At 63.2% G+C, this 111,471-nt stretch carries 100 protein-coding genes and 1 pseudogene (2 of these 101 only partly in view); 51 read left to right on the top strand and 50 right to left on the bottom strand.

Annotated elements, in window-relative coordinates; genetic code table 11:
* A protein-coding gene (locus ACF8R4_RS03965) for a PLP-dependent aminotransferase family protein (RefSeq protein ID WP_104833730.1) crosses the window boundary here: on the top strand, nt 1–765 show its 3' end. The gene continues 765 nt to the left of window position 1, outside the view; 765 of the gene's 1,530 nt are visible here — the last part of the coding sequence; its start codon lies beyond the left edge, outside the window; its stop codon occupies nt 763–765.
* A gap of 101 nt (nt 766–866) precedes the next feature.
* Here the strand turns inward: ACF8R4_RS03965 and ACF8R4_RS03960 are convergent, their stop codons facing one another.
* From ACF8R4_RS03960 to aspA, 4 genes are all read right to left on the bottom strand, one after another.
* Nucleotides 867–1,970: a polyamine ABC transporter substrate-binding protein gene (locus ACF8R4_RS03960; RefSeq protein ID WP_060499697.1), complete on the bottom strand. Its 1,104-nt coding sequence runs from the start codon at nt 1,968–1,970 to the stop codon at nt 867–869.
* On the bottom strand, nt 1,970–3,013 hold the full coding sequence (locus ACF8R4_RS03955; RefSeq protein WP_104833731.1) for a histone deacetylase family protein: 1,044 nt from the start codon (nt 3,011–3,013) through the stop codon (nt 1,970–1,972). The genes ACF8R4_RS03960 and ACF8R4_RS03955 overlap by 1 nt, the downstream gene beginning before the upstream one ends.
* 116 nt (nt 3,014–3,129) lie before the next feature.
* Nucleotides 3,130–4,122: an AraC family transcriptional regulator gene (locus ACF8R4_RS03950; protein ID WP_060499696.1), complete on the bottom strand. Its 993-nt coding sequence runs from the start codon at nt 4,120–4,122 to the stop codon at nt 3,130–3,132.
* A gap of 180 nt (nt 4,123–4,302) precedes the next feature.
* Nucleotides 4,303–5,727: an aspartate ammonia-lyase gene (gene aspA / locus ACF8R4_RS03945; RefSeq protein WP_060499732.1), complete on the bottom strand. Its 1,425-nt coding sequence runs from the start codon at nt 5,725–5,727 to the stop codon at nt 4,303–4,305.
* 182 nt (nt 5,728–5,909) lie between these two features.
* Here aspA and ACF8R4_RS03940 point away from each other — a divergent pair, with 182 nt between their 5' ends.
* The 5 genes from ACF8R4_RS03940 to ACF8R4_RS03920 all read left to right on the top strand — a co-directional run bounded on the left by ACF8R4_RS03940 (nt 5,910) and on the right by ACF8R4_RS03920 (nt 9,525).
* On the top strand, nt 5,910–6,842 hold the full coding sequence (locus tag ACF8R4_RS03940; RefSeq protein WP_161751324.1) for a LysR substrate-binding domain-containing protein: 933 nt from the start codon (nt 5,910–5,912) through the stop codon (nt 6,840–6,842).
* Between the two features lie 171 nt (nt 6,843–7,013).
* Nucleotides 7,014–7,505, top strand: a complete 492-nt coding sequence (purE, locus tag ACF8R4_RS03935; protein WP_009684500.1) for a 5-(carboxyamino)imidazole ribonucleotide mutase — start codon at nt 7,014–7,016, stop codon at nt 7,503–7,505.
* Between the two features lie 10 nt (nt 7,506–7,515).
* Nucleotides 7,516–8,598 (top strand): 5-(carboxyamino)imidazole ribonucleotide synthase, encoded by a 1,083-nt coding sequence (locus ACF8R4_RS03930; protein WP_104833732.1) that lies wholly within the window; start codon nt 7,516–7,518, stop codon nt 8,596–8,598.
* Nucleotides 8,599–8,697: 99 nt separating this feature from the next.
* A complete protein-coding gene (locus tag ACF8R4_RS03925; protein WP_010955824.1) occupies nt 8,698–8,943 on the top strand; it encodes a GlsB/YeaQ/YmgE family stress response membrane protein in 246 nt (81 codons plus the stop codon).
* A 48-nt stretch (nt 8,944–8,991) separates the two neighbouring features.
* Entirely contained in the window at nt 8,992–9,525 is a 534-nt protein-coding gene (locus ACF8R4_RS03920) for a DUF3299 domain-containing protein (RefSeq protein ID WP_164525207.1), read from the top strand.
* A gap of 120 nt (nt 9,526–9,645) precedes the next feature.
* Here the strand turns inward: ACF8R4_RS03920 and ACF8R4_RS03915 are convergent, their stop codons facing one another.
* Together ACF8R4_RS03915 and ACF8R4_RS03910 are read right to left on the bottom strand one after the other, a co-directional pair.
* Nucleotides 9,646–10,542, bottom strand: a complete 897-nt coding sequence (locus tag ACF8R4_RS03915) for a D-hexose-6-phosphate mutarotase (protein WP_060499693.1) — start codon at nt 10,540–10,542, stop codon at nt 9,646–9,648.
* A gap of 71 nt (nt 10,543–10,613) precedes the next feature.
* Nucleotides 10,614–11,012 (bottom strand): acyl-CoA thioesterase, encoded by a 399-nt coding sequence (locus ACF8R4_RS03910; RefSeq protein WP_016712731.1) that lies wholly within the window; start codon nt 11,010–11,012, stop codon nt 10,614–10,616.
* 362 nt (nt 11,013–11,374) lie between these two features.
* On the opposite strand from ACF8R4_RS03910, the gene ACF8R4_RS03905 reads away from it, so the two are divergent.
* The 8 genes from ACF8R4_RS03905 to ACF8R4_RS03870 all read left to right on the top strand — a co-directional run bounded on the left by ACF8R4_RS03905 (nt 11,375) and on the right by ACF8R4_RS03870 (nt 21,843).
* Nucleotides 11,375–12,664, top strand: coding sequence for an MFS transporter (locus ACF8R4_RS03905; protein ID WP_060499692.1), 1,290 nt, complete (start codon nt 11,375–11,377; stop codon nt 12,662–12,664).
* 138 nt (nt 12,665–12,802) lie between these two features.
* Nucleotides 12,803–13,801, top strand: a complete 999-nt coding sequence (locus ACF8R4_RS03900; protein WP_060499691.1) for a phosphate ABC transporter substrate-binding protein PstS — start codon at nt 12,803–12,805, stop codon at nt 13,799–13,801.
* 138 nt (nt 13,802–13,939) lie between these two features.
* A complete protein-coding gene (locus ACF8R4_RS03895; RefSeq protein WP_104833733.1) occupies nt 13,940–16,228 on the top strand; it encodes an ABC transporter permease subunit in 2,289 nt (762 codons plus the stop codon).
* Between the two features lie 71 nt (nt 16,229–16,299).
* Complete coding sequence (gene pstA, locus ACF8R4_RS03890) at nt 16,300–17,916, top strand: phosphate ABC transporter permease PstA (RefSeq protein WP_156866896.1); 1,617 nt, start codon at nt 16,300–16,302, stop codon at nt 17,914–17,916.
* Nucleotides 17,917–18,017: 101 nt separating this feature from the next.
* The gene (gene pstB, locus ACF8R4_RS03885) at nt 18,018–18,851 is read left to right on the top strand and encodes a phosphate ABC transporter ATP-binding protein PstB (RefSeq protein WP_012274853.1); all 834 of its coding nucleotides are present in this window, start codon (nt 18,018–18,020) and stop codon (nt 18,849–18,851) included.
* Nucleotides 18,852–19,001: 150 nt separating this feature from the next.
* Nucleotides 19,002–19,772, top strand: a complete 771-nt coding sequence (phoU, locus tag ACF8R4_RS03880; protein ID WP_016712726.1) for a phosphate signaling complex protein PhoU — start codon at nt 19,002–19,004, stop codon at nt 19,770–19,772.
* 163 nt (nt 19,773–19,935) lie between these two features.
* Nucleotides 19,936–20,832 (top strand): response regulator, encoded by an 897-nt coding sequence (locus ACF8R4_RS03875; protein WP_060499689.1) that lies wholly within the window; start codon nt 19,936–19,938, stop codon nt 20,830–20,832.
* Nucleotides 20,833–20,946: 114 nt separating this feature from the next.
* On the top strand, nt 20,947–21,843 hold the full coding sequence (locus tag ACF8R4_RS03870; protein ID WP_060499688.1) for a peptidoglycan DD-metalloendopeptidase family protein: 897 nt from the start codon (nt 20,947–20,949) through the stop codon (nt 21,841–21,843).
* Between the two features lie 12 nt (nt 21,844–21,855).
* On the opposite strand, the gene ACF8R4_RS03865 is transcribed toward ACF8R4_RS03870, so the two are convergent.
* From ACF8R4_RS03865 to phoB, 3 genes are all read right to left on the bottom strand, one after another.
* Nucleotides 21,856–23,196: a hemolysin family protein gene (locus ACF8R4_RS03865; protein WP_156866877.1), complete on the bottom strand. Its 1,341-nt coding sequence runs from the start codon at nt 23,194–23,196 to the stop codon at nt 21,856–21,858.
* Between the two features lie 173 nt (nt 23,197–23,369).
* Nucleotides 23,370–24,677: a phosphate regulon sensor histidine kinase PhoR gene (gene phoR / locus ACF8R4_RS03860; RefSeq protein WP_392491718.1), complete on the bottom strand. Its 1,308-nt coding sequence runs from the start codon at nt 24,675–24,677 to the stop codon at nt 23,370–23,372.
* A gap of 48 nt (nt 24,678–24,725) precedes the next feature.
* A complete protein-coding gene (gene phoB / locus ACF8R4_RS03855) occupies nt 24,726–25,415 on the bottom strand; it encodes a phosphate regulon transcriptional regulator PhoB (protein WP_060499685.1) in 690 nt (229 codons plus the stop codon).
* Between the two features lie 173 nt (nt 25,416–25,588).
* Between phoB and ACF8R4_RS03850 the strand changes: the two genes are divergently transcribed.
* The gene (locus ACF8R4_RS03850; RefSeq protein ID WP_060499684.1) at nt 25,589–25,960 is read left to right on the top strand and encodes a hypothetical protein; all 372 of its coding nucleotides are present in this window, start codon (nt 25,589–25,591) and stop codon (nt 25,958–25,960) included.
* Between the two features lie 120 nt (nt 25,961–26,080).
* On the opposite strand, the gene ubiA is transcribed toward ACF8R4_RS03850, so the two are convergent.
* Both ubiA and ACF8R4_RS03840 read right to left on the bottom strand, forming a co-directional pair.
* Nucleotides 26,081–26,971 (bottom strand): 4-hydroxybenzoate octaprenyltransferase, encoded by an 891-nt coding sequence (gene ubiA, locus ACF8R4_RS03845; protein ID WP_060499683.1) that lies wholly within the window; start codon nt 26,969–26,971, stop codon nt 26,081–26,083.
* A complete protein-coding gene (locus ACF8R4_RS03840; RefSeq protein ID WP_200928907.1) occupies nt 26,971–27,528 on the bottom strand; it encodes a chorismate lyase in 558 nt (185 codons plus the stop codon). The genes ubiA and ACF8R4_RS03840 overlap by 1 nt, the downstream gene beginning before the upstream one ends.
* A 129-nt stretch (nt 27,529–27,657) precedes the next feature.
* On the opposite strand from ACF8R4_RS03840, the gene ACF8R4_RS03835 reads away from it, so the two are divergent.
* The 4 genes from ACF8R4_RS03835 to ACF8R4_RS03820 all read left to right on the top strand — a co-directional run bounded on the left by ACF8R4_RS03835 (nt 27,658) and on the right by ACF8R4_RS03820 (nt 30,000).
* On the top strand, nt 27,658–27,825 hold the full coding sequence (locus ACF8R4_RS03835) for a rubredoxin (RefSeq protein WP_003253349.1): 168 nt from the start codon (nt 27,658–27,660) through the stop codon (nt 27,823–27,825).
* Nucleotides 27,826–27,841: 16 nt separating this feature from the next.
* The gene (locus tag ACF8R4_RS03830) at nt 27,842–28,990 is read left to right on the top strand and encodes an NAD(P)/FAD-dependent oxidoreductase (protein ID WP_060499681.1); all 1,149 of its coding nucleotides are present in this window, start codon (nt 27,842–27,844) and stop codon (nt 28,988–28,990) included.
* A gap of 187 nt (nt 28,991–29,177) precedes the next feature.
* The gene (locus ACF8R4_RS03825) at nt 29,178–29,477 is read left to right on the top strand and encodes an HU family DNA-binding protein (RefSeq protein WP_016712717.1); all 300 of its coding nucleotides are present in this window, start codon (nt 29,178–29,180) and stop codon (nt 29,475–29,477) included.
* A gap of 148 nt (nt 29,478–29,625) precedes the next feature.
* Nucleotides 29,626–30,000: an SCP2 sterol-binding domain-containing protein gene (locus ACF8R4_RS03820; RefSeq protein ID WP_104833737.1), complete on the top strand. Its 375-nt coding sequence runs from the start codon at nt 29,626–29,628 to the stop codon at nt 29,998–30,000.
* Nucleotides 30,001–30,143: 143 nt separating this feature from the next.
* Here ACF8R4_RS03820 and ACF8R4_RS03815 read toward each other — a convergent pair whose 3' ends face one another.
* From ACF8R4_RS03815 to exbB, 6 genes are all read right to left on the bottom strand, one after another.
* Complete coding sequence (locus ACF8R4_RS03815) at nt 30,144–31,547, bottom strand: aminoacyl-tRNA deacylase and HDOD domain-containing protein (RefSeq protein WP_060499679.1); 1,404 nt, start codon at nt 31,545–31,547, stop codon at nt 30,144–30,146.
* A 78-nt stretch (nt 31,548–31,625) separates the two neighbouring features.
* Nucleotides 31,626–33,704, bottom strand: coding sequence for an ATP-dependent DNA helicase RecG (gene recG / locus ACF8R4_RS03810; protein ID WP_060499678.1), 2,079 nt, complete (start codon nt 33,702–33,704; stop codon nt 31,626–31,628).
* 3 nt (nt 33,705–33,707) lie between these two features.
* The gene (locus ACF8R4_RS03805; protein WP_200928906.1) at nt 33,708–34,634 is read right to left on the bottom strand and encodes a hydrogen peroxide-inducible genes activator; all 927 of its coding nucleotides are present in this window, start codon (nt 34,632–34,634) and stop codon (nt 33,708–33,710) included.
* 94 nt (nt 34,635–34,728) lie between these two features.
* Nucleotides 34,729–35,460, bottom strand: a complete 732-nt coding sequence (locus ACF8R4_RS03800) for an energy transducer TonB (protein WP_060499677.1) — start codon at nt 35,458–35,460, stop codon at nt 34,729–34,731.
* Nucleotides 35,457–35,885, bottom strand: a complete 429-nt coding sequence (exbD, locus tag ACF8R4_RS03795) for a TonB system transport protein ExbD (protein WP_003253367.1) — start codon at nt 35,883–35,885, stop codon at nt 35,457–35,459. The genes ACF8R4_RS03800 and exbD overlap by 4 nt, the downstream gene beginning before the upstream one ends.
* A 3-nt stretch (nt 35,886–35,888) precedes the next feature.
* Entirely contained in the window at nt 35,889–36,869 is a 981-nt protein-coding gene (gene exbB / locus ACF8R4_RS03790; protein WP_392491711.1) for a tonB-system energizer ExbB, read from the bottom strand.
* A gap of 189 nt (nt 36,870–37,058) precedes the next feature.
* On the opposite strand from exbB, the gene ACF8R4_RS03785 reads away from it, so the two are divergent.
* The gene (locus ACF8R4_RS03785) at nt 37,059–37,916 is read left to right on the top strand and encodes an SDR family oxidoreductase (protein WP_060499675.1); all 858 of its coding nucleotides are present in this window, start codon (nt 37,059–37,061) and stop codon (nt 37,914–37,916) included.
* A gap of 129 nt (nt 37,917–38,045) precedes the next feature.
* Here the strand turns inward: ACF8R4_RS03785 and ACF8R4_RS03780 are convergent, their stop codons facing one another.
* The 5 genes from ACF8R4_RS03780 to ACF8R4_RS03760 form a co-directional block, all read right to left on the bottom strand.
* The gene (locus ACF8R4_RS03780) at nt 38,046–38,777 is read right to left on the bottom strand and encodes a hypothetical protein (RefSeq protein ID WP_060499674.1); all 732 of its coding nucleotides are present in this window, start codon (nt 38,775–38,777) and stop codon (nt 38,046–38,048) included.
* A 60-nt stretch (nt 38,778–38,837) separates the two neighbouring features.
* Nucleotides 38,838–39,218: a RidA family protein gene (locus tag ACF8R4_RS03775; RefSeq protein WP_003253379.1), complete on the bottom strand. Its 381-nt coding sequence runs from the start codon at nt 39,216–39,218 to the stop codon at nt 38,838–38,840.
* Nucleotides 39,219–39,241: 23 nt separating this feature from the next.
* Nucleotides 39,242–41,350: a bifunctional GTP diphosphokinase/guanosine-3',5'-bis pyrophosphate 3'-pyrophosphohydrolase gene (gene spoT, locus ACF8R4_RS03770; RefSeq protein WP_060499673.1), complete on the bottom strand. Its 2,109-nt coding sequence runs from the start codon at nt 41,348–41,350 to the stop codon at nt 39,242–39,244.
* A gap of 59 nt (nt 41,351–41,409) precedes the next feature.
* The gene (gene rpoZ / locus ACF8R4_RS03765) at nt 41,410–41,673 is read right to left on the bottom strand and encodes a DNA-directed RNA polymerase subunit omega (protein ID WP_003253383.1); all 264 of its coding nucleotides are present in this window, start codon (nt 41,671–41,673) and stop codon (nt 41,410–41,412) included.
* A 238-nt stretch (nt 41,674–41,911) separates the two neighbouring features.
* Nucleotides 41,912–42,784 carry a LysR family transcriptional regulator gene (locus ACF8R4_RS03760; protein WP_016712709.1) on the bottom strand — a complete coding sequence of 291 codons (873 nt, stop codon included), beginning with the start codon at nt 42,782–42,784 and terminating at the stop codon, nt 41,912–41,914.
* A 204-nt stretch (nt 42,785–42,988) separates the two neighbouring features.
* Between ACF8R4_RS03760 and ACF8R4_RS03755 the strand changes: the two genes are divergently transcribed.
* The 3 genes from ACF8R4_RS03755 to ACF8R4_RS03745 all read left to right on the top strand — a co-directional run bounded on the left by ACF8R4_RS03755 (nt 42,989) and on the right by ACF8R4_RS03745 (nt 46,804).
* On the top strand, nt 42,989–44,371 hold the full coding sequence (locus tag ACF8R4_RS03755; RefSeq protein ID WP_012274830.1) for a glutamine synthetase family protein: 1,383 nt from the start codon (nt 42,989–42,991) through the stop codon (nt 44,369–44,371).
* Nucleotides 44,372–44,375: 4 nt separating this feature from the next.
* Nucleotides 44,376–45,143, top strand: a complete 768-nt coding sequence (locus tag ACF8R4_RS03750; protein ID WP_060499672.1) for a gamma-glutamyl-gamma-aminobutyrate hydrolase family protein — start codon at nt 44,376–44,378, stop codon at nt 45,141–45,143.
* A gap of 119 nt (nt 45,144–45,262) precedes the next feature.
* Nucleotides 45,263–46,804 (top strand): APC family permease, encoded by a 1,542-nt coding sequence (locus ACF8R4_RS03745; protein WP_104833741.1) that lies wholly within the window; start codon nt 45,263–45,265, stop codon nt 46,802–46,804.
* Between the two features lie 35 nt (nt 46,805–46,839).
* Here ACF8R4_RS03745 and gmk read toward each other — a convergent pair whose 3' ends face one another.
* Nucleotides 46,840–47,460: a guanylate kinase gene (gmk, locus tag ACF8R4_RS03740; RefSeq protein WP_060499670.1), complete on the bottom strand. Its 621-nt coding sequence runs from the start codon at nt 47,458–47,460 to the stop codon at nt 46,840–46,842.
* A 13-nt stretch (nt 47,461–47,473) separates the two neighbouring features.
* Nucleotides 47,474–48,337 carry a YicC/YloC family endoribonuclease gene (locus ACF8R4_RS03735; protein WP_028699257.1) on the bottom strand — a complete coding sequence of 288 codons (864 nt, stop codon included), beginning with the start codon at nt 48,335–48,337 and terminating at the stop codon, nt 47,474–47,476.
* A 228-nt stretch (nt 48,338–48,565) separates the two neighbouring features.
* Between ACF8R4_RS03735 and rph the strand changes: the two genes are divergently transcribed.
* Complete coding sequence (gene rph / locus ACF8R4_RS03730) at nt 48,566–49,288, top strand: ribonuclease PH (protein ID WP_051096411.1); 723 nt, start codon at nt 48,566–48,568, stop codon at nt 49,286–49,288.
* A 65-nt stretch (nt 49,289–49,353) separates the two neighbouring features.
* On the opposite strand, the gene ACF8R4_RS03725 is transcribed toward rph, so the two are convergent.
* Nucleotides 49,354–50,133 carry an exodeoxyribonuclease III gene (locus tag ACF8R4_RS03725; RefSeq protein ID WP_003253401.1) on the bottom strand — a complete coding sequence of 260 codons (780 nt, stop codon included), beginning with the start codon at nt 50,131–50,133 and terminating at the stop codon, nt 49,354–49,356.
* Between the two features lie 80 nt (nt 50,134–50,213).
* Between ACF8R4_RS03725 and pyrE the strand changes: the two genes are divergently transcribed.
* Nucleotides 50,214–50,855, top strand: coding sequence for an orotate phosphoribosyltransferase (pyrE, locus tag ACF8R4_RS03720; protein ID WP_060499669.1), 642 nt, complete (start codon nt 50,214–50,216; stop codon nt 50,853–50,855).
* Nucleotides 50,856–50,925: 70 nt separating this feature from the next.
* On the opposite strand, the gene argB is transcribed toward pyrE, so the two are convergent.
* From argB to coaBC, 4 genes and pseudogenes are all read right to left on the bottom strand, one after another.
* Nucleotides 50,926–51,831, bottom strand: a complete 906-nt coding sequence (argB, locus tag ACF8R4_RS03715) for an acetylglutamate kinase (protein WP_060499668.1) — start codon at nt 51,829–51,831, stop codon at nt 50,926–50,928.
* A 30-nt stretch (nt 51,832–51,861) separates the two neighbouring features.
* Nucleotides 51,862–53,229 (bottom strand): annotated as a pseudogene (locus ACF8R4_RS03710) (phosphomannomutase/phosphoglucomutase); the annotation flags it as partial.
* Nucleotides 53,230–53,373: 144 nt separating this feature from the next.
* Complete coding sequence (gene dut, locus ACF8R4_RS03705; RefSeq protein ID WP_060499666.1) at nt 53,374–53,829, bottom strand: dUTP diphosphatase; 456 nt, start codon at nt 53,827–53,829, stop codon at nt 53,374–53,376.
* 5 nt (nt 53,830–53,834) lie between these two features.
* Nucleotides 53,835–55,046 carry a bifunctional phosphopantothenoylcysteine decarboxylase/phosphopantothenate--cysteine ligase CoaBC gene (gene coaBC / locus ACF8R4_RS03700; protein WP_104833742.1) on the bottom strand — a complete coding sequence of 404 codons (1,212 nt, stop codon included), beginning with the start codon at nt 55,044–55,046 and terminating at the stop codon, nt 53,835–53,837.
* A 128-nt stretch (nt 55,047–55,174) separates the two neighbouring features.
* Between coaBC and radC the strand changes: the two genes are divergently transcribed.
* On the top strand, nt 55,175–55,855 hold the full coding sequence (gene radC / locus ACF8R4_RS03695; protein ID WP_104833743.1) for a DNA repair protein RadC: 681 nt from the start codon (nt 55,175–55,177) through the stop codon (nt 55,853–55,855).
* 320 nt (nt 55,856–56,175) lie between these two features.
* On the opposite strand, the gene ACF8R4_RS03690 is transcribed toward radC, so the two are convergent.
* Nucleotides 56,176–57,783 (bottom strand): ABC transporter substrate-binding protein, encoded by a 1,608-nt coding sequence (locus ACF8R4_RS03690; protein WP_104833744.1) that lies wholly within the window; start codon nt 57,781–57,783, stop codon nt 56,176–56,178.
* 362 nt (nt 57,784–58,145) lie between these two features.
* On the opposite strand from ACF8R4_RS03690, the gene rpmB reads away from it, so the two are divergent.
* Complete coding sequence (gene rpmB / locus ACF8R4_RS03685) at nt 58,146–58,382, top strand: 50S ribosomal protein L28 (protein ID WP_003253504.1); 237 nt, start codon at nt 58,146–58,148, stop codon at nt 58,380–58,382.
* Between the two features lie 11 nt (nt 58,383–58,393).
* Nucleotides 58,394–58,549: a 50S ribosomal protein L33 gene (gene rpmG / locus ACF8R4_RS03680; protein ID WP_003253507.1), complete on the top strand. Its 156-nt coding sequence runs from the start codon at nt 58,394–58,396 to the stop codon at nt 58,547–58,549.
* Nucleotides 58,550–58,615: 66 nt separating this feature from the next.
* On the opposite strand, the gene ACF8R4_RS03675 is transcribed toward rpmG, so the two are convergent.
* Together ACF8R4_RS03675 and ACF8R4_RS03670 are read right to left on the bottom strand one after the other, a co-directional pair.
* A complete protein-coding gene (locus ACF8R4_RS03675; protein WP_060498204.1) occupies nt 58,616–58,819 on the bottom strand; it encodes a hypothetical protein in 204 nt (67 codons plus the stop codon).
* Nucleotides 58,820–58,902: 83 nt separating this feature from the next.
* Complete coding sequence (locus ACF8R4_RS03670; protein ID WP_392491708.1) at nt 58,903–59,262, bottom strand: cupin domain-containing protein; 360 nt, start codon at nt 59,260–59,262, stop codon at nt 58,903–58,905.
* 196 nt (nt 59,263–59,458) lie between these two features.
* Between ACF8R4_RS03670 and ACF8R4_RS03665 the strand changes: the two genes are divergently transcribed.
* Both ACF8R4_RS03665 and ACF8R4_RS03660 read left to right on the top strand, forming a co-directional pair.
* A complete protein-coding gene (locus ACF8R4_RS03665) occupies nt 59,459–60,952 on the top strand; it encodes an aldehyde dehydrogenase (protein WP_104833746.1) in 1,494 nt (497 codons plus the stop codon).
* A gap of 101 nt (nt 60,953–61,053) precedes the next feature.
* Nucleotides 61,054–62,193 carry an MFS transporter gene (locus tag ACF8R4_RS03660; protein ID WP_016712688.1) on the top strand — a complete coding sequence of 380 codons (1,140 nt, stop codon included), beginning with the start codon at nt 61,054–61,056 and terminating at the stop codon, nt 62,191–62,193.
* A 40-nt stretch (nt 62,194–62,233) separates the two neighbouring features.
* Here the strand turns inward: ACF8R4_RS03660 and ACF8R4_RS03655 are convergent, their stop codons facing one another.
* The gene (locus tag ACF8R4_RS03655; RefSeq protein ID WP_392491706.1) at nt 62,234–63,790 is read right to left on the bottom strand and encodes a phospholipase D family protein; all 1,557 of its coding nucleotides are present in this window, start codon (nt 63,788–63,790) and stop codon (nt 62,234–62,236) included.
* 61 nt (nt 63,791–63,851) lie between these two features.
* Nucleotides 63,852–65,282, bottom strand: coding sequence for a PLP-dependent aminotransferase family protein (locus ACF8R4_RS03650; protein WP_164525201.1), 1,431 nt, complete (start codon nt 65,280–65,282; stop codon nt 63,852–63,854).
* Between the two features lie 178 nt (nt 65,283–65,460).
* Here ACF8R4_RS03650 and ACF8R4_RS03645 point away from each other — a divergent pair, with 178 nt between their 5' ends.
* Complete coding sequence (locus ACF8R4_RS03645) at nt 65,461–65,691, top strand: DUF1127 domain-containing protein (protein WP_060498197.1); 231 nt, start codon at nt 65,461–65,463, stop codon at nt 65,689–65,691.
* 4 nt (nt 65,692–65,695) lie between these two features.
* Here ACF8R4_RS03645 and ACF8R4_RS03640 read toward each other — a convergent pair whose 3' ends face one another.
* A complete protein-coding gene (locus ACF8R4_RS03640; protein ID WP_104833749.1) occupies nt 65,696–66,988 on the bottom strand; it encodes an FAD-binding oxidoreductase in 1,293 nt (430 codons plus the stop codon).
* Between the two features lie 257 nt (nt 66,989–67,245).
* On the opposite strand from ACF8R4_RS03640, the gene ACF8R4_RS03635 reads away from it, so the two are divergent.
* Nucleotides 67,246–67,599, top strand: a complete 354-nt coding sequence (locus ACF8R4_RS03635) for a YkgJ family cysteine cluster protein (RefSeq protein WP_060498195.1) — start codon at nt 67,246–67,248, stop codon at nt 67,597–67,599.
* A 2-nt stretch (nt 67,600–67,601) separates the two neighbouring features.
* Here ACF8R4_RS03635 and ACF8R4_RS03630 read toward each other — a convergent pair whose 3' ends face one another.
* Complete coding sequence (locus tag ACF8R4_RS03630; protein WP_392491705.1) at nt 67,602–68,090, bottom strand: Lrp/AsnC ligand binding domain-containing protein; 489 nt, start codon at nt 68,088–68,090, stop codon at nt 67,602–67,604.
* A gap of 156 nt (nt 68,091–68,246) precedes the next feature.
* On the opposite strand from ACF8R4_RS03630, the gene dadA reads away from it, so the two are divergent.
* From dadA to ACF8R4_RS03605, 5 genes are all read left to right on the top strand, one after another.
* Nucleotides 68,247–69,551: a D-amino acid dehydrogenase gene (dadA, locus tag ACF8R4_RS03625; protein ID WP_016712682.1), complete on the top strand. Its 1,305-nt coding sequence runs from the start codon at nt 68,247–68,249 to the stop codon at nt 69,549–69,551.
* 146 nt (nt 69,552–69,697) lie between these two features.
* Nucleotides 69,698–70,771: an alanine racemase gene (gene alr / locus ACF8R4_RS03620; protein WP_060498194.1), complete on the top strand. Its 1,074-nt coding sequence runs from the start codon at nt 69,698–69,700 to the stop codon at nt 70,769–70,771.
* Nucleotides 70,772–70,880: 109 nt separating this feature from the next.
* The gene (locus ACF8R4_RS03615) at nt 70,881–71,429 is read left to right on the top strand and encodes a cupin domain-containing protein (protein WP_012274808.1); all 549 of its coding nucleotides are present in this window, start codon (nt 70,881–70,883) and stop codon (nt 71,427–71,429) included.
* Nucleotides 71,430–71,583: 154 nt separating this feature from the next.
* Complete coding sequence (locus ACF8R4_RS03610) at nt 71,584–71,988, top strand: cytochrome c5 family protein (protein WP_033693936.1); 405 nt, start codon at nt 71,584–71,586, stop codon at nt 71,986–71,988.
* A gap of 227 nt (nt 71,989–72,215) precedes the next feature.
* Nucleotides 72,216–74,075: an acetyl-CoA hydrolase/transferase C-terminal domain-containing protein gene (locus ACF8R4_RS03605; RefSeq protein ID WP_060498193.1), complete on the top strand. Its 1,860-nt coding sequence runs from the start codon at nt 72,216–72,218 to the stop codon at nt 74,073–74,075.
* A gap of 110 nt (nt 74,076–74,185) precedes the next feature.
* Here ACF8R4_RS03605 and ACF8R4_RS03600 read toward each other — a convergent pair whose 3' ends face one another.
* Together ACF8R4_RS03600 and rep are read right to left on the bottom strand one after the other, a co-directional pair.
* Nucleotides 74,186–74,758 carry a xanthine phosphoribosyltransferase gene (locus tag ACF8R4_RS03600; protein ID WP_003253535.1) on the bottom strand — a complete coding sequence of 191 codons (573 nt, stop codon included), beginning with the start codon at nt 74,756–74,758 and terminating at the stop codon, nt 74,186–74,188.
* 65 nt (nt 74,759–74,823) lie between these two features.
* Nucleotides 74,824–76,833: a DNA helicase Rep gene (rep, locus tag ACF8R4_RS03595; RefSeq protein ID WP_060498192.1), complete on the bottom strand. Its 2,010-nt coding sequence runs from the start codon at nt 76,831–76,833 to the stop codon at nt 74,824–74,826.
* 298 nt (nt 76,834–77,131) lie between these two features.
* Between rep and ACF8R4_RS03590 the strand changes: the two genes are divergently transcribed.
* Complete coding sequence (locus tag ACF8R4_RS03590) at nt 77,132–78,799, top strand: bifunctional diguanylate cyclase/phosphodiesterase (protein WP_060498191.1); 1,668 nt, start codon at nt 77,132–77,134, stop codon at nt 78,797–78,799.
* A gap of 81 nt (nt 78,800–78,880) precedes the next feature.
* On the opposite strand, the gene ACF8R4_RS03585 is transcribed toward ACF8R4_RS03590, so the two are convergent.
* Nucleotides 78,881–80,269, bottom strand: a complete 1,389-nt coding sequence (locus ACF8R4_RS03585; RefSeq protein ID WP_060498190.1) for a NorM family multidrug efflux MATE transporter — start codon at nt 80,267–80,269, stop codon at nt 78,881–78,883.
* 157 nt (nt 80,270–80,426) lie between these two features.
* On the opposite strand from ACF8R4_RS03585, the gene ACF8R4_RS03580 reads away from it, so the two are divergent.
* Nucleotides 80,427–81,353, top strand: coding sequence for a LysR substrate-binding domain-containing protein (locus tag ACF8R4_RS03580; protein WP_060498189.1), 927 nt, complete (start codon nt 80,427–80,429; stop codon nt 81,351–81,353).
* A 51-nt stretch (nt 81,354–81,404) separates the two neighbouring features.
* Here ACF8R4_RS03580 and ACF8R4_RS03575 read toward each other — a convergent pair whose 3' ends face one another.
* Entirely contained in the window at nt 81,405–82,799 is a 1,395-nt protein-coding gene (locus tag ACF8R4_RS03575) for a VOC family protein (RefSeq protein ID WP_060498188.1), read from the bottom strand.
* Between the two features lie 140 nt (nt 82,800–82,939).
* Nucleotides 82,940–83,830: a LysR family transcriptional regulator gene (locus ACF8R4_RS03570; RefSeq protein ID WP_060498187.1), complete on the bottom strand. Its 891-nt coding sequence runs from the start codon at nt 83,828–83,830 to the stop codon at nt 82,940–82,942.
* A gap of 136 nt (nt 83,831–83,966) precedes the next feature.
* On the opposite strand from ACF8R4_RS03570, the gene ACF8R4_RS03565 reads away from it, so the two are divergent.
* Complete coding sequence (locus tag ACF8R4_RS03565; RefSeq protein ID WP_016712672.1) at nt 83,967–85,457, top strand: aldehyde dehydrogenase family protein; 1,491 nt, start codon at nt 83,967–83,969, stop codon at nt 85,455–85,457.
* A gap of 166 nt (nt 85,458–85,623) precedes the next feature.
* Nucleotides 85,624–86,910, top strand: coding sequence for an FAD-binding oxidoreductase (locus ACF8R4_RS03560; protein ID WP_156866871.1), 1,287 nt, complete (start codon nt 85,624–85,626; stop codon nt 86,908–86,910).
* A 109-nt stretch (nt 86,911–87,019) separates the two neighbouring features.
* Here the strand turns inward: ACF8R4_RS03560 and ACF8R4_RS03555 are convergent, their stop codons facing one another.
* The gene (locus tag ACF8R4_RS03555) at nt 87,020–88,447 is read right to left on the bottom strand and encodes a mechanosensitive ion channel family protein (protein WP_060498185.1); all 1,428 of its coding nucleotides are present in this window, start codon (nt 88,445–88,447) and stop codon (nt 87,020–87,022) included.
* A gap of 319 nt (nt 88,448–88,766) precedes the next feature.
* Between ACF8R4_RS03555 and ycaC (ACF8R4_RS03550) the strand changes: the two genes are divergently transcribed.
* From ycaC (ACF8R4_RS03550) to ACF8R4_RS03535, 4 genes are all read left to right on the top strand, one after another.
* Nucleotides 88,767–89,396, top strand: a complete 630-nt coding sequence (gene ycaC, locus ACF8R4_RS03550; protein WP_060498184.1) for an isochorismate family cysteine hydrolase YcaC — start codon at nt 88,767–88,769, stop codon at nt 89,394–89,396.
* A gap of 117 nt (nt 89,397–89,513) precedes the next feature.
* Nucleotides 89,514–89,822 carry a hypothetical protein gene (locus ACF8R4_RS03545; RefSeq protein ID WP_060498183.1) on the top strand — a complete coding sequence of 103 codons (309 nt, stop codon included), beginning with the start codon at nt 89,514–89,516 and terminating at the stop codon, nt 89,820–89,822.
* A 39-nt stretch (nt 89,823–89,861) separates the two neighbouring features.
* Complete coding sequence (locus ACF8R4_RS03540; RefSeq protein ID WP_392491699.1) at nt 89,862–90,680, top strand: alpha/beta fold hydrolase; 819 nt, start codon at nt 89,862–89,864, stop codon at nt 90,678–90,680.
* 315 nt (nt 90,681–90,995) lie between these two features.
* Nucleotides 90,996–92,837: an amidohydrolase gene (locus tag ACF8R4_RS03535; RefSeq protein ID WP_177337091.1), complete on the top strand. Its 1,842-nt coding sequence runs from the start codon at nt 90,996–90,998 to the stop codon at nt 92,835–92,837.
* A 104-nt stretch (nt 92,838–92,941) separates the two neighbouring features.
* Here ACF8R4_RS03535 and ACF8R4_RS03530 read toward each other — a convergent pair whose 3' ends face one another.
* The 3 genes from ACF8R4_RS03530 to ACF8R4_RS03520 form a co-directional block, all read right to left on the bottom strand.
* On the bottom strand, nt 92,942–94,540 hold the full coding sequence (locus ACF8R4_RS03530; RefSeq protein WP_156866868.1) for an MFS transporter: 1,599 nt from the start codon (nt 94,538–94,540) through the stop codon (nt 92,942–92,944).
* Nucleotide 94,541: 1 nt separating this feature from the next.
* Nucleotides 94,542–95,804, bottom strand: a complete 1,263-nt coding sequence (locus ACF8R4_RS03525; RefSeq protein ID WP_060498179.1) for an OprD family porin — start codon at nt 95,802–95,804, stop codon at nt 94,542–94,544.
* A gap of 110 nt (nt 95,805–95,914) precedes the next feature.
* Nucleotides 95,915–96,826 carry a LysR substrate-binding domain-containing protein gene (locus tag ACF8R4_RS03520; RefSeq protein WP_060498178.1) on the bottom strand — a complete coding sequence of 304 codons (912 nt, stop codon included), beginning with the start codon at nt 96,824–96,826 and terminating at the stop codon, nt 95,915–95,917.
* Nucleotides 96,827–96,961: 135 nt separating this feature from the next.
* On the opposite strand from ACF8R4_RS03520, the gene ycaC (ACF8R4_RS03515) reads away from it, so the two are divergent.
* Nucleotides 96,962–97,591: an isochorismate family cysteine hydrolase YcaC gene (gene ycaC / locus ACF8R4_RS03515; RefSeq protein ID WP_019096456.1), complete on the top strand. Its 630-nt coding sequence runs from the start codon at nt 96,962–96,964 to the stop codon at nt 97,589–97,591.
* Between the two features lie 115 nt (nt 97,592–97,706).
* Here ycaC (ACF8R4_RS03515) and ACF8R4_RS03510 read toward each other — a convergent pair whose 3' ends face one another.
* The 3 genes from ACF8R4_RS03510 to ACF8R4_RS03500 form a co-directional block, all read right to left on the bottom strand.
* Nucleotides 97,707–98,000, bottom strand: a complete 294-nt coding sequence (locus ACF8R4_RS03510) for a hypothetical protein (protein ID WP_104833754.1) — start codon at nt 97,998–98,000, stop codon at nt 97,707–97,709.
* A gap of 690 nt (nt 98,001–98,690) precedes the next feature.
* Entirely contained in the window at nt 98,691–100,478 is a 1,788-nt protein-coding gene (locus ACF8R4_RS03505; RefSeq protein ID WP_060498174.1) for a monovalent cation:proton antiporter-2 (CPA2) family protein, read from the bottom strand.
* 237 nt (nt 100,479–100,715) lie between these two features.
* Nucleotides 100,716–101,690, bottom strand: a complete 975-nt coding sequence (locus ACF8R4_RS03500) for a GlxA family transcriptional regulator (RefSeq protein ID WP_060498173.1) — start codon at nt 101,688–101,690, stop codon at nt 100,716–100,718.
* Between the two features lie 137 nt (nt 101,691–101,827).
* Between ACF8R4_RS03500 and ACF8R4_RS03495 the strand changes: the two genes are divergently transcribed.
* Entirely contained in the window at nt 101,828–102,190 is a 363-nt protein-coding gene (locus tag ACF8R4_RS03495; protein WP_060498172.1) for an AraC family transcriptional regulator, read from the top strand.
* A 72-nt stretch (nt 102,191–102,262) separates the two neighbouring features.
* Nucleotides 102,263–102,889, top strand: a complete 627-nt coding sequence (gene ycaC, locus ACF8R4_RS03490; RefSeq protein WP_060498171.1) for an isochorismate family cysteine hydrolase YcaC — start codon at nt 102,263–102,265, stop codon at nt 102,887–102,889.
* Between the two features lie 119 nt (nt 102,890–103,008).
* On the opposite strand, the gene ACF8R4_RS03485 is transcribed toward ycaC (ACF8R4_RS03490), so the two are convergent.
* Complete coding sequence (locus ACF8R4_RS03485; protein ID WP_392491697.1) at nt 103,009–108,054, bottom strand: AAA family ATPase; 5,046 nt, start codon at nt 108,052–108,054, stop codon at nt 103,009–103,011.
* 240 nt (nt 108,055–108,294) lie between these two features.
* Here ACF8R4_RS03485 and ACF8R4_RS03480 point away from each other — a divergent pair, with 240 nt between their 5' ends.
* The 3 genes from ACF8R4_RS03480 (at nt 108,295) to ACF8R4_RS03470 (ending at nt 110,231) form a co-directional block, all read left to right on the top strand.
* Complete coding sequence (locus tag ACF8R4_RS03480; RefSeq protein ID WP_060498169.1) at nt 108,295–109,287, top strand: response regulator; 993 nt, start codon at nt 108,295–108,297, stop codon at nt 109,285–109,287.
* Nucleotides 109,284–109,652, top strand: a complete 369-nt coding sequence (locus tag ACF8R4_RS03475; RefSeq protein WP_156866863.1) for a response regulator transcription factor — start codon at nt 109,284–109,286, stop codon at nt 109,650–109,652. Before ACF8R4_RS03480 ends, ACF8R4_RS03475 begins: the two co-directional genes overlap by 4 nt.
* A 141-nt stretch (nt 109,653–109,793) precedes the next feature.
* Complete coding sequence (locus ACF8R4_RS03470) at nt 109,794–110,231, top strand: DoxX family protein (RefSeq protein WP_104833758.1); 438 nt, start codon at nt 109,794–109,796, stop codon at nt 110,229–110,231.
* Here ACF8R4_RS03470 and ACF8R4_RS03465 read toward each other — a convergent pair.
* A protein-coding gene (locus ACF8R4_RS03465; RefSeq protein ID WP_392491694.1) for a YifB family Mg chelatase-like AAA ATPase crosses the window boundary here: on the bottom strand, nt 110,228–111,471 show its 3' portion. Its footprint extends 247 nt past the window's final position; 1,244 of the gene's 1,491 nt are visible here — the last part of the coding sequence; its start codon lies beyond the right edge, outside the window — the gene reads right to left on this strand; it ends in the stop codon at nt 110,228–110,230. The genes ACF8R4_RS03470 and ACF8R4_RS03465 overlap by 4 nt on opposite strands.

The raw sequence follows: 111,471 nt of genomic DNA, 5'->3' as shown, positions 1-111,471 counted from the left end.
TTGTATGGCGTGCCTGTGGACGAAGAGGGCATGGACTGCCGCCTGCTGGGTCAGCAGGCGAACTGCCGGCTGGCATATGTCACGCCGGCCCACCAATACCCGACCGGGGTCACCATGAGCCTGGCACGGCGCCTGGCGTTGCTGGCGTGGGCCGAACGCAACGATGGCTGGATCATCGAGGACGACTATGACGGCGAGTACCGCTACAGCGGTGCGCCCTTGGCCCCATTGGCGGCGCTCGACCGGCACGGTCGGGTGCTGTACGTCGGCACCTTCGGCAAGATTGCGTTCCCCGCGTTGCGCCTGGGTTACCTGGTGCTGCCGCCGCAATTGGTGCAGGGATTCAGTCAGGGCAAGGCGTTGGCCGTGCGGCATTCGGAAGTCAGCAGCCAGTGCGTGATGGCCGAATTCATGGCACGCGGGCATTTCCAGCGGCATATCCGCCGTATGCGCAAGGCCGCTTTGAGTCGACGTAACGTACTCACGGCTGGCTGGCCTGTGGATATTCCCGGGTTGGGCGAGATGCCGGAAGTGGCGGCCGGGCTGCATGTGAAGGTGGATGTGGATAACTTTGCGCGGGAGCAGGAACTGGTGGCAAAGGCAGAAGCAGTGGGGGTAGAGGTGACGCCGCTGAGCAATTTCTGGCTGTCGGACAGCGACGTGCCTGTGGATAATCGGGCAGGGCTGGTGTTGGGGTTTGCGGCGGTGCCGGAGGGGGCGATTGCCGAAGCCTTGATGAAACTGCGCAAGGCCTGGAGAAAGTGAATTGGGCCCGCTGTGCGGCCCTTCGCGGGCACGCCCGCTCCCACAGAGTCCGCTTGTAATGCGATCAATGTGGGAGCGGGCATGCCCGCGAAGCAGGCGACTCAGGTTCCGGATTTGATCCGCGTCCAGGCCCGGGTTCTGGCCCGCTCTGCGTCCCGCGCCAAGGGCTTGAGGGTATAAAGCTTGGCCATCGCCTCCGCTGTCGGATACAGGTTAGGGTTGTTGCGAATCGCCGGACTCACCTTTTCAGTCGCATCCTTGTTCGGGTTTGGGTAACCGACAAAGTCGCTGATCGGCGCAATCACCTCAGGCCGGAGCAAGTAATTGATGAACGTGTGGGCATCTTCCGGGTTGGCCGCATTCTTTGGAATCGCCAGCATATCGAACCAGATCGGCGCACCTTCCTTGGGCAGGCGCATGTCCACCACCACGCCGTTCTTGGCATCGCGCGCCCGGTTCGCGGCCTGCGAGAAACTGCCGCTGTAACCCACCGCCACGCAAATATCGCCATTGGCGATGTCTGCCATGTACTTCGAAGAGTGGAAGTAGGTGATGTGCGGGCGGATCTTCAGCATCAACGCTTCGGCCTTCTTGTAGTCGGCCGGTTTGTCGCTGTTCGGCGGCAAGCCCAGGTACTGCAGGGCCAGCGGCAGAATCTCCGAAGGCGAATCGAGCAGCGCCACGCCGCACTGCTTGAGCTTGGCGATGTTCTCTTCCTTGAAGATCAGGTCCCAGCTGTCCACCGGGGCGTCATCGCCGAGCGCTGCCTTGACCTTGGCCGGGTTGAAGCCGATCAGCACGGTGCCGTACATGTAGGGCACCGCGTACTTGTTACCCGGGTCGTTGGCCTCGATCAGCTTCATCAGCGCCGGGTCCAGGTGCTGCCAGTTCGGCAGTTTGCTGCGGTCCAGCGGCTGAAACACCCCGGCTTCGATCTGCTTGGCGAGGAACACGTTGGACGGCACCACCACGTCATAGCCGGAGTTGCCGGTGAGCAGCTTGGCCTCCAGCGCCTCGTTGGTGTCGAAGATGTCGTAGATCAGCTTGACCCCGCTGTCCTGCTTGAAATCGGTCAAGGTCTGCGGGGTTATGTAGTCGAACCAGTTATACACACGCAGTGTGCGCTGCTCGGCTTGAGCGTGCAGGGCACCGGTGAACAAGGTGGCAGCGATGAACGGGGCGAGCAGATGCTTGAGTCGGACCATTACCGGGCTCCTGGCTGGGCGCGCTGGAAGCCTTCCAGCACATTGACCGCGTTGATACCGATTTCTTCCACAGCGTAGCCGCCCTCCATCACGAACAGGGTCGGCTTGCCGAGCTGGCCGATACGTTTTCCCATTTCCAGGTAGTCCGGGCTGTCCAGCTTGAACTGCGAGATCGGGTCGTCCTTGAAGGTGTCCACACCCAGCGAGATCACCAGTACGTCGGCGTCATAGCGGGCAATGCGCTGGCAGGCATCCTCCAGGGCTGCGCTCCAGGCCGCCCAGTCGCTGCCGGCCGGAAGCGGGTAGTTGATGTTGCAGCCCTCACCGGCACCTTCGCCGGTTTCGTCGGCATAGCCCAGGAAGAACGGGAATTCGTCCTGCGGGTCGCCATGGATCGAAGCGAAGTACACGTCGTCGCGGCTGTAGAAGATGTCCTGGGTGCCGTTGCCGTGGTGGTAGTCGACGTCGAGGATGGCGACCTTGCGTTTGCCTTGGTCAAGGAAGGCCTGGGCGGCGATGGCGGCGTTGTTCAGGTAGCAATAGCCACCCATGACTTCGCCGGCGGCGTGGTGCCCCGGTGGGCGGCACAGGGCAAAGGCCGAATGGGCGCCTTGCTGGATTGCCGCCTGGGCCGTGAGGGCGACCTGGGCGGCGCTGTAGGCGGCCTGCCAGGTACCGGCGGTGATCGGTGCGCCGGCATCGAAGCTGTAGTAGCCCAACTCGCCATGCAGGCCGGTGGGTTTTACCTGGCGCAAGGTGCGAGCAGGCCAGGTGAACGGCAGCAGGTCGCCCTCCTGGCCCAGTGCGGCCCAGCGCGCCCAGGCGCCTTCGAAGAAGTCGAGATAGTCGGCGCTGTGGATGCGCAGCAACGGCGCGCGGCCGAAGTCGGTAGGGCCCTGAATGTCGCCCAGGTTGCGTTTTTTTACCTGGTCGAGCACATGGTCAGCGCGCGAAGGCATTTCGAAGCAGGGCATCAGCTTGCCGTCGATCAGCTCGCAGCGGCCGTGGTGCAGGCGGTGATCATCGGAATAGATCGTCAGCATTGTTGTTCTCCGTTGGATACTGGCGTGGGTCCATTGTCATGGGCAGGTCAGTGGCGGAGAACGACGCAAACGGCCAAAAGGGGATCGATGTGGCCAAGCTCTTTGGCCGGCGCTGGTCAACCGCGGAAGAGGCTGGGCGCTACACCACTCCAACGCTGGAACGCATGCCGAAAACTGGCGGTCTCGCTGAACCCCAAGGTTTCCGCAATGCGATAGATCGGCATCTGTTCATCAGCCAGCAACTGCTTGGCCCGCTCGAACCTCAGTTCATCCAGCAACTGTTGATAGCTGCTGCCCAACGCCTGTAAATGCCGGCGCAGGGTGCGCGACGAACAATTCATCTGCCGCGCCAACCCTTCCAGCCCAGGCGCGGCGTCCAGCTGCTGTGCCAGCAGCTGACGAATCCGCCCCAGCCAGGCCTGCCGCCCCGTGAACTCCAGGTTCAGGCGCCGGCAGCGTTCGCTCATGGCCTTGTGGGTAATCGAGTCGGCCAGCGGCAGCGGCATGTCCAGCCAGCGCCGTTCAAAAGCCAAGGCATTGTCCTGAGCGTCGAAACCCACCGGGGATTGGAATGCACCGGCATAGAGCGCGTGGTAACCGGGCCGTGAGTGTTCGAAACGGGCGCCTAGCAGAGGCAGTGGGCGCCCAAGCAAGTCGTCGCAGATGACTTTCAGCGACACCAGGCAGAACTCCGCGTTGAATGCGCTCAACGCCGGGCTGTCGTGGTAGTCGCTGGCACTTAGCCAGACCCGCTGGCCGTCCTCGATCAAACGTAGCTTGAACACTGTTCCCAGCAGTGCCGGATATGCCAGCGCCAGGCGCAAGGCGTCACCCAAAGTGGCACTGGAGAGCAAGGCGTAACCGAGCATGCCGTAGCACGACACATGCATGCGCCGGCCCAGTTCAAGGCCGATGTCCTCGCGCCGGGCCACCGCGTTGGCGCACACCTGCAGTTCCTGCTGGGTGGTGATGCGCGCATCGGCATGCCCCAGGTCTGACGGGCCAATGCCGCTGCCGGCCAGCAGCGCTGATGCCTCGCAACCGTCTGCCTGGAAGACGTTGAGGATCAGCGAAACCGCGTTGAGGGTGGTGAGGTGGCTGTGCAGCATGCTGGGTAATCCCGTTGGGCTGGGACGCATTATCGAGCAAGTAGTGTGCCGATCTCGGCAAGCGGTCTGCGCGCCGCCTGTTTTGCGGGCAAAAAAAAGGCCCGAAGCATAGGCTCGGGCCTTGAAAGGTTGAGAGGTGTCTAGTCCCTTAACCTGGTGAGACTGTTTGCAGCAGCCGGGTTACGCCTTCAGCGGAACCAGACGGGGAGCGATCATGTTTTCCGGACGCAGGATGTCGTTGAGCATCGCTTCGTCCAGCAGCTTCTCTTCGCGCACCAGTTCCAGTACGCCACGGCCTGTTTCCAGGGCAACGCGGGCGATACGGGTGGCGTTTTCGTAGCCGATGTATGGGTTCAGGGCGGTGACCAGGCCGATCGAGTGCTCGACCAGCTCACGGCAGCGTTGTTCGTTGGCGGTGATGCCGACGATGCAGTGTTCGCGCAGCATGTCCATGGCGCGTTGCAGCAGGCGGATCGAGTCGAAGATCTTGTAGGCGATCAGCGGTTCCATCACGTTCAGCTGCAGCTGGCCACCTTCGGCGGCGACGGTCAGGGCCAGGTCGTTGCCCATGATGGCGAAGGCCACCTGGTTGACGGCTTCCGGGATAACCGGGTTGACCTTGCCTGGCATGATCGAGCTGCCTGGCTGACGCGCTGGCAGGTTGATCTCGTTGATGCCGGTGCGCGGGCCGCTGGACAGCAGGCGCAGGTCGTTGCAGATCTTCGACAGCTTGACGGCGGTACGCTTGAGCATGCCGGAGAACAGCACGAAGGCGCCCATGTCGGAAGTGGCTTCGATCAGGTCGGCAGCCGGCACCAGCGGCTGGCCGCTGATGATTGCCAGGCGCTGCACGGCCAGGGCCTGGTAGCCAGGGTCGGCGTTGATGCCGGTACCGATGGCAGTACCACCCAGGTTGATTTCGGTCAGCAGTTCCGGAGCCAGCGAGCGCAGGCGCTGCAGGTCTTCGGTCATGGTGGTGGCGAAGGCGCGGAATTCCTGGCCCAGGGTCATCGGCACGGCGTCCTGCAGCTGGGTACGGCCCATCTTCAGTACGTGGTCGAATTCTTTACCCTTGGCAGCGAAGGCCTGGATCAGGCTGTCGAGGCTGGCCAGCAGCGCGTCGTGACCCAGCAGCAGGCCCAGACGGATAGCGGTCGGGTAGGCGTCGTTGGTCGACTGCGCCATGTTCACATCGTTGTTCGGGTGCAGGTACTGGTACTCACCCTTTTGGTGGCCCATGGCCTCCAGCGCGATGTTGGCGATGACTTCGTTGGCGTTCATGTTGGTGGAAGTACCAGCACCGCCTTGAATCATGTCCACCACGAACTGCTCGTGGTAGTCGCCCTTGATCAGTCGTGCGCAGGCTGCGCTGATCGCGGCGTGCTTGGCATCGCTCAGGTGCCCCAACTCACGGTTGGCGTCAGCAGCTGCCTGCTTGACCATCGCCAGGCCGACTACCAGTTTCGGGTAGTGCGACAGCGGAACGCCGGAGAGGTGGAAGTTGTTGGCAGCGCGCAGGGTCTGGATGCCGTAGTAGGCATCAGCAGGAACTTCAAGGGTACCCAACAGATCTTTTTCGACGCGGAACGATGCAGCAGAGGACATGATGTATATCATCTCGATTTTGACCCGGCACATGCCGGAATGGCGCCAATCCTAGGCCTGAAGGTGATTTTGCGGCCAATGCTGTTGCACGCTAACCTATGCACAAACGGCATAGTGTTTCATGTGACGCCAATTGACATTCGAGCGTGTTCCATTTTGGTGCATGCCGGGAGATGTGCTTCGTGAACCTTGAAAGCAAATGGCTGGAAGATTTCAGCGCGCTGGCTGCCACCCGCAGTTTTTCCCAAGCTGCAGAGCGGCGTTTTGTGACCCAACCGGCCTTCAGCCGGCGCATTCGCAGCCTGGAGGCAGCATTGGGCCTGCAGTTGGTGAATCGTTCCCGCACACCGATCGAACTGACTGAGGCAGGGCAGCTTTTTCTTGTCACGGCGCGTACGGTTGTCGACCAGTTGAGCGAAATTCTCCGCCATTTGCATCACCTTGAAGGTGGGCAGGGCGAGGTCGTCCAGGTGGCGGCGGCGCACTCCCTTGCATCGGGCTTTTTCCCCCGCTGGGTAGCCCAGTTGCGCAACGACGGTTTGAACATCGCCACCCGCCTGGTTGCGACTAACGTCGGGGATGCCGTGCATGCATTACGCGAAGGTGGCTGCGACCTGATGCTGGCGTTCTATGACCCGGACGCGGCCTTGCAAATGGATGCCGAGATTTTCCCGTCGCTGCACATGGGCACCACCGAAATGTTGCCGGTGTGCGCCGTGGACGCCGAAGGCAAGCCGTTGTTCGACCTGGAGGGCGAGGGCAGCGTGCCGCTGCTGGCCTATACCGCAGGCGCGTTCCTGGGGCGTTCGGTCAATTTGCTGCTGCGCCAGCGTAACCTGCGCTATACCACCGTCTATGAAACCGCCATGGCCGATAGTCTCAAGAGCATGGCGCTGGAAGGCATGGGCATCGCCTGGGTGCCGCGCCTGTCGATGCGCGGCGAGCTGGAACGGGGCGAGCTGGCGATCTGTGGCGGCAGCCAGTGGCATGTGCCGCTGGAGATCCGCCTGTACCGCTGCGCCCTGGTACGCAAGGCCAATGTACGGCTGTTGTGGCGCAAGCTGGAAGGCGCGGCGGCGGTTGACCCAAAAGTCAGCCAAAGCCCCGAAAAATAAGGGGCGACAGTTGGTCGCCGGGGTGCCTTAAACGCACCACCTTACGGTATACTGCGCGGCCTTTCGACCGGATGCGTCCGGTCCTGATCAGCAAACAAGCCACGCCGGTCGTCCCGCGTGGCTTGTTGTTTTTTGACGCGCCCAAGGGCGCACAAGCGAAGAGGCTCGACGATGAGTGCACTGGTTGGCGTGATCATGGGCTCCAAGTCCGATTGGTCCACCCTTAGCCACACCGCCGATATGCTGGAAAAACTCGGCATTCCCTACGAAGTGAAGGTGGTTTCCGCCCACCGCACCCCGGATCTGCTGTTCCAGTATGCCGAGGAGGCCGAAGGCCGTGGCATCGAGGTGATCATCGCCGGTGCCGGTGGCGCAGCCCACCTGCCAGGCATGTGCGCCGCCAAGACCCACCTGCCAGTGCTGGGCGTACCCGTCCAGTCGTCGATGCTGTCGGGCGTCGATTCGCTGCTGTCGATCGTGCAGATGCCAGCCGGCGTACCGGTTGCCACCCTGGCCATCGGCCGTGCCGGTGCCGTCAACGCTGCACTGCTGTCGGCCAGCATCCTGGGCGCCAAGTACCCGCAGTTCCACGCGGCGTTGAAGCAGTTCCGCACGGAACAGACCGACACCGTGCTGGACAACCCAGACCCGCGCCAGGCTTGAGGCTCAACCCATGAAGATCGGTGTAATCGGTGGCGGCCAGCTGGGCCGCATGCTGGCCCTGGCGGGCACCCCGCTGGGCATGAACTTCGCCTTCCTCGACCCGGCGCCGGACGCTTGCGCCGCGCCCCTGGGCGAGCACCTGCGTGCCGACTATGGCGACCAGGATCACCTGCGCAAGCTGGCCGATGAGGTCGACCTGGTCACCTTCGAGTTCGAAAGCGTCCCGGCCGAGACCGTGGCCTTCCTCTCGCAGTTCGTGCCGGTTTACCCCAGCGCCGAAGCGCTGCGCATCGCCCGCGACCGCCTGTTCGAAAAAAGCATGTTCCGCGACCTGGGTATCCCGACCCCGGCCTTCGCCGACATCCTCTCGCAGGCAGACCTGGACGCCGCAGTGGCCAGCATCGGCCTGCCGGCCGTGCTGAAAACCCGCACCCTAGGTTACGACGGCAAGGGCCAGAAGGTACTGCGCACGCCTGAAGACGTGGTAGGCACCTTCGCCGAGCTGGGCAGCGTGCCGTGCCTGCTGGAAGGCTTCGTGCCGTTCACCGGCGAAGTGTCGCTGGTGGCCGTGCGTGCCCGCGATGGCGAAACCCGCTTCTACCCGCTGGTGCACAACACCCACGAAAGCGGCATCCTGCGCCTTTCGGTGGCCAGCCAGGCGCACCCGCTGCAGGCTCTTGCCGAAGACTATGTGGGCCGCGTGCTGCAAAAACTGGACTATGTAGGTGTGATGGCCTTCGAGTTCTTCGAAGTCGACGGTGGCCTCAAGGCCAACGAAATCGCCCCGCGCGTGCACAACTCCGGGCATTGGACCATCGAAGGCGCCGAATGCAGCCAGTTCGAGAACCACCTGCGCGCCGTTGCCGGCCTGCCGCTGGGCTCGACTGCCAAGGTGGGTGAGAGTGCGATGCTCAACTTCATTGGCGAAGTGCCGGCTGTAGATAAAGTGGTCGCCATCGGTGACTGCCACCTGCACCACTACGGCAAGGCCTTCAAGGTCGGCCGCAAGGTTGGCCACGCCACCCTGCGCTGCCACGACATGGCTACCCTCGAGCGCAAGATTGCCGAAGTAGAAGCCCTGATCAGCAACTGATCGAACTTCTACCACCGGCTTGCCCTCTGAAAATGGCAACAAGCCAAAGCGCTGTCTAGGCTTTGGCTTGTTCCATCTTCGAACTGCAGAGGGATTGCCATGGGCATCATTGGAACCATCTTCATCGGCCTCATCGTCGGCCTGCTGGCCCGCTTCATCAAACCGGGCGACGACAGCATGGGCTGGATCATGACCATCCTGCTGGGTATTGCCGGCTCCCTGCTGGCCACCTATGGCGGCCAGGCGCTGGGTATCTACCAGGCCGGGCAGGCAGCGGGCTTCTTTGGCGCGCTGGTCGGTGCCGTGGTCCTTCTGGTGATCTACGGATTCATCAAGAAACGCTGAATACTGGTTAGAATGCCCGGCAATTCATCCGAGTTGCCGAGCATTTCCATGCGTGCCTTTTTCCTTGTCCCCTTGCTGTTGGCCAGCGCCCTGGCCCATGCCGAACTGCCTGAAACCGACTGGCTGGAGCTGATGCCCAAGTCGGACCAGAAGGCGCTCGAGCAAATGCCCGAAATCGACCACAACTCACCGGAAGCCATGGGCACCTTTACCGACAAGGGCGGCCTGAAACAGAGCAAAGGCCTGCCGGCGGTGATGTACTCGACCAAGACCGTTGCAGCCATGAACGGCAAGGACATCCGCCTGGGCGGCTATCCCGTGCCGCTGGAAAGCGATGCCAAGGGCAACAGCACACTGTTCTTCCTGGTGCCGTACCCGGGTGCGTGCATCCACGTGCCGCCGCCGCCGCCGAACCAGCTGGTGCTGGTGCGCTACCCGAAAGGACTGAAGATCGATGACATCTACACACCGCTGTGGGTCAGCGGCACGTTAAAGGTGGAAAAGGTCAGCAATGACCTGGCCGATGCGGCCTATGCGCTGGATGCCGGGAAGGTGAGGGTGGTGGAGGACTCTGACCTCTAACTGTCTGCACCGGCCTCTTCGCGGGCAAGCCCGCTCCCACAGGTACTCCACAGTATTCAAGGCTCATGGAGACCCTGTGCGGGCTTGCGCGCGAAGAGGCCCGCAAAACCACTGCAAAACTCAGATCATTTCACAACCGATCTGCACGCCCAGCGAATGACTCGCGCCAGGCCTCAGCTGCACCACGTCATCCCAAACATTCGCCGTCTCGATGCACAGCATCCGCTGCCAGCCATCATCCGCCATATCCGGTAACTCCCGAGCCCGCTCGGTCCACGGGTTCCAGATCACCGCCGACCGCGACCCACTGCTGGTCAGGGTAATCCGCCGGCTCCAATGCGGGTCGACAATGCTCAGCGCCTGCGGGGTATCGAGGTAGATCCGGTCCGTCTCCCCGGCAAACGCCAGCGCCCCTTGCTGCTGGCGCTGTTCCCAGCCAGCCAGGGTCTCGATATAGCCCAGCCCCTCGACGCCCTCGACCCGCGCCTGACGCACATCGCTAACTGCAAAGTAACTGTGCAACGCCTGGCTGATGGTAACCGGGGTGTTGCCCATGTTGCGGCTGGTCAGGCTCAGCTTCAGCTCGTCACCCAGCTCCACCACCAGCTTCAGCTCGACGTCATGGGGCCAGCCGGGCAGGTCGCCCTGCGCCTCAGGCAGCTCGAACTCGATACGCAGGCCGTCGCCTGTTTCCTCGATGCCCAGCAACTGCCAGTCACGTGAGCGCGCCAGCCCGTGAGCAGGTGCCTGCTCGCCGTGGTACATGGCCTGCACGGCCTGGGGGTTGCGCTGCAAGTTGCCAAACCACGGCCAGCACACCGGCACCCCGGCGCGAACCGACTTGCCCTGGCGGAAGATGGCCTGGTCGCTCAGCCACAGCAGCGGCGGCTCGCCGACCCGCTGGTAGCTGAGGATCTGTGCGCCTTGCTGGGCGATCAGGAGTTCGGCGCGGTCGCTGCTGATACGCCAGCAGTTCAGTTCGCCATGTTGCTCGGTTACGACCTGGTAGGTAGCCATTGCATTCATCTCATTGGTTGCCAGTGGGCCTTGGACCCGGGCACATGCAATGAGTTTACCGCCGGCGAGGCTTAGCGACGAGGCACAGACCGGGTACGGCCACTGCCGTCGATGGCGACGAAGACGAATACCGCTTCGGTAACCTTGCGCCATTCGCTGGACAGCGGGTCGTCGCTCCACACTTCGACCATCATCCGGATCGAGCTGCGGCCGATCTCCAGGGTCTGGGTATAGAACGACAGCTGCGCGCCGACCGCGACCGGTACCAGGAAGGCCATGCGGTCGATGGCCACGGTGGCCACGCGGCCACCGGCGACGCGGCTGGCCATGGCGGTGCCGGCCAGGTCCATCTGGGCAACCAGCCAGCCGCCGAAGATGTCGCCGAAGCCGTTGGTCTCGCGCGGCAATGCGGTGATCTGCAAGGCCAGGTCGCCTTGTGGGATTGGATCTTCTTGTTCGAGCTCAATCATGCGATGGGGCCTCTGACCCGTGACGCTTTTCGTTGGTGTGGCGCAAAGGCCGGGTAAACGATTCAGCTTGAAACATACTACGCCGATTTCGTTTCACTGGGCGGCCGTAGGGAAACTCTGCGAAACCGTCTGACAATACTGACCGGCGTTTTCGCACAACATCCCACGTTAGGGGCAACCTTTTCCTACGAACTGCCAGTATATAGAGCATAACGGCCAGCGACGACCGCGCATTCATGAATATGTGTAGGGATTTTGTATCGCTTTCAGCGCAGCTCGGCTATTTGCTATCTTCGCGTGTCACCTAATCCAGAAGCCGCGTACCAAGCGGCCTGCATGCCCTACAAAGAGAACAACGAGCGATGACTTCCGTGCCCAGCAGTATCGAGCAGCCCTCGCGGCCGCTGACCCGCAGTGACTACAAGACCCTTTCACTGTCTGCCCTGGGCGGTGCGCTGGAGTTCTACGACTTCATCATCTTCGTGTTCTTCGCCACAGTGGTCGGCAAGCTGTTCTTCCCGGCCGACATGCCCGAGTGGCTGCGCCTGATGCAAACCTTCGGCATTTTCGCCGCCGGCTACCTGGCGCGGCCGCTGGGCGGCATCATCATGGCGCACTTTGGCGACCTGCTCGGGCGCAAAAAGATGTTCACCCTGAGCATCTTCATGATGGCCCTGCCGACCCTGATCATGGGCCTGCTGCCCACCTATGCACAAATAGGCATGTGGGCGCCGATCCTGCTGCTGCTGATGCGCGTGATCCAGGGCGCGGCGATCGGCGGTGAGGTGCCGGGTGCCTGGGTGTTCGTGTCCGAGCACGTGCCGGCGCGCAACACCGGCTACGCCTGCGGCACCCTGACTGCGGGCTTGACGGCGGGCATTCTGCTGGGGTCGCTGGTGGCGACCCTGATCAACAGCGTGTACAGCCCTGAAGAAGTGGCCGATTACGCCTGGCGGATTCCGTTCCTGCTCGGTGGTGTGTTCGGCCTGTTCTCGGTGTACCTGCGCCGCTGGCTGCACGAAACCCCGGTGTTCGCCGAGATGCAGCAGCGCAAGGCGCTGGCCGAAGAGCTGCCGTTGCGCGCCGTGCTGCGTGACCACCGTGGCCCGATCATCCTGTCGATGCTGCTGACCTGGATGCTGTCGGCCGGCATCGTGGTGGTCATCCTGATGACCCCGGCACTGCTGCAGAGCTTCTACCACATCAGCCCGACCGACTCGCTCAAGGCCAACAGCCTGGCGATCGTGCTGCTCAGCCTTGGCTGCATCGGCGCCGGCAGCCTGGCCGACCGCTTTGGTGCGGGCCGCGTGTTCGTGATTGGCAGCCTGTTGCTGCTGGCCAGTTCCTGGGCTTTCTACCACAGCCTGCCGACCCGGCCTGAGCTGTTGTTCCCGCTGTATGCGGTGACTGGTCTGTGCGTGGGCGTGATTGGCGCGGTGCCCTATGTGATGGTCAAGGCGTTCCCGGCGGCGGTGCGTTTCAGTGGGCTGTCGTTCTCGTACAACGTGGCCTACGCGATCTTTGGCGGGTTGACGCCGATGGTGGTGACTGCGCTGCTCAAGGTCAGCCCGATGGCGCCTGCTTATTATGTGGCAGGGCTGTGCGCCGTGGGCCTGGCCGTGGGCCTGTACCTGCTCGCCAACAAGCGCTGATCTGCTTCGAGGCCATACCTGCTTTCAGTGATGGCCTTTCATCCAATTGTCACAATGAAGTCATATCGTGTTCATGCGGCCTGCCGATACTTGGGCCCGTTCCATCCAACACCCCAATATTCCTGCTAGGAGCAAGGCATGAAACTGAAGCGTTTGATGGCGGCCCTCACCTTTGCCGCCGCTGGCGTTGCAACCGCCAACGCGGTAGCCGCTGTCGATCCTGCGATCCCGACCTACACCAAGACCACCGGTGTTTCGGGCAACCTCTCCAGCGTTGGTTCCGACACCCTGGCGAACCTGATGACGCTGTGGGCCGAGGCCTACAAGAAGGAATATCCGAACGTAAACATCCAGATCCAGGCGGCCGGCTCCTCCACCGCGCCACCCGCGCTGACCGAAGGCACCGCCAACCTCGGCCCGATGAGCCGCAAGATGAAGGACGTCGAGCTGCAGGCCTTCGAGCAGAAGTACGGCTACAAGCCGACCGCCATCCCGGTTGCCGTCGACGCCCTGGCTGTGTTCGTGCACAAGGACAACCCGATCAAAGGCCTGACCATGGCTCAGGTCGACGCCATCTTCTCTTCCACTCGCCTGTGCGGTGGCAAAGCCGAAATCAAGACCTGGGGCGACGTGGGTGTGACCGGCGACCTGGCCAACAAGCCAATCCAGCTGTTCGGCCGCAACTCGGTATCGGGCACCTACGGCTACTTCAAGGAAGAAGCCCTGTGCAAAGGCGACTTCAAGCCTAACGTCAACGAACAGCCTGGCTCGGCCTCGGTGGTGCAGTCGATCAGCTCTTCGCTGAACGGCATTGGCTACTCGGGTATCGGTTACAAGACCGCCAGCGTCAAGACCGTAGCCCTGGCCAAGAAAGAAGGCGGCGAGTTCGTTGAAGACAACGAAACCAACGCCCTGAACGGCACCTACCCGCTGTCGCGCTTCCTGTACGTGTACGTCAACAAGGCCCCGAACAAGCCTCTGGCCCCGCTGGAAGCCGAGTTCGTCAAGCTGGTGCTGTCGCAAGCTGGCCAGCAGGTCGTGGTGAAGGATGGCTACATCCCACTGCCGGCCAAAGTCGTCGACAAGACCCTGGCTGACCTGGGCCTGTCGCACGCGGGTAACGTTGCAAAGAAGTAACTAACTGAAGAAGAGGCCGGTGCTGATATCCGGCCTCTTCCACGAATTCCAGTCCGAAGCCAGGCTCCCTGTGCGGCGGGCTTTCGCGCGTCACCACTTTGTAATGTTTTTGTCACACGGGACCGCTAGGGTGTGCGCATGAATGATCTGGCCAATTCCAACATGACCCAAAACTCCCAGCCCGTGCGCATTGATTTCAATACGCCCGAGTTGCAACGCAAGCGCCGCATGCGTGCGCTCAAGGACCGCCTGACCCGCTGGTATGTGCTGGTGGGCGGGCTTGCCGTTCTGGCGGCCATCACCCTCATCTTCTTCTACCTGGCCTATGTGGTGCTGCCACTGTTCCAGGGCGCCCATCTGAGCAGCAAGCAAGCCCTCGCGCCGGCCTGGCTGCAGCAGGATGCCGGCAAGCCGCTGATGATCGCGCTAGAAGAGCAGAACCTGGTGGGGATGCGTGTTTCGGACAAAGGCCAGGCATTGTTCTTCGATACCAAGACCGGTAACGAACTCAAGCGTGCCGACCTGCCCGTGCCGGCAGGCACCCAGGTTACGTCGATCAGTGCCGACCAGCCGGGTAGCCCGCTGGTGGTGCTGGGCTTGTCCAATGGCCAGGCGCTGGTGTTCCACCACACCTACAAGATCACCTACCCGGACAACAAGAAATCCATCACCCCAGGCATCGACTACCCGTACGGCGAGCAGCCGTTCGTGCTCGACGAACAGGGCCGTGCGCTGGAGCACGTCAGCGTCAACGTCAATGGCGATACCTTGCTGCTGGCCGGTTCCACCGGCGCGCATCTGCAGGTGCTGGAGCTGACCCGCACGGAAAACATGATGACCGAAGAGGTCACCACCGAGCAGAACCGCATCGAACTGCCGCAAATGACCGAAGCGGTAAAGAACATCTTCATCGACCCGCGCCAGCAGTGGTTGTACGTGATCAACGGCCGCGCCACTGCCGACGTGTTCAGCCTGCGCGACAAGAGCCTCAACGGCCGTTACAAGCTGTCTGAAAGCGGCGATACCGAAATCACCGCCACGGCCCAGCTGGTTGGCGGCATCTCGCTGATCATCGGTGACTCCAAAGGCGGCCTGGCCCAGTGGTTCATGGCACGCGACCCGGACGGCGAGTCACGCTTCAAGCAGATTCGTATCTTCCAGATGGGCAAAGCGCCTATCGTGCAGATCGACGCCGAAGAGCGCCGCAAAGGCTTCATCGCGCTGGACGCAGACGGCAAGCTGGGTGTGTTCCACAGCACCGCGCACCGCACCCTGCTGGTAGAGCCGGCTGCCGAAGGCCCGGGTATCCTGGCCCTGTCGCCACGCGCCAACCGCATCATCATCGAAGAAGGCGGCAAACTGCTGCCCTTGAGCCTGCGCAACCCGCACCCGGAAATTTCCTTCAGCGCGCTGTGGGGCAAGGTGTGGTACGAGAACTACGACGAGCCGAAATACGTCTGGCAGTCGACCGCCTCGAACACTGACTTCGAGCCCAAGCTGAGCCTGTCGCCGCTCACCTTCGGCACCTTGAAGGCCGCGTTCTACGCGATGATCCTGGCCGCCCCGCTGGCCATTGCCGCCGCCATCTACACCGCCTACTTCATGGCCCCGGGCATGCGCCGCAAGGTCAAGCCGGTGATCGAACTGATGGAAGCGATGCCCACGGTAATCCTCGGCTTCTTCGCCGGCCTGTTCCTGGCCCCTTACCTGGAAGGCCACCTGCCGGGCGTGTTCAGCCTGTTCCTGCTGATGCCGGTTGGCATCCTGCTGGCCGGCTTTGCCTGGACCCGCCTGCCAGAGTCGATCCGCCTGCGTGTGCCGGATGGCTGGGAAGCGGCGATCCTGATCCCGGTCATCCTGTTCACCGGCTGGTTTGCGCTGACCATGAGCCCGCATCTGGAAAGCTGGTTCTTCGGCGGCGACATGCGCCTGTGGATCACCAACGATCTGGGCATCACCTATGACCAGCGCAACGCCCTGGTCGTGGGTATCGCCATGGGCTTCGCGGTTATCCCGAACATCTACTCCATTGCCGAAGACGCCGTGTTCAGCGTGCCGCGCAGCCTGACCCTGGGCTCGCTGGCCCTGGGCGCGACGCCCTGGCAGACCCTGACCCGTGTGGTCATCCTCACCGCCAGCCCGGGCATCTTCTCGGCGCTGATGATCGGCATGGGCCGTGCGGTGGGCGAGACCATGATCGTGCTGATGGCCACCGGCAACACCCCGGTGATGGAGATGAACCTGTTCGAGGGCATGCGCACCCTGGCCGCCAACGTGGCCGTGGAAATGCCGGAATCGGAAGTCGGCGGCAGCCACTATCGCGTCCTGTTCCTGGCCGCTCTGGTGCTGCTGATGTTCACGTTCGTGATGAACACCTTGGCCGAGCTGATTCGCCAGCGTCTGCGCAAGAAATACTCGTCGCTTTGATAGAAAGGTAGCGATCCGTGAAAAAGGATTCCCTCAAAGGCTGGTTCAAGAGCGGCGCCCCCGGCGTCTGGATGAGCGGCGGCGCGGTGGCCATGGCGGTGATCATGACCGTCGGCCTGCTGGCGGTGATTGCCGTGCGCGGCCTGGGCCACTTCTGGCCGGCCGATCTTGTCCAGGCCACCTACAAGGTACCGGGCCAGGCTGACCACGTCGTCATCGGCGAAGTGGTGCAAAAGGAAGAAGTGCCACGCGCCCGACTGAAGGGTGCCGGCCTGCCGGTACCGGACCAGGGCCCGGAGTTCATGACCCGTGAACTGATCAAGATTGGTAACCGCGACCTCAACGGCAGCGACTTTACCTGGGTGGTCGGCGACTGGCTGGTTGACGAAAAACGCCCGGCCGACCTGATCGCCCTGGAACGCCGCGAGTGGGGCAACTTCTACGGCTACCTGGTTAGCGTCAAGGAAGAAGGCCGCGTGGTGGCCGAAGGCCCTGCCGCCTGGCACGAACTGCAGGCCCGCCTCAAGCGCGCCAACCAGCTCAACGGCGAGTTGCAGCAGCTGGAGAAAAAGGACATCGGCGCCATCAACCATGGCCTCGAGCGCCTGCGCCTGCAGGCCCGCAAGCTGGAGCTGGACGGCAAGCTGGACGCCGCTGCCCAGGCCGACATGGATGCCGACCGCGCCGAGCTGAACAGCCGCTACAAGGCCATCGAAGACCGCCTGACCGGCCTGCACCAGGCCTTCGCCCGCGACAGCCTGGTGGCCCGCGATGGCAACGGCCGTGAAGTGGAAATCAACCTGAGCAAGGTGGTGCATGCCATCCAGCCGAACGGCATGTCCGGCTTCACCAAGCTGGGTACCTACTTCGCCAAGGTCTGGGAGTTCCTCAGCGACGACCCGCGTGAAGCCAACACCGAAGGCGGTATCTTCCCGGCCATTTTCGGCACCGTGATGATGACCCTGATCATGGCCGTGATCGTCACCCCGTTCGGCGTGCTGGCGGCGGTCTACCTGCGTGAGTACGCCAGGCAGGGCCCCGTGACGCGCCTGATCCGCATTGCCGTGAACAACCTGGCCGGCGTACCGGCGATCGTCTACGGCGTGTTTGGCCTGGGCTTCTTCGTCTACGTGCTGGGTGGCTCGATCGACCGCCTGTTCTTCCCTGAAGCGCTGCCGGCACCGACCCTGGGTACCCCGGGCCTGCTGTGGGCATCGCTGACCCTGGCACTGCTGGCCGTGCCGGTGGTGATCGTGGCCACCGAAGAGGGCCTGGCGCGGATTCCGCGTACCGTGCGCGAAGGCTCGCTGGCCCTGGGCGCGACCAAGGCCGAAACGCTGTGGAAGATCGTCCTGCCCATGGCCAGCCCGGCCATGATGACCGGCATGATCCTTGCCGTGGCCCGCGCCGCTGGTGAAGTCGCGCCGCTGATGCTGGTGGGTGTGGTGAAACTGGCGCCGTCGCTGCCGGTGGACGGTAATTACCCGTACCTGCACCTGGACCAGAAGATCATGCACCTGGGCTTCCACATCTATGACGTCGGCTTCCAGAGCCCGAACGTCGAGGCCGCCCGGCCGTTGGTGTATGCCACTGCGCTGTTGCTGGTGCTGGTGATCGCGACCCTCAACCTCTCGGCCGTGTGGATCCGTAACCACCTGCGCGAGAAGTACAAGGCGCTGGACAGCTAATTAAGCTTTAAGTCACAAGCGGCAAGCTACAAGCAGATTGCCGCTTTGTCCTAACTTGCAGCTTGCAGCTTGCAGCTCGCAGCTACAAACGGAGTGAGACCATGCAGCAAGATTCCCATACCCACGGCATCGACATGTCTGCCCTGGGCCGCAACAAGCAGAGCCTGCGCCTGGCCGAAGAAACCGTGGCCATCGAAGTGCCGGGCCTGAGCCTGTTCTACGGCGACAAGCAGGCGTTGTTCGACGTCAGCATGAACATCCCCAAGCAACGCGTGACCGCCTTCATCGGCCCGTCCGGCTGCGGCAAGTCGACCCTGCTGCGCACCTTCAACCGCATGAACGACTTGGTAGACGGCTGCCGCGTGGAAGGCGCCATCAACCTGTACGGCAACAACATCTACCGCAAGGGCGAAGACGTGGCCGAGCTGCGCCGCCGTGTGGGCATGGTGTTCCAGAAGCCCAACCCGTTCCCCAAGACCATCTACGAGAACGTCGTCTACGGCCTGCGTATCCAGGGCATCAACAAGAAGCGTGTGCTCGACGAAGCCGTCGAGTGGGCGCTGAAGGGCGCAGCCCTGTGGGACGAGGTCAAGGACCGCCTGCATGAGTCGGCCCTGGGCCTGTCCGGTGGCCAGCAACAGCGTCTGGTCATCGCCCGCACCATCGCCGTGGAGCCGGAAGTGCTGCTGCTCGACGAACCGTGCTCGGCGCTGGACCCGATTTCGACCCTGAAGGTCGAAGAGCTGATCTACGAATTGAAATCCAAGTACACCATCGTCATCGTGACCCACAACATGCAGCAGGCGGCCCGTGTTTCGGACTACACCGCGTTCATGTACATGGGCAAACTGGTTGAATTCGGGGATACCGACACCCTGTTCACCAACCCGGCGAAGAAGCAGACCGAAGACTACATCACCGGTCGCTACGGCTAGCAGCCACGCGGCCCCTGTGGGAGCGGGCGTGCCCGCGAAGCAGGCGCCGCGGTGTGTGGCACCGGCTTCGCCGGTGTTCGCGGGCACGCCCGCTCCCACAGGGAATGACACGAACTACTTGAAGCTTGCAGCTTCTTCGCGGAGCGAACGATGATCAACAAAGAAAGCCTTACCCATCACATTTCCCAGCAGTTCAACGCCGAGCTCGAAGAGGTGCGCAGCCACCTGCTGGCCATGGGCGGGCTGGTGGAAAAGCAGGTCAACGACGCGGTCACCGCGCTGATCGAAGCCGACTCGGGCCTGGCCCAGCAAGTGCGCGAGGTTGACGAGCAGATCAACCAGATGGAGCGCAACATCGACGAGGAGTGCCTGCGTATCCTCGCCCGCCGCCAGCCGGCCGCCTCCGACCTGCGCCTGATCATCAGCATCTCCAAGTCGGTGATCGACCTGGAGCGCATTGGTGACGAGTCAACCAAGATCGCCCGTCGCGCCATCCAGCTGTGCGAAGAAGGTGAATCGCCGCGTGGCTACGTTGAGGTTCGTCACATCGGTGACCAGGTGCGCAACATGGTCCGTGATGCGCTGGACGCCTTTGCCCGCTTCGACGCCGACCTGGCGTTGTCGGTGGCCCAGTACGACAAAACCATCGACCGTGAATACAAGACTGCGCTGCGCGAGCTGGTGACCTACATGATGGAAGACCCGCGCTCTATTTCGCGGGTGCTGAGCGTGATCTGGGTCCTGCGCTCGCTGGAGCGTATTGGCGACCATGCGCGCAACATCTCCGAGCTGGTGATCTACCTGGTGCGCGGCACCGACGTACGTCACATGGGCCTCAAGCGCATGACAGCAGAAGTGCAGGGTACCGCTGTCGCTGATGGCGAAAAGGCTAATGTTTCGGGCGAATCTGACGATAAGTAAGGTTGCTCCCGAGCATCGACGCCCGGCCTTGGCCGGGCGTTTTCGTTTGCGGTCGAGCGCCTGCAGGCACCCGCGAACGATGTGAAGAAGTCCCGGCGTGACCAGGTTGTAGCAAATGGCCATTATTTGGCAGTAGGCTAGTCGGGGTTCAGAAGGAGTATCGATGAGTAAAGTGAATGTGCTGGTCGTGGATGACGCGCCGTTTATCCGTGACCTGGTCCGCAAATGCCTGCGCAGTGCCTTCCCGGGCATGGCCATCGACGACGCGGTAAACGGTCGCAAGGCCATGGCCATGCTGGACAAGGAAGCGTTCGACCTGGTCCTGTGCGACTGGGAAATGCCGGAAATGTCTGGCCTGGAACTGCTTACCTGGTGCCGCCAGCAGCCTGCGCTGAAAAACCTGCAGTTCATCATGGTGACCAGCCGTGGCGACAAGGAAAACGTCATTCAGGCGATCCAGGCGGGTGTTTCCGATTTTGTCGGCAAGCCGTTCACCAACGAGCAACTGCTGACCAAGGTAAAAAAGGCCCTGACCAAGATCGGCAAGCTCGACAGCCTGATGGCCAGCGGCCCGGCGCGGGTGAATTCGGCGTTTGCCAATGACTCGCTGAGTGCCCTGACAGGGGGCAAACCAGAAGCCGCCAAGGTGGCGGCCCCCGCACCGGCCCCGGCGGCCACCAAGCCATTGGCAGCAGCCCCCACGCCACCCGCCCCTGCACCGACCGGGCGTGGCCAGGGCCAGTTGCGACTGGCCAGCGGCATGCAGCCCTGTGTGATCAAGGCACTGAGCTTGAAGGAGGCCTTGCTGGTGGTACGCCGCAGCGAAGCGCTGCCGCAGGTGCTGGAAGGTGCGGTGCTGGACCTGGAGCAGGGTGAGAGCGCCGAAGTCGCGCGTTTGAACGGCTACCTGCATGCTGTCGCGGCATTGGAGCCCAAGCCCGACAGCGACTGGCTGCAGTTGACCTTCAAGTTCGTCGATCAGGATGCCCAGAAGCTCGATTACCTGTCGCGCTTGATTGCCCGCGGCACAGCGCAGAAGCATTTCACCCCTGGTGCTTGACGCCTAAGCAGGGGCAGCACAGTGCTGCTCCTGCGCCATCCGACCAACTGCAATACCTGCCGCAAAACCCGCTGCTAGGCTTCGAGACATCAAAACTGTCAAAAAGCCACTATCATGCCCACGCGCCTGCTGCTGTTCTGTGCATTGCTCATGGTCTCGGCGTCGAGCCTGGGTGTGACCCTCTACAAGATCACTGACGATTCCGGTGTGGTCTCCTATTCCGACCGGCCAGGCCCGGGCGCCAAGCCCTTGGTGCTGCGCGAGCCCATGGTCGAGACGCTGGAGGGCCAGGTGCTGTTGAACGCCAGGACCTTCGACGGTGGCGTGAGCTTTTCGGCGCGCAACGAGCTGCATGTACCCGTGGAGGTCGAGTTGCGACTGGACAATCTGGTGAACGCGCAAGGTGGCGATGCTCCGCGCATCGTGCGCCGCTTGCTGCCGCCGCAGACCACGCAAATGCTCAGTGTGCTCCGGGGGCGTCCCGGGCTGCTGCTGAACTACCGCTCGACCCTGCTGCAGGCCATGGGTGACCCGGGCATGCGGCCACAGGGCTTCCGTTACGCATTCCCCTGGATTGGCGGGCCGTTCCGTGTCACTCAAGGGCCCAACGGGCGTGTCAGCCACTTTGGGCCAAAGGGGCGCTATGCCATGGACATCGCCATGCCTGAAGGCACCACCATCATTGCGGCGCGCGAAGGCGTGGTGGTGAAGACGGAAAACACCCAGAGCGGGCGGGGGACCAACCCTTCAGGGAATTTCGTCAGGATCCTGCACCCGGACGGCACCATGGGCGTGTACTTGCACCTGATGCGCGGTTCGGTGGTGGTGGCGGAGGGGCAGCGGGTACGGCAGGGGCAGATGCTGGCCAAGTCAGGGAATACTGGCAACAGCACCGGGCCGCACCTGCATTTCGTGGTGCAGCGCAATGTGGGGCTGGCGCTGGAGTCGATACCTTACCGGTTCGACAGGCCGATCAGCGGGTTACCGGACTTCACTGCCGGCAACCCCTGACCGATATAGCCATCAGTCCAGCTTCAGCACCTTGGCCAGCACGATCTTGGGCCCTTTCATCTTCTTGATGATGATGCGCAGCCCCTCGACCTCAAGCACTTCCTCTTCTTCAGGCACGCGCTTGAGCGTTTCGTAGACCAGCCCGGCCAGGGTCTCTGCCTCGATGTGGTCGAGGTCGACCCCCAGCAGGCGCTCGACCTTGAACAGCGGCGTGTCGCCGCGCACCAGCAGTTTGCCTGGCTGGTAAGCGAGGATGCCGCGCTCGGTCTTGCGGTGCTCGTCCTGGATATCGCCTACCAGCACTTCCAGCACGTCTTCCATGGTCAGGTAGCCGATAACCTTGCCGTCGGCTTCCTCCACCAACACGAAGTGCGCGCCGCCCTTGCGGAACTGCTCCAGCAACTGGGCCAGCGGCATGTGCCGCGATACGCGCTCCAGGGGGCGGGCAAGGTTTTCCAGGTCGATGGTTTCGGGCAAGTGCTCCAGCTCGGCCAGCTCCAGCAGCAGGTCCTTGATGTGCAGCAGGCCGGTGAACTCTTCGCGCTCGGCGTCGTACACCGGATAGCGGCTGAACTTGTGGCGGCGTACCAGGGCCAGGATCTGCTTCAACGGCGCATGGGCGTCGATGCTGACCATGTCCTCACGCGAGTTGGCCCAGTCGACCACCTCCAGTTCGCCCATTTCCACGGCCGACGCCAATACGCGCATACCCTGGTCGCTTGGGTCCTGACCACGGCTGGAGTGCAAAATCAGCTTCAGCTCTTCACGGCTGTAGTGGTGCTCGTGGTGCGGGCCAGGCTCGCCTTGACCGGCAATACGCAAAATGGTGTTGGCGCTGGCATTGAGCAGGTAGATGGCCGGGTACATCGCCCAGTAGAACAGGTACAGCGGCACGGCGGTCCACAGCGACAGCAGCTCCGGCTTGCGGATAGCCCAGGACTTGGGCGCCAGCTCGCCGACCACGATGTGCAGGTACGAGATGACGAAGAAGGCGACGAAGAACGAGACGCCTTTGATCAGCTCGGGCGAGTCGACCCCGAAGTACGCCAGCAGCGGCTCAAGCAGGTGGGCAAACGCCGGTTCACCGACCCAGCCCAGGCCCAGCGAGGCGAGGGTAATGCCCAACTGGCAGGCCGACAGGTAGGCGTCGAGCTGATTGTGAACCTTGCGCAGGATACTGCCGCGCCAGCCATGCTGCTCGGCGATGGCCTCGACGCGGGTGGCGCGCAGCTTGACCATGGCGAACTCGGCGGCAACGAAGAAGCCGTTGAGCAGCACCAGCAGGAAGGCAAAGATGATCATGCCGAAATCGGCGAATAACGAGGTGAGGCTGATACCAGGGGAAGGGTCCATGATGGAGTTTTTACGGGGTCCGTCTTAGAGATAGAGAGAAAAAAAGTGCCAGCTTTTGCTGGCACAGGGGATCCAATGTAGCGGCTGGAGCCGTAAAAGCAAAGGGTGGCTGATGTATTGCGGTCGCTGTAGGAGCGGGCGCGCCCGCGAAGGGCTGCACCGCAGCCCCAATCTCAAACCTTGCCGTTGGCCAATTGTGCCGGTGCAAAGTGACAGGTAAAGGTGCTGCCATGCCCCGGCAAACTGCTGATTTCCAGCTTGCCGCGATGGCGCATCAGCACATGCTTCACAATCGCCAGCCCCAGCCCGGTGCCGCCGGTATTCGACGCGCGGCTGGAGTCCACCCGATAGAAGCGTTCGGTCAGGCGGGGCAAGTGCTTCGCGTCAATGCCCACCCCCGAGTCTTGCACCGACAAATGCGCACCTTGGGCATCGACCCACCAGCGGATGCGGATGTTGCCTTCGTCCTGGGTGTACTTGACGGCGTTGAACACCAGGTTGGAAAAGGCGCTGCGCAGCTCCGACTCGCTGCCCTTCAGCTTCACGCCGGGCGCAGCTTCCAGGCTGATGCGCTGGTTGCGTGGCCCGGACAGGGCCTGGGCATCATTCTTGATGGCGGCGAGCAGGGCATCGACGGCCACTGGCTGGTTGTCCGACGGGTAATCGGTGGCTTCCAGCTTGGCCAGCAGCAGCAGGTCGTTGAGCAGCGATTGCATGCGTGAGCCTTGCTGGCTCATCTGCTGCAGGGCGCGGCTCCAGCGCGGGTTCACGTCCTCGACGTTGTCCAGCAAGGTTTCCAGGTAGCCGGTGATAACCGTCAGCGGCGTGCGCAGCTCGTGCGACACGTTGGCGACGAAGTCCTTGCGCATCTGTTCCAGCTGGTGAATGCGGGTGACATCGCGTACCAGCATCAGGTGTTCGTTGTTGCCGTAGCGGGTGATGTGCAGTTGCACGCGCATGCGGTCGTTGATGGGCGAGGGGATTTCCAGCGGTTCGAGGTAATTCTCCGCTTCGAAGTATTCCTTGAAGCGCGGGTGACGCACCAGGTTGGTGACCTGCTGGCCGCCGTCCTGTGGGGTTTTGAAGCCCAGCAGGGTCTCGGCGGCGCGGTTCCACCACTCCAGGTTACCGTCGCTGTCGAGCATGATCACGGCGTCACGTAGCGCGGCGGTGGACTCCTGCACCCGGTCGATCACGGCCTGCAGGCGGCCACGCACACGCTGGTCGCGGCGTTGCAGGTGGTAGATGCTGTCGAACACCTCGCCCCAAAGGCCGTAGCCATCGGGCGGTGCCTCATCGGGTTGGTGGTTGCGCAGCCAGTCGTGCAGGCGCAGCAGTTGCTTGAGGGTCCAGCCCAGGTAGATTGCCAGGCCAATGGCCAGGCTCCAGCCATAGTAGCCGCTGACCAGCCCGCCGATCAGGCAGACGGTAATCAGCAACAGCAGATGACGAATCAGGGTCGCGTGCCAGTTCTGGTTCAATTGACGGTCCTTGTACAACAACGTGCAGCGTGGCGCTTTTAAACCCGATCAGCTCTTGGTCGAGAAGCGGTAGCCAGTGCCCCGGACGGTTTGTACCAGATTTTCATAGGCTTCACCCAGCGCCTTGCGCAGGCGACGGATGTGCACGTCGACCGTGCGTTCCTCGACATAGACGTTGCCGCCCCATACCTGGTCCAGCAGTTGGCCACGGGTGTAGGCACGCTCCTGGTGGGTCATGAAGAACTGCAGCAGGCGGTATTCGGTCGGGCCCATCTCGGCTGGCTTGCCGTCGATGGTGACGCGGTGGCTGATCGGGTCAAGCAGCAGGCCGCCAACTTCGATCGGCGCCTCGCCGTCGCTCGGGCCGGTACGGCGCAACACGGCTTTCAGGCGGGCCACCAGCTCACGCGGCGAGAACGGCTTGGTGATGTAATCGTCGGCACCCACTTCCAGGCCCTGGATCTTGTTGTCCTCTTCACCCTTGGCGGTAAGCATGATGATCGGGATGTCGCCGGTCAGCTCGTCGCGCTTGAGGCGGCGGGCCAACTCGATGCCGGAGGTGCCCGGCAGCATCCAGTCGAGCAGGATCAGGTCCGGTTTGCGGTCGACGATGATCGCGTGGGCCTGTTGGGAGTTTTCCGCTTCCAGGCAGTCATAGCCGGCCATTTCCAGGGCAACGGCGATCATCTCGCGAATGGGCGCTTCGTCGTCGACGATCAGAATGTTCCTGCCAACCATGCTCAAAACCTCTCCTGGATTCGGTGTCTTGGCCCGCATTAGATAACGGAATTATTGCAGCTGTGTGACAGGGTGTTGGCCGTTATGGCGACATTCCGTGACTGGACTAGGCTTCAAAGGGCCGCTGTGGCGGTTACCCGAACTTACCTCCCCCCGAAACAATGGTGAATCCAATGACACGACAAACGCTGAGCTGGATGGCCCTTTTCGCTGCGCTGGCGCTCCCGGGGGTGGCGTCGGCCCACCATGCCATGGAGAAGGACGGCATGTGGGTCGATCATGCCGGCATGACCCTGTACACCTTTGACAAGGATGCGGGTGGTAAGTCGATGTGCAATGGTGAGTGCGCCACCAACTGGCCGCCGTTGATGGTCAAGAAAGAAGACGAAGCGCCCAAGGACAAATGGACCCATGTAACCCGTGACGACGGTTCGATGCAGTGGGCCTACGACGGCAAGCCGCTGTATACCTTCATCAAGGACAAGAAAGCCGGTGACATGACCGGTGATGGCGTGAAGGACGTCTGGCACGTCGCCAAGCCTTGAGATTGCCGGGGCCGCTGCGCGGCCCATCGCAGGCAAGCCAGCTCCCACAGGTCATGTGCAAGCCTCAAGGGCAGCGCTGTACCTGTGGGAGCTGGCTTGCCTGCGATTGGGCCATCAGCTTTAACGCAACGTGTAATCCAGCACTACGCCAATGAACACCAGCAACCCCGCCCAGTGGTTGTGCAGAAACGCCTTGAAGCACGACTCCCGGTCCAGCTTGCGCGTCGACCAGTACTCCCACGCAAAGCACGCAGCAGCCCCCAGCAGCCCCAGGTGGAACCAGCCCCCCAGGTCGAAGCGGCTACCCGCCAGCAACAGGCAGCCCAGCGACAGCAGCTGCAAGGTCAGGATGATGGTGCGATCGGCGTCGCCAAACAGGATCGCAGTCGACTTCACGCCAATTTTCAGGTCGTCATCGCGGTCCACCATGGCGTAGTAGGTGTCATAACCCACCGTCCACAGCAGGTTGGCGATATACAGCAGCCACGCGCTGGCCGGCAGTTCGCCCCCCGCTGCCGTGAACGCCATGGGGATGCCCCAGGAGTACGCCGCCCCCAGCACCACCTGCGGGTAATAGGTGTAGCGCTTCATGAACGGGTAGCAGAACGCCAGCGCCACCGCGCCGAACGACAGCCATACCGTGCGGCTGTTGGTGCACAGCACCAGCAGGAAGCTGACCCCGACCAGGATGGCGAACAGCGCCAGCGCTTCGCGTGGCCTTACTCGGCCACTGGCCAGAGGCCGGTCGGCAGTGCGCTTGACGTGGCCATCCACCTTACGGTCGGCGAAATCGTTGATGCAGCAGCCCGCAGCGCGCATCAGCACCACGCCGAGGCCGAAGATCAGCACATTGGCCACGGTAGGTGAACCGTTGCCGGCAATCCACACCGCCGACAGGGTTGGCCACAGCAGCAGGTAGATACCGATCGGCCGGTCCATGCGGCTGAGCTGGACGAAGTCCCAGGCTCGCGGGTGCAGGCGGTTCAGCGACTTGAGCAGTTGCAGGTACATCAGCGGTTTTCCTCCTTGGCCGCTTGCCACAATGCTGGCAGGAACACTTCTGCCACCAGCAGGTCCAGTCCGCCCCGTTCGAAGCGCGAGCGGCGGCCCCACAGTGCTGCGCGGGTGGCTTCGGTCGGCAGCCAGGCCTGTGGATAACTGCACACTTCAATCGGGTGGCGGATGAACGCCTGGTCGCAGAACAGCAATTCGCCCAGCGAGCGGCTGCCCAGGGTTTCCAGGTCCAGCCCGCCGCGCTCCAGGGCGCTGCGGCTGGCGACGCTGCGGGCGAACACCCAAGGTTGGCCATGGCCACGCAGGTACACCTCGCGCACCCAGCCTTCGGCACCAGCGGCAATGCCCAGCGCCTGGCATTCGTCATCGCGCAGTGGCTGCCAGCCCTCGAACAGCGGGGTGACGGAGAAGTGATCGTCGGAGAGGCGGGTCAGGCGGCGAGTCAGTGAGCCCTCGTCGAACAGCCAGTCAAGGGTGGGCTGGTCGATGCCGGTCGCCAGCTGTGAATACGGCAGCCACGCGACAGCGGCTGCTTGCGGGGATTCGTACGACACGTCGGTCTGCTTGTTACAACCAGAGAGGCGGCGAGCTTAGCATGATTGCCCTGACTGCTTGCATAATGCATGGAAGCAGGGCCAAAGACCGGCCCGATAAAGCCTGAGTTCCACCAAGGAAAAGACCTGATGAAAAAGTGGCAATGTATTGTCTGTGGCCTGATCTACGACGAAGCCGAAGGCTGGCCCGACGACGGCATCGCCCCCGGCACCCGTTGGGAAGATGTGCCTGAAGACTGGCTGTGCCCTGACTGCGGGGTTGGCAAAAGCGACTTTGAAATGATCTCCATCGGCTAATCGAGGAAAGCACGACATGACGTCCCCTGTGGTAATCATCGGTACCGGCCTTGCGGGTTACAACCTGGCGCGTGAATTTCGCAAGCTCGATACGCAGACGCCGTTGCTGCTGATCACCGCCGACGATGGTCGTTCCTACTCCAAGCCCATGCTCTCCATGGGCTTTGCCAAGCAGAAAGAGGCCGACGGCCTGGTCATGGCCGAGCCAGGCGCAATGGCCGAACAGCTGAATGCCGAGATCCGCACCCATACCCGTATCAGCGGCATCGACCCAGGCCACAAGCGCCTGTGGATCGGCGAAGAGGCCGTGGAGTACCGCGATCTGGTGCTGGCCTGGGGCGCGCAGACCGTGCAGGTGCCGATCGAAGGCGACGGCAGCCATCTGGTGTTCCCGATCAACGACCTCGAAGACTACGCGCGCTTCCGTGCTGCCGCTGTCGGCAAGCAGCGCGTGCTGATTCTCGGTGCCGGCCTGATCGGCTGCGAGTTTGCCAACGACATGAGCCTGGGTGGCTTCCAGGTGGAGGTCGTGGCGCCATGTGAGCAAGTGATGCCAACCCTGTTGCACCCGGCCGCAGCGGCGGCCGTGCAAACCGGGCTGGAAGGCTTGGGCGTGCGCTTCCACCTGGGCCCGGTGCTGACCCGCTTGCAGCAGGTGGCCCAAGGCCTGGAGGCGCACCTGTCGGATGGCAGCGTGATCGCCTGCGACCTGGTGGTTTCGGCCATCGGCCTTCGCCCGCGCACCGACCTGGCTGCCGCAGCCGGCTTGCAGACCAACCGTGGCGTCAGCGTAGACCGCGAATTACGTACATCCCACGCCAACATCTTCGCCCTCGGCGACTGTGCCGAGGTCGATGGCATCAACCTGCTCTACGTGATGCCACTGATGAGCTGTGCCCGGGCGCTGGCGCAAACCCTTGCCGGCAAGCCGACGGCGGTCGCCTATGGGCCGATGCCGATCACGGTAAAAACCCCGGCCTGCCCGCTGGTGGTTTCGCCGCCGCCCATGGGCCACGAAGGTACTTGGCAGGTGGACGGTCAGGGCAGTGACCTCAAGGTGCTCTGCCACGGCGCAGACGGCAACTTGCTGGGCTACGCCCTGACCGGGAAAGCCGTGATGGAGAAGCTGGCGCTGAATCGTCAGTTGCCAGCCATAATGGCGTAAATAGAGGCTGTTCTGTCGGATTTATCCTGTTGTTGCCCGCACAATGGCCGCCCAGATACTGGCGCGGCCCCGGAGCTCGTGCCATTCTCACTTCCGTCTGCCGCAGATTAGAGCCTGCGGTGCCTTGAGCGCTGCTCCCAAAGGCAGCACGGCATAACAACAAGAATTCCGTCAAAGAGGCTTCACTATGCGCAAACCAGAACTCGCCGCCGTCATCGCCGATAAGGCCGATCTGACCAAGGAAAAGGCCAATCAGGTTTTGAACGCGATTCTCGACAGCATCACCGGCGCCCTGGACAAGGACACCGTGACCCTGGTCGGTTTCGGCACCTTCGAAAAACGTCATCGCGGCGCGCGTACCGGCAAGAACCCGCAAACCGGCGAGCCGGTCAAGATCAAAGCCAGCAACACCGTGGCCTTCAAGCCAGGCAAGAACCTGCGCGACAGCGTCAACGCCCCCGTCAAGCCAGCCAAGAAAGGCAAGTGATCGCTCCCTGACAACCCCCGTGTCAGCCAAACGGGCGCCCCAGGGCGCCCGTTGTGCTTTCTGCAGGCAAAATGTTTCGAACTTGCATAATTAGTTCAGGAAAGGGATAAACTGCGCGCCTTAGTCACTTTTCATTCGAGGCGCGTTGATGAAGTTTCGCTTTCTTCTCTGGGCCATGGGGCTGTTGATGGCCAGGGCCAGCCGCAATAACCCGGCGTTCCAGCAGCAGCTCAAGGGCAAGGACCTGGTGTTCCAGATGCAGACCCTGGACGGCAAGGTCGCCCGGCACTTCATCGTCAATAACGAGCGCATCAGCAGTAAGGGCGGGGCGCACGCACAGCCAGCTTTCGCCATTGCGTTCAAGGACGCAGCCTTTGGCTTCGCCACGATGCAAGCGGGCAACAAGCAATTGGCGTTCATGCAGGGGATTCAGGACAAGCACATCCAGATCAAGGGCAATCCGGCGCTGGTGATGTGGTTCCAGGGGTTGATGAAGTACCTGAAGCCGAAGAAGAAAGGCTGAGCCTCAACTGGGCTGCCAATACTTACCTGTGGGAGCGGGCTTGTCGAGGCGTCGAACCGCCGCGAACACCGGCGAAGCCGGTGCCATGCACCGCAGCGCTTGTTTCGCGGGCAAGCCCGCTCCCACAGGGTTCCTGACAAGCCTCAGTGCGGTGCGTGAAACTGCGAAGCCAGTTCGCGCAACATGTTCTCGGCCTCGAGTACCTTGTTCACCACATCCTCCGCCTTGTCCCGGGTAATCCCCAGGCGCTCCAGCAACGCGTCCGGGATCTCCTCCATCGGCCCCGAACCAATGCCTCGCGAGCGCAGCAAACGGGTGGCCAGGCACACCAGGTTGGGGAATGCCGAGTACTCGCCGTCGTAGGCCGGGTCGTGCTGGAAACGCAGCGCGGTCGACAGCTCTTCCGGCATGTCCCACAGCTTCATCAGCCAGGCGCCGATTTGTTCGCGGCTGATGCCCAGCAGGTGCTGCTCCACGTAGGTGTGGCTCAGGTGCGGGTTTACCTCCAGGTGGCGGCAAATCAGCGAAAAGTGCGGTGGGAACACGTGTGCCAGCAGCAGGTAGCCGAAGTTGTGCAGCAGCCCGGCCAGGTAGGTAAGCCCGGCCTCGGGGCGTTCTGCCCTCGGCATGGCACGGGTCAGGCCTTCGATGATTGCAGCGGTGTAGATCGACTGCTGCCAGTACGGTGTGGCCTGCTGCGGGTGGTCTTTAGGCAGGCTCAGGGTCTTGCCCAGCGCCAGGCCCAGGGCCAGGTTGATCACCAGGTCGAAGCCCAGCACGCGCACGATGGCATCTTCCACCGAGCGGATCTTGCCGGGTGAGGCGTAGTACGGCGATGCCGCCCAGCTCACCACTTGGGCCGCCAGCGCCGGGTCGGTTTCGACCACGCCGGTGATGTCATCGATGCTGGCGTTGGGGTCTACCCGCAGCTTGATGATCTTTTGCGCGGTATCGGCCAGCGGTGGGATCTCGATGGTTTCTTCCAGGCGCTTCTGGATGCGTCGGGCCGTGAAGGCCTGCACGGCATTGGTGATTTCCCGGGTGTCGTCATCGGGGCGGTCGAGGTTTGGGCTGATGGCCTCGACTTCCTGGCCGAAGCTGCTGGCGCTGGCTTTGGCCAGCATGCGCTTGAAGTGCGCGCGTTCGATTTCCAGCAGCAGGCCGGTTTCGCCCGACTGGATATAGACGGTTTCGGCGTCGAGCAGGCTCTTCTCGTACTGGCACGGTGAGCTGGTCAGCGCCGGAATGCCTGGCAGGGCCTTGAGCTGGTGTTTGTCGAGCATCTGCTTCAGGCGCGGCACCGACACGGCGGTGAGCTTGCGCCCGGTCAGTTCGGCCAGGCGGTTGAGGTCCAGCAGTTGGCTCTGCGGGAACAGCACCATGAGGGCGCCGACCTCGTCGTCGAGAAGCACTGCCTGCACCCGCGAAGCCGCAGGAAGGTGCGGGTGCTCGGTCACCTCGCGGTAGGCGACGCCGAGCTTGTCGAGCAGCCGCCTGATGACAGAGGGTGCGTGTGGGGTTGCGGTGTCCAGGGCAACTTCAGTCATGGTCCGTATCCACTGTTTCTTTTAAACGCGAAGTATAACCAGCCTGCGAGCAAATCTGGATCCATTCTGGTACTGGCGTCACACTTGGCCATATTGCTGGCCATGACGCAGCCAACGGTCGAGCAGCGGGCTGACGTGTTCCGGCCAGCGCGCGATCAGGGCCTGGGCGGCGTCGCGCACCGCTGGCAACAGGTCGGCGTCACGCATCAGGTCGGCGACCTTGAACTGTAGCAGGCCGGTCTGGCGGGTCCCCAGCATCTCGCCCGGGCCGCGCAGCTCTAGGTCCTTTTCGGCGATGATGAAGCCGTCGTTGGTCTCGCGCATGATCCCCAGGCGCTCGCGGCCGATCTGCGACAGTGGCGGGTGGTACAGCAGCACGCAATGGCTCACGGCACTGCCCCGGCCAACCCGGCCGCGCAGCTGGTGCAACTGGGCCAAGCCAAGGCGCTCGGGGTTCTCGATGATCATCAGGCTGGCGTTGGGCACGTCCACGCCTACCTCGATGACCGTGGTCGCAACCAGCAGCTGCAAATCACCGGCCTTGAACTGCGCCATGATCTCGGCTTTCTCCGCAGGCTTCATGCGACCGTGGATCAGGCCCACACGCAGTTCACCCAAGGCGCTGCCAAGTTCTTCATAGGTGCTTTCGGCTGCTTGGCAGGTCAGCTCTTCAGACTCTTCGATGAGGGTGCAAACCCAGTAAGCCTGACGGCCCTCGGCGCAGGCGGCGCGTACCCGTTCGACCACTTCGAAGCGGCGGCTATCGGCTACCAGCACGGTGTTCACCGGGGTACGCCCAGGCGGCAGCTCGTCGAGCACCGAGGTGTCCAGGTCGGCGTAGGCGCTCATGGCCAGGGTGCGCGGAATAGGCGTTGCGGTCATGATCAGCTGGTGCGGGCACAGCTCGCCGGCCACGCCCTTCTTGCGCAAGGCCAGGCGTTGCTGAACGCCAAATCGGTGCTGTTCGTCGATGATCGCCAGGGCCAGGTGCTTGAACTTCACCTCTTCCTGGAACAGCGCGTGGGTGCCGACCACCATCGGTGCGCCGTTGGCGATCTGCTCCAGGGAAGCTGCCCGAGCCTTGCCCTTGAGCTTGCCGGCCAGCCAGGCCACTTCGATGCCCAGTGGTTCGAGCCAGCGCTTGAAGGTGATGTAGTGCTGTTCGGCAAGGATCTCGGTGGGTGCCATCAAGGCCACCTGATAGCCGGCTTCCAACGCCTGCAACGCGGCCAGTGCGGCGACCACGGTCTTGCCTGCCCCCACATCGCCCTGCACCAGGCGCATCATCGGTTCGTGCTGGCTGAGGTCGTAGGCAATTTCGTTGGCCACCCGCTGCTGCGCGCCGGTCGGGTGGAAGCCCAGGTTGGCCAGGTACTGCGCTTGCAGGCGTTTGGCCTTGGGCAGGACCGGTGCGCGCAGGCTACGCAGGCTTTCACGCAGGCGTTGCTGCGACAGCTGGTGGGTCAGCAGTTCTTCGAAGGCCAGGCGGTGCTGGGCCCAGTGCTGGCCTTCGGCGAGCTCGTCGAGGTCGGCATCGGCCGGCGGGTTGTGCAGGTAGCGGATGGCATCGTCCAGCGGCGCCAGTTGGTAGTCCCGGGCCAGCTCGTCAGGCAGCCAGTCAGGCAGGCTGCGCGGGCCAAGCAGGCCCAGGCTCTGCTGGCACAACAGGCGCAGGCGTTGTTGGGTGAGGCCTTCGGTGGACGGGTAGATCGGTGTCAGGGTCTGCTCGACCGGTGGCGGCGGCTCGTCACCATTCAGCGCCCGGTATTCCGGGTGGTAGATCTCCAGGCCCGAGGCGCCGGGGCGGGCCTCGCCGTAGCAGCGCAGGTGGGTGCCACGTTTAAGGCCTTCTTTCTGCGCGTTGCTGAAATGGTAGAAGCGCAGGCTCAGCACACCTGTGCCGTCACCCAGGCGTACCACCAGGCTGCGGCGCTTGCCCATGGTCACATCGGCACCGCTGACCACACCCTCGATCACGGCATCCTGGCCGGGGCGCAACTGGCCAATCGGAACCACGCGGGTGCGGTCCTGATAGCGCAGGGGCAGGTGGAACAGCACATCCTGCAGGTTCTCCAGGCCGACCTTGGCGAGTTTTTCCGCCATGGCCTCGCCAACACCCTTGAGTACCGTGACCGGGACCTTCGACAGCTCACTCATGACTCAGGCCGGTTGGTCCGCAGGGGCTTTGGCGACCGAGCACAGGCGGATCGAATCAGCGAGGATTTCGATGGCCTTTGGCCGCGGGAAGCTGGCACGCCAGGCAATGGCGACGGTGCGGAACGGCGCCGGCGCTGTCAGCGGGCGGACCTCGATGATGCCAGGGGCGTAGTGGTGGCTGTGCACCGCCGACAGCGGCAGGATCGAAACGCCAAGGCCTGATGCCACCATATGGCGGATGGTTTCCAGCGAGCTGGACTCGACCGTAGTGTGCTTGGAGCCTTCACCACCTTTGTTCAGGGTCGGGCAGGCTTCCAGTACCTGGTCGCGGAAGCAGTGGCCCTCACCCAGCAGCAACAGGCTCTTGTCGTTGAGCATGGCGGTGTCGATGGTCTTTTTCGCCGTCCACGGGTGGTCGGCCGGCATCAGGGCGCAGAACGGCTCATCGTACAGCGGCAGGGTCAGCACGTCGGCTTCGTTGAATGGCAGGGCGATGATCACCGCGTCCAGTTCGCCATTGCGCAGCTTTTCGCGCAGTACGTGGGTGAAGTTTTCTTCGATGTACAGCGGCATCTGCGGCGCTACGCGGTGCAGTTGCGGAATCAGGTGCGGGAACAGGTAGGGGCCGACGGTATAGATGGCGCCAACCTTGAGCGGGGCAGTGAGCTGGTTCTTGCCGGCCTGGGCCAGTTCGCGAATGCCTTGGGCCTGCTCCAGTACCTTCTGCGCCTGGGCGACGATGCTTTCACCGACCGGGGTCAGGCGCACCGCGCTCTTGCTGCGTTCGAAGATCAGAACGCCAAGCTCATCCTCGAGCTTCTTCACACCGACCGACAGGGTCGGCTGGCTCACGTGGCAGCGTTCGGCGGCATGGCCGAAGTGCTGTTCCTGGGCGAGTGTGACGATGTAGCGTAATTCTGTGAGGGTCATAACGTGCGTCCATGAAGTTGCGGGCCCAGCATAGCGGCTGCAATCGATAGACGCACGTTATCAGACTTGCCGATTTGTGACAGAAACAAAAGTCTCAGCGGCGGTCCAGCGAGTAGACGAACGGTGCCACGACTTCAATCGTGCCATTGTTCAGCAACTCGGGTGGCGGCTTGGGTACCGTGCCGGCCCGACGGATCATTTCCAGGGTCGCCCGGTCCAGTGCGGCACTGCCCGAACCACCGGCCATGGCGTACGACACCACCTTGCCTTCGGCGTCGACCACGAAGCGCAAGCGGTTGATACCCTGCAGGCCGCGACGGCGCGCGTCTTCCGGGTAACGCTTGTACTTGGCCAGGTGACGCAGCAGGTCGCTCTGCCAGGTCGGCAGGGCGTTGCTGTTGGACGCAATGCTCGGCGCCGGTGCCGCGGACTTCTGCGGCGGCGTGTTGCTGGGCGGTGCGTCTACCGTTTGTTCGGTCGGCGGCGCTTCCTTCGGCGGCTCAGGCTTTTTCTCAGGCTTGGGCGGCTGTGGCTTGGCCTTCGGCTTGGGCGGCTTGGGAATGGCGATCTTGGGCTTGGGGGCCTCGGCCAGCTTCGGCAGCGGCGGTTCCTCGACCGGTGCCGGTGGCTGCGGTGCCGCTTTCGGGGGCGGTGGTGGCGCAGGCTCCGGCAATGGCGCCAGCTCGACCATCATGGCTGCCGGTGGCAGTTCGATGGCCTGGGGCACCGACCAGTTGAGCGTCAGCAGCACGGCGACCACGTGCACGCCCAGCACGATCGCCAGGCTGCCACCGTAGCGCGCCATGTTAGAGCGCGTTTTTGTCATTTCTTGGCTGCCGTCTCTAGACCTACCAGACCGACCTTGAGGTAGCCGGCCGCGCGCATGTTGTTCATCACTTCCATCAGGTCACCGTAATCCACGCCTTTGTCAGCCTGGAAGAAGATGGTGGTTTCCTTGTCACCCTTGGTCTTGGCGTCGAGCATCGGGCCAAGCTGGTCGGGTGCAGCAACCTGATCGTCGCCGACGTACAGCTTCTGGTCGGCCTTGACGCTGACGAACACCGGTTTCTCGGGCCTCGGCGCCGGTTTGGCGGTCGAGGCCGGCAGGTCGACCTTGATGTCGACCGTGGCCAAGGGGGCTGCGACCATGAAGATGATCAACAGCACCAGCATCACGTCGATGAACGGCGTAACGTTGATTTCGTGGTTTTCGGCGAGGTCGTCGCCACCTTCGTTGAGATGCAGGCCCATGGCTTACCCCACTTTCACCATGTGCGGGGCGGCGCGATCGCTGCCCTGGCGGTCCAAGTCACGGCTGACCAGCAGCAGTACCTGAGCGGAGGCGTCGGACACCTGGGCCTTGTAGCCAGCGATGGAGCGGGCGAAGACGTTGTAGATGACCACGGCCGGGATTGCTGCGACCAGGCCCAGGGCGGTGGCCAGCAAGGCTTCGGCGATACCTGGGGCAACCACGGCCAGGTTGGTGGTCTGGGTCTTGGCGATGCCGATGAAGCTGTTCATGATGCCCCATACGGTACCGAACAGGCCGACGAACGGCGCGGTGGAGCCGATGGTGGCCAGTACGCCGGTGCCGGTGCTCATGGTACGGCCGCTGGCATGCACGAGGCGCTCCAGGCGGAAGCTGACACGCTCCTTGATGCCTTCTTTTTCGCGGGCGTTGGCCGACAGGCGCATTTCTTCGAGGGCGTCGTGAACCAACGTGTGGGCCAGGGTGCCTTCTTTGTTGGAGACTTCGCTGGCTTCTTTCAGGGTGGTGGACTTCTTCAGCTGGGCGATCTCACCACGCAGGCGACGTTTGGCGCCCATCAGCTCGAAGCCTTTGGCGATCCAGATGGTCCAGGTGATGATGGAGGCGATAGCCAGGCCGATCATGACGATCTTCACCACGATGTCGGCGTTTTTGTACATGCCCCACGGGGACAGGTCGTGGGCCATGCCCAGGGACGTGTCTTCAACCAGTGCATCGGTAGCGGGATCAACCACTACCTGCGAATCTGCCGGGGCGGCAGCTTGTGCTTCGCCAGCGGGAGCCTGGCCTTCCACAGCCGGTGTCGCTGGAGTAGCCGGGGCGGAAGCAGCGGCTGGTGTAGCGGCATTGGCGGTTGGCTCATCGGCCATGGCCACCGGGGCCAGCACCAGGCTGAGTGTCAGCGCGGCGATGGCGCGCCAGGCGCGCGACGGGGTTGGCGAAGCGGAAGGTTGAGTGCGTGTCATGCTGGCCGGACCTGATGAAGAAAAAGTGGACGTTCTCCAAGGCCTCGAGATAGGCCGAGAACAAATTGGCCGCCATTATTGCAAGTAATTCTTGTTAACAAAAGTAATCTTGTTGCTTTTTTCGCCTATGGTCTAGCCGCCCATCGTGTAGCGTGGCCGGGGTGATCAATTGGTCTAGGGAGTTTTGTGATGTCAGACCTATCCGTGATGGTGGTGGGATGTGGTGATGTAGGCGGGCGTTTTGCCAAACAGATGCTGGCCAAAGGCTGGCAGGTAAGCGGCCTGCGCCGTTCTGTCGGGCAACTGCCTGCGGGGATCGCGCCGGTTGCCGCCGACCTGGCCGAGCCGTCGATTCCGCAAGCCTGGCCGCAGGGTTCGCTGGACTACCTTGTGTACTGCGTGGCGGCCAGCCAGCACGACGAGGCAGGTTACCAGGCGGCCTACGTCGACGGCTTGCGCCATGTGCTGGCGTGGCTGGCCGAGCGAGGCCAGCACCCGCGTCGCCTGCTGTTTGTATCGAGCAGCAGCGTGTATGCCCAAAAAGACGGTGAATGGATCGAAGAAGGTGCGGCCACCGAGCCTGAAGGTTATTCCGGGCGGGTGATGCTTGAGGCCGAGCAGCTGGCGCTGGCCAGCGGCATTCCGGCAAGTGTGGTGCGCCTGACCGGCATCTATGGCCCAGGCCGCGAGTGGCTGCTGAGCCAGGTGCGCCAGGGTTACCGCGTCGCCGAGGAGCCGCCGCTGTATGGCAACCGCATTCATGCCGAGGATGCTGCCAGCCTGCTGGCGCACCTGCTGCAGGCCGATGCCGACGGCAAGGCGCTGGACGACTGTTACATTGGCGTCGATGACGACCCGGCTCCGCTGGCCGATGTGGTGGCCTGGCTGCGGGCATACATGGGGGTTACCGAATGGTCTGATGAGCAGCGGGTGCGGCGTACCGGCAGCAAGCGCTGTAGCAATGCCCGGGCGCGAGCGTTGGGCTGGGTGCCGGAATATCCGAGTTACAAGGAAGGGTATGCAGCCATCCTGAAAGGAGGGCGTTGAGTCTGCCGGCCTCTTCGCCGGTAAACCCGCTCCCACAGGGATATCACAAGGCCTGAAGACAGTGATTACCCTGTGGGAGCGGGTTTACCCGCGAAGAGGCCAGTGCATTCAGTGCAAATGCATTAGGGCTCAGTTGAGCTCCAGCACCCACTGGCGCTTGCCCGCCGCCAGCTCCGGCATGTCATCCGGCTGCGCACGGTTCACCGCCTGGAAAATCTCCAGCTTGCCGCCATCACGCTTGATGATGAACGGTGCACCACGCTGGTTACGCTCCAGCCACAGGCTGTCATTGCTGCCGCCCATGGTCGCGCAATCGCCCGCCAGGCACAGGGCGAAACGGTCTGGCCCTGGCAGGCCGGTGACGTTGCCGGTGTCGCTGAAGCGCACGCTGGCACCTTTGCCCTGGCCTTCGGTGATCTTCCAGTCGCCGCCCAGGTAGGCCTGGTACAGCGCCTTCTCGAAGCTGCTACCCAGCGGGGCATTGGCGGTAGCCGGTGCCTTGGCGCGTACGAAGGTCTGCTTGGCTCCGCTTTGATCAACGGTCAGCAGTTCATCGCCATCAAGCGACAACTGCTCGGTCTGGCCACCTTCGAAGTTGGCCTGCCACTGCTTGTCGTTGGCGCTCAACTGGCCGTCAGCGGCCTCGAAACCATTGCTGTAGCTGGCCTGTTGGCTGGCAACGTCGAGTTTCCACTCGAACACCGGGCCGTGCTCGTTCAGCGCCTGGCGCAGGCTGCTGCCCTTGACGGCCGCAGTGATGGCGTCCTGGTTGATCCAGGTGCCGTTGAAGTCTTCGGGTTTGTGGCTGGCGCAGCCGCCCAGAAGCAGGGCTGCCAGTGCGAAGGGCAGTGCTTGACGCATGAGGGAATAACCTTGCAGAAGAGGGAGGGGTGACGGGCAGGGCGCTCGTCACCAGGGGCATCATTCGATGACCAGGATGGCGTCCATTTCGACCTGGGAGCCTTTCGGCAGAGCGGCAACGCCGATGGCGGCGCGGGCCGGGTAGGGCTGCTCGAAGTAGCGGCCCATCACCTCGTTGACCTTGGCGAAGTGGCTCAGGTCGGTGAGGAAGATGTTCAGCTTGACGATGTCCTTGAACGAACCGCCAGCGGCTTCAGCCACGGCCTTGAGGTTTTCGAACACTTGCACGGTCTGGGCTTCGAAGCCTTCAACCAGCTCCATGGTCTTCGGGTCCAGCGGGATCTGGCCCGACATGTACACGGTGTTGCCGGCCTTGATCGCCTGCGAGTAGGTGCCGATGGCAGCTGGGGCCTTGTCGCTGTTGATGACGGTCTTGCTCATGATGACTCCTTGCGGTTGGCGGACTACGTACGCATGCGGGTGATGCGGACCACACCGGTCAGGGTACGCAGCTTCTTGATCACACGCGCCAGGTGCACGCGGTCGTGCACGCTGACCACCAGTTGGACCACGCTGATACGGCCGTCGCGTTCGTCCATGCTGATCTTCTCTATGTTGCCGTCGGCGGCGTTGACGCTGCTGGCCAGCAGGGCGATCAGGCCGCGCTGGTGCTCCAGTTCGACACGCAGTTCGACATTGAACTCGCCCGTGATGTCCTTGGCCCAGGAGAGTTGCACGCACTTCTCCGGGTTGTGGCGGATTTCACTGATGTTGCGGCAGTTCTCAAGGTGCACGACCATGCCTTTGCCAGCCGACAGGTGGCCGACGATCGGGTCACCCGGGATCGGCGTACAGCACTTGGCGTAGCTCAGCACCAGGCCTTCGGTACCACGAATCGCCAGCGGGCCTTCCGGCGCTGGCAACTGCTCGCCTTCGGCCGACAGCAGGCGACGTGCAACCACGTAGGCCATGCGGTTGCCCAGGCCGATGTCTTCGAGCAGGTCTTCGATGAGTTCCAGGCGGTACTCGGCGAGAATCGACTGGATACGCTCCTGGGGGACTTTCTCCAGGCTGCTGTCGAAGCCGGTGAGTACCTTGTTCAGCAGGCGTTCGCCCAGGCTGATGGACTCGGACCGACGCTGCTGCTTGAGGGCATGGCGGATGTGCGTGCGCGCCTTGCCGGTGACCACGAAGTTGAGCCAGGCCGGGTTCGGCCGTGCGCCCGGTGCGCTGACGATTTCCACCGTCGAGCCGCTTTGCAGCGGCTCGGACAGCGGCGCCAGGCGGCGGTTGATGCGGCAGGCGATGCAGCTGTTGCCCACGTCGGTGTGGACCGCGTAGGCGAAGTCGACGGCCGTGGAGCCTTTGGGCAGCTCCATGATGCGGCCTTTGGGCGTGAACACGTAGACCTCGTCCGGGAACAGGTCGATCTTCACGCTTTCGATGAATTCCAGCGAGTTGCCGGCACGTTGCTGCAGTTCAAGGATGCCCTTGACCCACTGGCGGGCACGGGCGTGGCTGCCCTTGGGCTGCTCGTCGTCGTTGGACTTGTACAGCCAGTGCGCGGCGATGCCGTTGTTGGCCATCTCTTCCATCTCTCGGGTGCGGATCTGGATTTCGATGGGCACGCCGTGCATGCCGAACAGCGTGGTGTGCAACGACTGGTAGCCGTTGGCCTTGGGGATCGCGATGTAGTCCTTGAAGCGACCGGGCAGCGGCTTGTACAGGTTGTGCACGGCGCCGAGCACGCGGTAGCAGGTGTCGACCTTGTCGACGATGATGCGGAAGGCGTACACGTCCATGATCTCGTTGAAGGCGCGGCGCTTGCCGCGCATCTTCTTGTAGATGCCATAGAGGTGTTTCTGCCGGCCGCTGACCTCGCCCTCGATACCGTCGGCGGCCAGGCAGTTGGCCAGCGAGTGCTCGATCTTGGCGACGATCTCTTTACGGTTGCCGCGTGCGCTTTTCACCGCCCGGTGAATCAGCGACGAGCGCATCGGGTGCATGGCCTTGAAGCCCAGGTCCTCGAACTCCACGCGCACGGTGTGCATGCCCAGGCGGTTGGCGATGGGGGCGTAGATTTCGAGGGTTTCCTTGGCAATGCGCCGGCGCTTTTCGCCAGACAGCACTTCCAGGGTGCGCATGTTGTGCAGGCGGTCGGCCAGCTTGACCAGGATCACGCGGATATCGCGAGCCATGGCCATGGCCATCTTCTGGAAGTTTTCGGCCTGCGCCTCGGCCTTGGTTTCGAAGTTCATCTGGGTCAGTTTGCTGACCCCATCGACCAGTTCGGCCACGGTCTCGCCAAATTGCTGGCTGAGGGCTTCCTTGGCGATGCCGGTGTCTTCGATCACATCGTGCAGCATGGCCGCCATCAGGCTCTGATGGTCCATGTGCATGTCGGCGAGGATGCTGGCCACGGCCAGCGGGTGGGTCACGTAGGGCTCGCCGCTGCGGCGGCGCTGCCCGTCGTGGGCCTGTTCGGCGTAGAAATAGGCGCGGCGGACCAGGTTGACCTGTTCGGGGCCAAGATAGGTCGACAGCCGTTCGGCCAAGGCTTCTATACCCGGCATGGGTTCACCTCCTGCGGAGGAAGAGGGCCTTGCGCCGTGCGACGTCGACCTGGCATCAATCAGACAGCCTCGTTGTTCTCGTCCTCGAACGCGGCGAACACCGGATCCTCGGTGACGATCTCTTCAGCGGCGATGAACTCGTTGGTGACGATGCCTTCGGCGATTTCACGCAGGGCAACAACGGTTGGCTTGTCGTTTTCCCACGCAACGCGTGGCTCTTTGCCGCCGGTCGCCAGCTGGCGAGCGCGCTTGGTCGAGAGCATGACCAGCTCAAAGCGGTTATCCACGTGTTCCAGGCAGTCTTCAACAGTTACGCGGGCCATGGTCTTCCTCAGTAGCAAATGCGGTGGGCGTGCAGCCCAGTAATGGGCAGGCGGACTCGATAGTTTAAAAAATCACCAGCCAATAGGGAAGCGCTGTTTTGTCGGGTGATACCTTCAAGCCCCTGTTTGCTTCTTCGCGGGTAAACCCGCTCCCACAGGCACCGCGCACCCTGTGGGGGCGGGTTTACCCGCGAAAGGGCCGGAACAGACAGCCTCAGACTTGAGCCTGACGATAACCTCAGAGCATCGCGTCACGCAACCGCGGGGTCAGCTCTTCGAACAAGGTCTGTACCGAGCGCAATGCCCGGCAATCCGGCCGGGTCAGCAGCCACAGCTGGGTGTCACAACCCGGCAGCGGCCCACTCAACGCATCCACGCCGGGCAAGGCATGCACCATATAGTCCGGCAACGCCGCCACGCCCAGGCCGGCGGTGACCAGCTGGGCGATGGTCGACATGCTGCTGCACTGGTAGCGCGGGCTTACCCCAGGGTGCTGCTGGTTGCGCCAGACCACCGTAGGGTGGTCCACCATCGAGTCATCGGGGGCGATCCACGGCACGTTGGCGGGCGACTCGGCCAGGCGCTCGCGCCACTGTGGCTGGCCGCAGACGACATAGGAGGTAGACCCCAGGTTGCGACCCACCAGGTGCTCCGGTGGGGTGTTGGTCAGGCGCAGGGCGATGTCGGCATCGCGCCGGCTGAGGTTGGCAAACGTGTTGGAGGTGCCCATCTCCAGCGATAGCGCCGGGTAGTTGGGCATGAACTCGGCCAGCGCCGGCAGCAACAGGCTGTGCATCACCGCCTCGGTACAGGTCAGCCGCACCGTGCCGCTGACCACCTGCTCGCCACTGGTCATGGCAATGCGCGCCGCCTCCAGCGCCTGTTCGGCACGTTCGGCCTGCTCGGCCAGGGCCTGAGCGGTATCGGTCGGCAGGTAGCCCTTGCGGCTCTTGACGAACAAGGCGGTGCCCAGCGCCGACTCCAGCCGGCGGATCGAGCGGAATACTGTCGAAACATCGACTTTCAGCAGCTCGGCGGCCTTGGCCAGCGAGCGGCCTCGCTCCAGTGCCAGGACCAGGGAGAGGTCGGCGTGGGTAATCTGATATTGCATTGGTGCACGCTCTGCTTGCCGAATTGCCAATGTCTGTTGCATCAGGGCCATTTTATAGTGAAACGGCCCCCCGGAATCAATGCGCCCGGTCGGGTAACCAGTCCCCACGATGGGAAAGTGAAAAGAACAACAGCTGCAACCATCGTCGCCCGTGAGGCGCCAGCCGTATCCCACATCGCCGCAGCACATCAAAGGATGTACACCATGACGTCGGTAACCCCGTGCGCCAGTTCTTCCAGCGAGATGAATGACTTCCTCCAGGCCCATCCGGACACGCAGTACGTCGACCTGCTGATCTCCGACATGAATGGCGTGGTACGTGGCAAGCGCATCGAGCGGGCCAGCCTGCACAAGGTGTACGAGAAGGGCATCAACCTGCCCGCATCGCTGTTCGCCCTGGACATCAATGGCTCCACCGTCGAGAGCACCGGCCTTGGCCTGGACATCGGCGATGCCGACCGCATCTGCTTCCCGATCCCGGGCACGTTGTCGGACGAGCCGTGGCAGAAGCGCCCCACTGCCCAGCTGCTGATGACCATGCACGAGCTGGATGGCCAGCCGTTCTTCGCCGACCCGCGCGAAGTGTTGCGCCAGGTGGTGAGCAAGTTCGACGATCTGGGCCTGGATATCTGCGCGGCGTTCGAGCTGGAGTTCTACCTGATCGACCAGGACAACCTCAATGGTCGCCCGCAGCCGCCGCGTTCGCCCATTTCCGGCAAACGCCCCCAGTCGACCCAGGTGTACCTGATCGACGACCTCGATGAATACGCCGACTGCCTGCAGGACATGCTCGAAGCCGCCAAGGAGCAAGGCCTTCCCGCCGACGCCATCGTCAAGGAAAGCGCCCCTGCGCAGTTCGAAGTCAACCTGCACCACGTGGCCGACCCGCTCAAGGCCTGCGACTACGCGATCCTGCTCAAGCGCCTGATCAAGAACGTGGCCTACGACCATGAAATGGACACCACGTTCATGGCCAAGCCCTACCCGGGCCAGGCAGGTAACGGCCTGCACGTACACATTTCGTTGCTGGACAAGAAAACCGGCAAGAACATCTTTGCCAGCGATGACCCGTTGCAAAGCGACACGCTGCGCCACGCCATCGGTGGTGTGCTGGAAACCATGCCGGCGTCGATGGCGTTCCTGTGCCCGAACATCAACTCCTATCGCCGTTTCGGCGCGCAGTTCTACGTGCCCAATGCGCCAAGCTGGGGTCTGGATAACCGCACCGTGGCGGTACGCGTGCCCACCGACAGCAGCGACAACGTGCGCCTGGAGCACCGTGTGGCCGGCGCCGACGCCAACCCGTACCTGATGCTGGCGGCCATCCTGGCCGGCGTGCATCACGGCCTGACCAACAAGGTCGAGCCGCAGGCGCCGATCGAAGGCAACTCCTACGAACAGCTGGAGCAAAGCCTGCCGAACAACCTGCGCGATGCCCTGCGCGCGCTGGACGACAGCGAAGTCCTCAACCAATACATCAGCCCGGACTACATCGACATCTTCGTGGCCTGCAAGGAAAGCGAACTGGCCGAGTTCGAAGTGTCGATTTCCGACCTTGAGTACAACTGGTACCTGCACACGGTGTAAGCCCATGAGCGCAACTGCGGTCCCCTTGATCGGTGTCAGCGCCTGCCGCCAGCAGGTGGGGAAGAACTCGTCGCACACGGTAGGCGACAAGTATGTCGAGGCGGCCGGCTTTGCCGGCTTGCCGCTGATCTTGCCGGCCCGCGACGGGGGCAGCGACACACAGGCGCTGCTGTCCCGTCTGCACGGCATTGTTTTTACAGGCTCGCCTTCAAATATCGAACCGCATCATTACAATGGCGCCCCCAGCGTGGCGGGTACCCGGCACGACCTGGCGCGTGATCGGCTGACCCTGCCACTGCTGCAGGCGGCGATTGCCGCCGGTGTGCCGGTGTTCTGCATTTGCCGTGGCTATCAGGAACTGAACGTGGCCCTTGGCGGCAGCCTGCACCAACGCGTGCAGGAGCTGCCTGGCTACCTTGATCATCGCGAACCTGAGGACGCACCCCTGGAGGTGCAATACGGCCCTCGTCACCCGGTCGGCATCGAGCCTGGCGGGTTGTTCGAGCGCCTGGGCCTGGCGGCGCAGTTCGAGGTCAACTCGCTGCACAGCCAGGGCATCGACCGCCTTGCCCCAGGCTTGCGCGTCGAGGCACGGGCCCCGGATGGCCTGATCGAAGCAGTGTCCATGCCCGATGCGCCGGGCTTTGTGCTCGGTGTGCAGTGGCACCCGGAGTGGCGCTTCAACGAAAACCCGGTCTCGCTGCGCCTGTTTCAGGCGTTTCGCCAGGCCTGCATTGCCTATGCAGCAGGGGAGGGCGCACGGCAGGAATGATTCTGACGTCAGCCGAAGGTCTCGGATGACTTGTCCCCGACAGCAAGCTTTCAATGAGTGAAAGCGGGCCTTGTACGCAAGGCCTGTGAAAACAATTCCAAAATTTACGGCAAATACTCATGAGCAATTACACAGAAGCCGGCCGCCCACCCGACGTGGCAGCCGACGCGGGCAACACTCAGCGCAGCAAAGGCCTGGCCAAGGGCCGTTTGGGCTTGCTGGCCAGCGTGGTGCTGGGCATTTCCACCATCGCCCCGGTCTACACCCTGACCGGCGCCCTTGGCCCGACCGTGCGCGAGGTCGGTGCCCACCTGCCAGCCGTGTTCATCGTCGGCTTCCTGCCGATGTTGCTGGTGGCCCTGGGCTACCGCGAGCTGAACTCGGCAGAACCGGACAGCGGTACATCGTTCACCTGGTCGGCACGTGCCTTCGGCCCGATGATCGGCTGGATTGGCGGTTGGGGGTTGGTGGTTGCCACCACCATCGTGCTGTCGAACCTGGCAGGGGTGGCAGTCGACTTCTTCTACCTGTTTCTGGGCCAGATCACCGGCAAGCATGAGCTGGCGGCGTTGGCCGATAACCTGTTGATCAACATCGTTACCTGTTGCGTGTTCATCGCCCTGGCCGTGTGGATCTGCTGTCGCGGCATCGCCACCACCATGACCGTGCAGTACGGCCTGGTGGCCTTGCAGTTGGTGGTGCTGATCGGATTTGCCGTCGCCGCCTTTGGCGGTACCACCGCGCCGCCACCGCTGGCGTTCGATTTCGCCTGGTTCAACCCGTTTGGTGTCGAGTCGTTCTCGGCCTTTGCCGCTGGGCTGTCGCTGTCGATCTTCATCTTCTGGGGCTGGGACACGTGCCTGACCGTCAGCGAAGAGTCGGTGGGCAGCGAAGAGGTGCCGGGCAAGGCCGCCACCTGGACCGTGATGCTGATCCTCGGCCTTTACCTGTTCACCGCCATCGCCACTCTGCAGTTTGCCGGTATCAGCGAAACGGGCCTGGGCCTGAACAACCCGCGCATCCAGGAGAACGTCTTTGCCCACCTGGCCGGCCCGGTCATGGGGCCGCTGGCGATCCTGATGTCCATCGCGGTGCTGGCCAGTACGGCGGCGTCGTTGCAGTCGACCTTCGTGGCGCCGGCGCGCACCCTCCTGGCGATGGGGTACTACGGTGCAGTGCCGCCGAAATTCGCCAGCGTCTGCCCGCGTTCGCAAACCCCGCGCTACGCCACTATTTGTGCGGGCCTGGCAGCAGGTCTGTTCTACGTGACCATGCGTAGCCTGAGCGAGAACGTGCTGGCAGATACCATCACCGCGCTGGGCATGATGATCTGCTTCTATTATTCGCTGACCGCATTTGCCTGCGTCTGGTATTTCCGTGGCAGCTTGTTCGACAGCCTGCGCCACTTCATCATGCGCGGCCTGTGCCCGTTGGTGGGTGGGGTGATCCTGTCGGTAATCTTCATACGGACTGCCATCGACAGCGCCTCGCCGGACTTCGGCAGTGGTTCGCATGTGGGCGGGTTGGGGCTGGTGTTCGTGATTGCCGCGATCATCTCGGTGCTGGGCATCGGGCTGATGATGCTGTCGCGCATGCGCGCGCCGGCTTACTTCCTGGGGGCTACCCTGCGTCAGCAGGCTACCCTGCCGTTGCAGGAATAAATAATTGGGGCTGCAAAGCAGCCCCAATTCGTTCTTCAGCTGATCATTTGCTTCAGCAGCGTCGCATGACGCTGTTGCTGTTTCTTCAACAGCAAGCGATTCGAGCGGAACACCGCCTTCAAATCCTCTAGCGCCACGTCGAAATCATCATTGATGATCACGTAGTCATACTCGTCGTAGTGCACCATCTCGCTGACCGCTTCTTTCATGCGCCCGGCAATGATTTCTTCGCTGTCCTGCCCACGGCCATCCAGGCGGTGACGCAGCGCCTCCTGACTAGGTGGCAGGATGAACACCGACAACGCCTGTGGCATCAGCTTGCGCACCTGCTGGGCGCCTTGCCAGTCGATTTCCAGGATCAGGTCGTAGCCCTGATCCAGCGTCTGCTGCAGCGCGCTGCGCGAGGTGCCGTAGAAGTTGCCGAACACTTCGGCATGCTCCAGAAAGTCGCCTTGCGCGATCAGCGCCTTGAATTCTTCGTGGACCACGAAGTGGTAGTTCACCCCGTGTTCCTCGCCCGGGCGCATGGCGCGGGTGGTGTGCGAGACCGAAACGCGGATCTGCCGGTCGTCCTTGGTCAGGGCCGTTACCAGGCTGGTCTTGCCGGCGCCCGAAGGGGCCGAAACGATGTAGAGGGTGCCGCTGCTGTGGTTCATGGTCGGGGTGGCCTTACTCGATGTTCTGTACTTGTTCACGCATCTGTTCGATCAATACCTTCAGGTTGACCGCCGCTTGCGTGCTGCGTGGGTCGAAGGCCTTGGAGCCGAGGGTGTTGGCTTCGCGGTTGAGTTCCTGCATCAGGAAGTCCAGGCGCCGCCCTGCGGCGCCGCCGCCCTTGAGTACCCGGCGCACTTCAGTGACGTGGGTGCTGAGGCGGTCGAGCTCCTCGGCCACGTCGCTCTTCTGCGCCAGCAGCACCATCTCTTGTTCCAGGCGCTGTGGGTCGAGCTCGGCTTGCATGTCGCCGAAACGGTCGAGGATCTTCTGCCGCTGCGCCGCCAGCATCTGCGGCACCAGGGCGCGCAAGGTGGTGACTTCGCTGGACATGTTGTCCAGGCGCTCGTTGATCAGCCGGGCCAGTTCCTGGCCTTCGCGCAGGCGGCCGGCCTTGAGTTCGGCCAGGGCTTCGTCGAACAGTGCCATGGCTTCGGCGTTCAGTGCCTGCGGGTCGCTGGTGTCGGCCACCAGCACGCCTGGCCACGACAGCACTTCCAGCGGGTTCAGGGGTGCTGGCTGCTTGATCAGGCCGGCCACTTCCTCGGCGGCGGCAACCAGTTGCGCGGCGCGTTCGCGGTCTACCTTCAGCGGCTTGCCGTTGCTGTCTTCGTTGAGGCGCAAGGTGCATTCCACCTTGCCCCGCGACAAGCCCTGGCGCAGGCCTTCACGCACGGCGCCTTCGAGGTCGCGCAGGGCCTCTGGCAGGCGCAGGTGCGGTTCCAGGTAACGGTGGTTGACCGAACGCAGCTCCCAGATCAGGGTGCCTTGGCTGCCGGCGCGCTCGACACGAGCAAAAGCGGTCATGCTGTGCACCATGGGGAGTACCTCGCTTAGTTGAATGGACGGTGGGAGCCTCTCGGCTGCAAGGCGCAGGATTGTAGCGCAGTGGGGCCGTGGCGCCCAATCCACCTATGTTACCGACGGGCGGCCGCGCCAGTAGGAAAAGGCGACGGGCTGTGGCGGGTACGACAATAGGCATGTCTTCCCCGGGCTGCGGGCTCTATAATGCTCGGCAGATTCAAAGTCCCAGTACAGGTATCCCAGATGAAACGTCCAAGTGGTCGCGCCGCCGATCAGCTCCGCTCGATCCGCATCACCCGCAACTACACCAAGCACGCCGAAGGGTCGGTACTGGTCGAGTTCGGTGACACCAAGGTCATCTGCACGGTCAGCGTTGAAAACGGTGTGCCGCGCTTCCTGAAAGGCCAGGGCCAAGGCTGGCTGACCGCCGAATACGGCATGCTGCCGCGTTCTACCGGTGAGCGTAACCAGCGCGAAGCCAGCCGTGGCAAACAGGGTGGTCGCACCCTGGAAATCCAGCGCCTGATCGGCCGCTCGCTGCGCGCCGCACTGGACATGAGCAAGCTGGGCGACATCACCCTGTACGTCGACTGCGACGTGATCCAGGCCGATGGCGGTACCCGTACCGCGTCCATCACCGGTGCCATGGTCGCCCTGTGCGACGCGCTGGCGGTGATCAAGAAACGCGGTGGCCTGAAGGCCGGCAACCCGCTCAAGCACATGATTGCTGCTGTGTCGGTGGGCATGTACCAGGGCGAAGCCGTGCTCGACCTGGACTACCTGGAAGACTCCGCCGCCGAAACCGACCTGAACGTGGTCATGACCAGCGCCGGTGGCTTTATCGAGGTGCAGGGCACTGCCGAAGGTGCGCCGTTCCAGCCTGAAGACTTCAACGCCATGCTGGCGCTGGCGCAGAAGGGCATGACCGAAATCTTCGAGCTGCAGCAGGCTGCACTGGCGGACTGACTGATTTCGTAAATACAAAAAAAAGCCGACATTACTGTCGGCTTTTTTGTATCTGAGCAACACGCTTAGATGGTCAACGTCCAGTCATAGTCCACGATCAGCGGCGCATGCTGGGAGAAGCGCGGCTGACGCGGCAGGCGGGCGTTACGCACGAAGCGGCGCAGGCCTGGCGTGAGGATCTGGTAGTCGAACCGATAGCCCAGGTTGAGCATCTCGGCCTGCTCGTTGTCCGGCCACCAGCTGTACTGGTCGCCTTCACGGCTGACTTCGCGCAGGGCATCGACGTAACCCATCTCGCCAGTGATCGCATCCATCCAGGCGCGCTCCGGCGCCAGGAAGCCCGGCGATTGCTGACTGTCACGCCAGTTCTTGATGTCGAGCTTCTGCTGCGCCACGTAGAACGAGCCGCAATAGATGTACTCGCGACGCTTGCGACGCTGCTTGTCCAGGTACTTGGCGAAGTCGTCCATCAACTTGAACTTCTGATTCAAGTCTTCGTCGCCGTTCATGCCCGAAGGCAGCAGCAGGCTGGCAATACTGACTTTGTCGAAATCTGCTTGCAGGTAACGCCCGTAGCGGTCGGCTGTCTCGAAGCCCAGGCCGGTGATGACTGCCTTGGGCTGCATGCGCGAATAAAGGGCCACACCACCTTGGGCAGGCACCTCCGCGTCGCAGGCATAAAGGAAATAGCCATCGAGCTGGAAAGCTGGGTCATCGAGTTCAAAGGCCGAGGCGCGGGTATCCTGAAGGCAGATGACGTCGGCATTCTGGGCTTGCAGCCAGCTGAGCAAACCACGCTCGGCCGCAGCCTGAATGCCATTCACGTTCACACTGATGATCCGCATAAATGGCCCCAAAAATCTCGTGCGTGTATGATACCCGAGCTCAACCCATTTAGCTAAATCCGTGGTGTCCGGGACTATTCATGCAGCCGTATCAGCGCGACTTTATCCGTTTTGCCATCGATCGCGGGGTACTGCGTTTCGGTGAATTCACCCTGAAATCGGGGCGTACCAGCCCGTATTTCTTCAATGCCGGCCTGTTCAACACAGGTTCCGCGCTGGCCGAGCTGGGGCGCTGCTACGCTGCCGCCATCGTCGACAGCAAGATCTCATTCGACGTGCTGTTTGGCCCGGCCTACAAGGGTATTCCGTTGGCGGCGACCACTGCCGTGGCCTTGGCGGACCAGCATAAGCTCGACGTGCCTTGGTGCTTCAACCGCAAGGAAGCCAAGGACCACGGCGAAGGCGGCAGCCTGGTTGGCGCACCGCTGGCCGGTGATGTGCTGATCATCGACGACGTGATCACCGCCGGTACTGCCATCCGCGAAGTCATGCAGATCATCAACGCCCAGCAGGCCAAGGCCGCCGGCGTGCTGATCGCGCTGAACCGCGAAGAGCGTGGCAATGGCGAGCTGTCGGCGATCCAGGAAGTGGAGCGCGACTTCGGTATCCCGGTGGTCAGCATCGTTTCGCTGACCCAGGTGCTGGAGTTCCTGGCCGATGACCCGCAGCTGAAGCAGCATCTGCCGGCTGTCGAGGCTTACCGGGCGCAGTACGGGATCTGATCCTGGCCTGGAGATGAAAAAGGCGACCTTCTTGTGAAGGTCGCCTTTTTTTGTCGCCTGTTTCGGCCGATCAGCGCTGCTTGCGGTTGGTAATCAGGGTACCCACGCCGCTGTCGGTGAAGATTTCCAGCAGCACAGCATTCGGCACACGGCCGTCGATGATGTGCGAGCTGTTCACGCCGCCCTGCACCGCATCCAGTGCGCACTTGATCTTCGGCAGCATGCCGCCGTAGATGGTGCCGTCAGCGATCAGTTCGTTGACCTGTTCGGTGGTCAGGCCAGTCAGAACCTGGCCCTGCTTGTCCATCAAACCGGCGATGTTGGTCAGCAGCATCAGCTTCTCGGCTTTCAGCGCCTCGGCTACCTTGCCTGCTACCAGGTCGGCGTTGATGTTGTACGACTCACCGTTGGCACCCACGCCGATCGGCGCGATGACCGGGATGAAGTCACCCTTCACCAGCATGTTCAGCAGGTCGGTGTTCACGCTCACCACTTCGCCAACGTGGCCGATGTCGATGATTTCCGGGGTGGTCATCTCGGGCGTCTGGCGGCTGACGGTCAGCTTGCGGGCGCGAATCAGCTCCGCGTCCTTGCCGGTCAGGCCGATGGCGCTGCCGCCGTGGCGGTTGATCAGGTTGACGATGTCCTTGTTCACCTGGCCACCCAGCACCATCTCCACCACGTCCATGGTCGCCGAGTCGGTGACGCGCATGCCGTCGATGAAGTGGCTTTCGATCGACAGGCGCTTGAGCAGGTCGCCGATCTGCGGGCCACCACCGTGGACCACCACCGGGTTGATACCCACAGCCTTCATCAGCACGATGTCACGGGCGAAGCCGGTTTTGAGCTCCTCGCTCTCCATCGCGTTGCCGCCGTACTTGATCACCAGGGTCTTGCCGACAAAGCGGCGGATGTAAGGCAGTGCTTCGGACAAAACCTCGGCTACATGGGAAGCGGCATCGCGATCGAGGGTCATGCAGGGCTCCTGTAAGGAACAGATAGTCGGTCAGAACGGCAGTTGCAGCTCAGGGGCAACCCGCAGCAACTGGGTACGGAAAACATCCTTGATACGTTGCAATTCGGCGTCGCTGTCGGCCTCGAAGCGCAGCACCAGCACCGGGGTGGTGTTGGAGGCGCGAACCAGGCCCCAGCCGTGGGCGTAGTCCACCCGCACACCGTCGATGGTGGTCAGGTTGGCTTCGCCCCAGTCGGCGTCGCGTTGCAGTGCATCAATGATGCTGAATTTACCCTCGTCGGTCACATCAATATTGATTTCCGGCGTGGAAATATCGTTCGGGAAGGCGGCAAACAGGTTTTCGGCGCTTTGCCCGGCCTGGCTGAGGATTTCCAGCAGGCGTGCGGCACTGTAGATGCCGTCGTCGAAACCGTACCAGCGTTCCTTGATGAAGATGTGACCGCTCATCTCGCCGGCCAGCAGCGAGCCTGTCTGTTTCATCTTCTTCTTGATCAACGAATGACCGGTCTTCCACATCAGTGCGCGGCCGCCGTGTTGCTCGATCAGCGGAGTCAGGCGACGGGTGCATTTGACGTCGAAGATGATTTCGGCGCCCGGGTTGCGCGCCAGCACGTCCTGGGCAAACAGCATCAGCAGGCGGTCGGGGTAGACGATGCTGCCGGTATTGGTCACTACGCCAACGCGGTCGCCATCGCCGTCGAAGGCCAGGCCGATGTCGGCGCCGGTTTCCTTGACCTTGGCGATCAGGTCTTCAAGGTTTTCCGGCTTGCCCGGGTCCGGGTGGTGGTTGGGGAAGTTGCCGTCCACCTCACAGAACAGCGGGATCACTTCGCAGCCCAGGGCTTCGATCAGTTGGGGTGCGATCACGCCAGCGGCACCGTTGCCGCAGTCCACCACCACCTTGAGCTTTTTCGCCAGCTTCACGTCATCGACGATCTGCTGGAAGTAGCGGTCAAGGATCTCGACCTTTTCCACGCGGCCTTCGGCCAAGGTCAGGTCGTTGGTTTTCAGACGGGTGAGCAGGGCCTGGATCTGTTCGTTGGCCAGCGTGTCGCCAGCGATGACGATCTTGAAGCCGTTGTAGTCCGACGGGTTGTGGCTGCCCGTCAGCATCACGCCCGACTTGCCTGCCAGCACGTTGGCCGCGTAGTACAGGGCCGGGGTGGGCACCAGGCCGACGTCGCTGACGTGGCAGCCGGCATCGACCAGGCCCTTGATCAGTTGTTCGACCAGCATCGGGCCGGACAGGCGGCCATCACGGCCGACCGAAACCTGCGGTTCGCCCTGGGCCAGGCTTTGCGCACCGATGGCGCGACCGATCCAGTAGGCGGTTTCGGCGTGAAGGGTTTTGCCGACCACGCCGCGGATGTCATACGCGCGGAAAATGCTGTCGGGCAATGCGGCGGGGACCAGGTGGGCCATGTCGTTCATCTCTGGAAGCTCCATTAGTCAAAGGCTTTCTGGGCAGGCGCAAACTGAACGCTTGGACGGTGCTTTCGCCAGAGAGTTCGCCATCCTTGGCCTGAACGGTCCTCTGCCGGCTCAGTGGCTGCCGGAGTGACCGAAGCCGCCAGCACCACGCTGGCTTTCATCGAAGGCTTCGACGATGTCGAAATGGGCCTGTACCACCGGCACCAGCACCAGCTGGGCGATACGCTCGCCAACGGCGATGGTGAATGGCGTGTTGCCGCGGTTCCAGCACGACACCATCAGCTCGCCCTGGTAATCCGAGTCGATCAGGCCGACCAGGTTGCCCAGCACGATGCCGTGTTTATGGCCCAGGCCCGAGCGCGGCAGGATCACCGCCGCCAGGCCCGGGTCGCCGATGTAGATCGACAGGCCGGTAGGGATCAGCAGGGTCTGGCCTGGCTCAAGGACAGTGTCCTCCTTGAGCAGGGCGCGCAGGTCCAGGCCGGCGGAGCCAGGGGTGGCGTAGGTCGGCAGGGGGAATTCGGTGCCCAGGCGTGGGTCGAGGATCTTGGCTTGAAGAGCGTGCATGTAACTTATTGAACCTGATTGAGCCGTTCGGCGATGAAGGCGACCAGTTGCCGGGCGATCTTGCCCTTGCTGGTCTGCGCGAAGAGGGTCTGGTGCTGCTGGCGGTCGATCACGGTCAAGGCGTTTTCTTCGCTGTTGAAGCCGATGCTGGGGTTGGCCACATCATTGGCGACGATCAGGTCGAGGTTCTTGTCCTTGAGCTTGCGCGTGGCGTAATCGAGCAGGTGTTCGGTTTCGGCGGCGAAGCCGACGCTGAACGGGCGGTCGCTGCGGCCAGCAATGGTGGCAAGGATATCGGGATTGCGCACCATCTGCAGCAGCATGCCGTCGCCGGTCGTAGGATCTTTCTTCAGTTTTTGTGTGGCAACCACTTCCGGGCGGTAGTCCGCGACCGCTGCCGAGGCGATGAACAGGTCGCACGGCATGGCCGCTTCACAGGCCGCGAGCATGTCCCGCGCGCTGACCACGTCGATACGGCTGACCCGGTCGGGGGTTGGCAGGTGCACCGGGCCAGTGACGAGGGTCACCCGAGCCCCGGCTTCGGCAGCCGCTTCGGCCAGGGCGAAGCCCATCTTGCCGGAGCTATGATTGGTGATGTAGCGCACCGGGTCGATGTTTTCCTGGGTCGGCCCGGCAGTGATCAATACGTGTTTGCCGGTGAGTGCCTGGCGCTTGAAGCTTTCTGCGGCGCACCAGGCCAGGTCGGTGGCTTCGAGCATGCGGCCCAGGCCCACGTCACCACAGGCCTGGCTACCGGAGGCCGGGCCGAACACCTGGATACCACGGCTCCTGAGCAGCTCAAGGTTGGCCTGGGTGGCCGGGTCGCGCCACATGGCCTGGTTCATGGCCGGGGCCACGGCGACGGTGGCATCGGTGGCCAGCACCAGGGTGGTCAGCAGGTCGTCGGCCATGCCTTGGGCCATGCGCGCCATGAGGTCGGCGGTGGCCGGGGCGATCAGCACCAGGTCGGCCCACTTGGCCAGTTCGATATGGCCCATGGCTGCTTCGGCGGCCGGGTCGAGCAGGTCCATGTGCACCGGGTGGCCCGACAGCGCCTGCAGGGTCAGCGGGGTGATGAACTCGGCACCACCACGGGTCATGACGACGCGCACCTGCGCGCCGTGCTCCAGGAGTCGGCGAATCAGCTCGGCGCTTTTGTAGGCGGCAATGCCGCCACCTACGCCGAGAACGATGCGCTTGCGATACAGCCGCTGCATAGGCTTGCCTTTTTCCAGTGAGAGCGGGCGGCGACGTTCGAAAATGCCTGCGGCAGAACGTCGCATGTACGAGGCGAAATAGATTAACACAGGGTCGAAATGGGCCGCAGCAAGGGCAGGGGACGGGGATGAATATCAGGGAGTGGCCCGCTGAAGAGCGGCCGAGGGAGAAGTTGTTGTTGCGTGGGGCTGGGAGCCTGACCGATACGGAGTTGCTGGCTGTTTTTCTTGGCTCAGGTGTACGCGGGCGCAATGTCGTGGAGATGTCGCGAGGTCTGCTGGTGAAGTTCGGCAGCTTGCGTCAGCTGCTGGAGGCCGACCGTGAAGCCTTCATGAGCGAGCTTGGGTTGGGCCCTGTGAGGTACGGCCAGTTGCAGGCATTGCTGGAGATCGGACGCAGGCACCTTGCAACTTCGATTGAGCGTGAGTCTGCCATGGACAGCCCGGAAACGGTGCGGCGCTATTTGAAGGCCATGCTGCGGCATGAGGCCAGTGAAGTGTTCGGGTGCCTGTTTCTGGACACCAAGCACCGGCCGTTGGCGTTCGAGATCCTGTTCAGGGGCACGATAGACCGGGCGAGTGTTTACCCGAGAGAGGTGGTGCGGCGGGCTTTGCTGCATAACGCGGCGGCGTTGATCCTTTGCCACAACCACCCCTCAGGCAACAGTGAACCGAGCCAGGACGATGTGCATTTGACCCTGTCGTTGAAGCGGGGACTGGGGCTGATCGATGTGCGGGTGCTGGATCACATCATCATCGGTGACGGGGAGCCGTTGTCGATGGTTGAGCAGGGGTGGGTTGTGGCTTAGGCAGGTCAATGCTGCCATGGCTGCTAGGTGCCTGTCTTGAGGGCTGTAGCGCCTGAGAGATCGAGCGCCGCCCGCGCGGCGCATCGCGAGCTGCGCTCGCTCCTACGTTTGTTTCGGGCCAGTAATGCTTGCGCCAGGCGCGCTCGACCCCCTTGTTGGTACGACGCGATATCGAGTCATGCGCCAAGGCGTTCGCGCGCAAATCCCACTGGAAAATTGGCCCGAAACAAGCGTAGGAGCGAGCGCAGCTCGCGATGCGCCGCGCGGGCGGCGCTCGATCTCCCAGGCGCCACCCCTTTCAAGGTAGGCACCTCCAGGGCTTACTTGGTCACCGACACCTTGCTCAAGTCCAGCCGCCCGAACGGGTTCACCTGGTATCCCTCAACCCCTTGGCGGAGCAGGGTGGCCGCCGTCGGGTGCGCCAGTGGCACCCACAGCGCCTGTTGCTGGATCAACGCTTGCGCCTGCTGGTACAACCGGCTGCGCACGCTCTGGTCGTTGGTGGTGCGCCCGGCGCTGATCAACTGGTCCAGGCGGTTGTCGCAGAACCGTGCGAAGTTGGTACCCGACTCGACCGCCGCACAGGAAAACTGCGGGCTGAGGAAGTTGTCCGGGTCACCGTTGTCGCCTGCCCAACCCATGAACAGCAGGTCATGCTCGCCGGCCTTGGCGCGGCGTATCAGCTCGCCCCACTCGATCACACGGATTTCAGCCTTGATGCCGATCTTGGTCAGGTCAGCCTGCAGCATCTGTGCGCCGAGGCTGGGGTTGGGGTTGAGCAGGCTGCCCGACGGGCGGGTCCAGATCGTGGTGCTGAAGCCTTCACCCAAGCCAGCCTTGGTCAGCAACGCCTTGGCTTTCTTCAGGTCCAGCGGGTAGCCGGGCAGGTCCTTGGCGTAGCTCCAGGTGTTTGGCGGGTAGGGGCCGTTGGCGGCCACCGCGGAATCTTCGAACACGGCCTTGAGGTAGGCCTGCTTGTCGAAAGCCAGGTTGATGGCCTGGCGCACTTCCGGTTTGTCCAGCGGCGGGTGCTGGCTGTTGATGGCGACGAAGGCGGTCATGAACGCCGGAGTGCTGGCCACCTTGAGGTTGCCGTCCTTGCCCGCTTCGGCAATGTCCAGTGGCTTGGGTGACAGGGCGACCTGGCACTCGCCGCGCTTGAGCTTCTGCAGGCGCACGTTGGCGTCGGTGGTGATGGCGAAGATCAACGGGTCGACCGCCGGCTTGCCGGCGAAGTAGTCCGGGTTGGCGCGGTAGCGCACCACGGCGTCCTTCTGGAAGCGCTGGAACACGAAAGGCCCGGTGCCGATCGGCTGGCTGTTGAGCTTCTCCGGCGTGCCGGCCTTCAGCAGCTTGTCGGCATATTCGGCGGAATAGATCGAGGCGAAGCCCATGCTCAGGGTGGCCAGGAAGGTGGCGTCCGGGTGGCTGAGGGTGAAGCGCACGGTGTTCGGCGTCGGTGCCTCGATCGCCTTGATCAGGCTGCCCAGCTGCAGCGATTGGGCATGCGGGTAGCCGCCCGGTGCAGTCTTGTGCCAGGCATGGGCCGGGTAGAGCATGCGCTGGAAGCTGAATAGCACGTCGTCGGCATTCAGCTCGCGGCTTGGCTTGAAGTAGGGGGTGGTGTGGAATTTCACGCCATCGCGCAGGGTGAAGTCATACACCAGGCCGTCGACCGACACTGCCCAGCTGGCCGCCAGGCTCGGCACCACCTTGCCCTGCGCCGCGTCGAACTCCACCAGGCGGTTCATCAGCACGTCAGCTGTGGCGTTGGTGGTGGTCAGCGAGTTGTACTGCACCACGTCGAAGCCTTCGGGGCTTGCCTCGCTGCAAACGCTCAGCGGGGCGGCCTGGGCAGCGCCGGCAGCGAACAGGGCGCCGGCGGCGAACAGAGAGTTGAACAATAAGGAAAGGGCGGCTACACGCATGGTGGCTCCTTGGCTGTCAGTGGCCCATCTGCCAGTGCAGTCTGGAAAAGGCTTACCCTAGTGCGCCTGCCGGCAAATGACCACACTCTTTTTTACAAATCTGGCGACGAGCGGTCGACGGCTGGCGGGGCCTGCCGTTATGCTGGCCCGGCGCGTTCTGGCTCGCGGTAATGTGCATCTACTGTTGTTGCAGCCAAGTCTTTCTGGTATAAAGCAGCGCTCTTTTCTAGGGGCTCGGCCTGTCGCATCAGCGGATCCGGTCGATAAGACCTCCAGAATCACGGCGCCCAAGGCGCCAAAGACTGAGAGATTAAGCGGCCAACCCATGCCGGGTTGGGCATGTGGTTTTAGAGGGCTGAGTCATGTCGAGAGTCTGTCAAGTTACTGGTAAGGGTCCAGTAACCGGGAACAACATTTCCCACGCAAACAACAAAACCCGTCGTCGTTTCCTGCCGAACCTGCAGCACCACCGTTTCTGGGTTGAATCCGAGAAGCGTTTCGTGCGTCTGCGCGTTTCCGCCAAAGGCATGCGTATCATCGACAAGCGCGGCATCGACGCCGTTCTGGTTGACATCCGTAAAGCTGGCGCCAAGGTTTAAGGGAGAACATCATGCGTGAATTGATCCGTCTGGTTTCGAGTGCCGGTACCGGCCACTTCTACACCACCGACAAGAACAAGCGCACCACCCCGGACAAAATCGAGATCAAGAAATATGATCCGGTTGTTCGCAAGCACGTGGTGTACAAGGAAGCCAAGATCAAGTAATTGATCGGCGACCTGAAAAAAACCCGCATCCGAAAGGACGCGGGTTTTTTTATGCCTGCATTACGCTCAACCGAAGTGGAAGCCCTGGATCAGCAGGTCGGTGCCGGCCTTGATCTGGATGCGCTCGACGTCGTACTCGCGGGTGCACATCTCGTTGGGGCCGACTACCCGGGTGCGGCCGGTGAGGGAGCAGATGGTGTCTTTGATTGCCGGCGCGTAGGGGGTGCCGACCAGGTGGGCGAGGGTTTTCAGAACGTCTTCGTTGGTCATGGTGATCTTCCTGTTGAAGCTGGATGGCCCGACATGGGCAGGGCCATCCTCACGCACGCCAGCAGGCTGCCTGCACTACATAGTTATTTCTGTTCGAACATCACATAGATCTTGCGGCACGGTTCCAGCACCTCCCAAGTACCTTGGAAACCGGCGGGAATCACGAACCGATCACCGGCACGCAGGGTTTTCGCCCCGCCGTCCTGGTCGCGCAGCACCGAAACGCCCTGGACGATTTCGCAGTATTCGTGTTCGGTGTAGTTCACCGTCCACTGGCCCACCTCACCTTCCCACACGCCTGCGGCAAACTGCCCGCACGGGCTGGAATAATGGTTATAGACAGCCTGGTCCGGCTCGCCCTTGAGGATTTTTTCCGCCGCCGGGCGGTAGCGTTCGGCCTCGGTGATGACCTGCGCGAAGTCGATGATGCTGTCTATTCTCATGGTGCGGCTCCTGTTTTTGTTTAATAAAATGAACATCAGTAGGCTTTTGAGCCCTGCGTGTCAAATATATTGATAGTTTACACCGGCTGGTTTAGGGTATCGCTTGCCCGTGTGCGCGCGTCGCCCGGCCAGAATTCTGACAACGCCTGTGAGTCCTCAGTGCGGCGTTGCACCTAAACAAGAGGAGGAGTTTCGTATGACCACCCTGACCCGTGCGGACTGGGAACAACGTGCCCAGCAACTGAAGATCGAAGGTCGCGCCTTCATCAACGGCGAATACACCGATGCCGTATCCGGTGAAACCTTCGAGTGCCTGAGCCCGGTCGACGGACGCTTCCTGGCCAAGGTTGCCAGCTGCGACCTGGCCGATGCCAACCGCGCAGTGGAAAACGCCCGCGCCACGTTCAACGCTGGCGTGTGGTCGCAGCTGGCCCCGGCCAAGCGTAAGGCCAAGCTGATCCGCTTCGCCGACCTGCTGCGCAAGAACGTTGAAGAGCTGGCGCTGCTGGAAACCCTGGACATGGGCAAGCCGATCGGCGACTCCTCCAGCATCGACATCCCGGGTGCGGCGCAAGCCATTCACTGGACCGCCGAAGCCATCGACAAGGTCTACGACGAAGTCGCCCCGACCCCGCACGACCAGCTTGGCCTGGTTACCCGTGAGCCAGTGGGTGTGGTCGGTGCCATCGTACCGTGGAACTTCCCGCTGCTGATGGCCTGCTGGAAACTCGGCCCGGCGCTGGCCACCGGTAACTCGGTGGTGCTCAAACCGTCCGAAAAATCGCCGCTGACCGCCATCCGTATCGCCCAGCTGGCGATCGAAGCCGGTATCCCGGCAGGTGTGCTGAACGTGCTGCCCGGCTACGGCCACACTGTGGGCAAGGCCCTGGCCCTGCACATGGACGTCGACACCCTCGTGTTCACCGGCTCGACCAAGATCGCCAAGCAGCTGATGGTGTACGCGGGCGAATCGAACATGAAGCGTATCTGGCTGGAAGCCGGCGGCAAGAGCCCGAACATCGTCTTCGCCGACGCGCCAGACCTGCAAGCAGCTGCCGAAGCGGCTGCCAGCGCTATCGCTTTCAACCAGGGCGAAGTGTGCACCGCAGGTTCGCGCCTGCTGGTCGAGCGTTCGATCAAGGACAAGTTCCTGCCGATGGTGGTCGAGGCCCTGAAAGGCTGGAAGCCCGGCAACCCGCTGGACCCGGCGACCACCGTCGGTGCCCTGGTCGATACCCAGCAGATGAACACCGTGCTGTCGTACATCGAAGCGGGCCACCAGGATGGCGCCAAGCTGCTGGCTGGCGGCAAGCGTACCCTGGAAGAGACGGGTGGTACCTACGTCGAACCGACCATCTTCGACGGCGTGACCAACGCCATGCGCATTGCCCAGGAAGAAATCTTCGGCCCAGTGCTGTCGGTGATTGCCTTCGACACCGCTGAAGAAGCCGTGGCCATTGCCAACGACACGCCATATGGCCTGGCCGCCGGCATCTGGACCTCGGACATTTCCAAGGCCCACAAGACCGCCCGTGCCGTGCGCGCTGGCAGCGTGTGGGTCAACCAGTACGATGGCGGCGACATGACCGCGCCGTTCGGTGGCTTCAAGCAGTCGGGCAACGGCCGTGACAAGTCGCTGCATGCACTGGAGAAATACACCGAGCTGAAGGCGACCTGGATCAAGCTGTAATCGCCGGGGGCTGCAGAGCAGCCCCAACCTAAGCCGGGTCGGCTCACGCTGCCCCGGCTTTGTCGTTTTTGCTGTTCAAGAATTCTGCCTGGGAGGCTGCAATGCGTTGGGGTACCTATTTCGCCGTGCTGGCATCCGTACTCAGTGTCGGGCTGGCCCTTGGCGTAAGCATGCCGCTGGTATCCCTGCGCCTGGAGGCCTGGGGCTACGGCAGCTTCGCCATTGGCGTAATGGCTGCGATGCCAGCGCTGGGTGTTCTGGCCGGCGCCAGTATCGCCAGCCGCCTGGCCGGCTGGGTCGGCGTGCCTTCGGCCATGCGTTTGTGCCTGTGGGGCGGGGCGCTGTCGATCGGGTTGGTCGCGCTGCTGCCCAGCTACCCGCTGTGGCTGTTGCTGCGGCTGATGATCGGTATGTCCCTCACCGTGGTGTTCATCCTCGGCGAAAGCTGGATCAACCAGTTGGTAGTCGAGCAGTGGCGTGGCCGGCTGGTGGCCCTGTACGGCAGCAGCTATGCCCTGAGCCAGCTGGCCGGGCCGTTGGTGTTGGGTTTCCTCGGCTCGGATGACGACTTCGGCTTCTGGGCCGCGACCGGCCTGCTGCTGGCGGCACCGCTGGTGCTGTTGGGGCGTGGCGGAGCGCCGAGCACGGAGGCCTGCAGCGTTACCTTCCGCGACTTGTTCGCCTTCTGCCGGCGCTTGCCTGTGATTGCCTGGGCCATCGCCCTGTTCGCCTCGTTCGAGGCAATGATCCTTACCTTGCTGCCGGTGTATTGCCTGCAGCAAGGCTTTACCACTGAAATCGCCCTGTTCATGGTCAGTACCGTGGTGGTTGGTGATGCAGTGCTGCAGCTGCCGATCGGCGCGCTGGCCGACCATATGTCGCGACGTGCATTGTTCACGGGGTGTGCGGTGACGCTGCTGGTGTCCAGTCTGGCGATTCCGCTGCTGCTGCATACCCCGGTTGTGTGGCCGTTGTGGGTGCTGTTCGGGGCCAGTGCCGGTGGCTTGTTCACCCTGTCGCTGGTGCTGATCGGTGAGCGTTATCGCGATGATGAGCTGGTAAGGGCCAATGCCCATGTGGCGCAGCTCTGGGGTATTGGCTGCCTGCTCGGGCCGTTGCTGGCGGGGGCCGGCAGCCAGTGGATCAGCGGACATGCATTGCTGTTCCTGATGGCTGCCGGGGCTGCCGGGCTGGTGGTGTTGACCCAGCGGCGTGGGGCTTTCGAGGCAGTGTCTGCCTGATGGAATTTGGGGGCCGCTCTGCGGCCCCCAAAGATCGTTGCTACAACATCTTCTCCAGGCCAACGGCCTTGCTGATCCAGGCATTGAACCGCCGCCACATCCCGCCCGGCTCAGAGGTCAGCATATGCCGTTGGCCATTGTCCTCGGTCGCCCAAACCAATTTGTCACCCACCAGTTTCACCTGGTAACTCAACGCAGGTGCCATACCTTGCTGGGCCAGTTCGCGGGTGTATTCGGCCAGCTCCGGGCTGTCCACCAGCACGCCTACCTCGGTGTTCCACAGCACGGAACGCGGGTCGAAGTTGAACGAGCCGATGAAGGTCTTGCGCCGGTCGAACACGATCGACTTGGTGTGCAGGCTCGAATCCGAGCTGCTGCCATGCAGGCTGAGGCGCGTGTGTACTGGCGCACCCGGCTGGCGGCGCAGCTCGAACAGCTGCACGCCATGCTCAAGCAAGGCCCGCCGATAGGGCGCATAGCCACCATGCACCGCCGGCACGTCGGTGGCTTCCAGCGAGTTGGTCAGCAGCCTCACCGAAGCACCGGCGTCGGCGCGGCCGGTGAGGTAGAGCAGGCCCGGTTCGCCCGGCACGAAGTAGGCCGACATCAGGATCAACTCGCGGTGCACGTTGGCCAGGTCCGGCGCCAGTTGCTGGCTCAGCAACAGCTGTGGGTCGGGTTCGTCATCGGCCAGCACCTTGCTCGGTGCATCCCACAACGCCTGGGCGTGGGCCCAGATCAGCTCGTTGCGCCAGACATCCAGGCGCGGCTGCGACTGGTAGGCCATCAGGCGGTCGTACAAGGCCTTGCGCCGGGTTCTGGCTTCGGCCAGCGACACCTCCAGGCGATGGCGGCTGGCGTGCAGGTCATTGGCATCCGGAGCACGCCAGAGGAAGTCGGTAATCGGCCGGCTCAGGGCGCTGTTCCAGTACTGGTCGAAACTGTGCCCAAGCTGTTCAGCCACCGGGCCTACACCCAGCAGGTCTATGTCGGTGAAGTTGAGGTTGGGCTCGGCATCGAAATACTCGTCACCCAGGTTGCGGCCGCCCACGATGGCCATGCTGTTGTCCACCAGGAAGAGTTTGTTATGCATGCGCCGGTGCTGGCGCGACAGGTTGAACAGCCGGCCCACGGCGCGCGTCACGCCCGTACTGCGGCCCAGGTGCAGCGGGTTGAACACGCGAATCTGGATGTTCGGGTGGGCATCCAGGGTGCCCATGATGGTGTCCAGGCCATCGCTGGTGGTGTCGTCCAGCAGGATGCGTACACGCACGCCACGGTCGGCGGCGCGTAGCAGTTCATGCACCAGTGCGCGGGTGCTGAGGCCGTCGTGGACGATGTAGTACTGCAGGTCGATGCTTGCCTGGGCGTTGCGGATCAGTTCGGCACGGGCGCGGAATGCCTCGTTGCTGTTGGGCAGCAGGCGAAAGCCCGAGCGCCCCCCGTAGGGCGCGGCCTGGCGCAGCACCGAGCGGCCGAAGGCCGAGTCGTTGGCGGGTAACGCCTGGCTGGTTTCGCGGGGCACACTGACGCTGGCGCAGCCGGTAAGGCCAAACGACAGTACCAGCAGCAGAGGCAAGGCTCGCTGGAGTCTCAAGGGTGGATCTTCCTGTGCAGCAAGGGCTTTGGGGGGTTGGACCGTCGCGGGCGGCGCAAAGTTACGCGTCGGCGCTTTCTTCATCCAGTAGACGAAGGGCGGTTTCACCTACCTTGCGCACGGCGGCTTCGATCTGCGGCGTTGGCCGCGCGGCGAAGTTCATGCGCAGGCAGTGGCGGAACTTGCCCGAGGCCGAGAAGATACTGCCGACGGCCACCTGAACGCCCTGCTCCAGTAAAGCTCGGTTCAGGCGCAGCGTATCGAAATGTTCGGGCAATTCTACCCAGAGCATGAAGCCGCCCTGGGGCCGGCTCACCCGGGTGCCCGCCGGGAAGTAGCGGGTCACCCAGTCGCTCATCAGGTCGCGGCCGCGTTGGTACTGGCTGCGCATACGCCGGACATGGGGTTGATAGTGCCCGGCGGCGATGAAGTCGGCGATGGCCAGTTGGGGCTGGCAGGCGGTGCTGCCGGTGCTGATGTATTTCATGTGCAGCACGCGCTCCAGATAGCGCCCAGGGGCCACCCAGCCTACCCGCAGGCCAGGGGCGAGGGTTTTGGAGAACGAACTGCACAGCAGCACGCGGCCATCGTCATCGAACGACTTGAGGGTGCGCGGGCGCGGGTAGGTGTAGGCCAGGTCGCCGTATACATCATCCTCCAGAATTGCCACGTCGTAGCGCTGGGCCAGGCTCAGCAAGGCCTTCTTGCGTGCCTCGGGCATGATGTAGCCAAGCGGGTTGTTGCAGCTGGGGGTGATCTGGATGAGCTTGATCGGCCACTGCTCCAGAGCCAGCTCCAGCGCCTCCAGGCTGATGCCGGTGACCGGGTCGGTGGGGATTTCCAGCGCTTTCATGCCCAGGCCCTTCAGGGTTTGCATGGCGCCGTGGAAGCTGGGGGAGTCGACGGCAACGATGTCGCCAGGATCGCACACGGCGCGGATGCTGCACGATAGCGCCTCGTGGCAGCCGGTGGTGATCACCAGGTCAGCCGGGCCCAGGCGGCAACCGGAATCGAGCACCAGCCGGGCAACCTGTTCACGCAGGGCCAGGTTGCCGTGGATGTTGTCGTAGTACAGGCCTGGCATGTCCTGCCGCCGGCTCAACTGCGCCAGGCTGCGCAGCAGCGGCTTGAGGGTGGGGCTGTCGATGTCGGGCATGCCGCGGCCGAGCTGGACCACATCCTTGCGTGGGGTGCTGCGCACCAATTCCAGCACCTGTTCCCACTGCGAGATGTCCACCGGGCGTTGGGCCGGGCGGCTGACGGCGGGCAGGGCTGGCAGCAGGCGGTGGTCACTGACGAAGTAGCCGGACTTGGGCCGTGGCGAGACCATGCCGCTGTCTTCGAGCGTGCGGTAGGCCTGCTGCACGGTGCTCAGGCTGACGCCATGCTCCACGCTCAGGGCGCGCACCGATGGCAGGCGCTGGCCGGGGCGGTACAGGCCCTGTTCGATGCGGGCGCCGAGCAGTTCGGCGAGGTTCAGGTAGAGGGTCACGGCATACTCCTGCGCTGCATTGGCATAGCGACCGGTACAGTTGGGTTGAAAATACAGCATTCAGTCGATCTTCAGCCAATTCTGTATGGGAATAATAAGGCTGTATTGGATCTGTATTGCCGGTGCTGCCGACGCGCATGCTTTCTCCACGGTATCAATCGAATGGGAGAATGCAGCGATGGGTGGCATGAGCGATGTGCGCTTGCAACTGTTGGCCAAGGAGCTGGAAGTCGGGCAGCAGGCCAAGGTATTCAACGCGCCGGAGGGTTTGGGGCGTTGGGGGCTGATGCTGCATCGCTGGCACACCCGCAGGGCGCTGCTGCAGTTGACGGATGACGAGCTGCGCGATGTCGGGCTGAGCTGGGAGCAGGCCCGGACAGAAGGGCGTAAGCCCTTCTGGAAAGATTGAGGCCTTAGACCAGTTCTTTAAGCCGGTGCCACAGCATCCCCAACGCCAGCAGCGGCGAGCGCAGGTGCTTGCCGCCAGGGAAGGTGATGTGTGGCACCTTGGCAAACAGCTCGAAACGCCCGCTCTCCTGGCCGCTGATGGCCTCGCCCAGCAGGCGTGCGGCCAGGTGGGTGGCGTTGAGCCCATGGCCTGAATAGGCCTGGGCGTAATACACATTCGGCTGGCTGGCCAGGCGGCCGACCTGTGGCAGGCGGTTGGCGCCGATGCCTATCATGCCACCCCACTGGTAGTCGATGCGCACGTCAGCCAGCTGCGGGAACACCTTGAGCATCTTGGGGCGCATGTAGGCGGCGATGTCCTTCGGGTCCCGACCTGAATAGTGACAAGCACCGCCAAACAACAAGCGGTTGTCGGCGGACAGGCGGTAGTAGTCCAGGGCCACGCGCTGGTCGCACACCGCCATGTTCTGTGGCAACAGCGCGCGTGCGCGTTCTTCGCCCAGCGGCTCGGTAGCGATGATGTAGCTGCCCGCAGGCAGCACCTTGCCACCTAATTCGCGGTTGAGGTCGTTGTGATAGGCATTGCAGCACAGCACCAAGGTCTTGGCGCGCACCCGGCCCTGGGCAGTATGCACCTGCACTTCGGGCCCGTAGTCGATGCGGGCAACCTCGGACTGTTCGAACAGCTTCACGCCCAGGCGGCTGGCCACGGCCGCTTCGCCCAGGGCCAGGTTCAGCGGGTGCAGGTGGCCGGAGCCCATGTCGACCAGCCCGCCCACATAGCAGTCGGCACCGACCACGCTGTGGATATCGTCCTTGCCGACCAGCCGCAGTTCATGCGCGTAGCCCAGGCTGCGCAGTGCTTCGGCGTCCTCGGCAAAACCCAGCAATTCGGCGGGTTTGTTGGCCAGGTCGCAGTAGCCCCAGGTCAGGTCACAGGCGATGGCATGCTTTTCTACCCGCTCGCGGACGATCTGCACGGCTTCCAGGCCCATCAGCTTCATGCTGCGTACACCTTCCTCGCCAATTACCGGCAGGAACTGTTCCAGGCCATGACCAACGCCACGGATCAACTGCCCACCATTGCGCCCACTGGCGCCCCAGCCCAGCTTGCGCGCTTCCAGCAGGATGACAGAGAAGCCGCGTTCGGCCAGCTCGATGGCAGTGTTCAGGCCCGAATAGCCGCCGCCGACGATGCAGACATCGGCGCTGTGGTCACCTTGCAGGAAGGCGTGGTCAGGGTGCGGCGCGCTGCTGGCGGCGTAGTAGGAGGCGGCGTGCTGCGCGCTGTGGATCATTGGCTCGTTCCTGAGGACTGGTGGGCTAGGGGGGGAGGATAAGCCCGGCCTTTGGGGTGGGCAACCGGCCTTCAGTCTGGCGCGGTTAATTGTAGGAGCGGCCTTGTGTCGCGAAAGGGGTGCGCAGCGCCCCCGAGGCTATCAGCTTCGCCGCAGATATTGCCGGGGCCGCTCTGCGGCCCTTTTGCGACACAAGGCCGCTCCTACACAGAGCCAGTGGGCCTATAATCCCGCCATTGTTTACGCTGAATATCGCCATGTCCTGCAACCGCCACAAGATCCATTTCCTGCGCGAACTCATCCCCTCATTCGAGTGCGAACCCGGCTGCCACGACTGCTGCGGCCCGGTCACCACTTCGACGGAAGAAATGGCCCGTCTGCCACGCAAGTCCCAGGCCGAGCAGGACGCCGCCCTGGAGCGCCTGGATTGCGTGCACCTGGGCCCCAACGGCTGCACGGTGTACGAAGAACGGCCCATGATCTGCCGCCTGTTCGGCACCACGCCGCGCATGGCCTGCCCGCGTGGCCGTGGCCCTGAACCGATGATCGACCCTGCCGCCGAGCAACTGGTCCACCAGTTCATTGCCACTACCCGCCAGGTGCTGGTCTAGCCTCAGTCCGGAATCGGCAGGCAGAGGCTCTCCTTCACCTCCTCCATCACGATGTAGCTCTTCGATTCGCGCACATGCGGCAGCTTCAGCAGGATGTCGCCAAGCAGCTTGCGGTACGACGCCATCTCCGAAATACGCGCTTTCACCAGGTAGTCGAAGTCACCCGACACCAGGTGACACTCCAATACATGGGGCAGCTTCAACACCGCGCGGCGGAACTCCTCGAAGGTGTCGCCCGATTTGTAGTCCAGGCTGATTTCCACGAATACCAGCAGGCTGCCCTTGAGGTACTGCGGGTTCAGGCGTGCGTTGTAGCCCATGATGATGCCCTCGCGCTCCAGGCGGCGAACCCGCTCGGTGCAAGGGGTGGTGGAAAGCCCAACTTTCTCGCCCAGTTCGGTGAAGGAAATACGCCCGTCATTCTGCAGGATACGCAGGATGTTACGGTCGATCTTGTCCAGTTCACGCTTGCTCTGGTGCTGGGTTCTCATAGGGGATGCCCCTCCGTGAAAGGCGATTTTGCCGAGAATTCTCGCCAATAATAGGCTTTTATATAGTGAATTGCACTGGTCTCAAATTCCTATACTGCGCCCATTCATGCCATTTCAATAAAAGTCTGCGGCGTGCCGCGTGTGAGGGATATAACGATGCGAGTTCTGGTACTTGGTAGCGGCGTAATCGGAACCGCCAGTGCCTACTACCTGGCCCGGCAAGGTTTCGAAGTGACGGTGGTCGACCGCCAGCCGGCGGTGGCCATGGAAACCAGTTTTGCCAACGCCGGTCAGATCTCGCCCGGCTATGCCTCGCCCTGGGCCGCACCTGGCGTGCCGCTAAAGGCCATCAAGTGGCTGCTGGAGCGCCACGCCCCCCTGGCCATCAAGCTCACCGGCGACGTCGACCAGTACCTGTGGATGGCACAGATGCTGCGCAACTGCACCGCCAGCCGTTACGCGGTGAACAAAGAGCGCATGGTGCGTCTGTCCGAGTACAGCCGTGACTGCCTCGACGAGCTGCGCGCTGAAACCGGCATCAATTACGAAAACCGCAGCCTGGGCACTACCCAGCTGTTCCGTACCCAGGCCCAGGTAGACGCCGCGGCCAAGGACATTGCCGTGCTCGAACAGTCCGGCGTGCCTTACGAATTGCTCGACCGCGACGGCATTGCCCGCGTTGAACCGGCCCTGGCGGGTGTAAAAGACATCCTGGCCGGTGCCCTGCGCCTGCCTAACGACCAGACGGGCGACTGCCAGCTGTTCACTACCAAGCTCGCCGACATGGCGCTAAAACTGGGTGTGGAGTTCCGCTTCGGCCAGGACATCCAGCGCCTGGACTTCGCTGGCGACCGCATCAACGGTGTGTGGATCGACGGCAAGCTGGAAACCGCCGACCGCTACGTGCTGGCGCTGGGCAGCTACTCGCCGCAGATGCTCAAGCCGCTGGGCATCAAAGCCCCGGTTTATCCGCTGAAAGGCTACTCGCTGACCGTGCCGATCACCAACGGCGACATGGCCCCGACGTCGACCATTCTCGATGAAACCTACAAGGTTGCGATCACCCGTTTCGACAACCGCATCCGTGTGGGTGGCATGGCTGAAATCGCCGGTTTTGACCTGTCGCTGAACCCGCGTCGGCGCGAAACGCTGGAGATGATCGTCAACGACCTTTATCCTCGCGGCGGTGACCTGAGCCAGGCCAGCTTCTGGACCGGCCTGCGCCCGGCGACCCCGGACGGTACGCCGATTGTGGGTGCGACCGCGTTCCGCAACCTGTTCCTGAACACCGGTCACGGAACTTTGGGCTGGACCATGGCGTGCGGCTCCGGTCGTCTGCTGGCCGACCTGATTGCGCGCAAGAAGCCGCAGATCAGTGCCGAAGGCCTGGACATTTCCCGTTATGGCAACAGCCCGGAAGTGGCCAAGCACGGGCAGACTGCGCCGGCTCACCAGCAGTAAGTTCGCCAGTACCGGCGCTTTCGCGGGCTCGCCTGCTCCCACAGGTATTTCACAGGTTTTGAAAGCTGTGCAGTACATGTGGGAGCGGGCTCGCCCGCGAAGAATCCAACACCGATTTCAACCCGAACCACCATAAGGCAGCCGCCATGCGTCCCGCCCGCGCCCTGATCGACCTCCAGGCCCTGCGCCACAACTACCGTCTGGCCCGTGAACTGACCGGTGCCAAAGCCCTCGCCGTGATCAAGGCCGACGCCTATGGCCATGGCGCCGTGCGCTGCGCCCTGGCCCTGGAGGCCGAAGCCGACGGTTTTGCCGTGGCTTGCATTGAAGAGGCGCTGGAACTGCGCGCCGCTGGCATCAAGGCCCCAGTGCTGCTGCTGGAAGGCTTTTTCGAAGCCAGCGAGCTGGGGCTGATCGCCGAGCACGACCTGTGGTGTGTGGTGCATTCGCTGTGGCAACTCGAAGCCATTGAGCAGACCCAGGTGCACAAGCCGCTTACTGTCTGGTTGAAGCTCGACAGCGGCATGCACCGTGTCGGCCTGCATCCGAAGGATTACCACGACGCCTACCAGCGCCTGCTGGCCAGCGGCAAGGTGGCGCGCATCGTATTGATGAGCCACTTCGCCCGCGCCGACGAACTGGATGCCGACGCCACCGCCCAGCAGATCGCCGTGTTCGAGGCCGCCCGCCAGGGCTTGGCCGCCGAGTGCAGCCTGCGCAATTCCCCTGGCGTGCTGGGCTGGCCACAAGCGCCCAGCGACTGGGTACGCCCAGGCCTGATGCTGTATGGCGCCACCCCGTTCGAAGTGGCCCAGGCCCAGGCCGAACGCCTGCAACCGGTCATGACTTTGCAATCGCGGGTCATCAGCGTGCGCGAGTTGCCTGCCGGCGAGCCGGTGGGCTATGGCGCCAAGTTCGTCAGCCCGCGGCCAACCCGTGTCGGTGTGGTCGCCATGGGCTATGCCGATGGTTACCCGCGCCAGGCGCCCAACGGCACCCCGGTGCTGGTGGCCGGCCAGCGCACCCAGCTGATCGGCCGGGTGTCGATGGACATGCTCAGCATCGACCTCACCGATGTGCCGCACGCCACCGTCGGCAGCCCGGTGGAACTGTGGGGCAAGCAGGTGTTGGCCAGCGAAGTGGCCGCGCATGCAGGCACCATTCCGTACCAGATCTTCTGTAACCTGAAGCGCGTGCCGCGGGACTACATCGGCGAATGACACGCTGAAGCGGACAGGTTGAGGGGCGGTGTGTTGTAAATACTGAACGGCATTGCCATGATATCGTTCACATCCACCCCCCATTCCACCGTTTCAGGAGGCTCCAGCTTTGGACGTCGGCGAACGACTGCAAGCCATCCGCAAGCTCAAGGGCCTGTCCCAGCGTGAACTCGCCAAGCGTGCCGGCGTGACCAACAGCACCATCTCGATGATCGAGAAGAACAGTGTGAGCCCCTCGATCAGCTCGCTGCGCAAGGTGCTGAGCGGCATCCCCATGTCCATGGTCGAGTTCTTTTCGGTCGAGCTGGAACCTGAAAGCCCCACGCAGATTGTTTACAAGGCCCACGAGCTGATCGACATCTCGGACGGTGCGGTGACCATGAAGCTGGTCGGCAAGTCGCACCCCAACCGCGCCATCGCCTTTCTTACCGAGGTGTACCCGCCGGGTGCCGACACCGGTGCCGAAATGCTCACCCATGACGGCGAGGAAACCGGCATCTTGCTGGAAGGCCGCCTGGAACTGGTGGTCGGCAACGAGATCTTCATCCTCGAAGAAGGCGACAGCTATTACTTCGAAAGCACCCGCCCGCACCGTTTTCGCAACCCCTTCGACCAGCCGGCGCGATTGATCAGTGCAGCGACGCCTTCAAACTTTTGATCCAGCGCAGTGCATTGATTCGGCAATACCCCTTTCCTGTGTAGGGTCGTTTCACGGCCTCTGGGTTCCCGCTATACTTTTCAACGCTCGCCGTTCCGTGGCCGCGAGCGTGATTAGCCACCATGAGGGTGTTCGCGTGAACCAAATCAAGAAGATGCTGGCCGTACCAGCAGCCGTATTCGCCCTCTGGGCAATGAGCGCAACCGCTGCGACCAACGACGACATTGCCAAGCGCCTGGAGCCGGTAGGCCAGGTGTGTGTCCAGGGCCAGGAATGCAAAGGCATGGAAGTGGCTGCAGCGGCGGGGGGCGGGGGCGCCAAAACGCCGGATGACATCATCGCCAAGCACTGCAATGCCTGCCATGGCACCGGCCTGCTCGGCGCGCCGAAAATTGGCGACACCGCCGCGTGGAAAGAACGCGCCGACCACCAGGGCGGGCTGGATGGCATCCTGGCCAAGGCCATTACCGGCATCAACGCCATGCCGCCGAAGGGCACCTGTGCAGATTGCTCGGATGACGACCTGAAAGGGGCGATCAAGAAAATGTCCGGGCTGTAACACACAGCTGAATTGCACGAGGCCCGCCGTTGATGGCGGGCTTTGTTTTTGTATTGCCTGTGCCGGCCCTTTCGCGGCTAAAGCCGCTCCCACAGGTACTGCACAGGATTCAAGGGCTGTGAGATCCCTGTGGGAGCGGCTTTAGCCGCGAAAGGGCCGGCACAGGCAACCAATCAGTTCAGGCCTATGTCCAACCCCTGAACCCATGGATGTCTCAGGAGGCCCCGATGCACCTCTGCGCTATCGACCAGGCTGTCGAGCAGGTCCTGTCCCGGCTGCCAGCCCATATCCATATGGGGCTGCCCCTGGGCCTGGGTAAACCCAACGCTTTCGTGAACGCCCTCTACGCCCGGGTGCGCGAACTGCCCGAGCGACAGCTGACCATTTACACCGCGTTGTCCCTCGGTCGCCCGCCACTGGGCGATGGCCTGCAACGGCGCTTTCTCGAACCCTTCGTCGAGCGCGTTTTCGCCGACTACGAAGACCTCACCTACCTCGCTGACCTGCGCAACGACAGCCTGCCACCAAACATCCGCGTAGAGCAGTTTTTCATGCAGCCCGGCAGCCTCCTGCACAGCGAATCGGCCCAGCAGGACTACATCAGCAGCAACTACAGCCACGCCGCCCGTGACATCAACGCCAAGGGCCTGAACCTGATCGCGCAACTGGTCGCGGCCACGCCCGAGAAGCCCGTCCACCTCAGCCTGGCCTGCAACCCCGACATCACCCTCGACCTGCTGCCAATGATCGCCAAGCGCCGCGCGGCCGGCGAAACCATCCTCATGCTCGGCCAGGTACATACCGAACTGCCGTACATGCCCGGCGATGCGGAATTGCCCATCGATGCGTTCGACCTGCTGATCGATCAAGCCGAGCAGCGCCGGTTGTTCTCCACGCCGAACATGCCGGTCAACACCCAGGACCACTGCATTGGTTTGCACGCCAGCACGCTGGTGCGTGACGGCGGCACCTTGCAGGTCGGCATCGGTGCCATGGGGGATGCAGTCGCTGCAGCGTTGCTGGCGCGCCAGGGCGACAACGCAGGCTACCGGGCCTTGCTCGACGAGCTGGATATCGGCCCGTGGCAGGCGCTGATTGAGCGGGAAGGGGGGCTAAAGACTTTTGCCGAAGGCCTGTACGGCTGCAGCGAAATGTTCGTTAACGGCCTGTTGGTGCTGGCCGAAGCTGGCTTGCTACGGCGCTCGGCCGATGAGCAGGGGCCGGTGTTGCATGGTGGCTTTTTCCTCGGGCCTCATGCGTTCTACCAGCGGCTAAGGGAGATGCCGCTTGAGCAGCGCGCACGGTTTGCCATGACCCGTATCAGCTTCATCAACGAGCTGTACGGGCAGGAGGAACTCAAACGCCAGCAGCGACGTGATGCCCGCTTTATCAACACGGCGTTCGGCATGACGTTGCTCGGCGCCGGGGTGGCCGATCAGCTGGAAGATGGTCGTGTGCTCAGCGGCGTGGGTGGCCAGTACAACTTCGTCGCCCAGGCCCATGCACTGGAAGGCGGGCGCTCGATCCTGCTGTTGCGCAGCTGGCGCGAGGCGGGTGGGGAGGTGACCTCGAACCTGTTCTGGACCTACGGCCACTGCACCATCCCCCGACACCTGCGCGATATCGTGGTGACCGAGTACGGCATTGCCGACCTACGCGGGCAGACCGACAGCGAGGTGATTGCGCGGTTGTTGGCGGTGTGTGATTCGCGGTTCCAGCAGGGGCTGATCGAGCAGGCTAAAGAGGCCGGCAAACTGGCCAGGGATTTCCAGCTGGATGCGCGGTTTACCGACAACACACCGCAGCGGCTGGAGGCAATTCGGGCACGGCATGCGCGGTTGTTTCCGGAGTATCCGATGGGAACGGATTTTACCGCCGAAGAGCGGGACTTGTTGCGGGCGCTGAACTGGTTGAAGAGCAAGTTCAAGCTGAGCGAGGTGCTTGAACTGGGCAAGGCAGCGCTGGATGCGCCGGGGCCGGAGGGGTATGAGGGGCATCTGGCGCGGATGCGGCTGGATCAGCCGAATGGGCTGAAGGAAGAGCTTTACCAGCGGTTGCTGCTGGCGGGGTTGGCGACAACCAAATGAACCCTAGGGGTTATTGGCCCCTGTGGGAGCGGGTTTACCCGCGAATGCTTGAGTGAGCGCACCATCGCATTCGCGGGTGAACCCGCTCCCACAGGGATCGCGTTGCGGCCTTACTCGATGAAGGACACCACTCCGCCTTCCAGCGACTTCACCCGGGCCAGCGATTCAACGCGGTAGCCCTGGCTGTCCAGCTCGGCACGGCCGCCCTGGAACGACTTCTCGATCACGATACCCAGGCCAGCCACGGTGGCGCCGGCTTGCTTGATGATCGAGATCAGCGCCTGCGACGCCTTGCCGTTGGCCAGGAAGTCGTCGATCACCAGCACGCGGTCGCTGCTGTTGAGGTGGCGCGGCGAGATGGCCACGGTGTTTTCGGTCTGCTTGGTGAAGGAATACACCGAGGCGGTCAGCAGGTTCTCGGTCAGGGTCAGCGACTGGTGCTTGCGGGCAAAAATCACCGGCACGCCCAGCTTTAGGCCCGTCATCACCGCCGGGGCAATGCCCGAGGCTTCGATGGTGACGATCTTGGTCACGCCCGCGTCAGCGAACAGGCGGGCGAACTCGTCACCGATCAGCTGCATCAGCGCAGGGTCGATCTGGTGGTTGAGAAACGCGTCGACTTTGAGAACCTGATCGGAAAGCACGATGCCTTCTTCGCGAATCTTCTGATGCAGTGCTTCCACTGTGGTATTCCTCGATGTAACAAAGGTGGCCGCTAAAAGCGGCAGAATTAAAGAGTAATGGTTGATCAGCGTTTGAGCATTGCCCGGATATCGGCCAAGGCGTTGTTGCCGCGTGCGGCTTTCACCTCGACCGGTGCATCGTCCAGGCCCTCCCAGGCCAGGTCGTCCGGTGGCAGTTCGTCGAGGAACCGGCTGGGCGTGCAGTCGATGATTTCACCGTACTGCTTGCGCTTGGCAGCGAAGGTGAAGGCCAGGGTCTGACGTGCGCGGGTGATGCCCACGTAGGCCAGGCGGCGTTCCTCTTCGATGGTGTCAGCCTCGATGCTGGAGCGGTGCGGGAGGATTTCCTCTTCCATGCCCATGATGAACACGTAGGGGAACTCCAGGCCCTTGGAGGCGTGCAGGGTCATCATCTGCACACCTTCGGCGTTCTCTTCCTCTTCCTGCTGGCGCTCGAGCATGTCGCGCAGCACCAGCTTGCCGATGGCGTCCTCGATGGTCATGTCACCCTCTTCATCCTTCTCGAGGGTGTTCTTCAGCGCGTCGACCAGGAACCAGACGTTGCTGATGCGGAACTCGGCAGCCTTGTCACTGGCGGTCTGCTGGCGGATCCAGTTCTCGTAGTCGATGTCGCGGATCATCTCGTGCAGCGCGGCAATCGGGTCTTCCAGGGCAACCTTTTGGCGCACCCCGTCCAGCCAATGCTTGAAGCGCTGCAAGCGCTCGGTGTAGCGGGCATCCAGGTGCTCGCCTAGGCCCAGCTCCTCGCTGGCGGCGTACATGGAAATGCCGCGCTCGGTGGAATAGTTGCCGAGCTTTTCCAGGGTGGTGGAACCGATTTCGCGCCGTGGCACGTTGATGACGCGCAGGTAGGCGTTGTCATCGTCCGGGTTCACCAGCAGGCGCAGGTACGCCATCAGGTCCTTGACCTCCTGGCGACCGAAGAAGCTGTTGCCGCCCGACAGGCGATACGGCACCTGGTGGTGCTGCAGCTTCAGCTCGATCAGCTTGGCCTGGTAGTTGCCACGGTAAAGGATGGCAAAGTCGCTGTACGGGCGGTTGGTGCGCAGGTGCAAGGTGAGGATTTCCATGGCCACGCGCTCGGCCTCGGCTTCCTCGTTCTTGCAGCGGATGACGCGAATCTCGTCGCCTACGCCCATCTCGCTCCACAGTTGCTTCTCGAACGCATGTGGGTTGTTGGCGATCAGCACGTTGGCGCAGCGCAGGATGCGGCTGGTGGAGCGGTAGTTCTGCTCCAGCATGACGATCTTCAGGGAGGGGTAGTCCTCCTTGAGCAGCATCAGGTTCTCGGGGCGGGCACCGCGCCAGGCGTAGATCGACTGGTCGTCGTCGCCCACCACGGTGAACTGGTTGCGCATGCCGATCAGCATCTTCACCAGCAGGTACTGGCTGGCGTTGGTGTCCTGGTATTCGTCCACCAGTAGGTAGCGCACGCGGTTCTGCCAGCGCTCCAGCACCTCAGGATGCTCCTGGAACAGCTTGACCGGTTGCAGGATCAGGTCGTCGAAGTCCACCGCGTTGAACGCCTTGAGCGTGCGCTGGTAGTGGGTGTAGACGATGGCGGCGGTCTGCTCGCGCGGGTTGCGCGCCTTTTCCAGGGCCTCGGGTGGCAGGATCAGGTCGTTTTTCCAGGCACCGATCATGTTCTTGATCTCGTCGATGCCGTCGTCGCCGGAGTATTCCTTCTGCATGATGTCCGACAGCAACGCCTTGATGTCGGACTCGTCGAAGATCGAGAAGCCCGGCTTGTAGCCCAGTCGCTCGTGCTCCTTGCGGATGATGTTCAGGCCCAGGTTGTGGAAGGTACACACCGTAAGGCCGCGGCCTTCCCCCGGACGCAGCAAGGTGCCGACACGTTCCTTCATCTCGCGCGCGGCCTTGTTGGTAAAGGTCATCGCCACGATGTACTGGGCACGGATGCCGCAGTTCTGGATCAGGTGGGCAATCTTGCGCGTGATCACGCTGGTCTTGCCCGAACCTGCACCGGCGAGCACCAAAAGAGGGCCGCCGACGTAGTCACGGGCTTCCTGCTGCCGGGGATTGAGTCGGGACATGCTAGAAACCGGGGGTCGCCAGAAAATAGCCGCGCATTCTAACAGGCATGGGGCCGTTATGGCGCGACCGTCTGACGTCTGAGTCAGACTTTTGTCCGGCCTACTATTAGCGGGACTAATCCTAGTACCTGAAAAAATCATATTTGCCGGTACGGCTCGTTTCGAGCAGGATGCACGACAAAATACGTCGGGATGCTACGCTCGTAAAAAAACATGTATAAAAGTGAAAATCATTTTCATTAAATGCAGTAGCATACCCGCCAGTTATCGTTGCACCGTGAAGCCCTAAGGAGTCCGCTTGTCCACGCCTGTCGAACCTTTGCGTTTGCTGCTGTTGGCTGATGAGCCGGAATGGGCCGCCTTGTTGCACGCTTGCATGCCTGCCCTGAGCGGCAGCGCCGTGCTGCTCACCGCCCCGAACTGGGAGTCCGTCGACAGCCTGTTCAGCAATGATCGCCAGGCTGTGGTGCTGGCAACCCCGGCTCAGCAGCCCGTGCCCGGGCGCTGCGACCTGCCGACCATCCTGCTGCTCGACCACGAGCCCGAGGTGGCGCCCACGGCCGTCAGCGACTGGCTGGTACGCGGCCAGCTCAATGCCGATACTTTGCGCCGCTCGCTGCGTCATGTCCGTGAGCGTGGTGTGCTGGTGGCCACCTTGCAGCGCCTGGCTGAGCAGGACCCCCTGACCGGCATCGCCAACCGCCAAGGCTTCCAGGCCTTGCTGACTGCGCGCCTGGCCGAAAACGAAGGCCGTGGCGTTGCCTTGGGCCACCTGGACCTGGACAACTTCCGCCACGTCAACGATGCCCTCGGCCACCAGAGCGGCGACCGGCTGATCCTGCAGGTGGTGGCGCGGTTGCAAAACCAGCTGGAGGCGGGTGACCAGCTGGCCCGCCTGGGCAGCGACGAGTTTGCCCTGCTGATCGACACCCGCCGCGACGCCAACCGCGCCGAATGGATTGCCGAACGTATCGTCGAAGCCTTGGCCGAACCCTACTTCATCGACGGCGAAAGCCTGCTGCTGGGCTGCAGCCTGGGCCTGGCCCATGCCCGCGCCCAAGCGGGGGCCGACCCTTTGATGTGGCACGCCCACATCGCCATGCGCCAGGCCAAGGGCAGCCAAGGCTGCACCTTCCATGTGTTCAACGAGCGCATCAACCGCAACGCCCGTAGCCTGGCCGACCTGGAAAGCGAGCTGCGCCGCGCCCTGCGCCGTGATGAGTTGGAGCTGCACTATCAGCCGAGGCTAGACCTGGCCGATGGCCGAATTGTCGGCCTGGAAGCGCTGGTGCGCTGGCGCCATGCCGAGCGCGGGCTGCTGCCGCCCAGCGAGTTCGTGCCGTTGGCCGAGCAAAGTGGCCTGATCGTGCCGCTGGGTTACTGGGTCATCTCCCGTGCCCTGCGTGACATGCAGGTGCTGTGCGAGCGCGGCCTGGAGCCGCTGCACATGGCAGTCAACCTGAGCTTCCGCCAGTTCCAGGACAGCCAGCTGCTGGCCACCTTGAGCCGCCTGATCCTCGAGCACGGTGTCGATGCCCGCTGGCTGGAGTTCGAACTGACCGAAACGGCAGTCATGCGCCGCAACGAGCTGGTGCGCCAGACCATGGACGCCCTTGGCCGCCTGGGTGTGCGTTTCTCCCTGGACGATTTCGGTACCGGGTTTTCTTCGTTCGTGCACCTCAACAGCTTGCCGATCACCTTGCTCAAGGTAGACCGCAGCTTTGTGGCCGAAATGGAAATGCGCGAGGAAAACCGCAAGCTGGTGCATGCCATGATCAACCTGGCGCACAACCTCAACCTCGAAGTGGTCGCCGAGGGGGTGGAGAGTCAAGAGCAGCTGGCATTGTTGCGTGGGTTTGGCTGTGACCAGGTGCAGGGCTTCTTGGTCAGCAAGCCGCTGCCGGTGGGGGAGTTGATCGATTTTCTGCTGAAGGTGCCTGGCCGTCAGCTGGATGCTGTGCGTTAGGGCCCTTTCGAGGGCACGCCCGCTCCCACAGGGGCCGCGCAATCCTGTGGGAGCGGGCGTGCCCGCGAAGAGGCCCTGACGTCAGGCCGAAGCAGCAGCCCCTGCACGCACCTCAGCCTTCACAAGCAACCGCTTCATCCGCCACTCAAAGCCAAACGTCAGCGCCACCGCCGCACACGCCAGCCCCAGCGCCAAGCCCCACCAGATTCCCACCGCACCACCGCCCAAGGTAAAGGTGAACAGCCACGCACTCGGCGCCCCCACCAGCCAGTAGCACACCAGCCCAATCAGGAAGGTGGTCTTGGCATCCTTCAGCCCGCGGATCGAGCCCATGGCAATCGTCTGCATGCCATCGAACAGCTCGAACCACGCCGCCACCATCAGCAACTGCACGGCCACCTGGAAGATCGCAGCAAAAGCCGGGTCGTTACGGTCGATAAACAGCCCCACCAGCGCCTCGGGCAGCAGCAGGAACAGCGCGGCGAAGGCAAACATGATCATGGCCCCGAAGCCAATGCCCACGCGCCCGGCGCTGCGCGCCGCCAGCAGGTTGCCAGCGCCGTAATACAAGCCCACCCGCATGGTCACTGCATACGACAGCCCCGTCGGCACCATGAACGCCGTGGACACGATCTGCAGGGCGATCTGGTGCGCGGCCAGCTCGGTACTGCCCAGCACGCCCATGCACAGCGCGGCGAAGGCGAACAGGCCCACTTCCACCATGTAGGTACCGCCAATTGGCAGCCCCAGCCGCCACAGCTCGCGCAGTGCTGGCAGCGACGGGCGCGACAGGCCCTTGCGCAGTGGGTAGGCGGCATAGGCCGAGTGCCAGCGGATATACAGCGCCAGCGCGATAGCCATACCCATCGACACCACTGCGGTGACCAGGCCGATGCCCATCAGGCCCAGCTTGGGCAGGCCGAACATGCCCTCGATCAGCGCCACGTTGAACAGGTAGTTCAGCACCGTGCCGATCAGGCTGATGACCATCACCGGGGTCGAGCGCCCCAGCGCACTGGTGAAACCGCGCAACGCCATGAACGTCAGGTAGCCGGGCAGGGCCAGTGGCAGCAGCGTGAGGAATTCGGCCGCCGAGGCCACGTTCTCGGGCTTTTGCCCGAACAGTAGCAGCACCGGCTCCAGGTTCCACAGCACCAGCGCGGCGAACAGCGCCAGGCCCCAGGCCAGCCACAGGCCGCTCTGCGCCAGCCGGGTCGCGCCTTCGATATCGTTGGCGCCCTTGCGAATCGCCACCAGGGTGCCGACTGCGGCGATCACACCCAGGCAGAAGATCGACACGAACGAGTAGCTGGCTGCACCCAGACCGCCACCGGCCAGGGCCTGCGGGCTGATGCGGGCCATCATCAGGGTGTCGGTCAGCACCATGAGCATGTGCGCCAACTGCGAGGCAATCAGCGGCCCGGCCAGGCGCAGCAAAGCCTTGAGTTCTGTGGTGGGCGCGACGTGCATGAGGGCTGTCCTTCTTCCTGAGGTGATGAACGAAGGGCGATTCTGAGGCTTTGGTCAACTTTGCACAAAAGGATAAAAGCGATCATTGGCATGAGTCTGACTCATGTATATATGCTTCTTGGTGATCCGCTCCACAGCCCCGTATGGCAGGTGCCTCATGTCTCGTCAGCTTCCTCCGTTGTATGCCCTTCGCGCATTTGAAGCCGCCGCACGGCTAAGTTCCTTCACCCGTGCCGGTGAGGAACTGTCGATCACTCAGAGCGCGGTCAGCCGGCATATCCGCACGCTGGAGGATCACTTCGCCTGCCGCCTGTTCGTGCGCAGTGGCCGCAACCTGCAACTGACCGAGGCCGCACGGGTATTGCTGCCAGGCGTTCGCGAAGGCTTCGCGGCGCTGGAGCGGGCCTGCGATACCTTGCGCGGTGAAGACGACATCCTGCGCATGAAGGCCCCCTCGACCCTGACCATGCGCTGGTTGCTGGCGTGTTTGAGCCGTTTCCGTCACCTGCAGCCAGGCAATGAAGTACAGCTGACCAGTGCCTGGATGGACGTTGACCATGTGGACTTCAACCAGGAGCCGTTCGATTGCGCGGTGTTGCTCAGCGACGGAGTGTTCCCGCCGGACTGGGAAGTGCGCAAGCTGTTCCCGGAGTTGCTGATACCGGTGGGGGAGCCAGATCTGCTGGAAAAAGGACCTTGGGACGAGCACCAGCTGGCCTCTATCGAGCTGCTGCACCCCACGGTGGACAAGCGCGACTGGCGGGAGTGGCTGGAGCGCATGGGGTTGAGCGACAAGGTTTCGCTCAAGGGCGGGCAGGTGTTTGACACCCTGGAACTGGGCATGATCGCCGCTGCGCGTGGCTACGGGATTTCCATGGGCGATTTGCTGATGGTGGCCGAAGATGTGGCGCAGGGGCGGTTGAGCCTGCCCTGGCCGACAGCAGTGCCCAGCGGGATGGACTACTACTTGGTATGGCCACGTACCCGGCCGGGTGGCGAGCGGTTGCGGCGGTTGAGTGATTTTCTGGCAGACGAGGTGGCGGCGATGGATTTGCCGGATGTGGAAATCCTGCCGTCCCTCTGATCACATGTACCGGCCTCTTCGCGGGTTTACCCGCGAAGAGGCCGCAATGCCTTACATAGAGCCCAGGTTCAGTGCCTGAGCACAGGCCTGCAACGACCGGCGTTCACTTTGCGCATACAGCGCCAGCTCATCCTGCACCTGCAACCCCAACGCCGCCTCAAAGGCATCGCGGTTGGCATTGCTGCCATATTCGGCCTGCGCATCGTCGCCCAGGTTGGACTGGAAGATGCCCGCCGCGCTCACCGGCAGGAAGTCCTCGTACACCAGCGCCTCGAAGTGCACATGGCCTGCGTCGATCAGCCCTTGCAGGGTGGTCGGGCGGCCTTCCTGGTCACGCGCAGCCAGGCCTTTCTCGGTCGCGAAGTAGCGGAAGTATGCCAGGCCCTGTTCACGCATCTGCGCCAGGTCGTCCGGGAACTCGGCAAAGGTGTCTTTCAGTAGCGCCATGTAGCGCTCGGCATTGGCCTCGGCCGGTGCGCCACCCAGGGCCGCGCGGGTGGCATCGAGCAGCTTGTCGTACAGCTGGCGACCCTTCGGCGTCAGCGCCGCGCCGCGTTGTTCGATCTCGCCGAAACGGGCGGTGTGGCTGCCTTCGCTGCCCTGCTGGTCGCTGAATGCGACCTTTTCCTGCAAGGCCTTGAAGCTGGTCTGGCGCAGCAGGATCGGGTGACGACGGGTAGGCGGGCCTTCGACCACGGCCTTCGGCGGGATGCCTTTGGCCGGCATGCCGACCTGGATCGCATCGATGTCCAGGGTCCGTGGGGTCAGGTGGTTGATGTGCGGGCCCTTGAAGGCCACCACATCGGCGATCAGGCGGTGCTGGTCGTGCAACTGCTGGTACTGCTCGGCGGTGACGGTGGCGTCATGGTGCCAGCGGAAGGTGTGCAACGCTTCCTGCACGAACGCACCGGCATCTGCGGCGTTCAGCCCGCCATCGCGCTCGCTCTGGGCGATCAGTTCGAGGGCGCGGCTGGTGAAGATCTGGCGCTTGGCCAGGATGCCCTGTGCCAGCTCGCGCAGTTGCGGGTTGTCGATCAGCTCCAGGCGCAGCAGCGAAGTGAACACACGGAACGGGCTGACATGCAGCGACTGTTCATGCACGGCGCGGAAGGCGGTGGAGTGCACCGGCACGCCAGCAGAGCTCAGGTCGTAGTAGCCGACCGGCTCCATACCCATGACGGCAAACAGGCGGGCGATGGTGGCCAGCTCTTCGGCGGTGCCAACGCGGATGGCGCCATGGCGTTCCTGGTCCAGTCGCTCGATTTCCCCGGTCCAGCGCAGGGCCTCGGCAACCTTGGGCTGCTGGGCCATGACCTGCTGGTTGATTTCGCTCACCAGCTCCAGCAGCGTGCCGTACAGGGGCACTTCCTGTTTGTACATGAGCGACATGGCGGCAGAGAACTGCGCGCGAATGCTGTCTGGGCTGACGAAATCGTGGGCGGGCATCGCTAGCTTCCTGGTTGGGTTCGGACGCTTACATGAAAGCTGGGAATGCACTTGGCTCACAAGCGAAAAAAAGTGAGTGTGTCATTCCTTTTTTGATCGACCTTGAGAGGCCTTTCGCGGGTTCGCCCGCGAAGAGGCCCTCAAGCCTGAAGCTGCTCGTGAATCCACTCCACCAATGCCCTTACCTTGGGCACCTCCGCCGCATGTTCGGCATACGCCAGATAATGCGCTCCGGCACTGCGCATCGCATGGTTCCAAGGCACCACCAGACTCCCCTCGGCCAGCTCCTTCGCTGCCAGGTAACGTGGCACCAGCGCCACCCCGCACCCGGCCTGCGCCGCGCTCAAGGCCATATAGAACGTATCGAAGCGTGGCCCGTGGTAAGCGCTGACGCTTTGCAGGTCCTGCTCCAGGAACCACTCATGCCACGCCTCCGGCCGCGACGTGCTCTGCAACAGCACCAGGTCGGCCAGCTCTGCGGCATCGCCCAGCGTGCGCCCGGCCAGTAGCTCCGGCGCGCACACCGGCACCACCTCTTCGCGGAACAGCTCCACGCAGGTGGCACCCGGCCAAGTACCCTGGCCATAGAAAAACACCACGTCCGCCGAGCCCTGCAACAGGGCAAACGGCTCCATCTCGTTGCGGATATCGAGGTGAATATTGCTGTGCCGCTTACCAAAACCCTTCAGGTGCGGGATCAGCCAGCGCACGCCAAAACTCGGTTGAGTGGCTACCTTCAATATCTCGGTCTGCTCGCCGTAGGTGAGTACGTAGCGGCTGGACATGTCCACCTGGGTGAGGATCTTGTTGACCTCGGCCAGGTACAGGCTGCCGGCCGGCGTCAGTTGCAGGCGCCGGCGAATGCGCAGGAACAGGTGGTGGCGCAGCATGTCTTCAAGCTGCGCCACCTGCTTGCTGACCGCACTCTGGGTCAGGTGCAGCTCTTCGGCGGCACGGGTAAAGCTCAAATGGCGGGCTGCAGCTTCAAAGCACTGCAGGGCGGTCATGGAGGGCACCAGGCGTTTGGACATAGCGGTCTCTGCGGCTCAAATCATTACCTGACGGAATGATATGCGGAATAAAGGTCGTTTGTTGTACTTATGTGATCGGATTAATACTGATCCACATCATTTTTCCACCCCATCACCCGATGTAGGAGAAGCACAAATGGTTGCTGGATTGCTCGAGCGCCTTGGCGTTGCCGCCGAGGCTTACACCCAGGGCGACTACCCTGTTCACACGCCGATCGACGGCAGCCAGATCGCCTCGGTGAAACTGCTCGGCAAGGCCGAGACCATCGCCCGCATCGACCAGGCCCAAAGCGCCTTCGAAGCCTGGCGCACCGTGCCGGCCCCGCGCCGTGGCGAACTGGTGCGCCTGTTCGGCGAAGTGCTGCGTGAGCACAAGGCTGACCTGGGCGAGCTGGTATCGATCGAAGCCGGCAAGATCACCCAGGAAGGCCTGGGCGAAGTACAGGAAATGATCGACATCTGCGACTTCGCCGTTGGCCTGTCGCGTCAGCTGTACGGCCTGACCATCGCCTCCGAGCGCCCAGGCCACCACATGCGTGAAACCTGGCACCCGCTGGGCGTGGTCGGCGTGATCAGCGCCTTCAACTTCCCGGTTGCCGTCTGGGCCTGGAACACCGCCCTGGCCCTGGTGGCCGGTAACTCGGTGGTGTGGAAGCCTTCTGAGAAAACCCCGCTCACCGCCCTGGCTTGCCAGGCTCTGTTCGAAAAAGCCCTGAAAGCCTTCGGCGATGCCCCGGCTGGCCTGGCCCAACTGGTTATCGGCGGCCGTGAAGCCGGCGAAGCCATGGTCGACGACCCGCGCGTGCCGCTGGTCAGCGCCACCGGCAGCACCCGCATGGGTCGTGAAGTGGGCCCACGTGTTGCTGCCCGTTTCGGCCGCAGCATCCTCGAACTGGGTGGCAACAACGCCATGATCCTGGCCCCGAGCGCCGACCTGGACCTGGCCGTGCGCGGCATCCTGTTCTCGGCTGTGGGTACTGCTGGCCAGCGTTGCACCACCCTGCGCCGCCTGATCGTGCACCGCTCGATCAAGGACGAAGTGGTTGCCCGCGTCAAAGCCGCCTACGGCAAAGTGCGCATCGGCGACCCACGCAAGGACAACCTGGTCGGCCCGCTGATCGACAAACTGTCGTTCGATGCCATGCAAGGCGCGCTGGCCAAGGCCCGCGACGAAGGCGGCCAGGTGTTTGGCGGCGAGCGTCAGCTGGCCGACCAGTACCCGAATGCCTACTACGTGTCGCCTGCCATTGCCGAAATGCCGGCGCAGAGCGACGTGGTGCGCCACGAAACCTTCGCCCCGATCCTGTACGTGCTGGCCTATGACGACTTCGAAGAGGCCCTGCGCCTGAACAACGAAGTGCCACAAGGCCTGTCGTCGTGCATCTTCACCACCGACATTCGTGAGGCCGAGCGCTTCCAGAGTGCCTCGGGCAGCGACTGCGGCATCGCCAACGTCAACATCGGCACCAGCGGCGCCGAGATCGGCGGTGCGTTTGGTGGCGAGAAGGAAACCGGCGGTGGTCGTGAGTCGGGTTCGGATGCCTGGAAAGGCTACATGCGTCGTCAGACCAACACCGTGAACTACTCGCGCGAGCTGCCGCTGGCGCAGGGTATTGTGTTCGACTGATGGGTTGATGCTGCATGGCCGGGGGCTCAGCCCCCGGTTCGCGGGCAAGCCCGCTCCCACAGGTCCCCACAGAGTTCGAAACCTGTGTACCTCCTGTGGGAGCGGGCTTGCCCGCGAATGGGCCCTAACGCGGCCCCAAACAAGAACAAATTGCTGGAGCCGGGCCATGTCCGAACTGCGTCAAGAATGCTTGTGGGAATTCGTCAGCAAACCGACCGTAGCCGCCCAGGCCCTGGCCGGTGAGCACAAGGCCGATGTTTGCGTGATCGGTGGCGGCATTACCGGCCTGTCTGCAGCCATCCACCTGCTCGAACAGGGCAAGTCGGTGATCCTGCTGGAGGCCTGGAAGGTCGGCCACGGCGGCTCCGGGCGCAACGTGGGCTTGGTCAACGCCGGTACCTGGATCCGCCCTGACGACGTCGAGGCCACCCTCGGCCAGAAGCAGGGCAGCCGCCTGAACACAGTGCTCGGCGAAGCCCCGGCTGAAGTGTTCGCCATGATCGAGCGCCTGGGCATCGACTGCCAGGCCCAGCACAAAGGCACGCTGCACATGGCGCACAACGCCTCCGGCATCGCCGACCTTGAGGCCCGCCACGAACAATGGCGCCGCCGCGGTGCCGACGTGGAGCTGCTGACCGGCGCCCAGTGCCAGGAATACTGCGGTACCAACAAGATTTCCGCCGCGCTGCTCGACCGCCGCGCCGGCACCATCAACCCCATGGGCTACACCCAGGGCCTGGCGGCTGCCGTGGCGCGTCTGGGCGGCAAGCTGTTCCAGCAGTCTTCGGTCGAAGGCCTGGAGCGTGACGGCGATGCCTGGCGGGTGAAGACCGCACGTGGCTCGGTGCGCGCCGACAAGGTGGTGATTTCCACCGGTGCCTACACCGAAGGCGACTGGAGCAACCTGCAGAAGCAGTTTTTCCGTGGGTACTACTACCAGGTGGCGTCCAAGCCGTTGCAGGGCGCAGCAGCCGACAAGGTGCTGCCGCATGGTCAAGGCTCGTGGGACACCCGCACTGTGCTCAGCAGCATCCGCCGCGACGACCAGGGCCGTCTGCTGCTTGGCAGCCTGGGCCGGGTCGACAACAAGCCGTCGTGGTTCATCCGCAGTTGGGCAGACCGGATCCAGAGCCACTACTACCCGGAGCTGGGCAAGGTCGAGTGGGAAATGCACTGGACGGGCTGCATCGATTTCACCCCCGATCACCTGATGCGCCTGTTTGAGCCGGCGCCGGGGCTGGTGGCGGTGACCGGGTACAACGGGCGTGGTAACACCACCGGCACCGTGATTGGCCGGGCGTTTGCCGAGTTCCTGCTGAAGGGGGAGGCGGATAGCCTGCCGATTCCGTTCTCGCCGATGAGCGGCGTGAGCGCGCCATCGCTGCGCACGGCGTTCTACGAGTCCGGCTTCTCGCTGTACCACGCGGGGCAATGCTTGAGAGTTGTGTTGTAGGTAATGGCCTCTTCGCGGGTGAACCCGCTCCTACAAGGGCTTTCACCGCCCGAGAGGGCAATGGTGGACATGTAGGAGCGGGTTTACCCGCGAAAGGGTCAGCACAGGCTTACTTGTGCAACCAGCTAAGGAAGCCGCCCTTCTTGATCAGCGCGGGCTTCTGCAGCAACAACGACTCCCGGCTCTGGCGCCGGAACCGCTGCAACTTGCTCAGCGCCGTCTGCACCTCGCCACGCTGCTGCAAACAGCTCTTCACCTGCTCCTTGTCGATCCGGTACAGCACGCAGCTGGTCAGCGTGCGGAACTCGGCCAGCGAATCCTCTTCATCGATGATTCCCTCGATCCCCAGCACCTCACCCGGCCCCATGCGCCCTGCTTCGACCAACTTGTCGCCATCGCGCACCGATGCCGAGATGACCCCGCTGCCAATCACCAACAGGTGATCGGAATGCTCGCCAACGCCCAGGATCACCTGATCCGCCAGGTACTCCACTGCCGTCATGCGCTGGCTCAGCGCATCACGCTCTTCATCGCTTAACGAGCGGAACACCCGCACCTCGTCCAGTACCTCGCGCTGACGGCTGCGCGGCGGCAGGGCCAGGTCCACGTTCCACATCACGCCGCTGGCCTCCAGGTGGCGGTGCGCAAGGTCGAACAGCTGGTTGCGTGCGTCGCCCTTGGCGCCTGCATCGGCCACGAAACCGCTGGCCTCGTACTCCACGGATTCCAGTGTCGAGGCCTTCACCGTCACTTTCGGCTTTGGGGTCTCAAGAATGGCACTGACGCCCTGCAGGGCCTTTTCCAGTGCATCGAACACCCGCTTGGGCCGCACCTTGGCCGGCACCACCACGCTGATCGATACCCCATGCACATCGGCCGGGCGGCTGTGGTTGAGCAGCCGGGCCTTGGCCGCCACCGAGTTGGGGATCACCGCCAGGCTGCCGGTGCCGGTCAGCAGGCGCGTGGCGCGCCAGTCGATGTCCAGCACCTTGCCTTCGGTGCCGTCGATAGAGATCGAGTCGCCAATCTGATAGGGCCGCGTGGTGTTCAGCACGATGCCGCTGAACACGTCGGCCAAGGTGCTCTGCAGCGCCAGGCCGATGACGATGGCCATCACCCCGGAAGTTGCCAGCAGGCCTTTCACCGGCAGCTGCATCACATAGCCGGCGGCAGCCACCACGGCGGCCAGGAAGATCAATGCCCCCAGCACATCCTGCAACAACCGCCCGCCATGGCTGCCACGGGCGACCAGCAGCAGGCCGAACACCACCGTGACCGTGCGTGCGCCAAACAGCCACCAGCCAATGGCCAATACCGTGGCCATGAGGTTGCGCGAGACATCGTCGGGCCAGGGTGGTGGTTGCAGCGGGCTCAAGCCGGCGGCTACCAGCACCGAGCTGAACAGCAGGAAGATCACCAGGCGCGTGCCGATGCGCCAGGCGCGGCGCTGGGTAGGGATGAGTTGCCAGAGCACGAGGTCGAGCAGGAGCAGGGCAGTACCGAGCAACAACGGGGACGACTGGATGAACGCCAGCATGGAAGTCTCGGGGGTGAGGGAGGGCTGTGGGTAGTAATAGAGCAGGTTTGCCGGGCAAGCAATGAAAGCCTGTACCGGCCTCTTCGCGGGCTTGCCCGCTCCCACAGGTACTGCGCTGGTTTTGAATCTGGTGCGATCCCTGTGGGAGCGGGCGAGCCCGCGAAGAGACCAGCAAATCCAACACCAATCTATCGTTCTTAAAACAGAACGCTAAAGCCAAAAACCGCTATCTACCGCTCCAAAGGTGATGGTTTTAATCTTCTCCCATCAACGCGAAACACCCCACTTACTGAACATCAAAACCCTTAGGAGCTACCCCATGAACAACTTCAAATACAACCGCCTGAACAAAGACGACGCCGCTGTCCTGCTGGTCGATCACCAGGCTGGCCTGCTGTCCCTGGTCCGCGACATCGAGCCGGACGCATTCAAGAACAACGTGCTGGCCCTGGCCGACCTGGCCAAGTTCTTCAACCTGCCGACCATCCTCACCACCAGCTTCGAACAAGGCCCCAACGGCCCGCTGGTTCCCGAGCTGAAAGCCCTGTTCCCGGACGCCCCGTACATCGCCCGCCCAGGCCAGATCAACGCCTGGGACAACGAAGACTTCGTCAAGGCCGTGAAGGCCACCGGCAAGAAGCAACTGATCATCGCCGGCGTGGTGACTGAAGTGTGCGTAGCCTTCCCGGCCCTGTCGGCCCTGGAAGAAGAGTTTGACGTGTTCGTGGTTACCGATGCCTCCGGCACCTTCAACGCCATGACCCGCGACGCCGCCCACGACCGCATGAGCCAGGCCGGCGCCCAGCTGATGACCTGGTTCGGCGTGGCCTGTGAGCTGCACCGCGACTGGCGCAACGACATCGAAGGCCTGGCCGCGCTGTGCTCCAACCACATCCCGGACTACCGCAACCTGATGACCAGCTACAACGCCTTCAACGCTGGCAAGTAAGCCAAACCGCCCCGGGCACCGGCAGTCGGTGCCCGCCAAGGGCAGCACACCCATCCAATCCTCCGCCCGTTCACCGTTGCACAGTGGATGCGGGCAAGCTCATCCCAAGGAACGCCGATGAACACCGCAACCCAAGACAACCGCGACGTGGTGACCGTATGCCTGCAACACCAGGTGATCGACACCGCTTCGAGCACCCCGGTTTCACAACCGCCTCGCTGGAAGCAGGCGCTGCTGACCTACCTGGTGATCTGCCCGATGACCATGGTCATTCCGCAACTGCTGGCGCCGCTGTTCGCACGCTTCCCGCAGCTGGGCGGCCCGATCACCGGCAACCTCATCGTCAACCTGTTCGTCATCCTGCCCGTGGTGTTCTACATCATGCCTTGGGTTACCCGCCGCTGCGCCAACTGGCTGCGCGGCTGAGCCACGCCTTCACCTCGACACCTTCAAGGAGATACCGACATGAGCACATTTGTTACCCACGATGGCACTTCGATCTATTTCAAGGACTGGGGCAGCGGCAAGCCCGTGCTGTTCAGCCACGGCTGGCCGCTGGATGCCGACATGTGGGATTCGCAGATGGAGTTCCTGGCCAGCCGCGGCTACCGCACCATCGCCTTCGACCGCCGGGGCTTCGGCCGTTCGAGCCAGCCGTGGAACGGTTACGACTACGACACCTTTGCCGACGACATTGCCCAGCTGATCGAACACCTCGACCTGCGTGATGTGACCCTGGTGGGCTTCTCGATGGGTGGCGGCGATGTCAGCCGCTACATCGCCCGCCACGGCAGCGAGCGGGTGGCCGGGCTGGTGTTGCTGGGGGCTGTGACGCCGGTATTCGGCAAGCGCGACGACAACCCTGAGGGTGTCGACCTGTCAGTGTTCGAGGGTATCTGTGCCGGCCTGCGTGCCGACCGCGCGCAGTTCATCGCCGACTTTGCCACGCCGTTCTATGGCCTGAACCATGGGCAGCAGGTGTCCCAGGGCGTGCAAACGCAAACCCTGAACATCGCGCTGATGGCCTCGATCAAGGGCACCCTGGATTGCGTGACGGCGTTCTCCGAAACCGACTTCCGCCCGGACATGGCCAAGGTCGATGTGCCGACGCTGGTGATTCATGGCGACGACGACCAGATCGTGCCGTTCGAAGCCACCGGCAAGCAGGCGGCAGAGCTGATTCGCGGGGCTGAGCTGAAGGTGTATGCCGGTGCGCCACACGGGTTTGCGGTGACCCATGCGCAGCAGCTGAATGAGGATTTGCTGGCGTTTCTCCAGCGGTAATTGCGGGAGGCATTCGGGGGTTTACCCGCGAAGAGGCCAGCCCTGGCAGCACAAATGTTGATCAGGGCTAACCTTCTACAGCCCACCGCACATCCATCCAAGCCCTGACCCAGCGTCAACCGGCATGCTCCGCAGTTGCGCCTGCTGCTGCCGAACCCAGAGACGGAGAACACCATGTCCCAGGACCGCAACGACAAGACCCGTCGCCAGTTCCTCGCCACCAGCACCGTGCTCGGTGCCGCCGGCGCGCTCTGGTCCGCATTGCCCTTCACCGGCCAAGCCGGTTCCGCTCACGCATCCACCCAAGGAGGTTCCATGACCGCCGACCTGATTCTGTTCAACGGCAAACTGCACACCGTTGACCGCGAAAAGCCTACTGCGACCGCCGTTGCCATCAAGGATGGCCGCTTCATCGCCGTGGGTAACGACGCCGAGGCCATGGCCCACAAGGGCGCCACCACGCAAATCGTCGACCTCAAGCAGCGCACGGTCATCCCCGGCCTGAACGACTCGCACCTGCACCTGATCCGCGGTGGCCTGAACTACAACCTGGAGCTGCGCTGGGAAGGCGTGCCGTCGGTGGCTGATGCCCTGCGCATGCTCAAGGACCAGGCTGCGCGCACGCCAACCCCGCAGTGGGTACGTGTGGTGGGTGGCTGGAACGAGTTCCAGTTCGCCGAAAAACGCATGCCCACCCTGGAAGAAATCAACCAGGCTGCACCCGATACCCCGGTGTTCCTGCTGCACCTCTACGACCGCGCCTTGCTCAACCGCGCAGCGCTGAAGGCCGTCGGCTACGACAAGAGCACCCCGAACCCGCCGGGTGGCGAGATCCAGCGTGACAAGTTCGGCAACCCGACCGGCATGCTCATCGCCCGCCCCAACGCGATGATCCTCTACGCCACCCTGGCCAAAGGGCCGAAGCTGCCGCTGGAATACCAGGTCAACTCCACCCGCCAGTTCATGCGTGAACTCAACCGCCTGGGCCTGACCAGCGCCATCGACGCTGGCGGCGGCTACCAGAACTTCCCCGACGACTACTCGGTGATCCAGGAGCTGGCCGACAATAACCAGCTGACCGTGCGCATCGCCTACAACCTGTTCACCCAGAAGCCCAAGGAAGAGCTGGACGACTTCAAGAAGTGGACCTCCAGCGTCAAGCTGCACAGCGGCACCGATTTCCTGCGCCATAACGGCGCCGGCGAAATGCTGGTGTTCTCCGCCGCCGACTTCGAGGACTTCCTCGAACCGCGCCCGGACCTGCCGCAAACCATGGAAGAAGAACTGGAACCGGTGGTGCGCCACCTGGTCGAGCAGCGCTGGCCGTTCCGCCTGCACGCCACCTACAACGAATCCATCACGCGCATGCTCGACGTGTTCGAGAAGGTCAACCGCGACATCCCGTTCAACGGCCTGCCGTGGTTCTTCGACCACGCCGAAACCATCACCCCCCAGAACATCGAGCGCGTGCGTGCCCTGGGCGGTGGTATCGCCATTCAGGACCGCATGGCCTTCCAGGGGGAATACTTCGTCGACCGTTACGGCGCCAAGGCGGCAGAACAGACCCCGCCGATCAAGCGCATGCTCGACATGGGCGTGCCGGTCGGTGCCGGTACCGATGCCACCCGCGTGTCCAGCTACAACCCATGGACTTCGCTGTACTGGCTGGTCAGCGGCAAGACCGTTGGCGGCATGGAGCTTTACCCGGAAGGCCTGAGCCGCGATACCGCGCTGCAACTGTTCACCCAGGGCAGTGCCTGGTTCTCCAGCGAGCAGGGCAAGAAAGGCCAGATCAAGGTGGGGCAGCTGGCTGACCTGGCGGCGTTGTCGCTGGACTTCTTCAGCGTTGATGAAGAGGCGATCAAGGGCATCGAGTCGGTACTGACCATTGTCGATGGCAAGGTGGTGTACGGCGCTGCCGAATTCGACAAGCTGGGCCCGCCACAGGTGCCGGTACTGCCGGAATGGTCGCCGGTGGCCAAGGTGCCAGGGCACTGGCGCGTGGGTACGCCATCGCTGGCGGCAGCCGTGCATCAGTGTTCGGGGCCGTGCGGGGTACATGCGCACAGTCATGACAAAGCGCGTAAATCGAGTGTGCCGGTCAATGACTTCCAGGGCTTCTGGGGGGCGCTGGGCTGTTCCTGCTTTGCTTTCTAAGCTGAGCTGATGTGAAGAAGGGGCCAGTTTCTGGCCCCTTTTTTTACTCCTTCAGTACTGGCCTCATCGCGGGCTTGCCCGCGAAGAGGCCGGAAAAGCCAACATCAGTGGTGAGCCTTGTGCTCCCCGCCTGCCAGCAGATGCCGAATTTTCACTTCAACCCCATCCGTCTGCAGCATCCGCACCCGCGCCTCGATCTTCAGCTCACCCCGGGTCACCCGATGGTGATGCCGCAAATGCTCCAGCCACGACTCTTCGAAGAAAAACTCCAGCCAAAGCGCCGGGTCTGCACTGTCGCGCATCAATCCCCAGGACAGTGCCCCATTGCGCTTGCGCATGGCTTCCAACTCCCGCGCCGCCAGCTGGAAGGCTTCGGCCTTGGCCGGGTCGATGTGATACTCCACCGTCACCATCACCGGCCCGCTTTCCTTGTCCATGTCATCGTTCAGCACCGGCACGGGCCAATGCAACGACGGTGTCAGCTCTTCGGCTTCGGTTTCCGGCAGGGTCACCTTGCAGGTCAGCAATGTACCCAGGGCCAAGCCACCCGCCGCCAGCAGCAGGCTCAAGGTGATCGACGCATGGCTGGCCAGCGTGCCCCACAGCAACCCGCCACACGCCATGGCACCAAAGAAGATCAGGATGTACACCGACAACGCCCGCGCCCGCACCCAGGCCGGCACCGAGGTTTGCGCCGCCACCTGCAGGTTGGACAGCACCGCGATCCACGCCGCCCCGCTGAGCAGCATCGCCGGCAGCAGCACATAGAAGTTGCGCACAAGCGCCAGCGCCAGCAGGAACAGCGCATACAGCAGGCTGGCGAACAGCACCAGGCGGTCGCGGCTGATGCGTTCGCGCAGGCGCGGCAGCAGGGTGGCGCCGGCCACCGCGCCAATGCCGATGGCCGCCAGCAGCAGGCCGAAGTCGGCAGCAGTGCCGTGCATTTCGCCGCGCACGATCAGCGGCAGCAGCGAGGTGCCGGCGCTGGCACAGAAGAAGAACGCCACGGCCCGCAACAGCACAGCCTGCAAGGGTTTGGCACTGCGCGCGAAGCGCAGGCCGGTGCGCATGGCGCCCACGAAGCGCTCGGCTGGCAGCAGCGGCTCCTTCACCTCGCGCTTCCACAGGAACAACACCAGGATCACCCCGGCGAACGAAATGGCATTCAGGGCAAAGGTCAGCCATGGGCCGACCAGGCTCACCACCACGCCGGCCAAGGCCGGGCCGATGGCGCGGGACACATTGATGCCGACACTGGAGATGGCCACCGCGTTGGCCAGGTCTTCTTTGCCTACCAGTTCCGGCGTCAGCGCACTCCAGGCCGGCATCATCAGCGCCGTGCCGATGCCCAGTGCCAGGGTCAGCACCAGCAGCAAGGTCACGTTCATCAGCCCGAGCAGGGTAAGGGTTGCCAGCACCACGGCCACGGCAGACATCCACAGCTGCACCAGCAACAGGTAGCGGCGCTTGTCGACGATATCCGCCGCTGCGCCCGCTGGCAGGGCCAGAAAGAACATCGGCAGGGAGCCGGCCACCTGGATCAGCGCCACGTGCAGCGGGCTGGCCGACAGCGTGGTCATCAACCAGCCGGCGCCCACCTCGTGCATCCAGGTGCCGATGTTGGAGGCGATGGTGGCGATCCACAGCATGCGAAAGGTGGTATTGCGCAACGGGCTCCAGGCGCCTGAAGGGGATGTGCTCATGTCAGAAGCTGCCTTTGAGTGGGTATTCGATGATCAGGTAGATGCGGTCGATGTCATCGCCGGCCTGGGCCTGGTTGGCACGGTGGCTGACGTGGGAGAACGACAGGCTCAGGTCCTTGGCGGCGCCTGACTGCACCACGTATTTCAGGTCGATGTCGCGTTCCCAGTGTTTGCCGCCATCGCCGTACTGGCCCACGTAGGCGCCACCCGTGGGTGCATGGCTGCCGTCGATGCCACGGCCGCTGACGTAGCGGCCCATCAGGCTCAGGCCGGGGACGCCGAGGGTGGCGAAGTTGAGGTCGTAGCGCAGTTGCCACGAGCGCTCGCCCGGGCCGTTGAAGTCGGCGTACTTGATCGAGTTGGCCAGGTAGATGGAGTCGCCGCCGACGAAGTCGAACGGGGTGTCGCCCTCGACCTTCTGGTAGGCCAGGCTCAGCGCCTGGGCGCCGAAGCTGTACTTGGCCAGCAGGCTGTAGGCGAGAGTATCGATGGCTCCGGCGCTAGCACTGCCGGTGTCGCGGGTTTTGTAGAGGTTGCCGTCCACGCGCCAGTTGCCTTCGGCCAGGTTCAGGTTGAGGTAGGCCTGGCGCCAGGTGTCCTCCAGCTGCCCGGCATACAATGCCGCGCCGAACGGCCCGTCGGGTGCGAAGGAGGCACCGGCCACGCTGATGGCCCGGTTGTGCGTGGTGGCGCCGTAGCCGCTGAAGTCGTCGTGGGTGGAGCTGTTGTCCTGGTTGTTGAAGGCGGTGAAACGCCCGGCTTGCAGGCGCCAGTCGGGCAGGTCGGTGTTCTGCACGAACCAGCCGGTGGCGTACTCCGGGTGCAGTCGCTTGTCGCCGGTGTCGAACACCGGTGTTTCCACGTTCATTTCGCCGTAGCGCAACTGGGTGTTGCCCAGGCGCAGTTTGAGCGCCGCGCCGGCGCTGGAGTAGTCGGATTCGGCACGGCCATTGCTGTCGCGTGGCAGCAAACCGGTGCCGGCATGGCCACGGCCGCCGTCGAGCTTCAGGCCAAGAAAACCGTGGGCGTCGATGCCCACGCCAACCGTGCCTTCAGTGAAGCCCGAGCGGACCTCGCCGATGAAGCCTTGGGCCCATTCCTGGCGGTAGTTCTGGCCGCTGGCAGAGGGCGAGCGGAAGTCGCTGTGCAGGAAGTAGTTGCGGCTGAGCAACGACCAGCCGGGTTCGTCGGCCTGGCTGAGTGCGGGGCAGAGGGCGAGGGTGGCGAGCAGGGCGCGGCCTGGTCCGTGAGTGGCGCGGATCATGGGGGGCTCCGGGGGATGATCCGGGACTGTGGAGCAAGGATAGGCCAGGGGTCTTGTAAGGGTGTGCTGGGATCTGTTTTGGCTGTTCCGGCCCTTTCGCGGGCCAACACTCAAGCCATGTCGCTGATGGCAAACTCCTCAGCCAGATGATCAATCAATGCCCGTACCGAAGGCAGCAACCCCCGCCTCGATGGAAAAATGGCATGCACGATGCCGCAACGCGGATGCCAGTCGGGTATCAACTCCACCAACCGCCCCGCAGCCAGGTCTTCGCGCACCGCCACTCGCGGCAAATGCGCAATCCCCACCCCAGCCACCACGAAATGGCGCAGGGCAAACAAATCGTCAGTCACCATGCGCGGCCTATGCGGGATGACAATGCTGCGGCTGCTGTCTTCACCCTGGAACAGCTCCCACTGGTACTCACGCTGTGCGCTGCCCCAATGCAGGCTCGGCAGCGTGCCGAGCAGCTGCGGATCGAAGCCCTTGGGCAATTGCTTCAGGTACTGCGGCTGGCCCACCAGGCACTGGGTACTGTTGCTCAGTACCTTCATCACCATGTCGGTGTTCTCCAGCGGTGGAAAGCGCACCCGCAGGGCAATGTCGAAGCCCTCATGCAACAGGTCGACGCGGCGGTTGGTACTTTCGATGAACAGCTCCACCTGCGGGTACTTGAGCATGTAGCGGGTCAGCATCGGCCCGACCCAGGAGTTGAGCAGGGTGGTGGGGCAGCTGATACGCACCAGCCCGCGCGGCTCGCTGCGGTTGCGCTCGATGATCTCCGCCGCGCCCTCGGCCTCCACGCGCATGGCCAGGCAGCGGTTGTAGTAGGCCTGGCCGATTTCGGTGAGCGAGCAGTGGCGGCTGGTGCGGTGCAGCAGGCGCACGCCCAGGCGGTCCTCAAGGTCGGCGATGCGCCGGCTGAGCTTTGACTTGGGCATGTCCAGCGCTCGGCCTGCCGGGGCGAAACCACCGTGCTCTACAACCTGGGTGAAGTAGTAGAGGGAATTGAGGTCTTCCAATGATCGTTCTCCAAACGGAACGCTAAGGGCGGTTTTCGCAGTCTAGTGCAGCAAAGGTGATGATTTTAATCTGTGCCCATCAACGCGAAACACCCCGAATAGCTGAAAAATTCAAAAACCTTAGGAGCACAGACCATGAGCAAATTCACCTACAACCGCCTGAACAAAGACGACGCTGCCGTACTGCTGGTAGACCACCAGGCTGGCCTGCTGTCGCTGGTGCGCGACATCGAGCCGGACAAGTTCAAGAACAACGTGCTGGCCCTGGCTGACCTGGCCAAGTTCTTCAACCTGCCGACCATTCTCACCACCAGCTTCGAGCAAGGCCCCAACGGCCCACTGGTGCCAGAGCTGAAAGCACTGTTTCCGGATGCGCCGTACATCGCTCGCCCTGGCCAGATCAATGCCTGGGATAACGAAGACTTCGTGAAGGCGGTGAAGGCCACCGGCAAGAAGCAGCTGATCATTGCCGGTGTGGTGACTGAGGTTTGTGTAGCCTTCCCAGCGCTGGCTGCCCTGGAAGAAGAGTTCGATGTGTTTGTGGTGACCGATGCGTCCGGCACCTTCAACGAGATGACCCGCGATGCAGCCCATGACCGCATGAGCCGGGCGGGTGCCCAGCTCATGACCTGGTTTGGCGTGGCCTGTGAGCTGCACCGCGACTGGCGCAACGATATCGAAGGGCTGGCGGCGCTGTGCTCCAACCACATTCCGGATTATCGCAACCTAATGACTAGCTACAACGCGCTGACTGCGGGTAAGTAATTAATCAGTAGCAGTACGCATAAAGGCCGGTTCCCTCTGTAGGGAGCCGGCCTTTTTTGTTTGCTGTACCGGCCTCTTCGCGGGTAAACCCGCGAAAGGGCCGGCACAGGCAACATCAATTCATGGGCTGTGACTCAATCCCATCCAGCAATGCCTCAACCAACCCTTCTGCCATTTCGAGTGCATTCAGGTTGCTCCAGAACAGGCTTTTGCCCGTGTCATCCAGATGCTCCAGGGCTTTATAGCCACAGTCATAGGCACCGCGCAGGTACTGGGCGACATGTACCAAGGCGTCGTGGGCGGAGACGCCTGGGTTCACGGTGAACAATGGGGGATGGCCGGCATCGCAGCGGCTGAAAGGGCGTTGTGTGGTGTCGGGGAGGGGGGGATCCGGAACAATCTTTTTCATAGCCAAACTCCGATAGAGGTTGGCCGGCACCATCCGTTTCCACGCGAAGGGTGGCGGCTGCACGCGGGGTGGAAAGCCGGGCTATCGGAACCCCGGCAGGCCATACGGCCTCCCGCGTGCAACTGCCATGACGACAGCTGTTCCGATTACCTGCCGGGTTTCCACACCCGATCGCTGAACCGACAGCGACCCGGTCAGCCTAGAGAGCAGGGCTTCCACGGACAATCAGACGGGCGTCGACACGGTGTGTAGGATAAATGCTCGGAGGCGGCGGTAACGTAGGAAATGGTTGGCCGGGAAGTAGGACCTTGCTGAGAATCGGACGATTCTGTGATGTTTTTGGGTGCGCGTAATGGCGGCGAGGTGATCGTCAGGAGGTTGCAGGATGGCCTCCAGGTGCCAGGCGATAGGTTTTTGGCGCCTGTGAGATCGAGCGCCGCCCGCGCGGCGCATCGCGAGCTACGCTCGCTCCTACGTTTGTTTCGGGCCAGTAACGCCTGCGGCAGACGCGCGCGACCGTCTTGTTTGTACGACGCGATATTGCGCCATGTGCCAAGGCGTACGCGCGCAAATTCCCCAGGAATAATTGGCCCGAAACAAACGTGGGAGCGAGCGCAGCTCGCGATGCGCCGCGCGGGCGGCGCTCGATCTCATAGGCGCCACCCCCCTCAAGGCGTACGCCAAAGGCCTTCAATCCGCATCCGAATCAAACAACCGCTCCAACTCCACCCGCGCCTCCTTGGCCGTCTGCATCACCTTGGCCCTGTCATCGCGCACCTGCCCCTGGGCCACCAGCACTTCCTCGTCATGCTGGGTAAACCGCGCAATCCGGTCCGCCGCCTGTTCATCGCTCAAGCCCAACCCTACCAATGCCCGGCGGGTCATCTCCAGGCTGGAGTAGAACATCTCGCGAATCGGCTCTGCACCCACATCCACCAACTTGTGCACATGCTGGCGGTTACGTGCCCGGGCCAGCACTTTCAGGTGCGGGTACAGGCGCTTCACGCGTTCAGCCGTATGAATGGCAGCTTCCGGGTCATCGATGGTGATGATGAAGTACTCCGCCTCACCCACCTTGGCCGCATGCAGCACTTCGGGGCGGAGCGGGTCGCCGTAGAACACCGGTACCTGTTCGAACATGCGGGTCATTTCGATGGTGTCCACCGAGGTTTCCAAGGCGATGAACGGGATCTTCTGTGCCCGCAGGATGCGCGCAACGATCTGGCCCATGCGGCCCATGCCGACGATCACCACCCGCGGCGTATCCGTCTGGATCTGCTTGTACTGCTCAGGCACTTCCCGCACAGGCTGCGGGCGCTTGAGGGCGCGGGCGCAGCCCAGCATCAGCAGTGGGGTGATGGCCATGGACAGGGTGATGGTCATCAGCAGCAGGTCGTAAGTCTGGGTGTCGAACAGCCCCTGGTCCTTGCCCAGCTTGAACACCACGAAGGCGAACTCGCCGCCGGCAGCCAGCACCATGCCCAAGCGCAGGGCGCTGGCGCTGTTCAGGCCACCGGCCAGGCGGCCGACGCCAATCAGCAGCACCAGCTTCACCGCCACCAGCAGCAGGGTCAAACCCAGCAGCACCAGCGGCATTTCCAGCAACAGGCGCAGGTTGGCGCCCATGCCGACGCTGATGAAGAACAGCCCCAGCAGCAGGCCCTTGAACGGTTCGATCTGCGATTCCAGCTCGTGGCGGTACTCCGAGTCGGCCAGCAGCAAGCCGGCGAGGAACGCCCCCAAAGCCATCGAAACACCGGCTTCTTCCATCAGCCAGGCGGTGCCGATCACCACCAGCAACGCGGTGGCGGTGGACACTTCGGGCAGGCCGGTGCGGGCCACGGTGCGGAACACCGGGCGCAGCAGGTAGCGGCCGCCGATGATGACCACGGCGATGCTGGCGAATACCTTCAAGCCGTGTTGCAGGCTGTCGCCGTGGCTGGTGTCCGGGCCACTGGCGGCCAGTAATGGAACCAAGGCAATCAGCGGGATGGCGGCGATGTCCTGGAACAGCAGGATGGCGAAGGCAAGGCGGCCGTGTGGGGCATTCAGCTGCTTGCTCTCAGCCAGACTCTGCAGACCGAGGGCTGTGGAGGACAGCGCCAGGCCCAGGCCAAGTACGATGGCTGCTGGCAGTGTCTGGCTGAAGCCGAACAGGGCGATGGCGCCGATCAGCGCGCCGGTCAGCAGCACTTGGGCGGTGCCGACGCCGAACACTGATTTGCGCATCAGCCACAGGCGCTTGGGTGACAGTTCCAGGCCGATGATGAACAGCAGCAGCACCACGCCCAGCTCGGAAATGTGCGCCACGCTTTCGGTGTCGCGGATCAGGCCCAGTGCCTGCGGGCCAATGATAACGCCTGCGAGCAGGTAGCCGAGTACGGCGCCTAGCTGCAGCCGTTTGGCCAGGGGGACGGCGAGGACTGCGGCGAGCAGGAAGATGACGGCGGTTTGCAGAAGGCTGCCTTCGTGTGGCATTGGCTCGTACTCCATGAGCTGCCGGGGCAGCGTTTGAACAGTTTGGCCGACAATTCTGGGGAATGAGGGGGTGGTAGACAATCTGCTTTCAGGGAGAAAGATTGTCCCGAAGAATGAGACAACCTGTGTCGGCCTCTTCGCGGGCGCGCCCGCTCCCACAAGTACGGCACAACCCTTCAGGCCTGTGTTATCTCTGTGGGAGCGGGCATGCCCGCGAAGAAGGCAGCGCAGATCTAACTATCCATCGCCACCAAACTGCGCCCGATACTGCGCCGGCGTCATGCCAATCCGCTCGCAGAACACCTTGCGCATATGCCGGTCACTGCCAAACCCGCACTGCGCCGCCACCACCTTCAACGGCAGGTCGCTGCCTTCCAGCAGCTTGCGCGCCCGGTCGATCCGCGCATTCTGCAGGTACTGCAACGGCGTTATCCCCACCTCGCGCTGGAACGTGCGGGCGAAATTACGGCTGCTCATGGCCACCAGGTCGGCCATCTTCTGCACGGTAAACGCCTGCTCGATATGGTCGACGATGTGCGCCTGTACCCGGGCAATCGGCGAATCATCACGCGGCACCGCCGCCAGCAACGGCCCGTACGGGGTCTGCCCGCCTTGGCGATGACGGGCGACCAGCAGCACCTTGGCCACTTCCAGGGCCAGCGCCTTGCCGTGGTCCTCGGCCACCACCGCCAGCGCCAGGTCGATACCCGCAGTGATCCCGCCCGAAGTAATCAGGCAGCGGTCGATCACATAGATCTGCTCGGTCTCGACCTTGGCCTGAGGAAATGCCCGCGCCAGGCGCTCCACGTAATTCCAGTGGGTGGTGCAGCGGTAGCCGTCCAGCAACCCCGCCCGGCCCAGCAGGAACACCCCGGTACAAATGGCACCAAAGCGCTTGGCGCTGTGCACCGCCCGTGGCAACCAGCGCTCCAGCGCTGGCAAGGCAATGTCATACGCGCCAGGGCCGCCGGGCACCAGCAACAGGTCGACGGCGTCCGGCAAGTCTTCCAGGCGCAGGTCGGCCACCACTTTCAGACCACAGGAGCCGCGCACCGCTGCTTGCCCTTCGGCCAGGGTGAGCAGCCGGTATTGCCGCTCTGCCGGCAAAAAACGGTTGGCGATGGCGAACGCATCCATGGGCCCGGTCACATCCAGCAAGAGCACATCGTTGAACAGCACCATGGCCACGGTGCGGTGAGCATTTACCTGCATGCTTCTTCGCTCGGTAGCTGAATACAACGTGCATCTTACGGTATACCGCCGCGCACAATTAAGAATAATTCAGGTTTGGCTCAGGACTTTGTCATGTGCCGGGGGCGAGACTTTCTGCATTCAACAGGAGAGTCGCCATGCACCCCGGCATGCCCCAAGCGCCGCTGCAAACCCCCGGCGCACTGACGCCCGCGCGGTTGCGCCAGGCCAAGGAACTGATGCTGCGCAGTTCGCTGTCGATCATCGAGATCGCCAGCGTATGCAACCTCACCCGCAGCCACTTCTCCCGCGCCTTCAAGGTCAATACCGGCCTTTCGCCCCAGGCCTGGCGCCTGCTGGCACGCATGGAAAAGGCCAAGCGTCTGCTCGTCACCGAAGCGCCGATAACCCATGTGAGCCTGGAATGCGGCTTTTGCGACCAGGCCCATTTCACCCGCGCCTTCAGCCGCCTGGTTGGCCAGCCGCCCAAGGCCTGGCGACAGGCGCAGGCCATTTCTTAAGCCGTATCTATCCACCGGTATAGCCCCTTGCGGACAGTGCCGGCCCGTCATCCCAACCCAAGGAGTCACCCCATGAGCCAACCTGATTACAAGCGCTTGAACAAAGACGACGCCGTGGTCCTGCTGGTGGACCACCAGACCGGCCTGATCTCGCTGGTGCAGGACTTCTCGCCCAACGAGTTCAAGAACAACGTGCTGGCCCTGGGTGACCTGGCCAAGTTCTTCGGCCTGCCAACCATCCTCACCACCAGCTTCGAGCAAGGCCCGAACGGCCCGCTGGTGCCCGAGCTGAAAGAAATGTTCCCGGATGCGCCCTACATTGCCCGCCCCGGCCAGATCAACGCCTGGGACAACGAAGACTTCGTCAAGGCAATCAAGGCCACCGGCCGCAAGCAGCTGATCATTGCTGGCGTGGTAACCGATGTGTGCGTGGCATTCCCGACCTTGTCGGCACTGGCTGAAGGCTTTGAGGTGTTTGTGGTGACCGATGCTTCGGGTACCTTCAACGAAACCGTGCAACAGGCAGCGTGGGTACGCATGACCCAGGCGGGCGCGCAAATGATGAACTGGTTTTCGGTGGCGTGTGAGCTGCACCGTGACTGGCGCAACGATATCGAAGGGCTGGGTAACCTGCTGTCGCAGCGCATTCCCAACTACCGCAACCTGATGAACAGCTATGCGGCGTTGACCTCGCGTTAATGTAAACCTGTACCGGCCTCTTCGCGGGTAAACCCGCTCCCACAGGAGTGGTGCGTAACCTGAGGGCTGTGGAGTCCCTGTGGGAGCGGGTTTACCCGCGAAAGGGCCGGTACAGGCTGTTAAGGATTCACAGGCAGAGTGAAGCGAATCCGGCAACCACCCAGCTCGGATGCCAGTGCCTGCAACTCCCCACCATGGGCCTGCACCACCGAACTGCAGATCGCCAGCCCCATCCCCATACCACCGCTCTTGGTGGTGTAGAACGCCCCGAACACCTGCTCCCGTTCTTCAGGCGCAATTCCCGGCCCGTTGTCGTCCACGCAAATCTCCACCGCATCCCCGACGACCGCCGAAGCAATCCGCAGCACCCCATCGCCGCGATACCCCGCCAGCGCCTCCAGCCCATTGGTAATCAGGTTGAACACCAGTTGCTGCAACTGCACCGGGTCGGCCATCACGCTCACCCCTGCCTGCAAGCGTGTCTGCACGTCCACCGTGCCCTTGGCGGCTTCGGCCGAGGTCAGACGCACGACCTCACGGATCAGCTCATCCAGCTTCACGGCCTTGAGCTGCACCGGCGATTGTTTGGCCAGCGAACGCAGTGCACGCACGATGTTGGCAGCACGCTCGCTGTCGTTGCGGATGTCTTCCAGGCCGGCAATCGCTTCTTCCAGGTCGGGCTTGGCGCGCTTGAGCCAGCGCAGGCTGGCGGCGGCGTTGGAGGCAATCCCCAGCAACGGCTGGCTGATCTCATGGGCGATGGACACCGACAGCTCGTTCATCACCTGCAGGTGCGCACTGCGGGCCAGCTCTGCACGAGAGCGGCGCAGCTCGGCCTCTATCTGGGCGCGGCTCTGGTTGTCTTCGGCCAGGCGCGTATAGAACTTGGCGGTTTGCAGCGACACCGCCGCCTGCGAGGCGAGGATCTCCAGCATGGCCAGGCGCTGGCTGCCGAACAGATTGGGCACCAGGCGGTTTTCCAGGTACACCAGGCCGATCAGCACGCCCTGGATCACCAGCGGCAGGCACAGCACCGAGCGGGCATTGCGCGCCTGCAGCTCATGGCGAAAGGCTTCGGGACAGTCGCTTTGGGCATCGTTGAGCACCAGTGGCTTGCGTGTGCGCATGGTGGCGTTGATGACCGACAGTGGTGCTTGGGTCATGAACTTCTGGCAGTTGTCCATGCTCACGTGCAGCCCGGCATCGTCGATGTAGGCGAGGGCAGCCATCTGGAATTCGGCACCGCTGACGATCAGCAGCGCGCCATGGTCAGCACCTGAATGCTGGGTCAAATGGCCCATCAAGGTTTCGATCAGCCCTTCGAGCAGCACTTCTTCGGACAACGCGCGCGCCGCTTCTATGCCGGCTTCCAGGTCCCGCTTGGCCTGGTGGTCGGTGTGGCAGGCCTCCTGGATCGGCTGGGTGCGCAAGAAGGGGTGCAGCGCCTCCAGCTGATGCACCTTGCCGGTCGCCCCCCAGATATGGAAGCAGTCGCGGGCAATGCGCAGGTGCAGGTTGGCACCGGAAATCAGGCCGCTGGGGATGCATACCTCGGCCAGCTGTTCATGGGCCAGGGCCTGCTCGTGGATGAAGCCGGCAGCGGCGGCTGCGATCTGCGCCTGGTCGAAGCAGCGGATGGCACTCAGGCCGTCGCCTTCGAGCTTGGCGATCACGCCTTCGATCAGCAACAGCTTGTTGCGGAAGGTGGCCGGGTTGAAACCGGCCCAGCGGCCGAAGCGCTCGCGCAGGGCCTGTAGCTCGCGCAGCTTGTCGGCAATGCTGCCAGCGGCCTCGGGGCTGCCCAGGGCCAGGCCGCGGAACAGGTGAAAGTCTGCCAGGTTGATGTGCGCCGGTACTGCCCAGGTGTTGTCTGCGGCCAGTGCCAGGTTGCGCATGGCCTGCGGGATATTGCCCAGGTAGAAGTCGCACATGCCGGCGAACAGGTACTGGAAGAACCGCGTCGTGGGCGATTTCGAGGCTGTGGCCGAGGCTGGGCAGGGCGTGCCGCTCAAGCGGGTGACGAACGCTTGCTGGGCTAGCAGGATCTGCTCGACGTCGCGGTAACCGTAGCGACGTACGGTGGTCAGGCCTTGCGCCAGTTCCTCTACCACGTCTGGCAGGTAACGGCCCATGAACAGCGAGTCGGAAACCAGGTGGTTGCAGGCGTAGCAGCTCATCGCCAGGTCGCCGCTCAGGCGCCCTGAATCGACCGCATCCAGCGCGGTACGGCGGGTGAACTCCATGGGCGAGGTCCAGGCGCTGACCTGGTCCAGGGCCAGCAGCGCGCTGGTCAGGTCCGCGTCGAAGCCGTGCCGTTCAATCAGCTTGAGTGCGGCCAGGCAGCAGGCGTGGCCATCATGGTAAGCGCCGAAACGCTCGGCAATCATCACCCCGTACCAGGCCATGCCATAAGTGCTGCCCGGGGCAGCACCGTGCAGCAGCGACAGCTCCATGAGCTTGGCCAGGTGCAGGAAGCAGATGTCGTCTTTGACGAAAAACGATGACGACAGGGTGGCCAGCAGGCTGATGGCAACCGTCACTTCTTCCGAATCGGTGCGCTGCAGCGACTCCAGACAGTGCCGCCCTTTCTGTTCGACCAAGGCCTGCACATGGGCATGACTCGCCTCGACCTGTTGCCAGTCGATGCCCCGTACCGGGCTTATACCCAGCAAGTCCAGGCCGGATATGGCGCTGTCGATGGCCGCCTGATAGTCGCCGCGCAAGGTATGCAGCAGTGCCTGCAGGCGGCACACCCGCGCCTGGTCCAGCGTCGAACGTGCGCGCTGGCGGCATTCGGTGATCCGGGCTTCGGCTGCGATCATTCGCGACAGTTGCATGTCGCACTCCGTCGCCATGCAGGCGATGGCAAAGCCATGTGTGGCGCGGCTTTCCAGCGTGGCGCCGTGCTGCAGCAGCTGCTCGGCGGTGTGCAGGTAGCCTGCGCTCTGCTCGAAAGCGCCACCGTCGCGCGCGCGCGTTGCTGCTTCGCGCAAAAGCTGCAGGAACGCTTCGCAGTCATCTGCTGCAAACCCGCATGGGCTGGCGCGTTGCAGCTGGCTGGCGAGCTCGAACAGTGCTTCGTGCAGGTGGCGTGGCCAGGCCTGTCGCATGGCCAGGGCAATACGTGCATGCAGTTGGGTACGTTCGCGTATGGGCGTGAGCGCGTACGCGGCTTCCATCACCCGCTCATGGGCAAAGCCCAGGCCGTTCTGGCCCTGTTGCAGGAAACCCTCGCCAATCAAGGCTCTCAACGGTTCGCCAGGCGCCTGGGCAAGGACCTGCTGAAGCAAGCGCTCATCGCAGCGGCTACCCGCCGCGCTGGCCACCCGCAGCAGATCGCGCTGCGGCATCGGCAGGCGGGCCAGGCGGTGGATCATCAGGTCGGCGACATTGTCGGAGTAGCGGTGGCGGGCCACGGCCTGCAGGCACCATGACCAGCGCATGGCCTGGGTGTCGAAGGTGAACAGCTGGTCCTCGACCATGGCCCGGAGGATCTGATGGATGAAGAACGGGTTGCCCGCCGTCTTGTCGTGCACCAGCACGGCCACCGGCAATGCGTCCTCGGGGCCGATGTGGTAGCGCTCGCCGATCAGCTCGGACACCGCGTCCACACCCAGAGGCCGCAGGTTCAGCGTGGTGCTGCGCACCGTTGCGGGCAGGCTAAGGGGGGCACTGCTGGCTGGCGCATCATTGCGTCGGGCGACGATCAACAGCAGGTTGCCGGGTGCGTGAGCCAGCAGTTGCGTCAACAGTTGCTGGCTGGCGTCGTCAGCCCACTGCAGGTCATCGAAGAACAGCACCAGCGGCTGACCGGGGCTGCTGAACACCTGCAAGAACTCGACGATCGCCCGTAGCTCCTTCTGCAGTGCCAGGCGCGTGGGCTTGGCCGGCAACGCGGGCAAGGGGCCAAGGATCAGTTGCAGGTCTGGTGCCAGCTTGCCGAGCAGCCGGCCATGGCCTTTGATGCGGCGCAGGATCTCGCGGCGCAGGCTGTCGAGGGCCTGGCTGCTCTTGGCCAGCAACTGGGTGGTCAGCGCACCGAGAATGTCGACCCAGGGTGCGTAGGGCACGGTTTGGGCAACGCTGTTGCACTTGCCGATGGCCCAGTAACCCTGGGCGTTGGCTTTGAGTGCTGCCTCGACCAGAGTCGACTTGCCCATGCCGGTGGCGCCGTTGATGAACAGGGCTTGCGGCTTGCTGTCGCGGCGCAGGGCCTTGAGCAGCAGGGCGATGGCCTTCTGTTCGGCGCAGCGGCCATACAGGCGTTCGCGGCCAGGCGTGGCGGGGTCGGCGCAGCCTGGCTCGAAGCCCTGAATGGTCTTGCTGGCGGCCCATTGCCGCTGGCAGTGGGCCAGGTCTACCGCCAGGGCGCGCGCACTCTGATAGCGGGCGTCGGGCTCCTTGGCCAGCGCCTTGGCCAGCACCCGGCTCAGCGGCTGTGGCACGTTGCTGTCCACTTCGCAGGCCGCCCTTGGCTGCACGCCGGCATGCAGCTGGCGCCAGTGCTGAGTGTCGCGCCCTGCCAGCGGCAGTTCACCCAGCAGCAACTGGTACAGGATCGCACCCAGGGCATAGATGTCACTGCGCTGATCGCTGCTGCTGCCGTGCGGGCAGACCTGTTCCGGTGCCAGGTACGACCAGTTGCCGAGGGGGGCGCCTTGTTCGCCAATCAGTTCCGCCAGGTCGGCGCGAAAACAGCCTAGGCGCACTCGCTGGCTGGCGTACAGGCACACGTACTCGGGTTGTAGCGCGCCATGCAGCACATTGCCTGCGTGAGCCTGTGCCAAGGCATTGGCCGCATTTACCGCGATGTCGAGAAATGGCGCTAGGGCTGCCGGGCCTTCGGCGATCAGGTCGGCGACTGAGTGGCCAGCCGGGTACACCAGCAGCGGGCCTTCGGCTGAACGCACGAACGCAGACGGGATCACCGCCCACTGCGGGTCCAGTTGCAGGCGGTAGTCTCTTTCCAGGCGCTGACAGGCGGCGGGGGCCTCAAGTGGGGCGCGCACGGCGATCCAGGCCTGATGGGTGGCCGGGTCGCGCAGGCGAAAGTAGCTGAGCTCGCCTTCCTGGCCCAGCGCGCTGATGTCGCACCGGTTCAGCCAGCCCTCGTCGACCGACTGGTCGTATTCGATGGGCCTGTGGGCAAGGCGTTCATCGAGCATAAAGCACCCCCTGCTAGCGACATCCTGAGTCGCGAGTATACGCAGCGGGCCCAGTAAGGATGCGGCTTGTAGCCTGCCTGGCAGGAACGGGCACGCTGTTGTCCGTTATCGCACCCTGCGGGCAGGCGGGCTTTTGTATAGTCCTGAGGGCAACCTATCCCTCGGGATAATTGTGTGAACGCGTACGCTGTCCTAGCCTGCCCGGGGCTGCGTAAACGCCCATGCCCGCGTGAGGACGCCATGATCCGAATAGGCAATGCCCAAGTGTCGCTGGAGCGGCGAGAAGTGTTTCTCGACGGCAAGCCGATCCTGTTGGGTGGCCGCGCATTCGAGGTGTTGGCCACGTTGATCAAGGCCAAGGGCCGGGTGGTCGGCAAGGACGAACTGTTCAGCCAGGTGTGGGCCGGCACGGTGGTCGAGGACAACAACCTGCAGGTGCAGGTGTCCTTGCTGCGCAAGGCCTTTGGCGACCGTGGGCTGATTCAGACCGTATCCCGCCGGGGCTACCGCCTGGCTGCCGAGATAAGCCTTGATGTCCCTTGCCAGGCGCCGGGCCACTTGCCGCAGGGCGCCGGTGCCGACATGTTTGGGCCCTTGGAAGACAGTGCGAATGTACCGGTGCTGGTGGTGGACGATGACCCCTCGGTGCGTACGGCACTGGGCCGCCTGCTGCGCTTGCAGGGTATTCCGCATCATTTGTTCGCCAGTGCCGACGCGTTGTTCGAAGCCCGTCTGGAAACCCCCTGCGCCTGCCTGCTGCTCGATATGCACCTGCCCGATACCACTGGCCTTGAGGTGCAGCACGCCCTCCGCCAGCTGGGGCTGCCTTGGCCGATCGTGTTCATGACCGGTTTCGGCACCATCCCGATGACGGTGCAGGCCATGCGTGCGGGGGCAGTGGAGTTCCTGACCAAGCCTTTTGATGAAGACCAGTTGCTGACGCTGCTGCAGGCCGTGCGCACCCAGGCTGTGGTCGATGGGCGCAAATGGCACCATGCGCGGCAGGTCGAGGCAAAGTACCAACGCCTGACCCAGCGTGAGCGCCAGGTGTTCTCGCTGGTGGTCGATGGCCTGTCGCACAAGCAGATCGCCAGGCAGATCGGCACCAGCGAAGTGACGACCAAGGTGCACAAGAAAAACATCATGAACAAGATGCAGTCCCGCTCGCTGGTGGAACTGGTGGCCATGCACAACATCATCGGGGCGCGGGTAGAGGGCCTGGCCGGCGCATGAGCAAATGGGTGTGCATCGTCGATGACGATGCTTTGGTGCGCAAAAGCCTGGCCAACCTGCTGCGTTCGGCCGGGTTCGAGAGCTTGGCGTTTGCTGCGGGGGATGTATTCCTGGGTTCGGAGCTGGCGCGGCAGGCGGGCTGTGTGCTGCTCGACCTGAAAATGCCCGGAATGAGCGGGCTGGCCGTGCAGCGCAAGCTGGCCCGGCAGCAGTGGCGGTTGCCGGTGATCTGCATGTCGGCGCATTGGGATGATGACGCGGTGCATGCGGCGATGAGCCTTGGGGCATTGGCCTGCCTGGGCAAGCCTTTTTCTGAAGAGGTGCTGCTAAGAGTGGTTGAAGAGGCATTGGCGGGCGGGCAGTGATGTGCTGCCTTTGCCGGCCCTTTCGCGGGCTCGCCCGCGAAGAGGCCAGTAGCCTTAACATCCATCTCAGCACACTTGCGCAATCAATCACCGGGGATTCGGGCAATGCTCCCGTGGTAATCGTTTAGCGAGCCCCTTGCCATGCCCCGCCTGAAAACCTTCCTTGACCCCCAATCCCCAAGCCTGAGCGCCACCGGCCTGCTCTTCATGCGGGTAATGGCCGCCTTGCTATTACTGTTTATCCATGGGCTCCCCAAGCTGCTGGACTGGAGCGGTGAATTGCAGCGCATAGAAGACCCATTCGGGTTGGGCGCACCGCTGACCTTGGGGCTGGCGGTTTTTGCCGAGGTGGTTTGCCCACTGTTGCTGCTTTTGGGTGTTGCCGCGCGCCTGGCTTGCCTGCCGGTGCTGGCAGTGTTGCTGGTGGCGCTGGTGGTGGTGCACCCGGACTGGACGCTAGAGCAGGGGCAGTTTGCCTGGTTGCTGGTGGCACTTTACGGCGGGTTGGCGTTGACTGGGCCTGGGGCGTATTCGGTTTCCGGGTATTTCTGCCGGGGCAAAAAAGCCCCGGCAATCTAACTGCTCCCCGGCCGGTACTGCAGGGCCTCGGCTAGATGAGCCCGGCCAATCGCCTCGCAACCCTCCAGGTCTGCCAACGTTCGTGCCACCTTCAACAAGCGGTGTGCCGCCCGCAACGATAAGGTCAATCGCTCACAGGCACCCTCCAGCCAGGCCTGGTCTGCTGGAGTCAACTCACAGTGGCGGCGCAACCCCTCGAGGTTGAGAAACGCATTCGCGCACCCTTGGCGCCGGTGCTGCAGTTCCCGTGCTTCAGCCACCCTGACGGCCACATCGGCACTGGTCTCGCCGCAGGGCTGGTTGTTCAGGGTGGTGCTTTCGCGGGCCACGGTCAGGTGCAGGTCGATACGGTCCAGCAGCGGCCCGGACAGCTTGTTGCGGTACCGTGCGATCTGCTCGGTGCTGCACCGGCAGCGGCCTGTGGGGTCGCCCAGGTAGCCGCAAGGGCAGGGGTTCATGGCAGCCACCAGCTGAAAGCGTGCCGGGAAGCGCACCTTGTCGCGGGCCCGGGCAATCACGATTTCGCCCGATTCCAGCGGCTCGCGCAGCACTTCCAGCACACGCCGTTCGAACTCTGGCAGCTCATCCAGAAACAGCACGCCATGGTGGGCCAGGGTGATTTCGCCCGGTTGCGGTCGGCTGCTGCCTCCGACCAGTGCCGGGCCGGAGGCGGAGTGATGAGGGTGGCGAAACGGCCGTTGTGGCCAGCTATTCAGCGGTGCATGCCCGCTGACCGACTGAATGGCCGCTACTTCCAGCGCCTCGTGCTCGTCCAGCGGCGGCAGCAGCCCGGGCAGGCGGCTGGCGAGCAAGGTCTTGCCGGTGCCCGGGGGGCCTGTGAACAACAGGTTATGTGCACCGGCCGCTGCCAGTAGCAAAGCCCGTTTGGCTGCCAGTTGGCCCTGCACTTCGCTCAGGTCCGGGTAGGGGCGTTGATGCAGGATCAGGCCATTGGCAGCGTACGGTGGCAGCGGCACCTGGCCATTCAGGTGGGCGACCAGCTCCAGCAGGTGCCCCACTGCATACACCGCCAGTCCACCCGCCAGGCTGGCTTCCTCGGCATTTTCCCGTGGTACCACCAGCGCCCGGCCTGCCTCTCGCGCCGCCAGTGCCGCGGGTAGCACGCCCTGCACCGGGCGCAACTTGCCCGACAGCGCCAGTTCGCCCAGGCATTCGACTTCGGCGAGGGTGGCAACCGGCACCTGGCCGTCGGCAGCCAGTATGCCCAAGGCAATGGCCA

Origin of the sequence: Pseudomonas sp. FYR_2, assembly GCF_043106425.1 — a bacterium.
In the GTDB taxonomy this organism is placed as follows: domain Bacteria; phylum Pseudomonadota; class Gammaproteobacteria; order Pseudomonadales; family Pseudomonadaceae; genus Aquipseudomonas; species Aquipseudomonas monteilii.
Note: the sequence above shows the minus strand (reverse complement) of the source record. Positions and strands in the feature narration are given on the sequence as shown.

Excerpts from the sequence above, each read along its gene's own strand:
- ACF8R4_RS03960 (WP_060499697.1), bottom strand. The coding sequence starts at position 1,970 with ATGGTCCGACTCAAGCATCTGCTCGCCCCGTTCATCGCTGCCACCTTG.
- ACF8R4_RS03955 (WP_104833731.1), bottom strand. The coding sequence starts at position 3,013 with ATGCTGACGATCTATTCCGATGATCACCGCCTGCACCACGGCCGCTGC.
- ACF8R4_RS03950 (WP_060499696.1), bottom strand. The coding sequence starts at position 4,122 with ATGCTGCACAGCCACCTCACCACCCTCAACGCGGTTTCGCTGATCCTC.
- aspA (WP_060499732.1), bottom strand. The coding sequence starts at position 5,727 with ATGTCCTCTGCTGCATCGTTCCGCGTCGAAAAAGATCTGTTGGGTACC.
- purE (WP_009684500.1), top strand. The coding sequence starts at position 7,014 with ATGAGTGCACTGGTTGGCGTGATCATGGGCTCCAAGTCCGATTGGTCC.
- ACF8R4_RS03930 (WP_104833732.1), top strand. The coding sequence starts at position 7,516 with ATGAAGATCGGTGTAATCGGTGGCGGCCAGCTGGGCCGCATGCTGGCC.
- ACF8R4_RS03925 (WP_010955824.1), top strand. The coding sequence starts at position 8,698 with ATGGGCATCATTGGAACCATCTTCATCGGCCTCATCGTCGGCCTGCTG.
- ACF8R4_RS03920 (WP_164525207.1), top strand. The coding sequence starts at position 8,992 with ATGCGTGCCTTTTTCCTTGTCCCCTTGCTGTTGGCCAGCGCCCTGGCC.
- ACF8R4_RS03915 (WP_060499693.1), bottom strand. The coding sequence starts at position 10,542 with ATGGCTACCTACCAGGTCGTAACCGAGCAACATGGCGAACTGAACTGC.
- ACF8R4_RS03910 (WP_016712731.1), bottom strand. The coding sequence starts at position 11,012 with ATGATTGAGCTCGAACAAGAAGATCCAATCCCACAAGGCGACCTGGCC.
- ACF8R4_RS03905 (WP_060499692.1), top strand. The coding sequence starts at position 11,375 with ATGACTTCCGTGCCCAGCAGTATCGAGCAGCCCTCGCGGCCGCTGACC.
- ACF8R4_RS03900 (WP_060499691.1), top strand. The coding sequence starts at position 12,803 with ATGAAACTGAAGCGTTTGATGGCGGCCCTCACCTTTGCCGCCGCTGGC.
- ACF8R4_RS03895 (WP_104833733.1), top strand. The coding sequence starts at position 13,940 with ATGAATGATCTGGCCAATTCCAACATGACCCAAAACTCCCAGCCCGTG.
- pstA (WP_156866896.1), top strand. The coding sequence starts at position 16,300 with ATGAGCGGCGGCGCGGTGGCCATGGCGGTGATCATGACCGTCGGCCTG.
- pstB (WP_012274853.1), top strand. The coding sequence starts at position 18,018 with ATGCAGCAAGATTCCCATACCCACGGCATCGACATGTCTGCCCTGGGC.
- phoU (WP_016712726.1), top strand. The coding sequence starts at position 19,002 with ATGATCAACAAAGAAAGCCTTACCCATCACATTTCCCAGCAGTTCAAC.
- ACF8R4_RS03875 (WP_060499689.1), top strand. The coding sequence starts at position 19,936 with ATGAGTAAAGTGAATGTGCTGGTCGTGGATGACGCGCCGTTTATCCGT.
- ACF8R4_RS03870 (WP_060499688.1), top strand. The coding sequence starts at position 20,947 with ATGCCCACGCGCCTGCTGCTGTTCTGTGCATTGCTCATGGTCTCGGCG.
- ACF8R4_RS03865 (WP_156866877.1), bottom strand. The coding sequence starts at position 23,196 with ATGGACCCTTCCCCTGGTATCAGCCTCACCTCGTTATTCGCCGATTTC.
- phoB (WP_060499685.1), bottom strand. The coding sequence starts at position 25,415 with ATGGTTGGCAGGAACATTCTGATCGTCGACGACGAAGCGCCCATTCGC.
- ACF8R4_RS03850 (WP_060499684.1), top strand. The coding sequence starts at position 25,589 with ATGACACGACAAACGCTGAGCTGGATGGCCCTTTTCGCTGCGCTGGCG.
- ubiA (WP_060499683.1), bottom strand. The coding sequence starts at position 26,971 with ATGTACCTGCAACTGCTCAAGTCGCTGAACCGCCTGCACCCGCGAGCC.
- ACF8R4_RS03835 (WP_003253349.1), top strand. The coding sequence starts at position 27,658 with ATGAAAAAGTGGCAATGTATTGTCTGTGGCCTGATCTACGACGAAGCC.
- ACF8R4_RS03830 (WP_060499681.1), top strand. The coding sequence starts at position 27,842 with ATGACGTCCCCTGTGGTAATCATCGGTACCGGCCTTGCGGGTTACAAC.
- ACF8R4_RS03825 (WP_016712717.1), top strand. The coding sequence starts at position 29,178 with ATGCGCAAACCAGAACTCGCCGCCGTCATCGCCGATAAGGCCGATCTG.
- ACF8R4_RS03820 (WP_104833737.1), top strand. The coding sequence starts at position 29,626 with ATGAAGTTTCGCTTTCTTCTCTGGGCCATGGGGCTGTTGATGGCCAGG.
- ACF8R4_RS03815 (WP_060499679.1), bottom strand. The coding sequence starts at position 31,547 with ATGACTGAAGTTGCCCTGGACACCGCAACCCCACACGCACCCTCTGTC.
- recG (WP_060499678.1), bottom strand. The coding sequence starts at position 33,704 with ATGAGTGAGCTGTCGAAGGTCCCGGTCACGGTACTCAAGGGTGTTGGC.
- ACF8R4_RS03805 (WP_200928906.1), bottom strand. The coding sequence starts at position 34,634 with ATGACCCTCACAGAATTACGCTACATCGTCACACTCGCCCAGGAACAG.
- ACF8R4_RS03800 (WP_060499677.1), bottom strand. The coding sequence starts at position 35,460 with ATGACAAAAACGCGCTCTAACATGGCGCGCTACGGTGGCAGCCTGGCG.
- exbD (WP_003253367.1), bottom strand. The coding sequence starts at position 35,885 with ATGGGCCTGCATCTCAACGAAGGTGGCGACGACCTCGCCGAAAACCAC.
- exbB (WP_392491711.1), bottom strand. The coding sequence starts at position 36,869 with ATGACACGCACTCAACCTTCCGCTTCGCCAACCCCGTCGCGCGCCTGG.
- ACF8R4_RS03785 (WP_060499675.1), top strand. The coding sequence starts at position 37,059 with ATGTCAGACCTATCCGTGATGGTGGTGGGATGTGGTGATGTAGGCGGG.
- ACF8R4_RS03780 (WP_060499674.1), bottom strand. The coding sequence starts at position 38,777 with ATGCGTCAAGCACTGCCCTTCGCACTGGCAGCCCTGCTTCTGGGCGGC.
- ACF8R4_RS03775 (WP_003253379.1), bottom strand. The coding sequence starts at position 39,218 with ATGAGCAAGACCGTCATCAACAGCGACAAGGCCCCAGCTGCCATCGGC.
- spoT (WP_060499673.1), bottom strand. The coding sequence starts at position 41,350 with ATGCCGGGTATAGAAGCCTTGGCCGAACGGCTGTCGACCTATCTTGGC.
- rpoZ (WP_003253383.1), bottom strand. The coding sequence starts at position 41,673 with ATGGCCCGCGTAACTGTTGAAGACTGCCTGGAACACGTGGATAACCGC.
- ACF8R4_RS03760 (WP_016712709.1), bottom strand. The coding sequence starts at position 42,784 with ATGCAATATCAGATTACCCACGCCGACCTCTCCCTGGTCCTGGCACTG.
- ACF8R4_RS03755 (WP_012274830.1), top strand. The coding sequence starts at position 42,989 with ATGACGTCGGTAACCCCGTGCGCCAGTTCTTCCAGCGAGATGAATGAC.
- ACF8R4_RS03750 (WP_060499672.1), top strand. The coding sequence starts at position 44,376 with ATGAGCGCAACTGCGGTCCCCTTGATCGGTGTCAGCGCCTGCCGCCAG.
- ACF8R4_RS03745 (WP_104833741.1), top strand. The coding sequence starts at position 45,263 with ATGAGCAATTACACAGAAGCCGGCCGCCCACCCGACGTGGCAGCCGAC.
- gmk (WP_060499670.1), bottom strand. The coding sequence starts at position 47,460 with ATGAACCACAGCAGCGGCACCCTCTACATCGTTTCGGCCCCTTCGGGC.
- ACF8R4_RS03735 (WP_028699257.1), bottom strand. The coding sequence starts at position 48,337 with ATGGTGCACAGCATGACCGCTTTTGCTCGTGTCGAGCGCGCCGGCAGC.
- rph (WP_051096411.1), top strand. The coding sequence starts at position 48,566 with ATGAAACGTCCAAGTGGTCGCGCCGCCGATCAGCTCCGCTCGATCCGC.
- ACF8R4_RS03725 (WP_003253401.1), bottom strand. The coding sequence starts at position 50,133 with ATGCGGATCATCAGTGTGAACGTGAATGGCATTCAGGCTGCGGCCGAG.
- pyrE (WP_060499669.1), top strand. The coding sequence starts at position 50,214 with ATGCAGCCGTATCAGCGCGACTTTATCCGTTTTGCCATCGATCGCGGG.
- argB (WP_060499668.1), bottom strand. The coding sequence starts at position 51,831 with ATGACCCTCGATCGCGATGCCGCTTCCCATGTAGCCGAGGTTTTGTCC.
- dut (WP_060499666.1), bottom strand. The coding sequence starts at position 53,829 with ATGCACGCTCTTCAAGCCAAGATCCTCGACCCACGCCTGGGCACCGAA.
- coaBC (WP_104833742.1), bottom strand. The coding sequence starts at position 55,046 with ATGCAGCGGCTGTATCGCAAGCGCATCGTTCTCGGCGTAGGTGGCGGC.
- radC (WP_104833743.1), top strand. The coding sequence starts at position 55,175 with ATGAATATCAGGGAGTGGCCCGCTGAAGAGCGGCCGAGGGAGAAGTTG.
- ACF8R4_RS03690 (WP_104833744.1), bottom strand. The coding sequence starts at position 57,783 with ATGCGTGTAGCCGCCCTTTCCTTATTGTTCAACTCTCTGTTCGCCGCC.
- rpmB (WP_003253504.1), top strand. The coding sequence starts at position 58,146 with ATGTCGAGAGTCTGTCAAGTTACTGGTAAGGGTCCAGTAACCGGGAAC.
- rpmG (WP_003253507.1), top strand. The coding sequence starts at position 58,394 with ATGCGTGAATTGATCCGTCTGGTTTCGAGTGCCGGTACCGGCCACTTC.
- ACF8R4_RS03675 (WP_060498204.1), bottom strand. The coding sequence starts at position 58,819 with ATGACCAACGAAGACGTTCTGAAAACCCTCGCCCACCTGGTCGGCACC.
- ACF8R4_RS03670 (WP_392491708.1), bottom strand. The coding sequence starts at position 59,262 with ATGAGAATAGACAGCATCATCGACTTCGCGCAGGTCATCACCGAGGCC.
- ACF8R4_RS03665 (WP_104833746.1), top strand. The coding sequence starts at position 59,459 with ATGACCACCCTGACCCGTGCGGACTGGGAACAACGTGCCCAGCAACTG.
- ACF8R4_RS03660 (WP_016712688.1), top strand. The coding sequence starts at position 61,054 with ATGCGTTGGGGTACCTATTTCGCCGTGCTGGCATCCGTACTCAGTGTC.
- ACF8R4_RS03645 (WP_060498197.1), top strand. The coding sequence starts at position 65,461 with ATGGGTGGCATGAGCGATGTGCGCTTGCAACTGTTGGCCAAGGAGCTG.
- ACF8R4_RS03640 (WP_104833749.1), bottom strand. The coding sequence starts at position 66,988 with ATGATCCACAGCGCGCAGCACGCCGCCTCCTACTACGCCGCCAGCAGC.
- ACF8R4_RS03635 (WP_060498195.1), top strand. The coding sequence starts at position 67,246 with ATGTCCTGCAACCGCCACAAGATCCATTTCCTGCGCGAACTCATCCCC.
- ACF8R4_RS03630 (WP_392491705.1), bottom strand. The coding sequence starts at position 68,090 with ATGAGAACCCAGCACCAGAGCAAGCGTGAACTGGACAAGATCGACCGT.
- dadA (WP_016712682.1), top strand. The coding sequence starts at position 68,247 with ATGCGAGTTCTGGTACTTGGTAGCGGCGTAATCGGAACCGCCAGTGCC.
- alr (WP_060498194.1), top strand. The coding sequence starts at position 69,698 with ATGCGTCCCGCCCGCGCCCTGATCGACCTCCAGGCCCTGCGCCACAAC.
- ACF8R4_RS03610 (WP_033693936.1), top strand. The coding sequence starts at position 71,584 with ATGCTGGCCGTACCAGCAGCCGTATTCGCCCTCTGGGCAATGAGCGCA.
- ACF8R4_RS03605 (WP_060498193.1), top strand. The coding sequence starts at position 72,216 with ATGCACCTCTGCGCTATCGACCAGGCTGTCGAGCAGGTCCTGTCCCGG.
- rep (WP_060498192.1), bottom strand. The coding sequence starts at position 76,833 with ATGTCCCGACTCAATCCCCGGCAGCAGGAAGCCCGTGACTACGTCGGC.
- ACF8R4_RS03585 (WP_060498190.1), bottom strand. The coding sequence starts at position 80,269 with ATGCACGTCGCGCCCACCACAGAACTCAAGGCTTTGCTGCGCCTGGCC.
- ACF8R4_RS03580 (WP_060498189.1), top strand. The coding sequence starts at position 80,427 with ATGTCTCGTCAGCTTCCTCCGTTGTATGCCCTTCGCGCATTTGAAGCC.
- ACF8R4_RS03575 (WP_060498188.1), bottom strand. The coding sequence starts at position 82,799 with ATGCCCGCCCACGATTTCGTCAGCCCAGACAGCATTCGCGCGCAGTTC.
- ACF8R4_RS03570 (WP_060498187.1), bottom strand. The coding sequence starts at position 83,830 with ATGTCCAAACGCCTGGTGCCCTCCATGACCGCCCTGCAGTGCTTTGAA.
- ACF8R4_RS03565 (WP_016712672.1), top strand. The coding sequence starts at position 83,967 with ATGGTTGCTGGATTGCTCGAGCGCCTTGGCGTTGCCGCCGAGGCTTAC.
- ACF8R4_RS03560 (WP_156866871.1), top strand. The coding sequence starts at position 85,624 with ATGTCCGAACTGCGTCAAGAATGCTTGTGGGAATTCGTCAGCAAACCG.
- ACF8R4_RS03555 (WP_060498185.1), bottom strand. The coding sequence starts at position 88,447 with ATGCTGGCGTTCATCCAGTCGTCCCCGTTGTTGCTCGGTACTGCCCTG.
- ycaC (WP_060498184.1), top strand. The coding sequence starts at position 88,767 with ATGAACAACTTCAAATACAACCGCCTGAACAAAGACGACGCCGCTGTC.
- ACF8R4_RS03545 (WP_060498183.1), top strand. The coding sequence starts at position 89,514 with ATGAACACCGCAACCCAAGACAACCGCGACGTGGTGACCGTATGCCTG.
- ACF8R4_RS03540 (WP_392491699.1), top strand. The coding sequence starts at position 89,862 with ATGAGCACATTTGTTACCCACGATGGCACTTCGATCTATTTCAAGGAC.
- ACF8R4_RS03535 (WP_177337091.1), top strand. The coding sequence starts at position 90,996 with ATGACCGCCGACCTGATTCTGTTCAACGGCAAACTGCACACCGTTGAC.
- ACF8R4_RS03530 (WP_156866868.1), bottom strand. The coding sequence starts at position 94,540 with ATGAGCACATCCCCTTCAGGCGCCTGGAGCCCGTTGCGCAATACCACC.
- ACF8R4_RS03525 (WP_060498179.1), bottom strand. The coding sequence starts at position 95,804 with ATGATCCGCGCCACTCACGGACCAGGCCGCGCCCTGCTCGCCACCCTC.
- ycaC (WP_019096456.1), top strand. The coding sequence starts at position 96,962 with ATGAGCAAATTCACCTACAACCGCCTGAACAAAGACGACGCTGCCGTA.
- ACF8R4_RS03510 (WP_104833754.1), bottom strand. The coding sequence starts at position 98,000 with ATGAAAAAGATTGTTCCGGATCCCCCCCTCCCCGACACCACACAACGC.
- ACF8R4_RS03505 (WP_060498174.1), bottom strand. The coding sequence starts at position 100,478 with ATGCCACACGAAGGCAGCCTTCTGCAAACCGCCGTCATCTTCCTGCTC.
- ACF8R4_RS03500 (WP_060498173.1), bottom strand. The coding sequence starts at position 101,690 with ATGCAGGTAAATGCTCACCGCACCGTGGCCATGGTGCTGTTCAACGAT.
- ACF8R4_RS03495 (WP_060498172.1), top strand. The coding sequence starts at position 101,828 with ATGCACCCCGGCATGCCCCAAGCGCCGCTGCAAACCCCCGGCGCACTG.
- ycaC (WP_060498171.1), top strand. The coding sequence starts at position 102,263 with ATGAGCCAACCTGATTACAAGCGCTTGAACAAAGACGACGCCGTGGTC.
- ACF8R4_RS03485 (WP_392491697.1), bottom strand. The coding sequence starts at position 108,054 with ATGCTCGATGAACGCCTTGCCCACAGGCCCATCGAATACGACCAGTCG.
- ACF8R4_RS03480 (WP_060498169.1), top strand. The coding sequence starts at position 108,295 with ATGATCCGAATAGGCAATGCCCAAGTGTCGCTGGAGCGGCGAGAAGTG.
- ACF8R4_RS03475 (WP_156866863.1), top strand. The coding sequence starts at position 109,284 with ATGAGCAAATGGGTGTGCATCGTCGATGACGATGCTTTGGTGCGCAAA.
- ACF8R4_RS03470 (WP_104833758.1), top strand. The coding sequence starts at position 109,794 with ATGCCCCGCCTGAAAACCTTCCTTGACCCCCAATCCCCAAGCCTGAGC.